The organism is Pseudomonadota bacterium, from assembly GCA_018817425.1.
Taxonomy (GTDB): domain Bacteria; phylum Desulfobacterota; class Desulfobacteria; order Desulfobacterales; family RPRI01; genus RPRI01.
In genome coordinates, this window is the sequence record JAHITX010000079.1 from 1 (window position 1) to 115,343 (window position 115,343).

A 115,343-nucleotide genomic window follows, 5' to 3' on the forward strand; every position below is an offset into this window, starting at 1 on the left:
CAGTTTCAAAACGCCCCATTTTGGCCGATCTCTGCGTTGGGCTCAAATTTCAATCCTCGAAATACTAAATGTATTCCTGTGGTTGAAATTTTCTCCCGCCTTGAGCTTGACCAAACTGAAACGTTTTGAAAGTGGCTCATTTATTAAACTTATTTTAAGTTTATGAGCCCATAAAATAAAAATCAATATAAAAGGTAGTTGGTAATATAAAAAATGATAGGAATTTTTGATTCAGGAATTGGCGGGTTAACAGTAGTTAAAGCAGTAATGGAAAAAATTCCAAGTTATGATATTATATATTTTGGCGATACCGCCCGAACACCATACGGTAGCAAGAGTTCCGAAACTGTAATTCAATATGCTATAGAAGATACTAAGTTTTTATTAAACAATGGGGCTAAAGTAATTGTTGTGGCTTGCAATACAGCTTCAAGTGTTGCAACCGAGACTATAGTGAATAATTTTGACGTTCCGGTTTTTGAGGTTATTACTCCTGCTGTGGAGCTTGCTATTGAATCTTCCGGAAAAATGTCTATAGGTGTTATCGGAACAAGAGCAACAATCAAAAGCAGTATATATGAGAAAAAAATTAAGGCTGTAAATACTGCGGCCAGAGTTTATTCGGTTGCTTGTCCTCTTCTTGTGCCACTGGTTGAAGAAGGCTGGATAAATAAGCCTGAAACGGCAATGATAGTAAAAAAATATCTTCATTCCCTTAAAGTAAAACAGATAGATACTCTGATTCTTGGATGTACGCATTATCCGCTTTTAAAACATATTATTTCCCGAAAAATCGGAAAGAGAGTAAATATAATTGATTCTTCTATAGGAGTTGCAAATAAACTGGAAATTTATCTCAAAGAACATCCTGATGTTGACAACCGTTTGGGCAAAAACGGAAAAACAAAAATATTCGTATCTGATATAACTGAACAGTTTGGAAAAACGGCAAAAGCAACACTAAGAAACAGTGTTGTGCTTGAGCAGATCAAGATATAATGTGTCTATAACAGTTTCAGGTGTTATATCGCTTAGGCATTTAATTTCTTTGCAGTCTGATTTTCCGGTTTCAAAGCATGGCACGCAGTCAGTTTGAGATTGGATAACTTTAACAAAGCGACCAAACGGCTTCCACCTTTTTGGGTCTGAAGGCCCGAATATCACAATTGCAGGAATCCCCATAAATGCTGCAAGATGGCTTATCCCTGAATCATTTCCGATAAATCCGCTGCTTTGTTTCAATAATGGTAAAAGTTCCAACAGTTTTGCAGGAGTGTGAATTATGCTGTTTGAAGGAAGATGTTTCTTGAAATATTTTCCAAGATCATATTCCGCCGGGCCAATTATAATTTCAGAACATATTTTTTTTGATTCAAGATTTCTGCAAACCTTTATAAAATTTGAAGCCGGCCAGTTTTTTCTTGTGCTTCCTGATCCCGGATGCATTATTATTTTAGAGCCGTTTTCTTGTGCTTTTGTATTTCCAATCTCTTTTTTCAGATAATCATGATATTCTTTTTCAGGCAGATTCTCATTATCTATCAGGTTGTATTGCGCAAGAAGTTTTAAGATGTAGTTTAAAATATGAATTTGCTGATTTGCATCAGGACGTGGAGGTATACGGTATATTCTTTTTTGAATAATACTGCTTATGGTTTTTCCTAGTTCATTGGAATAAGAAAAAAGAATAATTTCATCGTATGAGCTAAGGATTTTTGATGCAACCGGGTTAACATTATCTGAAAATAATGAAGAAAAGAATGTGGCTTGAACCGGATAGGTTTTATCTGTTAATTTAAGTAAGCAGGCTAATTCTCCTATGCTTTTATTGCAGATTGCATCAATTTGTTTAAAATTTTCTTTAAGTTTTATTATTGCAGGAAACAGAGAAACGATATCTCCAATTGCTCCCTGGTGGATGAATAAAAGATTTTTTTGCATAATTTATTATAAATAAAAAGCAGTGCATGTCCAAACAATTAATTTTATAGCTTTTGGGTGGTTAGATATATAATTAGAGAAAGGGTTTTTAACTTGATGTTTTTCAGCGGCCTCTTCCTCCGCCTCCACCACTGCGTCCGCCACCAAAACTACCGCCACCAAAACTACCGCCACCAAAACTACCGCCACCGGAACTACCGCCACCGGAACTACCACTGCCGGAACTTTCAAAACGGCTGTCATTGTTTCGCATTCCCATAGGCTGCATATTATTATTCGGAAAATCATCATATACACGGCTTGGGTTGGGGTGTAATTCGCGGATACCCATTTTGCTGTGAGCTTGCTGAACCGTTTGCTTGCCGTTTATTACTTTAAGTGCTTCAGAAGTAATTTTAGGATTTTCAATTTTATTTGCTTTGGCAGCTTTGATCATCATGGATAGCTCAAGAGGAAAGCTGTGAAAATGATTATGTTCAATACCTGAAGAAGCGATATGGCCGGCCTCTTCGGGGTTCAGACCGGACTGTTTTGCAACTGCATAAAAGGTCATTGCTTCAAGTTTTTGTTTGGAAGAAGCTGACTTCCAGGATGTATAAAGACTGTTCATTTCAGTTTCAGTTAATCCGGCAGATAGCAATTCGCTAATCCTGGCATTTATCCGGTTTCTTTCCGGGGGTGTAGAGGTTTCGCGGTTATGAGGTTCACCTTCGGTCAGTTTGTTGACAAAGCGCAATTGATGTAAAGTCTTGCCTAAGGCTGCATCAATTCTTTGTGCATCAACATTTTTAGCCACTCCTTCTTCAATTTTGTTAACCATTACCGATGCAGGAAGTTCTTCCTGAGTGGCTGTGCGTATCTGTTTAATCCAGCGTATTTTATTTTCATTACGTAATTTATGCCTGTTGGCGGCAGACAATATTCGGCCCAGGCTTTCATCATCTACACCCGCAGACTTTGCCAGGCGAATCTCGTTATCAAGCATAGTATTATCTTCGGCACATACGTACCAGGGTACGATGAGCAAAAACAGGATAAACAGTAATAAACTATATCTAAGTTTGGTTTTCATCTGAATATCCGTTACTAATTGTTAGGATGGAGTTTCGGGTTCCAAAACCGTCATCCTGCTCCCACAATGCGCGGGGGTCAGCAATGATTTTATTATCGTCAACAACAAAAGCATAAGTGTGGCGACCGGGTTGTATCTTAACGGAAAGTTGCCATGTGCCATCTGTCGGGTTTTTTTGCATATGATAATGTTCCGGTTGCCAGTGATTAAATGACCCAATAACTGCCACTGTTGTGGCTGATGGGTAATCTAAAATAAAGTTAACAGTTTTGATGTTGGCCGTTTTTGAGTTTGCAGTAAGAGGATAATCTGTGTGAGATATCCAAATTGTTTTATACACAAATAGAAGACCTACTATTAATATTATAGTACCGGCTGCATGAAGTGGGCGAATGGAAATAACTGTGAAAGGAGCTATTAGAAGACGTAAAATTTTTTGCCATAAGCTAACCTGTTTAGGCGAAATTCGCTGCATAACCGCTTGCGTAAAGTTACCTGGCGGTTCTTCATCCGGCAGGCCGGCAATCATGCCGGTTAGATAATTTATGTCAGAATTTTTATTTAAATCTATGTCTTTCATATTTTTCAATTGTCCTGTTTTCCTTTGGATACCTGCTTAATGGCAGAAAAAGACGATTGAAACAGATCACGCAGCTTTTCTAACCCTCTGCTTATACGCATTTTTGCACCACTTGTAGAAACCCCGAGAGCCTTGCCGATATCTCCCATCGGCAAACCTTCATGGTACCTCAATATCAATGCTTCCCTGTAATTATGGGGCAATTGATTCAGACAGTTTTTCAAACGCCTTGTATCCATTGAGACTATAATCCGATCTTCTGCATAAGTCTTTTCTTCCGGACAGTTTTCCATCAACCGGCCGACTTCTTCCGCATGTTTTGTGGCGTGTTTTTGTTTGCGCCAGCTGTCCCGGGCTAAATTTAACGCAATTGCGTACAGCCAGGGGAAAAAACTTTCACTTAGTCTGAATTTTTCAAGATTTTTATATGCTTTTAAAAATGTTTCCTGAGCCAGGTCTGCAGCATCTTCCCTGCTGCCTGTCATGCGAAACAAAAGGTTGAAAATCGGGCGCTTATACCGGTTTACCAGAATAGCGTATTCTTGTGCATTTCCATCCAGTATGGATTTTATCAGCAGGGTTTCTTTCAAATTCAGTACTCACGCCAGAGAAAAACATTTCACAGTTTAAAATTATTTTACACTCCACAATATATACGTTGTTTAATGAATATTGGTCACATTCAGGTTTTTTGATAATGAGCGATAATTCTTAATTAACTATAATCACTGAATTTTGTCTGTCGAAACCGTCAGTTTCTGTAAAAAGAGCATTTGGATCAAGCACCCATTGCCGGCTGTTAATGATAAATGCATAGCGATGGGTTCCGTGTGGGAGAATCAATTGGATTGACCATACCCCGTTTTGCTTATCAAGGCAGTGAGTATTTTGTGACCATTTATTAAAATCACCGGCAAGACAAACCGATTGAGCCTGACCTTCATATTTAAACAGCATAGTATGGGTATGATATTTCGCGACAAGAAATGCGATACTGCTGCAACCGCTAATCGTCATTATAATAATAAGTATAAAGATCCTTAAACAGATAGATCCAGTCATAATTTTCCATTATTTGTTGATAACAAAGATCACAGCCGATTTGCAAGTACTTCTCTGGGTTTAACGCCGTCTGAAGGTCCTACGACGCCTTCTTTTTCCATGACTTCGATTATACGGGCCGCCCTGTTATAACCTATGCGCAAATGCCTTTGTACCATTGATATCGACGCATGGCCGGTTTTTGTAACAAGTGCCACTGCGTCGTCATATCTTTCGTCGTATTCGGTTTCCTCATCACCGGATTCGTCAGCTGTTCGTGCTTCCGTAATTTTTTCGTCATACTCCGGCTTTTTTTGTTTCTTTAAAAATTCTGTTATTTTTGTTATTTCAGCCTCGGATATATATGCTCCGTGTATTCTCTGAATCCTTGAAGTTCCGGGTGGCATAAAAAGCATATCGCCGTTACCTAAAAGATTTTCAGCACCATTGGCATCTAATATGGTTCTCGAATCCGTTTTAGAAGAGACCTGAAAGGAAAGACGGGTAGGAAAATTTGCCTTTATTATGCCGGTTAATACGTTTACAGAAGGTCTTTGAGTGGCAAGAATCAGGTGAATTCCCGCAGCTCTTGCCATTTGGGCGATGCGGGTTAAAGAAACTTCCACATCACGCGAAGCTACCATCATCATATCAGCAAGTTCGTCAATAATAATAACGATGAGAGGGAGTTTTTCAAGATCTTCCCCTTTTTCATTTTTTTCTCCTTTGGCAACTTTATGCTGATACTGATTTATATTTCTTGCATGACTTTCCGAAAGAATAATATATCTTCTTTCCATTTCATTAACAGCCCAGAATAGGGCATTTGTAGCTTTTTTGATATCTGTAACAACCGGAGTAATAAGATGAGGAATACCATCATACATGGAAAGCTCAATTCTTTTAGGATCGACCATAAGAAGTTTAATCTCATCGGGAGTAGATTTATACAAAAGACTGCATATCATGGTGTTTAAAGCAACACTTTTCCCCGAACCTGTTGCACCTGCAATCAGCAGATGGGGCATTTTGTCAAGCTCTGCTACAACGGGGTTTCCTATTTTATCTTTTCCCAAGCAAATTGTAAGTTTTGATTTGGATTTATCAAAAGCGCTTGAAACTACTACTTCCTTGAATTTAACTATTTCTCTGTCAGCATTTGGTATTTCAATACCGACTACTGCCTTTCCTGGAATCGGTGCTTCTATTCTTATGCTTGTAGCCCGAAGCGCAAGAGATAGATCGTCTGTAAGATTTACGATTTTATTTATCTTTACACCCGGAGCCGGTTCATATTCAAAAGTTGTAATTACAGGACCCGGAGTAACCGCTACAACTTTACCGTTTACACCAAAATCTTCCAGTTTCTTTTCCAAAAGCTTTGACTGCATTTTAAGGTTTTCAGCATTAATACCAGCCGATCTTGCCAAAGGATTGTCCAGAAAACTTACGGAAGGCAGTGCAAATTCATTGGCATCACGCATGAAATCAAACACATCTTGTTTTGGAACAGGAATTTGTTTAACGGGTTTTCTCTTTATAGACTTTATCTCTATTTCATGCTCGTTTTCACCGCTTTGTTCGGCTTTTATTCTTAAACGTTTTTTAGTTTTTTCCTTTCGTTCTTTGCGTAATACTGCCTGTGTTTTTAAGCGTTCTGCAGCAATTAAACATATATTCCATGATCGTTTCAAAGTACTTATTATTGAAAGGCCGGTGGCAAAAATAAAGCCTATCGCCAGAGAAAGAACAAGGATAATAACTGATCCGGTGATATTGGAGTATTTTACAAGAAAGGATTTTAAAAAAATTCCTATTATCCCGCCTGATGGGAATTCACTCCCTAATATTAAAAAACTGTTTTCATGAAATGATAGCAGACTGGCTGATGCTATTGTAAGAATGAGTCCGCCTGCAATTATGTAGATAATTATCTGCTTTGTATAAGCGCTGAAAAATCTTATGCTGACAAGAAGAATAGTTACGGGAATAAAAAATGAAGCTATTCCAAAAAGAGTAATAAAAGCATCAGCGATATAGGAACCTATAACACCAAATAGATTATGTACTTCACCGACGGTTTTTAAATTATTAACAGACGGATCATAAGGGCTGTATGACAAAAGACTTATTAAAGTAAAAATGACAAGAAAAAACAGAAAGATTCCTATTAGTTCCTTCCTCATATTTGTTGTCCTATTTTTATAGTTCTATAATAAAGAGAAGTATAACAGGCCTGCGTTTAATTGCAAAATTAAAATATTTTCTTAATGCGCTCTGAACGCCGGATTTTATTTTACTGATCCTGTCATCTACGCCGGGCGTTATGTCATCAACTATTTCAAGAATAACGCATTTAGCGTCTTCAAGCAGGTGTCCTGTTTCAGTTTCAAAAACAAACCCTTTTGAAACTATTTCAGGCCCGTATATAATAATGCCTGTTTCTTCGTCAAAGGCCATATTAACAACTACAAGCCCTTCTTCAGAAAGCAATCTTCTTTCTTTGAGAACACTTCTTCCGACATCACCAATGCCTTTTCCATCGATAAGAATTCGACCGGTTGTAATAGATTCTTTAATCTTTCCGCCTTTTTCATCAAACTCAATTACCTGACCATTTTCTGCAAGCAAAATATTTTCCCTCTTTATTCCTACTTCTGCTGCAAGGCGGGCATGAAGAGACATGTGCCTGTATTCGCCATGTATCGGAATAAAATATTTTGGTTTTGTAAGTGTTATCATTAATTTCAGTTCTTCTTTGAAAGCATGACCGGATACATGGATATTCGATATTTTTTCATATATTACATCCGCTCCGCGTTTATAAAGCTTGTTTATGATATTAGTAATTGCTCTTTCATTGCCGGGGATAAACTTGGAAGAAAGAATCATGGTATCGTTCTTTTTTACACTTATCTGCTTGTGCGCACCGGTAGCCATACGTGCAAGGGCAGACAGGGGCTCACCCTGGCTGCCTGTAGTAATCATAATTATTTCATCGTCCGGAAAATCGTTTATCTGGTTTATATCGATTTCAATCCCATCTTTAACTTTAAGAAAGCCGAGCTTTTTTGCTATGCTGACGCTGATTTCTATACTTCTGCCATTAAAAATAATCTTTTTATCCCTTGCTTCTGCAATATGAACAATCTGCTGGATTCTTGCGATATTGGAGGCAAAAAGAGCGATTATTATTCTACCCGTGCATCCTGCTGTTATCCTGGCAATTGTTTCGCCTATCTCTTTTGCGGAAATAGTATAGCCTTCTTTTTCAATATTTGTTGAATCTGAAAGCAGACATAAAACTCCTTCATTTCCGCAGCGTGCAAAACTATGCACATCTGTTATCATTCCTTCCATTGTATAACTGATTTTAAAATCGCCAGTATGAACAATAAGGCCCAAAGGAGTTCTGATTGCAAGCCCAACACCATCAACTACACTGTGGCCTACTTTAATAAATTCAATTTCAAATGGTCCAAGTTTTAGTTTTTCTTGGGATGAGATTTCGTACAACAATGCGGAAGAAAGCAGAGAATGCTCCTCAAGCCTGTGCCGGACAAGGCCTAAAGTAAACGAGGTTCCAAAAACAGGCACATTTATATCTTTGAGCAAATAAGGAAGTGCCCCGATATGGTCTTCATGAGCGTGAGTCAAAACTACTCCAAGTATCCTGGATTTATTTTGTCTAAGATAGGATATATCAGGAATTACAAAATCGACTCCAAGCATGTAATCTTCAGGGAACATGAGGCCGGCATCGACTACAAATATTGAATCACCATATTCAAAGGCCATCATGTTTAGGCCGATTTCCCCCAACCCTCCAAGAGGAATAATTTTTAGCATTTTAATATTTCCTGTGGGTAGTCTTTTTTTGAGTCCATCATAGTTAAATTTATATTAAACTGAGATTTCAAGCTTATTTAACATATCATCTATATACCCGATAAGCCAGTTTCTCTGCTTCTCAGTGGCATAATCGATACAACTACATGAAATTCTGATTCTTGTACGCACCAGAAGCTCAATTGATATCAGTTTATCTTCAAGGCTGATAATAAAAAAAAACGGTTGACAATTAATATGCGCTGCCTGTTCTTTGGCTAAAAATTTCTCATCAATAGGCAGCCAGTAAATTCCCAAAATATCAGAAGCCTCAAGGTTTTCATCAAGATATGTCTTTATCTTTTCATAGTCACTGTGTCTTAGTTCATCAATTACATATTGTTTCATCAATAGTTCCAGATTTTGCTAATCGATTTGCCCAGCATATTTTTCAACCTGACAGGGTATTTATTTTATCGAAGTTAAATACACTAATATAGCATAAAAGGTCAATACAGAAATTATTATGTAATAACGGCTAATAAATTGATATATATTATTATACGAACAATGAAGTTATTATATGAAATGCAGGCTGTTTTTTTAATTGATGAGCTGTATTGGTGTTATTGATTTGAAATCGGCAGGTGGGTTTCTTCTTGTCCCTCATGTCTCATTTGGCATATTTGTTCGGATACAAGTCCCATCATGAAGATAATGATTGAACTCATTAAAAGAAGAGCGCTCATATTCGTAAACCTATTATGAACCGATAAAGTATATATGGAATTTGACAATCCAAGCAGAAAAATAACAAAACTTACAGGAAGAAAAATTCTTAACGGAGAATAAAGAGTGCAAATTTTTGCTATGATCATAAAAAACCTGACCCCGTCTTTATAAAACTTAATACTGCTTTTACCTGTTTTTCTTTCCTTTATTTCTATAGGAACATATTTAACCGCCCAGCCGCTTCTTAAAACGCTTAAGGTAAGAGTTGTCGGATACGAGTAGGTATTTGGAATAAGATTTAAAAAGTTTCTTGCTATCTTTGATTTTATAGCCCGGAACCCTGATGTGAGATCTTTAATATAAAATTTTGCTACATAAGAGGCCAGCCAGTTATAAAAACTGTTTCCTATAGCTCTTCCAAAAGATGCATGATTTTTTATGTTTCTTGCACCAACCACCATGTCATAATCCGGCATATATTTTACTAAGACTGCTATATCCGCCGGGTCATGCTGTCCGTCACCATCCATAAATACTAATATATCTCCTGATGCTACCCTCATTCCGCTTTTGATGGCTGCACCATTGCCAATATTATAAGGATGGCTGTAAACAATAGCACCGGCTTTTTCGGCAAGTTGTGCGCTATTATCAGTTGAACCATCATTAATAACGATAACTTCATAATCAGGATAAAGATCTTGTATCTTATTGATAAGACCTACTATTATTTCCGCTTCATTAAAAACCGGTACTATGACTGAAACTTTGTTTGGGTGCATTATTTTATATCCTGTAAAAGTTTAGTAAGTAGCTTGAATTTGAATATAATGCCTTAAATTTATGAAAATATCAAATACTTTACCATACTTATTACAGCAAACCAACTTAAAGGAAATAAACGTACAAGGTGGTAATTTGTAAATTTGGACAATAGGGCAGATAAACAGAGAGATCTATTGTACGATTAAGGTGTTAACTCAAACAGCCCATACCCGCTTTTAGAAAATACAAGCGCTGTGTTTTCATTAAAAAACTTTTCTATCAATACCTTTTCTCTATCACTAAAATTGTTATTTAACCACCAGTTAAAAAGATTGTACCCTATAAGAAGATGGGTTATTCTTTTTTTCTTCATATCATATATTATCCCATCCGAAGATTTGACAGAACTTTTTAAAAGATTCTCACCAAATATTACATTCTTGTTGCTGTAATAGCGGCGATTACCTAAAAACAGGCATAGAATTTTTGCGTTATTTGGAAGATTATTGTTTGCGTATTTAAATGCCGGATATTCCGAACAGTAACGTTCAATATATTCATCCCGGCTTACTTTTCCGCTTAAATATCCAAATGGTTTTACATAATCAAACTGTTTGATGATATATAGTACATTGCTGAAAACAATTACACCTATAAAGACAATAAGGCAATATTGGTATATTCTTCTTGAGAAAAAAGAGAAACGGGTGCTTAAAGATAAAAATATATTATGAAGTCCCATGGCTGATAGTATAATAAGAGGCGGAATAACAGGAGCAATATATCTTATTCTCATGTCGATTTTAAAAAAAGCAAACAGAATATATAAAATTGAAAAAGAAAGAAGCATTGTTTTTTCAATTTTTATTGATTTATCGTCTTTCTTAAAAGCTATGAATGCAAAAAAAGGTAATATCAATAAAAACGGAGATAATTTTCCATCAAAATGTATTGGCTCTCCGTCTTCTCCTTCAAAAAATATTCTTAAAGGAATAAGAAGTATTTTTGTTAATGATTCATGATATATTACTTTCCTTGTTGCAAAATGGCTCCATTTCTTGCTTTTGATTTTATTTTTTTCTTTATTAAGTAAATTATTATTATATGGTTTTTGTATAATTGGTTTTGTATCAAGCTTTTTAAAAAAATTATTATAAAGCGGATATACAGGATTTTTTGTCCAGATGTAATTTCTTGCCATCCAGGGTGAAAAAACCAGAAGAGAAACAATAATAAATATAATGCCAAAATACATTACTTTAAAGGATTTGGCTGATTCCGGTTTGTTTTCACCGTGATCGTAAGTTCTTATATATGCAAAGACAACAAATACGGATAAGAGGAAAAAAACAATAATGGCATTATATTTTGTACCAAGAGCAAGTCCGCAAAAAAGCGCTGAAACAATGAGATGTTTAATCCTGAAATCAGATTCAATCCACTTAAATAGAAATATTATTGATGCTGTTGAAAAAAAGATAAGTCCTAAATCAACATAAGCAGTTATTGAAAGCTTTACAATTACAGGAATAGATAAAAAGAAGATAGCTCCAAAAAGCGCATAGGTCTTATTAATGCGTTTTTTTAAATATCTGTAAATAAGTAATGCCGTAAGCAATCCGAAGATAAAATGGATATATTTTGGAGCGATATCATTTCCAAAATAAAGAGGGATAAGATATAAGAGATCAAGATTCATTGGATAATATGAAAATTTCAGTGATGGAATTTCATATATACTGCCATGATTTAAATAAAGTTTTGGAACAGCGAGATGATGAGTCAGAGCATCTCTGCTCACGGGTGGAACCGATGAAAGTATTAATATAGCGATAATAATAGCAGCCGCAAATACTGCAAGTATGATATTTGCAGTTAAGAATGAAGGTGCAATTTCTTTATTATGTAATTCGCTATAATGCATAACAGTCCATCATTTAAGTACCTTATTTGGTTTACTTTATATATTTTACTAAAATATCCGCCGGAATCTCGCCAAGATATAGTTTGCCGTTAATGACATATGCCGGAGTTCCTGTAATTCCAAGCTTTAAACCATCTTTGATATCAAGCCAGAGAGTACGCCTTATTTGATTATCATATTTTGCTGCTGCAAGCTCTTTTGAATCCAGACCGGTTGTTTCGGCAAGTTTATAAAGATCAATTTGCTTTTCTTTCTTATTGACATTGAACAACGCATCATTCATTTCCCAGAAATTTCCTTTTGATGCTGCATATATTGAAAGAATAGCCATGTCACCTGACCCTATATGAAAAGGTTCTTTTACCAGTGGATTGTAGTTGTTGTCCATCGGATAGTTTTTATGGATGAGTCTTATTTTATCCGAATTTTTTTCTACGATACGACGAAGGAAAAAATGCATTTTATTGCATTGGAAACACAGATAATCAGTGTACTCTGTTATTATAAGTTCCGGGTTTTGTGAGGCTCCGATCCATGGGTGACCGTCTTTTGTTATTCCTTTTGAAACATTTGCAGAAAGAGGAGGGGGAATAAGATTCCAGTAAGTTGGGAAAAACATATAAACTGAAACAACAAGTGCTGTAAAAGGAACAAATAAAGATAAAAATATTTTTTTCTTTTTTGCAATTAACAGAAAATCCCGCTTAATCCCGTTAACAATTCTTTCTTTTTTCCCGAACCTTCTGATTATAAGCCACGAATAATAAACTAGTAAAAAATTTATTCCATAGCTTATTATACACATTATGCAATAGCTATGAATATAGACTGTCGAAATCACAGCAAGGATAATACTAATAATACTATACAAAATAGATACAGCAAAAAACAGATGCCAGATACGCTTTTTTTCTGCATCAAAATGATGTGCAAAGGGCAAAAGTAATATGCAAAAGCAATAACTGAAGATTCCCCATACGGCAACAGGCATGCCTAGTAATACTGAATAAGGACTCTGTGAAACAGTATCACAATTAATTGCTTTAGATATTGCACAAAAACTTTCATATCCTATATCCGTATAAACAAGATAATGATGCCACGCAAGATAAACGGAATCGAAAATACCTGCAAGTAATAAAAAAGCTATAATCCAGAAGTAAATGTAAAATGGTAAAGATTTTATTTCGGGTGTTTTTGAAAAATCAGAGTTTTGAGGATGTCTGTTTTTTGTGAGATACATTTTAATAACCTACACTAAATTAAAATCTACAGTTGAAGATTACATTAATCTATAATCCTGACTTAATATATATAAAATTTAATTTTATTGGGATTGGTTTGTTTTTCGGTTCAAAAGCAAGTCAAGATTAGTTTTTGCAGCCTCGTCATCAGGATTTATGCGCAAAGCTTCTTTGAAAAGAATGGCCGCTTCATCAAATTTGCCAATTTTTGTAAGCACAGAGCCAAGTCCATTGAATGCCTTTGTATGCTGAGAATCCAGTTGAATGGCTTTTTGATAATATTCGGCGGCTTTTTTAAAGTCTCCTCTTATTAAAAATAAGTTGCCCATATTGTTATATACATCGGCCGATTTAGGATTTGACGCCAATGCTTTGCTATAATGCTCTGCTGCCTCTTCATACTTTCCTAATAAAATCAGGGCTCGGCCTAAATAGAAATGCGCATAAAAATGATCAGGTTTAATAGAAAGAACTTTCTTGTAATGGGCGATTGCCTCATTAGCTTTACCAAGACTAAACAATTCATAACCCAAATTCATACGAGCTGAAACATAATTTGGGTTTATGGCCAATGCCATTTGATATTGTGTAATTGCTTCAAAAGGCTGGCCCTTCTCAGCAAGTGCAATACCTAAATTATTGTGCGGTCGCGACTTGTTGGGTGATTTGCTGGTGCTGTCCTGCCAAAACGTAATTGCATCTTTCCAGACATTATTTCTTTGATGTGACCAGACCGAAAAAATCAGCACTACACTCACTAAAAAAATATATGCCAGGCGTCCTGATTTCATTGCTCTGAATATCAAATATACCACTGCCAAGCTTATAAACATAGATGAGAGGTACAGGCGGTGTTCAAATATAATCTCAAGGCCAATAACAGAAGACTCAATCAACAAGTTTCCTATAAACCAAAATATGCCAAAAGAGAGAATTTTTTCTTTTTTGGCATATTTAATAGATAATAATAATACACTCATAATCAATCCCATGGACAATAGGGTGGATATGGGATCAAGCAGCGATGACGAAATTGGGAAATCATGTTCCAGGCTGAGCCTGGAAGGATGGGGATAGATCAGCAGGCCAACATAAAAAATCACAACCCTGAACTGAGTATATATTCGCTGTGTCATGGTAAAATCACGTTTGGCGTAAAAAGATAATATACGATGAATCGGATTTTCACCTAAGTAAATAAAACTCAGCAATCCAATAAACAGAATAACTATTATAAATATCACTATATTGCGCCTTAGCCATGCAAAGCTAAGGTTTTGGAAAAAATACCACTCATAAAGCAAAATAAAAACCGGCAGCATGGCTGCAATCTCCTTTGACCCCATGGCCAAAAGTCCTGAAATCAGGCAGCCTGCAAAAAAGAGCCGGCAGTCTTTTTTATTGATTTGAGCTATACGCCCTTTTGCATAAAAGAAAACAGACAGTATGAAAAACATGGCAGCCAAGCTGGTCATGCGCTGAACAATATATGTCACAGCCTGAGTGTGAACCGGGTGAACCATCCATAAAAGCGAAGCCATAAACGGAACCCAGTTTATTGAAACGGAACCGGTTTGTCCGGGATTATAAATGTGATTGCTCACTTGTTGTTTTGTCAGGACAGAATCTGTATTTGACTTCATGCATTCTATAGGATCTTCTCTTGCAGAAAGGATTATGGTAATTCTGAATAGATAGAACAGAACAATTGCTGTCATCAAATGAATGGAAATATTAACTAAGTGATATCCCCATACCTGATAACCTCCCAAATAATAATTAAGGGCAAAACTGATATTGGCTACAGGACGCGTGGGAAGGTTGCTCTTGAACGCTGCATCTGATAGGTTTTGAAAAGATAGTTCATTTAAGCGAATAAAGGAATTATTGACGATATTATCTTTATCATCAAAAACAAAAGGAGAATGAAGAGTGTTCGAATACACAATCGTGTTAATGACCAGTAAGCCCAGGCATACAATCCAACTGTGCCAATATTTATTTCTTCGCATCTTTGTTCATCTGTCCTGAAAATCGGGCTGGGGCTACTTCAGCAAAGGGGATTTGCTTTAATTTCGGTTTAATGTTCCACGTAATAGTCTTCTCCCTTTTTTGTTAGCCAAAAAAAAGGGAGAAGACCTCTGATCTTCTCCCTCCGGGGAATTTTTGAAAAACAAATTTATAAGGTCTTAGAAGTAGTATCAAATCTCGGGCATCTGCCAGATGTGTCTGTTACCGTAACTTTATAAGAGTTGGTTCCAACTGTTGAAATATCAAAAGTGTTACTATTGCTCAATGTAAGAGTAACTATCCCAACAGAGGAGTTACTAACAGTCTGATTGTCCGGGTTAGAGAAGTAATCGGCAATTGCGCCCATGACGGTCTGAACATCAGACTCGGCTCCGGAGCAGTATGCTTTGTCCCTGTATGAGATAAAGTTAGGGATGGCTATTGCTGCCAGAATACCGATAATTGCGATAACGATCATAAGTTCGATAAGTGTAAAACCTTTTTTGCCTCTTAATTTTTGAATCATTTTTCTGTCTCCTTTTTATTATGTTTTTAATTAAACTGACGTTGTTAATTTTTTAGAGTATAAAACCATTTTAATATTTTGATCTGCATACCCCCTTTATGTTTTTGTTAAAATAATTGAACCGAATGGTTTATTTAAATGATAAATATCTTGAATATGTGTAAAGCAAAGAACATACCATTGCTGTTGTTTTTTTCCTGGAAATTATAATAAGCTAATATTACTATAGAAATAATACAATATTTAAGGATGAGATTTATTAGTTATAAGAATATTTGACAATTTTTGTTAAAATCAAAACAAAAATTGTCAGCAAGTGTATAGTACCTGAGAAGAAATCACAAAAAAATAAAATATCAATTTATTGAGCCACTTTCAAGTTATAAACCCAGGAACTTATGAGCTGTTTTGACCGTAAACCGAAAACCGAAAACTGTCAACCGCTTTTCCTCCAGTGTAACCGCATTTAGGATTTATCTAACACTACAAAAGTAAACCAAGGGTAATCGATATTGGTATATATATCAGGAATACCAATAGATTCCCCCTTAGAAAAGGGGGATTAAGGGGGTTGTGTGTGCAACTATAACCCGCAAATAAACGCTTTATATAACAGCTTTAGGACAAAACAACCCCCTGGCCCCCTTTTAAGGGGAAATTTTGAGTAAGGGGCTTTCTTTAGAGCCAGTTTCAAAACGCCCCATTTTGGCCGATCTCTGCGTTGGGTTCAAATTTCAATCCTCGAAATACTTAATGTATTCCTGTGGTTGAAATTTTCTCCCGCCTTGAGCTTGACCAAACTGAAACGTTTTGAAAGTGGCTCTTTATTAAAAGAGAATTTTTTGAGTGATGGAGGGTTTCACCATAAAAAGAGAATTCATGAGCAGTGGGCGCTCTTTATTTAGGAAAAAATTACAAGGATTTAACTTTATTAAATTGGACTGAATATATTAATCCAAATGCGTTTACCCTGGCTTTTCTCCGCTTTTCCCCGTCAACCGTCAACCGTGAACCGTAAACCGCTTTTCCCCGTCAACCGCTTTTATGTCGGATTTCTTTACAATTTCAAAGCCACGTAATTCATGCTATAACTATTTAATTTATAATGAATAATGCTATACTTAATACCATCAAATTCCTTTTTAAGCCCAAAAAGCGTCGGGTTTCTTTACAAAAACAGCTAAAATACTATCTAACATATTATTATATATACAGTTCATGGTTTTTATGGTGCCTATTACTTATAATACCTGAATATTGAACTTTTTCCATTTTCAACTTATAAGCTTTTTTAGTTTAACCTAAAACCGTGACCCCTTAAGACCCATATTCAATATTCATTTATTTCAATAAACTTAAAAAGATATGAACTCATTTTAACCGTCAACTGTAAACCGTGAACCGCTTTTTAACCGTGAACCATGAACCTTTTTTAACCGTAAACCGTGAACCGTAAACCGTTTTATTACCGTCGCTTTTCTTTACAATTTTATATCCCGAAAAATATTTAATTATATTTGCCCTACATAGCGATACAGGTACCGATATATTTATAAATTTATAATATATAGTATATTTAGTAAGATATAACAAATTATAAAAGTATATTAATTTCAAAATTATGAATCAGGCACATTCTTTGCTTACAATGTATTACAAAAACGAAATCAATATAATTTCAACGATGGGGAGGAATAAATGAAAAATCTGAAAATAATTTTAATTTTAGCAGTATTTTTGATTGTATCTATTTCAAGTGCATTTGCCGAAAACATTACTATTTTTGATAGCAACGTATATGGTAGTGCAAGTAGCTGGTATAATCGTGGAGATAACCCAGGTGAAGATCAGGAAGTAGAGTATTATTGTATTGGAACTCAGGCTTGGGATTTAGAAGGATTTTTTTTAAATGGTAATACCTTAAGTATGGTAGGTGGCTTTAATTTTGATGATGGAGTTTACGCAGGTGGTCGTACTTATAAGTCAGGCGATATCTTTATTGATATAAATGGATTAGATAATGGATATGAATATGCTATTAAGTTAAACTTGGATAATAACTCTTCGGACTATTTGAAATATTATGTTTATACAATTGTTGCTGGAACTTTAAACGATGTTACGTATGTAACGACATCCAATCCATGGACTTATACTCCAGTTGTGGGTGAATTAGTAACTGGGGCTGGGGGTGATTTCACTCTTGGCAAGAATACTAATTACACTATGGTCTACGATTATTCAACGCTTACCGGTGGTACACACTATATATTAGACGGAATTGATTTATCTTTCCTTGGTGGGGGAACAACTTTTACATCACATTTTACTATGGAGTGCGGTAACGATAATCTTATGGGAAGTGGTACTACAGTTCCCGAACCAGCCACACTTCTCCTTCTCGGCTTCGGTCTGGTAGGACTTGCAGGTGCAGGCAGAAAGTTTAAGAAAGAGTAGAAAAGCGGTTCACGGTTCACGGTTCACGGTTGAAAAGCGGTTGACAGTTGACGATAAAAGAAAGCTAAGAAAATAATTTAATAACAAAAAGGCAGGGTCTAAACCGGCTCTGCTTTTTTTATTTCTCAGGCAAGGCAGGAGAAATTTCAACCAGGAATACATTAAGTATTTCGAGGTTAGCGCTTATGCTTCACTACGTGTCACTTCATGCGAAATTTGAGCCCAACGCAGAGGTCGGCCAAAATGGGGTGTTTTGAAACTGGCTCAGTATGATTTAGAATTTCAACAAACAACGGAGAATATAATCTATGAAAACCTTAAAAATAATTTTAATTTTGGCAGTATTTTTGATTATTTCCACATCAACTGCATTAGCCATGCCTAGTATTACTGTTCCTGAACCTGCAAGTATTATACTGCTTGGTGTCGGGCTGGTAGGGTTAATTATCTCCGGGAATAAATTCAAGAAATAGATTTAAAGCGGTTCTCCATTGACGTTTGAAAACGGTTGCCGGTTGACAGTTCACGGTTGACGGTAACGGTAAAGGAAAATTAAAAAAATAATTCAACAACAAAAAGGCAGAGTCTAAACCGGCTCTGCCTTTTTTTATTTTAATTAATATTTATCTCTCACAGAGTACACTGAGATCTCAGGGTTTGTATTATAACCATTGCCACCTGCAAATAGTCTTTTAACTATCGAGCCAGTTTCAAAACGCCCCATTTTGGCCGATCTCTGCGTTGGGCTCAAATTTCAATCCTCGAAATACTCAATGTATTCCTGTGGTTGAAATTTGCTCCCGCCTTGAGCTTAACCAAACTGAAACGTTTTGAAAGTGGCTCTATCAATTTTATATATTATGCGCTTTCGGTTGGGTTCCGGTATCTTTTTAAGCGCTTTTGATTTTGATAAAGAAACACGGGCGTATTGCAATACGCCCCTACGCTATAAACCGTTTTTCTTCATGAAATGCAAACCAGCAACTGTTTTTCACCGTCGGTTTTCTTTACAATTTTAATTTATAAAAAAACATATTGATCTTTTCTCTGCATAGCGATATAAATATCAAGATAACTGTATTTATTTATAATCAATATGTTTAATTGGTTAGTTATAGTATCAAATTTTTAACCCCCAACACTCCATATTTGGTATATTTATTGCTTATATTAATTATGATGGTAAGGTTAGCGTTACGAATTATAATTTCAACACATAATGGAGAATATAATCTATGAAAACCTTAAAAGTAATTTTATTTTTAGCTGTATCTTTGATTATTTCCACATCATCTGCATTAGCCGATTTTGGGCTTCCTACTCCTGTTCCTGAACCTGCAAGCATTATACTTCTTGGTGTCGGCATCGTAGGGTTAATTGTCTCAGGTAAAAAATTCAAGAAATAGTATAAAAACGGTTGCCGGTTGACAGTAAAAGAAAATTAAAAAAATAATTCAACAACAAAAAGGCAGGGCCTAAACCGGCTCTGCCTTTTTTATCTCCCTGAAACTGATGCCTTCATGGACTTAAAAACTTATGAGCTTTTTCTTTTTTGCAGCTATCTGCGAACCCTTTTAATACCTGGATATTTTCCCCAGGGTAACCACATTTAGCTTTTTCATACAAACTGTTTAGCTTTATATACTGTTTTCAGACAGGATTAACAGGATGGACAGGATTTTTACCTGCCGGCCGGAAGCCGGACAGGCAATAAGCCATTGCCTGAAGCTATAGAAAAAAGAAGCAAAAATGCCTGACCCGCAAAATCACCTATGCACTTACCACCAGACTCCGCGAAGCGGATGCATGCTTCGGGCCGCTCTTTCCGGAGCGGTCTGAAATACTTCCTGTTAATCCTGTAAATCCTGTCCGATATTTTTTTTACGGCTATTTTTATCTTCCGGATTTCGGAATATCTTTGTGATCTCTGAGTACTCTGTGAGTGATTTCCTCGTAAACCTCTTTTCCCCATTAACTGTGAACCGCAAACCGACAACGGCTTTTAACCGTCAACTGTTTTCAACTTATGCATTATTCTTTCCCTGTACAGGTTAAAGTAATGCAGGTTAAAGAAATTTGCCTTTAACCTGAAATCCTGATACCATAAATTTAAACTTTTTGTTAATAACGTTGACTGTATTCCGAGGAGTCAATGAAACTCATATTTGAATGGGACGAAGTTAAGGCGAAAATCAATCTTAAAAAGCACAAAATTAGTTTTGAAGAGGGTAAAACTGTTTTCAATGATCCCTTACTCTTCACTTTCCCTGATGATGTGCATTCTTCGACAGAGGAGCGTTTTATTAGTATTGGCCTTTCTGCAAATGGACTCGTTTTGGTTTTGATACATACTCCAAAACAGAATAAAATACGTATTATCAGTTGCAGAAAAGCTACAACACGGGAAAGGAAATTCTATGAAGAAAGCAGTCTCTAAAACAAAACCGGATAAGGAAGAAATGAAATCAGAATATGATTTTTCAAGCATGAAGGGCGCTGTACGCGGAAAATACTATAAAGCATATCGTGCCGGTCACAAAGTAGTTATTCAAAAAGAGGACGGCACTACCGCAGTCCAATATTTTAAACTCGAAGACGGTGCAGTTATGTTAGAGCCGGATGTTAGAAAGTATTTTTCAGATTCGGAATCGGTTAACAAGGCGCTTAGATCTTTAATAGCAAGCATTTCGTCCAAAAGACAACCATCTGATTATACAAAATAAGCTGTTGTGCGGATAAACAGTTGCTGCAAGTGTTCTACATAACATATTGGTTCATAAAGATTTTTCAGACAGGATTAACAGGATGGACAGGATTTTTACCTTCCGGCCGGAAGCCGGGCAGCAATAAACCATTGCCTGAAGCTATGGAGACAACAGGCAAAAACGCCTGAACCGCAAAATCACCTATAGCACTTACCACCAGATTCCGCAAAGCGGATACATGCTTCGGGCCGCTCTTCCGGAGCGGTCTGAAAAATATCCTGTTTATCCTGTAAATCCTGTCCGATATTTTCTTTAAGGCTATTTCTTATTTTCCAAAATCCTGGTAGATCTTCGTGCTCTCTGTGAACTCTGTAAGTGATTTCTTTACAAACCTCTTTTACCGTCAACCGTAAACTGAAAAGCTCCAATTGCTTTTTTCCGTCGGTTTCCTTGATAATTTTATATTATAGGAATTTATAGAGTATCACGCTGTTTTTCCCATTGACTTATAAAACTAATCTCTCTATTATTTAGCCGTGTTTATTAATAAAATTATAGCGTTGTAAAAAATCTATGGATAATGTTGCAAAAAATTGGATCGCCACATCCAACTATGATATCGAAACTGCGAAGCCATGTATGAGACAGGCAGATATATCTATGTTGTATTCATGTGCCACCTTGCTATGGAAAAAATGCTTAAAGCTATATTGGCAATTAAATATCCCGACAACATACCTCCTAAAATTCATAACCTGATTAATCTTGCACAAAGAGCCGAAATAACACCCCCTGCTAATCTGAAGGATTTTTTTCAAAGAATAGATAATGTCAGTATAGTCACGCGTTATCCTGAAGATTTAAAAACACTAACAAAAGAGTTTGATAAAGATACAGCCAAACTTATTCTGGCCGATACAAAAAGGATGATAAAATGGCTAAAACTTCAGTTAAAATACGCCGTATAATCAAACTGTATATAGAAAATTTACAGGAAATAGGCGTACCTGTTCAGAAGGTGTATTTGTTCGGCTCCCAGACCGGCCTTAATGCAAGCATTGAAAGCGATATAGATCTGGTTGTTGTATCACCTCTTTTTGAAAAGAAGAGTCTCTGGGACAGAGCAGGATATCTGGGAAGGGCTGCATGGAATATACAATACCCACTTGATATCCTCGGCTTTGCACCATCACAGGTTAGAAAAGCAAAACCAGGAACATTGCTGAATCACATAATTAAAAACGGTATTGAAATTACAAACTGATTAACATGCTCTTTATTTCCGCACACAGGCAAGGCTGGTTATGAATCAGCTCCTGCTCTTCTTGTTCTTCTGATTTATGATCTCCTTTCTATTTCCAGCATAGCACACAGAGGTCTCAGGGTTTTTGCTTTGTCGTTAGTAAAGTTTTTAGACAGGATTAACAGGATGGACAGGATTTTTACCTTCCGGCCGGAAGCCGGGCAGCAATAAACCATTGCCTGAAGCTATGGAGAAAAGAGGCAAAAATACCTGACCTACAAAACCACCTCTGTACTTACCACCAGATTCCGCAAAGCGGATGCATGCTTCAGGCCGCTCTACCGGAGCGGTCTGAAAAACATCCTGTTAATCCTGTTAATCCTGTCCGATATTTTTTTTAAGGCTATCCTTTATTTTCCAAAATTCTGGTAGATCTTCCTGCTCTCTGTGTACTCTGTGAATGATTTCTTCGCAAACCGCTTTCACCGTCAACCGTAAACTGTAAACTGATATCTGCTTTTCCCCGTCAATTGTTAAATGTCTTCTCCCTTGCGGCCAGTTACACCATATTTCAAGGCAGGTTTTCAAAATCGTCTAAATCTTTATGCCTTCCACTCGATTTCTTATTAATCTTCAATTGTTTCAAATTAATGATATTTACTTCAATTCCATCTATTTCATCGACAATCTTTTGCTTAAAGCACTCCTCAAAATTAACACCGGAAATCGTTGTTAATATTTCAATCCGTATAGGAGCAATACCCATGCGTATAATACTGTTCTTTTTAAGGAACAGTTCTTTTGATAATTGGGGTGTATCAAAACCGAATTCTTTTAAAGCCAAAACCATTTGCTCCGCAGTTTCAGGATCTATCGCTATCCAAATATCCATATCATTTGTTGCTCGTGGATATCCATGATAGCCAACAGCATATCCACCAATCAACAAGTATCTGATATGTTTAATCTTGAGTATATTCAAGAACTCTTTGAAGTCTGGAGGTAGCAGCATGTCCATAATTAATCCTTCTTAATACTTCAATATGTCGCATTCTTTCAATTGGAGTCCTGGCAAACCAATAGTTCTTGTCATCCGATTGATCTGATAATGACACAACTGAGAAGAAACTTTTGTCTAATTTTATATCAACCAATTCTTTATCCATATCTTTCACTTTCGTCATAATATCATCATTTATATTTATTCTCATGTTATCATTACTATCTATTATTAATGCTTATATGTCAAGCCATCTTCCTTTTATCCACCAGGTAACCGCATTTAAATTTTCAGACAGGATTAACCGGATGGACAGGATTTTTACCTGCCGGCCGGAAGCCGGACAGGCAATAAGCCATTGCCTGAAGCTATAGAGAAAAGAAGCCAAAACGCCTGACCCGCAAAATTTTGTACTTACCACCAAACACCGCGAAGCGGATGCATGCTTCAGACCGCTCTTCCGGAGCGGTCTGAAAAATAATCCTGCTAATCCTGTAAATCCTGTCTGATAATTTTTTTTCTTAAGGGCTATCCTCATTTTCCGGCTTCCCGGAAGATCTTCGTGATCTCTGTGTACTCTGTGAGTGATTTCTTAGCAAACCGCTTTTACCGTCAACTGTAAACTGACAACCGATTTTCCCCGTTGGAATAAAATACCTACTTATTACCTACTTATTATGTTGATGAAAATTAAATAAATAGATATGATCCATTCATCAAATAAATAAAATAACATGGAGGTGTCTCAATGAAATTAAAAATTATATTGGAACCAAGCGATGAAGGGGGTTTTACAGCTATAGTACCATCTTTGCCCGGTTGTATAAGTGAAGGAGATTCAAAAGAAGAGGCTTTAACCAATATTCAGGAAGCTATAAAGCTTTTTTTAGAGCCGGTTGAAGATGATTTCGATTTTGCACCTAACGCAGAACTTTTGGAAATAGCTGTATGACAAAAGTACCAAGCCTTCATTATGAAAAAGTTATAAAGGCATTACGTCGAGACGGATGGGTAGTAGTTAGGCAAAAAGGAAGTCATATTCGATTACAGAAACATACTTCTACTGAAACTTTTAAAATTATTATTCCAGCCCATCGTCCTATAAAAAGATCGACACTCTCATATATTTTAAAACAGGCTCAAATGACTGTAGATAAATTTATAAATCTTTTATAATAAAGCATATTATAACCTTACTAATTTTTTTGCCTTTTCCTTAAACCATTGCCGGAGGCTATGGAAAAAAGAGGCAAAAACGCCTGACCCGCAAAATTGCTGTATTTACCACCAGACTCCGCAAAGCGGATACATGCTTCAGGCCGCTCTTTTCCGGAGCGGTCTGAAATATTTCCTGTTTATTCTGTAAATCCTGTCCGATATTTTTTTAAAGGCTATTTCATATTTTCCATAATTCCGGAAGATCTTCGTGATCTCTGTGTACTCTGTGAGAGATTTCTTCGCAAACCGCTTTTACTGTCGGAATTCTTTACAATTTCCAAATCAATCATTTCTATATAACATACTTATTTTATAATAGATTACTCTTGTATTATCATTTCCCACTGTTTTTCGGTAAAAAAACTGTCGGGATACTTTACAATTACCAATTAAAATACTGTATTTACATTAAATTTATTTCAATCTTCCGGATATCGCTTTATAACACCTGATATCCAGAACCCTTCCCAAATTGCAGTCTCTCACAGAGCACACAGAGGTCTCAGAGTTTTTTGCAAGAATTTTTGAGAGGAAAATTCTTGCAAAGCCGGAATCTTCCTGCTGCCGCAGGAAAGTCAATCTTGCTTAATTTATTTATATTCTAATCAGTTATAATCTATTCTTGCCTTATCAACTAATCAAACAACTGTGCACCGTAAACCGTAAACTGACAACCGTTTTTCCCCGTCAACCGTGAACCGTAAACCGCCAACTGCTTTTTCCCGTCAACTGTGAACCGTGAACCGTCAACTGCTTTTAAACCGTCAACTGTAAACTGCTTTTTCCCGTCAACCGCTTTCACTGTCGGTTTCCTTTACAATTTCACAGCAGCAAGTAAATTAGCGCGATTTATCTAAACCGTCATATCTTTATAATATAATACATATCTATATGTTATAGACATGGTGCAAGCTTTATTTGCCATTGGCATAACCATTGCTTAAGTATATTACAAAAAAGAAAATTAATTACTAAGTTCAATTAGAATCAAAAATATAATAATTAAAACAAAGGAGGAAACAACATGAAAAAAGCATTAAAACTTTTGGCCATTTCAATTGCGGTGGTTTTTTTGTTCGCTGGAATTTCTATGGCTGATACGATCAACACTAGGCCGGTATACACTTCAGGGGGCACTCTTGATTCATTACAAGGTATTATGACTGGTATTGGATCCTCAATTGATGTTCGCGCTGATCAAGAAGACTATGCTATTTTTACGAATCAATCTGCTGGCTCCAATGCTGCTTATGTTGCAAGCTTGAGTTGGAACGCAACTGGATTTCCATTTGAATTTGGTATATATGAATATGGCAATATAACTAATCAAGTAGCTGTATTCAAAGATTCAACTGATGGAACTGGTGCATCAAATCCTGGAGACTATACAACAATTAATTTTGATGCTGGTTCAGGTACTATTTATTCCGAATTTCATGATGCAGGAACAATAGGGAGTACCGTAATTGGCTCAACAACTGACTGGATGGATTCTTTCGGGTTTTATTTTTCTTGGGATGCTGGCAACAATATATATTATTCCGAAGATTCCCTTAATGGTACTGGAGCATCCTTTTTAAGCTTTTTAGGAAAAGGTGAAGATGTTACTATCGGTGGATTAACAGCTAATGACGCTAATCACAGATATGTAGCAATGGAAGGTTGGGGCGGAACTCTTGATTTTAATGATATTGTAGTTCAATTAGAATCGGTAGTTCCGGTTCCTGAACCGGCTACTCTGCTCCTTCTTGGCTTCGGTCTTGTAGGTCTTGCAGGCGCAAGTAGAAAGTTTAAGAAATAGATTAAAAGCAGTTGCCGGTTGACAGTTTACGGTTAACAGTAAAATAAAGTAAAAACAATAATTCAATAACATAAAGGCAGGGCTGAAATCGGCTCTGCCTTTTTTGTTTCAAATATATTTTATCTCTCGCAGAGTTCTCAGAGTCACAGAGTTATTTTAATATTTCCATTTATCTTCGTGATCTCTGTGTGCTCTGTGAGAGAAGGAATAAAGCTTTTCCGTAAACTGTGAACTGTAAACCGACAACCGGAAATGTCCCTGCCTTTTTTAATTTCTGTTGTTATCTCTCGTACATATTTTGTTTTTTTACCATCAACTATAATTTTTTAATCTGGTTCCGTATATTAATGTTTTATTTTATTTAATTATAATTTATAATATTTAACATTATAATTCTATAAAATCCTGGGAAGTTAACTATGCTGGTAATGACTGTTTATCTTGATGTTTGCGCTTTGTGCAGGTCCTTTGACGACCAATCATTTTTACGTGTCAGACTGGAAACTGAGGCGGTGAACTCATAATGTCGAAGATTCAGGATGGACAATTGATTATGGCTATATCACCGGTTCATTATGCCGAAATCAATGCAATACCAGACCAATTGGAACGTTTGGAGTTACTTAGTGTTTTAGAACAGTTCGGTGAATTATTAAATATCAATAAAGCTACTGCACGAAAAAGAGCAGAGGAGTTATTCGCCTTGGGATTTGGTCTTGCCGATTCAGCACATATTGCATTTGCCGAGGCTGGAAAGGCAAAATTTATCACTTGTGACGACAAGCTGATGAAAAAATGTCGTAAGCATGCGATTAATACATGGTGTGGCAACCCTGTTCAATTTTGCGCGGAGGAGGATTTAAGATGAAAGCGGAGCGTTATCTTACTGAGGAAATAACGATAAAAAAAGGTATTGATGCCCTTGTTAAGGAATTGGGACCGGTTGAGACAATGCGGTTTATAAATTTACCCCGTAAAAGACGTCAGGAAAGCGTAAAACGTCATCGTGAGTGGCAGAGGATGCTTGTTAAAACGGATTTTTTTGATAAAGTGTTTGAATAGAGTATTTTTACTACATCTCTCTTCGGTCTTGTAAGCATTGCAGGCGCAAGCAGAAAGTTTAAGAAATAGAGATAAAGCAGTTTACGTTTGACAGTTCACAGTTGACTGTAAAAGAAAGATAAAATAATAATTCAATATCAAAAAAGGCAGAGTCGAAATCGGCTCTGCCTTTTTTGTTCTCGTTATTAAATCTCAAATTTTTCAACCGGAAACTGGAAACCATAAACTGTCAACTGTAAACCGACAACCGTCAACCGCTGTTAAAGCCGAATATGACCAGCTTGATGAGGAGTTTTCTCTTTTCGATCAGTTTCTGAAAGCTCGCGCGGTTGCCGGTATTACTCAGGCAGAAGTTGCCAAACGAATCGGGACAACCCAGTCCGTGATAGCTCGCCTTGAATCAGGGAGCGGTAAACATTCACCATCAATTGCCACATTGAAAAAATATGCTCATGCACTTGGGTGTCGTCTAGAAATGAAACTGGTTAAAGTAAAGTCTTAGAAACAAAAAATCACCATGTTTTTTGCTTTTCTGCAAACTGTTAACTGTAAACCTACAACCGGAAATGTCTCTGCCTTTTTTATTTCCATTGTTAAACCTGTAGAGACGCAAAATATTGCGTCTCTACTCTCAAAGAGCGCCTATAATCAAAGAGTTTTTTAAATTTTAAACAGTTTCCGTTTTACACTCAACAAACAGCCATAAGCTGTTAAGCGACAAACTTATTTATCAAAAGGAACATTGTGATCCTGGCCAACTGCACCTCGTTGCTCGGTGATTATATCCGGAACCTCATATTCTATGCGTCCATTTATCCAAATTGGAATTTTGCAATTATTCTTCCTTGCTTCCTCAGCAACTTTTGCGGCTGCCCTTTGCAAGGCTTTCAATCCAATTACGGCATACTTATTATGTGTTTTCATCATTTACTCCGATTCATCTATGATAATAGGCATTTTACCGGAAGTATCAAAAACAATCCACGAATCCGCCAATTGCTTATAAAACATATTGAAATTCGCCCAACCTCTCTGGAAACGCCGCATAATATCTCGTTCAGGGATATTATGGCCCCCTTGTGCAACTCTTAGCTTCACACGTTCTATTGCAAATTCGACTGAAGGAAGCTGTAAAAAATAGATTACAATTTCATAACCTTTATTCTTCCAATCAATTACATTTTTCATATACCCTTTGCCGCTCAATGTTGTCTCAAAAGCAAACGATTCATTTCTCCTGACACATTCAATAATACGTCCTATCATTATTCTACCTGCTGCAATTGCCATTTTTTCAGGTTGGAAAGGAGAAAGACCCTGAGCAATCAGATCTGCATTGATAAAATTAAGGCATTCCGCTTCAATGGGTAGAAATTCATTTGCAAAACTTGTTTTTCCAGCCCCATTTGGCCCGGCCAATATGTAACACTTTTTTTCCATATTTACCTATAATTCCTGCTCGTAGGTTATAGAAATCAGTACAGATTGTCAAGGAACAATTGGTTATGTGTTTCGTTAAAGGCTTGCTGGATTTCATTGGGCATGGCATTATATTGCTTTTTGAATTTTTTACTAAAACGGTAAGAATCTATTCTTTTAACCATTTCAGACCTTCCTCTGCTGTATGAAAGGTCGGCGAAAGCTTTTCATTAGCAATCTCATCATCTACTTCATTTTTCGTTTTCTGCCATTCTTTGTCCCAGTACAACTCCTGTGAAGGATCAATAAGTTTGCGTGGTTTTAAAACAGCCTGTCCTCTTTCCACATCCACTTCAATATAGTCACCAGGAACTATCTTAAGCGCTGCAAGAACTTTTTTGGGTATCCGGATTTGCCCTTGAGGGCTGATCTTCATAACTGTTGGCATAATTTACTCCTGTAACAATTAAACTTTTAAACAAAGAATGATAGTTTATGACATTAAAGTCAAGACGGCAAAAACAAGAGGACTGGTTTAAGTATAGAATAATGCCAATTCTCGAAAATGAAGTTCCATGCCTTGCTGGCGCAAGCGGAAAGTTTGGAAAATAGATTAAAATCGGTTGCCGGTTGTCGGTTAACAGTTCACGGTTTTAAAAACGGTTTACGGTTGACAGTTTACGGTTTAAAAGTGGTTGCCGGTTTACAGTTCACGGTTAACGGTAAAAGAAAGTAAAAAAAATAATACAATAAAAAATGGCAGGGTCGAAATTGGCCCTGCCATTTTTTATTTCCATTGTTCAACCTACAGAGTCGCAAAATCTTGCGTCTCTATTTTATTGTCCCACATCACCATGAATCTTTCTTTGATCTATTTAATAAATGTGCATATAATAAATCCAAATTGCACAAAAAAAACATGAACATATTTAATCTGGAAGATAATTTATGCCGGAAGTAAGTACAAAGGAATCGCAGACTCTTTGCAGGGCTTGCCATGGGCACTGAGCAATGGTGAGATTCCTGAGGGACTGTCGGGGTCCAAGAGCGTGGCATGCAGTGAGAGAAGTACCAGGAACTTGGGAGATCCTTTCGGCCTCCTTGAACTTAAAGGTAGGATGTTTCAACCAAAAGAAGGGCATCGAGTCAGATTATCTCATAGTACTCTGAGACGGTAACGCTGATTACATGGGGAAGGGGATGACGGTATTGTGCAGCCCGCAAAGGAAACATATGCAGATAAGACAGGCTGATAAACATATGCAAACCTCACTGTGGGGAATAGCAATTTTTGTACGAAGCGAACAATACTGAGGAGCCTTGTGCGGAAAAACCGCATGCAGGGATCTGTAAGAGGGCGGTCGGGTAACTGGCCGTTCTATCTCAATGATGTCGGCTAAAAAAGCAAAGTTGGATAAATAATCTCATTCCTTATTATCCGTATCCATCCATGCAGGAAATGAATTGCGGTATTCCTGTAAAACCGAATATGAAAGTGCTGTTGTATGTATGCATTCTTCATTTTGTTTTCTAAACATGATGTTTCCTGTAGGATCTACTACCGAAGATTGCCCGATGTAGTTGTAGCCGTTCCCGTCTTTTCCAACCCGGTTTACTCCCACAACATAACATTGATTTTCGATTGCTCTGGCAAGAAGTAACGTTTCCCAGTGATATGAGCGAGCTTCCGGCCAGTTTGCAACAAACACTGCTACATCATAGGATTTGCTGAAATTTCTTGTCCAGCAAGGAAATCTCAGATCATAACAAACAAAAGGTCTGATTTTCCAACCATTTAATTCAACTGTTAATTTGTTCTTTCCATCACTGTATACTTTTTCTTCTCCGGTCATGCGAAACAAATGCTTTTTATCATAACAATGTAATGTCCCGTCAGGTTTTGCCCATAACAGCCGGTTAAAATACTTCCTATCTTCTTTTATTATAATGCTTCCTGCGATATCCACCTGCATGTGGCATGATTTATTTTTAAGCCAGTCTACGGATATGCCATTCATTTCCTGGGCAAGTTTTGCTGCGTTCATGCTGAAGCCGGTTGTAAACATTTCAGGAAGTACTATAAGATCTGTTTTTTCCCTAATGCCGTCTATTTTTTTATCAAAAACAGACAGGTTTGCTTTGATATCTTCCCATATGAGCTTTGTCTGTATGATTGTTATATTTAAATCCTGCATAAATTTTCCGCTGCCTTTTCAAGTGTTTCGTCTTTTTTTGCAAAACAGAAGCGAAGCATCTTGTGATCGTCATGTTGATTGTAGAATGCAGAAGGAGGAACAGAAGCAACCCCTTGTTCAATCGTCAAACGTTTTGCAAAATCCATATCCGGTTCATCAGAGATGGATGAATAGTCAAGCATTTGAAAATAAGTACCTTTGCATGGTATTGCTTTGAAACGGGAGTTTTTTAAAAGTGATAAAAACTTGTCTCTCTTTTTTTGGTAAAAACAGGATAAGCCAAGATAAGCTTCTTCATTTTCCAAAAATTCGGCATATGCGTGCTGTATAGGAGTATTAGTTGCAAATGTCAAAAACTGGTGTACTTTTTGAAATTCTGCGGAAAGCGCTTTAGGTGCTAAGCAATAGCCTATTTTCCATCCTGTAGTATGATATGTTTTTCCAAAAGAACTTATAACAAAACTGCGATCAGCAAGCTCTTTGTATTTTGACATGCTTTCGTTTTTAAGACCATCAAAAATAATGTGTTCATAAACCTCATCGCTTAAAATAAAAATCCCGGTTTTTTGTATAATATTATAAAGAGCCGTAATATCTTCTTTTAAAAGAACGGAACCTGTCGGATTATGCGGTGAGTTTAAAATAATAAGCTTTGTTTTTTTTGATACGGTATTTTTAACTTCTTCCCAGTCTATGTTGTAGTATGGAGGTTTCAGTTTGATAAATTTTGGGATGCCGCCGCTTAAATTAATAGCAGGTACATAGGAATCAAAGGCCGGCTCAAATACTATTACTTCATCTCCTTTTTTTACAACTGCTATTATAGCTGCAAACAAAGCCTCGGTTGCTCCGGAAGTAACGGTAATTTCGGTGGTTGGATCATACGAGGCATTATATAGCTTTAATGTTTTCTCAGCTATCCTTTCTCTAAGAAGCATAACTCCTTGCATAGGAGCATACTGGTTAAAGCCGTTTTTCATATATTTATGCACAAGATCTATCAATTTGGGGTCTGTATCAAAATCAGGAAATCCCTGCGAAAGATTGATGGCATTATAATCATTTGCAAGATTTGTCATTATTGTAAATATTGTTACCCCGATATTTGGCAGTTTGGATTTAAATTTCATTTGCTTGCCTTAATTTTATCTTCCTTCTGTTTTTAACACAGCAACTTTGGGAAAAAGCAAAACAGTGCCGGACTGCTTTTCCCGACACACTGTTTTTTGCTTTCAATCTATTGTAAAAAACACTTTTGCAATTTTCAATTTCCCTACAAAAAAATCAACTGTATATGAGCCGACATCCCATTTTCCAGGTTCACCAAAACCGCAACCATAATCATTTAGAGTACTTTCAGTGCCTGCGGTTAGCAGTAATTTATGCTGCTGTTTGCTGAAGATAGAACCATTAGGATCATACCAGACAATGGTTATAGGCAGTTCGATGTCTTTAAGAATCCTGGAATGGCTGATTTCCATATGCCATATAACATACCGGGAGCTGTCTTTTGAAAAAAGCATTCCATAGACAGATTCATTGGCGTTTGTAGCACCGCCACTTTCATAAAAAAGGATCAAAGGAGGTTTAACTTCAACTGTTTCTTTGCCAATAGCACAGTTAAACCCCCAACGCTGACCATTTTGGGCAGCAGCTTTTTTTTCCCACTCAATGCTTCCTGCTCCTGACATGGAGTTGCTAAAATCGTCGAGAATCCTTTTCGCACCACAATGCCCTTGAGCGGCCGCGGCGCTTAGCCAGATATAAGCCTCTGAATAATAATCATCTGCGGAACTAAATATAAAAAATTTGTGCCAATTTGGGATATATGATTTAGAATTTGGTAAATCTTTTATAAGATGATTGCCTAACCAGAACTGGGCGGTGGCCATTCCCATTTCTGCGGCTTTACGGTACCATAGTATTGCCTGGTCTTCATCTGCCGCTATGCCTTTCCCTGTTTTAGTCCATTCGCCCATACAGTAGCAGGCTTCAGGGCAACCGGTAATTGCAGCCGAGTGCATAAGCCCCACCGCCATAGAAACATTTCCGGAAATGTCCGGACTGGCCATCATAGTAAAGGCACTACGAAAATTTTCATCTGCCACGTCTGATATAACAGAGTTCATAACATTGTTGCTATAGGCTAAACGAATTACCTGATGTTTATTTTCTGATACGTCAGATACGTTTTCATCCTGCTTTTGCTCCATTTTTGCTAAAAACGATACCACATCTTTTGACTTGCCAAAGTAACGGGCAAACTCTATGGGAGTCATTCCGTTGTGATCCTTGACATAAAGTTTAGCTCCATTTGCGATCAGCAACTTTGCCGTTTGCGGGTCATTAACAAAATGCAAGGGGGTATAACCTTGTTTTGTTTTCTGCATAATATCAACATTTTTATCCAGCAAAGCCTGTACTACCTCAAGCCTTCCGTCAGCCACAGCAAAATGCAGGGCTGAAGCATTATTTTGGTCCAAAGCATTTAGTTGGGCTCCATTAGCTATCAGGAATTCCAGCATGGCTTTGCTGGCTGCATAGTGAATGGCTGACTGTCCCTCTTTATTGCGATAATTGACGTTTTGACCTTTGGCCAGCATCAGTTTAACGATGTCTTGCAGGTCTTTGCTTGTTGCCAGGATAAAAAGATGCATACCATCTTTTCTGTCCGTCTTCCAGTTTGCCTCTCTTTCAATAAGCCTGATCGCTGCCGCAGCTTGGCTGTTTGCAATAGCCATGTATAAAGGAGTTATCTCTTCTATGCCGTTGCTGGTTGCCATAGCATTGATATTTGCGCCTCTATCGACTAAAAGATCAATAACATCTTGCCGGCCATTGCAGGCCGCTTTGTGCAATGGTGTTATTCCATCATTTGTAGATGCATTAAGATCTGCACTCTGTGTCAATAAATATTTTGCCACTTCCCTGCTGCCTGCATTATGGAGCGGGGTTTCTTTGGCAAAGTTTTGTATATTAACCGGAAGGTCACCCGGCAATAATAGAGCTACACACTCTTTGTTTCCGCTATTGGCGGCATAATGAAGTGAGCTGTTGCCATTGGCAATGGCTGTGTGTGTTGCTCCTTTGCTGAGTAAAAATGACGCTGCTTCCGTTTGGCCTGACGCCAATGCTGATAAAAGAGGCGTCAAACCTTCGTGGTTAGTTTCCTCCAAATTGACTTTGTGCTTTAATAATAGCGCCACAGCTTCAATATTTCCATTTTCGGCTGCAAGATGTAGTAAAGTATTGCCATTCTCATCTCTTTCATCTGTCTTCTTAACTTTGTTCATGATTATTGCAAGCACACCAACGTTTCCTGCCATGGCTGAAAGCAACAGTGGTGATTCGCCATCTTGTGCTTTAATCTGAAGTTCTGCTCCTTTTTTAATTAAAAGCAATGAATTTTCAGGAGAGCTGTATTTAATAGATAACATCAAGGGGCTCCAACCGTTTTTATTCAGAACATTAATTTCCGCATCTTTTTCAATCATCAATCCGGCACAGTCAGTATTTTCATTGCTCAAGGCTATCATTAAAGGTGTCCAGCCATCTGAATCGGCTATATTTAGTTGTGATCCTTTCTCTATAAGCAGGCGGGCAATTTCTTCTTCTTTAAGCCTTAATGCCACCATAAGTGGACTTTCGCCCTGCTCATTTTTGACTTTTAAGTCTACGCCACTGGAAATGAGCGACTGCACTTTTTCCAAAGAGTTTTCATGAACGGCATTAAATAGAAGTTTTGGGTCAAGCGCTGTATCTGGTTTGACAGATGTTGAGAGGTCTTTATCATGATGTGTTGCAGCATTAATCTGTAAATCTATGCCTTGAGCTATAGCTACAGGAAAAATAACCATCCCAAAAAAAAGAATAAAGGTGAAAAAAGATTTCTTAGTTATCATAATGTTTCTTTTCCTTTTATTTTCTTAAGATAGCCAGTTACAGTTTTGCTCTGTCAAGATTGCGGTATTGAATGGCTTCTGAAACATGATCAACTTTAATATCGTCATCTCCTGCAAGATCCGCTATTGTTCTGGAAATTTTTAAGATTCGGTTAAAAGCCCTTGCGGAAAGCCCGAGTTTATCAATGGCAGATTCGATAAGAGCGCATGCGGCGTCATCAATTTTACAGTATTTTTTAATATGGCGGCTATTCATTTGAGCATTGCAGTATATTTTGGTTCTGGCAAACCTTTCGGCCTGAACAAGCCGTGCCTTGGAAACGCGCTTTTTTATATCTTTCGAATACTCGGAAACAGAATCTGTCATAAGATCTCTGTATGCTACTGCCGGAACTTCAACGTGAATATCAATTCTATCCATTAAAGGCCCTGATATCTTTGATCTGTATCTGTGTATTTGCTGATATGAACATCGGCATTCATGCTTGGGATCGGAAAAAAAACCGCATGGGCATGGATTCATGGCTGATACAAGCATAAAGCTTGCAGGATATGTTATTGATGATAATGCCCTGGAGATTGTAACCTTCATGTCTTCAAGCGGCTGGCGAAGTACTTCAAGTACATGTTTTTTGAATTCTGATAGCTCGTCTAGAAAAAGAACTCCGTTATGTGCAAGACTTACTTCCCCTGGTCTTGGCACATGACCTCCTCCTATTAGACCTGCATCTGAAATCGTATGATGAGGAGATCGGAAAGGCCTTTTTACTATCATAGCATTTCCCTTTTCAAGCATGCCGACAACGCTGTATATTTTTGTTGTTTCCAGCGCTTCATCAAAAGATATGGGGGGTAAAATTGAAGGGAGCCTTTTGGCCAGCATGGTCTTTCCCGAACCTGGCGGACCTATCATTATAATATTATGACCTCCGGCTGCAGCAACTTCAAGTGCCCGTTTTGCGTGTTCCTGTCCTTTTACTTCTGAAAAATCTACTTCAAATTCGCTGTTTTTGTCAAATTGCAGGCTTATATCGGTTTTTGCCGCTTTGAGATTTTCTGTGCCGCGAAAAAAATCAACAACCTGAGACAGTGTTTTGACCGGAAAAACCGAAATTCCATTAACAACTGAAGCTTCCTTTCCGTTTTCAAAAGGAACTATAATGCCTTCATAGCCGGCAGCTTTGGCAGCAAGGGCCATGGGAAGAGATCCGTTTACAGGCTTTATTCGGCCATCTAAAGAAAGTTCTCCGAGCACAAAATATCCCGCAAGCATTTTTTGCATAATAAGCCCGGTTGCGGCAAGAATTCCTATTGCAATAGGCAGATCAAATCCGGTTCCTTCTTTCTTTATATTGGCAGGTGCAAGGTTAACGGTTATCCTGTCATCTGGGAAAAAATACCCGGAATTTGTAATAGCGGATTTAACTCGTTCCCGGCTTTCCTTGACCGCTGCTTCCGGAAGTCCAACCGTAGTAAATGAAGGAAGCCCCTTGGCAATATCAACTTCCACTTCCACAAGATAAGCATCAATACCTATAACAGCACTGCTTAGAATTCTGGCAAGCATGTTTCCTCCTTCTCATAATAATAACATATGCACTGTAGTTTGCATATATATATGATATTATTATTAACATCAAGAATTTGTTGACAATCTGAAAACAGTTAAGATAAGTTAATTCCAAGATAAGATATAGTTGCATCCTTAGAATATATAAGCTATACTGCAACCATCTGTTTTGAAAATAGATAATAACTATTTGTTATTTAATATGTTATTTGTTTTATGTGCTCATCAATTTTACCAATAATAGAATTTATATATTTAAATTATAATGGCTTGTTATTTTAACCAAAGAACTATTAAAAAGACGGTTTGTTGTTCAGGGATCGGCGTTCATTCGGGGAAAAAAGTAAATCTTAGTATCAAACCTGCACCTGATAATTATGGTATAAAGTTTATCAGAACCGATCTTTTGGATAAACCCAGTATACCTGCACGCTTCAGTATGGTTGTCGATACAAGTCTTGCTACGGTAATAGGTCACAACGGCTTTATAGTATCTACCATCGAACATATTATGGCTGCTTTTGCCGGTCTTTCAATTGATAACGTAGCCGTTGAACTTGATTCATATGAAATGCCGATAATGGATGGAAGTGCTGCACCTTTTACGTGTATGTTGAAAGAAGCCGGGATAATTGCACAAAACAGTCCAAGATATTATTTTGTTGTTACTGAACCAATTGAGCTTAACAAAGATGGTAAATCCGTTGGGGTATATCCTTCATCTGATTTTAAAATCACCTGCAATATTGAGTTTGATCATCCTGTTATTAAAAAACAAACTTTTTCCTCAAGCATCAGCGATGAAATATTTGAGCAAGAAATATCTGCTGCAAGGACTTTTGGTTTTTTGCATGAGATAGAATATCTCAAGCAGTACGGTTTCGCTAAAGGTGGTTCTCTTGATAATGCGGTTGTGATTGATAAAAATACCATTTTAAACAATGATGGCCTGCGCTTTCCAGACGAGTTTGTAAGACATAAAACTTTAGATTCAATAGGTGATTTTTCACTCCTTGGTTTACCTGTGATGGGGCATTTTAAGCTTAATAAATCCGGCCATGCGTTTAACCATGCTTTTATTGAAATGTTTTTTTCCAGTAAAGAATCCTGGGAGACCAGAACTCTTTCGTGACAGCAGCTTAATTTACACAGAAACAACTTGAAGAAATATAAGATTACGTATTCATTATTATGATAATAAATTTGATACTGCAAAAAGATAAATATTGATATGCGAACACTAAGAAAACACAAAATTTACTTGCTTTTACTTTGCTTTTTAATTGTCATACCTCAAACATCCTTTGCTCAGGTAGCAAAGCTTACTAATATTGCAATTACCAGACATAATAAAGAGCTTCTTTTCAAGATGCATTTAGATGGTGCTTTTACAGAGGACATGAAAAAGGCGATTACAAGTGGTATAGCCACTTCTTTTACTTTTTATGTCAAACTTTATAAAGATAACGACCTCTTCTTCAATAATAAAATTACAGAAATATTGTTAACTAATACAATAAAATACGATAATCTGAAAAATACATATACAATATCAAGATCCTGGAAGAGCACAGGTCCGGATAAAACAGAGTCATTCAAAGAAGCACAGGAACTTATGACCCAGATTGAAGGATTAAAAATAGTCGACCTTGATCAACTGGAAAAAAATGCCCGTTACCACATTGAAGCAAAAGCAGAAGTAAGCAAATTCACCCTGCCTTTTTATCTACATTATATATTTGTTTTCGTTTCATTATGGGATTTTGAAACTGATTTGTATCAAATAGATTTTGTCTATTAATTAATGCATTCATAATATTTTAACACTAATATGGATAATAATTCATCAATAGTCCCGCCACAGACTAATTCCTCACAGGAACGTTCGAGACGTAAAAGAGAAGGCATTATAATTATTGCAATTATATTTGTTGTCGGCTTTTTAACATTTCTTGAAACCAGAATAATTAAATTTGGAGCAGGGATTCCGGTATCAAATACCGTTTTGATGTTTATTCTGATCAACGTTAATTTGTTATTACTCATTCTGCTGATATTTCTGGTATTCAGAAATCTGTTCAAGCTTCTTTATGATAGAAAGAAAAACGCCATCGGCGCGAAGCTTCGCACGAAACTCGTCATAGCTTTTGGCGCTCTAACTCTTTTACCAACAATAATTTTGTTCTTTTTTTCCATAAGTTTTATAACAACAAGCACTGAATTCTGGTTTAAAGTTCCCATTGAACAGGCCCTTGATCATTCATTGGATGTCGGAAGATACTATTATGGGCAGGTTCAGGAAAATAACAGATTTTATATAGAAAGAATTGCATACCAGATTAATAATAAGAACTTGCTTGACCCTGCCAGGAAAAAATCACTTTTTCACTATCTACAGGTTGTGCAGAGGTCGTTCAATATCCAGGCAATAGAACTTTATGACAGCAATTACAAACGTATGACTTTCATCCTTCCGCTTGGCATGGAAGATATGCCATTGAGAGTTCTTGATCCGGATAACTTTAAAAAGGATATACCCCCGTATGGTGTAAGAACCATAACTGAAATAGTGGAAGACAGAGAACTCGTCAGAACTATAGGGACAGTTCCATTTGGAGTTCAGCCTTCCGAAGCTAACTGTTATATCGTATTATCAACCAAACTTTCTCATCGGCTTTCCAAGAAGATGAAGTCTATTTCTCTTGGCTTTGAGGAATATCAGCAAACAAAGCTTTTAAAAAAGCCCATTCAAATCTCATATTATATATTACTATCCATAGTAGCATTACTTGTGCTTTTTTGCGCTATCTGGTTCGGATTTTATCTTGCCAAATCCATCACGATTCCCATCATGGAACTTGTAGAAGGTACCAGGCGTGTTGCAGAAGGAGACTTAGGTTTTACGTTAGATGTAGCTTCTGATGATGAAATAGGAAGTCTTGTGGATTCATTTAATAAAATGACAAAAGACTTGAGAAACGGCAGGGACCAGCTTGAGCTTTCCGCTAAAAAGCTTGAACTGCAAAACATCGAGATAGAAGAAAAACGCCAATATATGGAAATCGTCTTAAAAAATGTTTCAACCGGTGTTATTACTCTTGATTCAAAGGGGATGGTTACTACCATTAATAAATCAGCTGAAAAAATGTTAAATCTTAAACAGGATGAAACTCTGGGCAAAAGCTATAAAGATTTGTTGCCTGATCAGAATGTTAACATAGCCGAAGAAATAAAAGAAAATCTGTTTATAGCACAGGATAATGCTTTGGAAGTTCCTTTAAATCTTTTTGTAGGGGGAAGACGCCGTAGCTTTCTTATGAATGTAAATGCCTTAAAAGATGATACAGGTCAACATATGGGCGTTGTGATGGTTTTTGATGACTTAACCGAGCTTGAAAAAATTCAGAGGATGGCTGCATGGCGTGAGGTTGCACGCCGGATAGCGCATGAAGTAAAAAATCCTCTAACGCCTATAAAGCTTTCCGCCCAAAGGCTTCAGCGTAAATATTCAGATCAGTTGAAAGAGCCGGTATTTGAAGAATGCACACAAATGATAATTGACCATGTAGAATTAATAAGAAATATTGTAGATGCATTTTCAACCTTTGCAAGATTTCCATCGGCAAATCCCATTCCTTGTGATTTGGCTCCTATAATCAGGGAAACCGTTGCACTGTATAGGGAAGGGCATCAGAATGTAATTTTTGATACAATAATTTCGGATAACATTCCACAGCTTAATCTTGACAGGCAGCAAATAAAACAGGCAATGATAAACCTGGTCGATAATGCTGTTACCGCAATTAAAGAACATGGGAATATTGCAATTTCACTTGAGCATAATAAGGAAGCAAAAGTAATCAAAATTGAAATTGCTGATGATGGTGCAGGAATATCGGAAGAAGATAAGGCACGTATTTTTGAGCCCAATTTTTCAACAAAAAAAGCCGGATCAGGTTTGGGGCTTGCTATCGTAAATACAATTATATCAGATCATAAAGGCGTTATTAGAGTACAGGATAATTACCCTAAAGGAGCAAAGTTTATTATTGAGTTGCCAATAATATGATGGGCTTGATAAAAGTAGATTAATACGTTCTTAGGGTATAAACCACAGTCTGGGGGAGGAAGGGATAAAAACCAATGTTTCCATCGATACTAATAGTAGATGATAACCCGTCAATTCTTCAATCTTTAAAAGGTCTTCTTGCAGATGAAGGTTTTGAAGTAATGTTGGCTTCAAACGGATATGAAGGTTTAAAGACTATAGATAAGAAATCGCCTGATCTTGTTCTTTTAGATATATGGATGCCGGGTATTGACGGAATAGAAACTTTAAAACAAATTAAAAAAAACAATCCCCATATACAAGTCATTATAATAACGGGACATGGCAATATTGAGACTGCAGTTAAAGCCATTAAGCTTGGCGCATACGATTTGATTGAAAAACCCCTTTCGATTGATAAGATAATAGTTACAATAAATAATGCGTTAAATTTTAGAAGACTGGAAGAAGAAAACAGATATCTTCGAAAGAAAACAATAGAAAAAAATTCTGTGTCCGGAAACAGCGAGGCAATTGTTTATCTTAAGAAAAAAGTAGCCGCTGTTGCTCCATCCGATGCATGGGTTTTAATTACTGGTGAAAACGGAACAGGAAAAGAACTTGTTGCGCGAACAATTTTTCAGCTTAGTCCCCGTGTAGATGGGTCTTTTATTACCGTTGATTGTGTTACTATTCCGGAAGAGTTGATAGAAAGCGAACTTTTCGGACATGAAAAGGGAGCATTTGAAGGAGCAATTTCAAAAAAGATAGGCAAATTTGAATTGGCCGGCAGCGGAACTATCTTTCTTGACAATATCGGTGAGATGCGCCTGAAAACCCAGGCTAAAATACTTAGAGCACTTCAGGAAAAAAAGTTTCAGAGGGTAGGTGGGAGCAGGATTATAAATATAAATGCAAGGTTAATTGCTGCCAGCAATAAACCTCTTGAAATAGAAATTGAAAAAGGGAATTTCAGAGAAGACCTGTATCATCGCCTTAATGTTGTTCCGATTGAGGTTCCTGCATTAAGAAATCGCAAAGATGATATTCCTGTTTTAATCGATACTTTTTTAGCTGAATTTGCGATGCAGAGCAATAATGAAAAGAAAACACTTTCCCCGAAAGCAATCGAATTATTATCCAACTATTTGTGGCCCGGCAATGTAAGGGAGTTAAAGAATCTTGTTAATCAGCTTGCCATAATGACCAGGGAAAATATTATTGATGTTTCCGATATCCCCGATCAATATAAACCGGCTGTTGAAGAAGTTCCTGAACCGGTCAAATCCGAGTTGTTTTTAATTGATCGGCTAAAAGATGCTAAGCGGGCTTTTGAAAAAGAATTTATTAAAATAAAGTTGTCGGAAAATGATAAAAATATTGCCAAAACCGCAAAAGAAATTGATGTTGGTCGAAGTTATCTTTATAAAATAATAAAGAGTTTGTAAATTGACCGGTCTTAAGGTAATAAGCGGAGAATTGAAAGGCAAAAAACTATTTTCTGCAAAAGGTTTGAAAATAAGACCGACATCAGGACGCCTAAGAGAGAGTATCTTTAATATTCTTTCCAATAAGGTTGTTGATTCTGTAGTACTTGATCTTTTTGCAGGAACAGGAGCAATGGGAATAGAAGCATTAAGCAGGGGAGCATCCTATGCAACATTTATAGATAACGATAAAGAGGCTGTTTCAACTATCAGCAAAAATATTAAAGCCTGCGGACTCACAGAAAGAATTGCAATTGCAAGATTTGACATTTCAAAAAAAATTATTGAATATACTCATACGCTTCATGCTGTTAGTCTTGTGTTTATGGATCCTCCTTATAACAAGGATCTTATAACACCTGCTTTAATTAATCTTTCTAAAAGTCGAATTCTTGAAAATAACGCTTCTATAGTAATTGAACATGATTTGCGGGAAACACTTCCTGAAAATATTTCTGTTTACAAGATAACGGATCAGAGAAAATATGGAAAAACCTTTGTTTCATTTTTAAAATACATGGTATAATAAACAAACATAGAGTATAGAAACAAGTTGTGCAGTAAAAATAATAAAACAGAAAAATACGGATTATATTAATTTATGCGAAGAATTGCTATTTATCCCGGTTCCTTTGACCCTGTCACAAACGGTCATATTGATATCATTGAAAGAGGTCTTAAGCTTTTTGATAAGATAATTGTTGCTATTTTGCATAACCCGAATAAAAAATGCCTGTTTACAATTGATGAACGGATTGAAATGCTTGAACAAAGCTTGAAAAAAATAAAGAATACCGAAATAGATACATTCGATGGACTTCTTGTTGATTACGCGCTGAAGAAGAAAAGTCATGCCATACTTAGGGGAATGAGGGCCTTGTCGGATTTTGATTATGAATTTCAGATGGCGCTTATGAACAGACGGCTTAACAGGGATATACAGACTGTGTTCCTTATGACCGGTTTGAGGTGGATTTTTACAAGCTCCTCAATAATTAAACAAGCTGCAGAATTTGACGGCAATGTTGTCGGAATGGTTCCTCCTGTAGTTAATCAAAAATTAAAAGAAAAATTTGGATTTAATTCCAATTCTAAATAATATGGACCTTTGGCATCTTAAAATATTCTGTAAAGTAGTTGAGCAAAAAAGCTTTTCAAAGGCAGGGGAAGCTGTTTATATTTCTCAGCCTACCGTTAGCAGCCATATGAGAGATCTGGAAGCACATTTAGGCTGTCGTCTTGTAGATCGATTATCAAGAGAGGCAATCCCTACAAAGGCAGGAATATTACTTTATTCTTACGCAAAAAAACTTATAGCGCTATACGATGAAATGGAAAGTGCTCTTTCAGGTTTTCAGGGTAATATAAAAGGAAATCTTGTGATAGGCGGCAGCACAATCCCCGGCGAGTATATTCTTCCTATAATCGCCGGAAGTTTCACCAAAACTTATCCTGATATAAAGCTTTCGCTTATCATTGGTGATACTGAAAAAATAATTAATGATACTCTTTCCGGATTTATTGAACTCGGAGTCGTAGGAGCAGCAAAAAAAGATAAAAGAATTCAGCAGGAAATTCTTATCGATGATCAGATGCGTCTTATTGTTCCATCTGCTCATAAATGGGGAAAGAAAAAAAGCGTTACCATGAAAATGCTTATGGAAGAACCATTTATAATAAGGGAAAGAGGATCAGGAACATTAAAATCCATTGAACAGAATTTAAATAAAGCCGGATACGATATTAATGACTTTAATATTGCTGCTCAGATGGGAAGTACGGAAGCAGTGAGGCAAGGAATAAAAAATCAAGTAGGAATATCAATCCTTTCAACAATAGCGGTTAAGGAAGATTTAAAAGCAGGGTCATTAAAAGCGCTTGCTATAGAAGGTCTTGATCTTAAGCGCAGCTTTTATCTGACCTTAAGCAAGCAAAGGAGTCTATCTCCTTTAAGCAATGCATTCATCACACATATGAAAACCGAGTTGAAAACAAATCGGCTATGAGTATGCCCCTTTCAAATAATGCCTTGATAGTGCTTGAAAAACGCTATCTGAAAAAAAACAAAGAAGGAATTGCGATAGAAACGCCGGAGGATATGTTTGCGAGGGTCGCAAAACATATTGCGTCTGCCGATTCTTTGTTTGCAAAACCAGTTGATATTGAAAAAACGGAAAAAAAGTTTTTAAAGCTTTTGACCAACCTGTGGTTTCTGCCTAACTCGCCAACTCTTATGAATGCCGGCCGCCGCCTCGGCCAGCTTGCCGCGTGTTTTGTCTTGCCTATTGAAGATTCAATGGACAGCATATTTGAAACATTAAAACATACGGCTATGATACATAAAAGCGGAGGAGGTACGGGTTTTTCTTTTTCCAGGATACGTCCTGAACAAGATATCGTGCTTTCAACTGCCGGAGTATCAAGCGGGCCTATTTCTTTCATGACTGTTTTCGATGTGGCAACAGAAACCGTAAAGCAGGGCGGTACCCGCAGAGGGGCAAACATGGGGATCTTGCGGGTGGATCATCCCGATATAGAATCTTTCATTGAGCTCAAAAATGATACAAGAAGGCTTAATAATTTTAATATCTCAGTTGCCCTTACGCAAGATTTCATGGATGCGTTAAATAGTGAATCCGGAAAAGAGTCTGAATTTGATCTGATAAATCCCAGGACAGGTAAGACTGTAAAACGGGTTTTTGCGAAAAATATTTTTGACTTAATAGTGCATTCCGCATGGTTAAACGGTGAACCGGGTATAATATTTATAGACAGGATTAACCAGGACAATCCGGTCCCTCATCTTGGAAACATTGAAGCAACAAATCCTTGCGGTGAACAACCTCTTCTTCCTTATGAATCATGTACATTAGGTTCTGTAAACCTGTCTGCGATGTTATCGGGAAAAGCAATAAATTATAACCGCCTGAAAAAAACCGTTCATGATGCGGTTCATTTTTTAGATAATGTGATTGAGATCAACAAGTATCCTCTTGTTCACATTGAAAAAATGAGCAAAGGAACCAGGAAAATAGGCATAGGCGTTATGGGTTTTGCAGATATGCTTATTAAACTGGGGATACCATATGATTCACAAGAAGCTGTTGCGTTGGCTGAAAAAATAATGTCTTTTATTTTGGAAGAATCAAAAAGCGCATCTGCTGCACTGGCAAAAAAACGGGGAAATTTTCCGGATTATAAAAAAAGTATTTATGATAACCCCGATACACCATATATGCGAAATGCCACTACAACAACAATCGCTCCTACAGGCACGATAAGTATTATTGCTGGAACATCAAGCGGCATTGAACCCATATTCGGCATAGTTCAAACAAGAAGAGTTCTTGATGATAAAATACTTTCCGATATTAATCCGTTATTTGTAGAAATTGCAAAAGCAGAAGGATTTTACAGCAAAAATCTGATAGAAACAATAACAAGTGGAACATCAATTCAAAACCTTGAAGAAATACCTGATAAATCCAAAGATCTTTTTAAAACAGCTCATGATATAGCACCGGAGCAGCATATAAACATTCAGGCGGCATTTCAGAAATATACTGATAATGCGGTTTCAAAAACCATTAACTTTGGCCCTGATGCTTTAAGAAGTGATATAGCAAAAGCATATATGCTTGCCCATGAAAAAGGTTGTAAAGGAATTACAATCTACCGTTACGGCAGTCGTGACCATCAGGTTTTAAGCATTGGTGCTGAAAAAAAAGATTCCGTTAAAATTGCCCCAAGGCCAAGGCCTGAATGTACGGTCGGAATCACTGAACGCACAAAAACAGGGTGCGGAAACTTATATGTAACAATAAATTCTGATGACAAGGGTATGTGTGAGGTCTTTGCGCAGATGGGAAAGACAGGCGGATGTGCATCATCCCAGATTGAAGCGGCAGGCCGTCTTATATCGCTTGCCTTGCGTTCAGGGGTTAGCCTTGAAGCTATAGTAAAACAGCTAACTGGAATCAGATGCCCTTCTCCTGCATGGCAAAATGGAGAAATGGTGCTTTCATGCCCCGATGCAATAGCAAAAGCGCTTAAACACAGGACGGATCTTTCTTTTATCGAAAACGAAGCTATGATGGGAGTTTGTCCGGAATGCAGCGGAGTTATTACGCATCAGGAAGGCTGTCTTGTTTGCCATTCATGCGGATACTCAAAATGCAGTTAATCTTAGAGCCAGTTTCAAAACGCCCCATTTTGGCCGATATCTGCGTTGGGTGAAAATTTTAATCCTCAAAATACTCCTTGTATTCCTGCGGTTAAAATTTTCATCCGCCTTGATCTTGGCCAAACTGAAACGTTTTGAAAGTGGCTCATTATAACAAGTATTTTATAACTATAAAGCCTGCAATAAGAAGTACTGTAAATCCCACTGCAAGAGCATCAAAGTACTTATCGATAAAATCCTTGATTTTAGGGCCAAAATAATAAATAAGGCCTCCAACAAGAAAAAACCTGGCAGACCGGGAAATCAAAGAAGCGATAAAAAAAACAATAAAATTGATATTAAATGCGCCGGCCGAAATAGTAAAGACCTTATAGGGTATAGGCGTGAAACCGGCAACACCTATGGCCCACGCATCATATTTAGTAAAAAGCTCCCGTACATAATTGAATTGATCGGCAAAACCGTAAAAGTTTATTATTTTGCCCCCGATTGCTTCCATAAACTGCCACCCTACAAGATAGCCGAAACAGCCTCCCAAAATGGAACCTGCAGAACATACCAGGGCATATTTAAAAGATTTTTTTGGAATAGCGATAGCAAGTGCGATAAGAAGAACATCGGGAGGAATAGGGAAAAAAGAAGATTCGGCAAAAGCTAAAATGAATAATGCCCAAGGTCCATAAGGAGTATTGGCCCAACTTAGAACCCAGTCATACACTCTTCTTAGCATATTATTATTCCTTCCAGCCCTGTTCCCCGATAAGTTTGACAAATCTGCAACCACCAAGAGTTGTTTGATGAAGACCTTTTCCATCTTTGTATATTTTGGTTAATTCCTGGGTATTTTGATCTCCTACAGGAATAACCAATCGTCCCCCTTTTGCAAGCTGGCTTATAAGGATTTCCGGAATAACAGGAGCGCCTGCGGTAACTATTATTGCATCAAAAGGGCTTTCAACCGGCCACCCGAGAGTTCCGTCGGAATATTTGGTTACTATATTGAAATACTGCAACTTATCAAAAAGCGCCCTGGTTTTGACATAAAGTGAATGAATTCTTTCTATAGTATAAACCCGATAAACAATTTCTGCAATAACCGCTGCCTGATAACCGGATCCTGTGCCGATTTCAAGCACCCTGTCTTCTTCATTCAGATTAAGGGCTTGAGTCATTTCCGCAACAATATAGGGCTGTGATATCGTTTGCTGCTCACCAATCGGAAGGGGATAATCACCATAAGCCTGGTCCATCAAAGCATCATTTACAAACAGATGGCGGGGAACTCTCAGCATTGCGGCAAGTACTTTAGGGTCAGTTATACCCCGTGATATAACCTGCTTTTCCACCATATCTTCGCGTGATTTCTCGTATTTTAGTGCTGTTTTATGCATATTCGTTTTTTTGCCAAATAAAATAAATTCAGTTGATAAATCTATTCTTGAAAGATTTGTCTGTTTAGCATATAAATAACAAAAATGCAAAAAATCATTAACTATCCGATAGGAACTTTCTCCTGTTCCGGATATAAAGCCGCTTGAATAATAAGAGCAAATAGATATCTTCTAGCTGATTGACTTATGATTAACATTTAATGAATACTATATACTTATATGAATAGCACAAAGCATCTTATACTATCAGTCCTGCTAACTCTTCTTGTTTGTATTATTGGTACTGTAGGCTACATGATGATAGAAGGCTGGGCTTTATTCGATTCTATATATATGACCATAACTACGATTTCCACAGTAGGGTATAGTGAAGTTCATAAACTAAGTGAGCCGGGAAGAGTCTTCACGGCCCTGCTTATCTTTTTTGGTGTCGGTTTTTGCTTTTATATGGCAGGCGCCATGGTTCAATTCATGGTTGAGGGCAGAATAAGAGCTATTTTAGGGAGGCGAAGATTGGAAAAAAAAATAAGCAAACTCAAAAACCACTATATTATCTGTGGATATGGAAGAATAGGTAAAGTGCTGTGCAGCAATCTGATGATCAAGAAAAATTTTGACCTTGTTGTTGTCGAAAGCGAAAAGGATCTTATTCCCGTTATGGAAGAGGATCGTGTTTTATTTTTATCCAGAGATGCAATTGAAGAAAATACCCTAATAAAAGCCGGAATAAAAACAGCAAAAGGACTTGTTGCAGTTCTTGCTTCGGATGCGGACAATGTTTTTCTTGTTTTAACCGCAAGACAACTTAATCCCGATCTTTATATAACAGCCAGAGCAACCCGAAATGAAGCAAAATCCAAACTTATTGCGGCAGGAGCAAATACTGTTGTATCACCATATGAACTTGGGGCCATAAGCATGTCTCAGCGAATTTTACGGCCTGCCGTTACAAATTTTTTGGAACTTGCTTACAATGAGCAGGGCAATGATATTAGAATGGAAGAAATTCCTGTAAGCGCGTCTTCAAAAATTATAAATATAATGTTGAAAGACTCAGGGATAAGACAGAAATATAACCTGATTATAATAGCGATAAAAAAACACGATGGCAGTATGACCTTTAATCCTTCCTCTGAAACCAGGATTCAGGCTGGTGATACAGTAATTGTTGTGGGGCAGGATGAAAATCTTCAAAAACTTGAAAAAGTACTGCAAGCATAGATTGGCAGACTCGTGAAAATATCTTTTCATAATGTATTGATTCAGTGCCACCGGCTTAGTCGTAAGTTTTGCAAAGGAGTTAACCGCTTTTATTTAGATAACAGCAAGAAATTATTTATGGTAAAAAAACCCGGGTCCATTTTTGTAGCAGGTATATATATGAATGATTCAGGATGCGCAGATCGGCTTCCGTATGTAGCATGACGCGCTTTTTCATCAATAAAGGGTGTAGCATCATAATCTCCTGTGTTGTTTTTACCGCTTGGGCACTCACTGTAATGCGCCAGTAAAGAGCACCATATCCGGGGTGAACCTCCGGATTTTTCATATACCTCCTTGTACCATATGGTATAAGTTTCCTGATCAACATAATTGACGTGCAACCCCCATTTGTAATCCGGATCTTTAGGCATCTGTTCCACAATCCATACTTTTCTTGGAATATAGGTAATATTAAGAGGGGTCCATGATGCGCCCTTCCAGTTTGGATCTTCATAACCGAATTTGATATGAATACCGTTATAGGGAAATACTCTGGTCATTCTTCCATCAGACAATTCTTTTGCCGGCAATATATCGGGACTTGTAAAAGAAACAAGGATTGTCTTTTCTCCCACGTATTTCCATTTCATGGTACGGTCTTTTCCAGCCCACATATAATTTGTATCCAACCATGCATCAGAACCCAAATAGGGATCAGACCTTGCTGATGAGCTAGCTCGCCGAATCCTGCGAATAGTGGGAATATAGGCCCAAATCGAATTTTCCCTGGGGTCTTCATAAATGTAAGACATTGTATTGGTTCCTCTTGCAAACATCGGCTCCAAAACTCTTTGAAAGTCATAGGCCAGAACCTTATCAGGATTTATTATTTCCTGACTGGGCGGTCTGCCATTCATGTAAAGGTAATGGTCAATGCCATGATAAAAACGTTCCTCCCCTTTTGCGTCTATCAAGATAAGACGGGTATTATTTTTTGAGGCCATAAAACGATAAATCTGGAACTTGAAGTTATAAATGATCTTTGATCCGGCTTTGGGATCTTTGAGATCAATGTTTGGAAAAGGAAAACCGTAAATGTTTTCCGGGTATTTACCGGTGCGTTTATCGATCAAATCGCCTTTGGGGCTTACGTCGAATTTTCCTTTATTTTTGGCACTTGCTGCAAGAAAACTGTCAGCAAGTTTGTATTTGAAGTTTATTTTACCCGGTGTAATAACATAGTCACCCCTTTGAACAGCATAGTACATAGCCGGAATAAAAAGGTCTTTGTATTGACTACAGTTGCTCTTATCAATTACCTTTGGCAAATCCATAGATTGCCCGATACCGCAATATAAAAACAAAACAAACAACAAACAAAGTGATAATTCACAATACTGTAAAATTTTCATTCGTTTCATTTTATTCTTTTTCTCCCTTCAGTTTTATTATTGCTGCAATCGGTACATTATTTTAATAACCGCTATATAAAGATAAAATATTATCTCATAGAAAACACAAAAAACACAGAGATAAATAATTTGATCTAATATTTATGGTGGAAAATCAAGTTAATGCAAAAAGCTGGGTTAAGAAAACTATGAATTTTCAGTTAACTTTATCAGAGATTAATCTATAAGAAAAAGCTAATCGAAGTTGCCCTGCCGCTGCATGCCATAAACAAGGCAAGTACAAGAGCAAAATCCTGCATGATATTCTTCTTATCAAAGGTTTGAGAGAAACTGTGATATGTATTAGGTATCTCAAGTGGAGTAACAAATCGGAACTTTATGACCTCAATTTCTCAATCTGTTACAATAAAATCATTCACCTTGCATAATTTCTTCCGCAATCATTTCAGCCTGCTTTAAAACCGTCTCAGTTGCAAGTTTCTGCATGTCCGGCGGATAGCCATACTGTCGCAGGGTTCTTTTAACTATGACTTTAAGTTTTGCCTTAACACTTTCCTTGATAGTCCAATCAATTGAAGCATTCTGCCTCACTTTTTCAAAAAGCACTACGGCAAGTTCCCTTAATTTGTCTTTTCCCATTACCTCAAGGGCACTTTTATTATTGGCGATAGCAGTATAGAAGGCATACTCGAAATCAGAAAGCCCCATTTCTTTAGGTTCTTTATCCTTTTCTTGAATGTCTTTGCCTAAAGCGATAAGTTCTTCAATGACTTCAGCAGCGGTAATAATTTTGTTGTGATATCTTTTTATGGAATTTTCCAGCATTTCCATTAAAGATTTGCCCTGAATCAGGTTCTTTTTAATTCTTGCTTTTATCTCGTCATTTAATAGTTTCTTCAGGACTTCCAGAGCAATGTTCTTATGCTCCATATTCTTGACTTCCAGAAGAAATTCTTCAGAAAGAATGGAAATATCCGGCTTTTTAATCCCGGCTGCATCAAAAACATCAATTACCTTTTCACTCACCAAGGCTTTATCAATAACTTGTCTTATTGCTGTTTCAATGTCTTCATCTGTCCTGCCTGTGCCGGTACTATCGAATTTAGCCAGGCGCGCTTTGACTGCCTGAAAAAATGCAACCTCCTCTTTTACATCCATTGCCTGTTCATGGGGAATGGCAATAGCGAATCCCTGGGATAATGCGATAACCTCATTGATATATCTTTTCTTCCCGTTTTCCAGGCCAAGTATATGTTCTTCCGCCGCCAGAATTAACGAAAGCTTTGTCCTCGTATCCGACTCAAAATAATTCTCATAAGAAAAGCCATAAAACATCTGTGAAACGATCTCCAGTTTCTCCAGCATCATCTGTACCGCTTTTTCCTGAGTAATGGCCGGGTCACCCTTGCCTCCACTGTCCGAGTAAAAAGACAATGCCTTCTTCAAATCCGAAGCAATGCCAAGATAATCCACCACTAACCCGCCGGGTTTGTCCTTATAAACCCTGTTTACACGGGCGATGGCCTGCATAAGGTTATGGCCTTTCATGGGTTTGTCAATGTAAAGCGTATGCATGGACGGTACATCAAAACCGGTAAGCCACATATCACGCACAATAACCAGCCTGAGATTATCTTCCGGGTCTTTCATCCGGTCTGCCAACACCCTCCGCTGTTCTTTTGTCGTATGATGTTTAGCTATTTTAGGGCCGTCGGAGGATGCTGATGTCATGACCACTTTTATAGCGCCTTTTTTCAGATCGTCACTATGCCAAGCAGGCCTTATGTCGATTATTTGCTTATATAAATCGGCTGCAATACGGCGGGACATGGCAACAACCATTGCCTTGCCTTCAGGAAATATTTCCTGCCGCTGTTCAAAATGATCAATAATATCCTGTGCAATCTGTTTTATCCGGTTTTCACTGCCTACAAGCGCTTCCAGTTGCGTCCATTTTGCCTTCGCTTTTTGCGTATCGGTAAGGTCTTCCTGGTCAAGCTCAGTATCAAGTTCGGCAACAAGCTTTTTGCCTTCTTCGCTCAGATTTATTTTAGCCAGTCTGCTTTCATAATATATTTTGACCGTTGCACCGTCTTCTACTGCCTGTAAAATATCATAAACATCAACATAATTTCCAAAAACTGCCGGGGTGTTTACATCATCGCTTTCAATAGGCGTTCCGGTGAAACCAAGATAGGTTGCTTGGGGCAGGGCATCCCGCAAATACTTTGCAAACCCGTACACTACCTTTTTACCGATAACATTTCCGTTCTTGTCCTTGTCATCTATTGTTTTGGCCTTAAAGCCGTACTGTGTCCTATGGGCTTCATCAGCAATGACAATGATATTTTCCCGTTCAGATAGTGTTTCGTAAACATTGCCTTCCTCAGGCTGAAATTTCTGAATGGTAGTAAAAATCACTCCGCCGGAGGTAACCTTAAGTACCTTTTTCAAATGCCCCCGGTCTTCAGCCTGAACCGGCTCCTGCCGGAGTAGTTGCTTTGATGCGGCAAAGGTATCAAACAGTTGGTCGTCCAGATCGTTTCTGTCGGTAATAACTACGACCGTTGGATTATCCATGACAAGAACAATTTTACCGGTATAAAAAACCATAGACAGTGATTTGCCGCTTCCCTGTGTGTGCCAGACCACCCCGCCTTTTCTGTCGTTCACGGGTTGAGAGCCCACTCCCACAAGTCCATAACTTGCGGGTGATTCCTTTATCTCAAGCCTGTCCGATATTTCTTTTTTGGTTCTATGGTAACCGGATGCCCGAAGAGTTGATTCCACAGCCCTGTTGACAGCATAATACTGGTGATACGAAGCAAGCTTCTTCACAGTTTGAATGGCGATAATCCCGGTTTCTCTATCTTCTTTTTTGGTTTTTTCAAAAACAATGAAATGGCGGATAAGATCCAGCAGCGTTTTCTTATCAAGCATTCCCTTGATCAGGGTTTCCAACTGGCCTATTAATGGTGAGGCTTCAACCTTTCCATCAGCTGTCTTCCAGGACATAAAACGAGTGAATCCTGCGGAAACAGAACCGGCTTTGGCTTCCAGACCATCGGAAATAACCATAATGCCGTTATATGTAAATAGGCTGGGGATTGCCTGTTTGTATGTTTGGAACTGCCTGAAGGCCGATTTGACCGTTGCGTTTTCATCAGCAGGGTTTTTTAGTTCGATAACAACAAGTGGCAAGCCGTTTACAAACAGAACCACATCAGGACGTTTGTTGACATTGTTTTCAATTACCGTGAACTGGTTAGCTACAAGAAAATCATTGTTTTCCGGATTTTCGAAATCAACAAGCCAGACAAGATCACCCCGACTGTGGCCGCCTTTTCTAATGGTTACATTGATGCCCTCAGTCAGCAGTCGATGGAAAGCTTCATTATTTGCTATAAGTTCGGGGGAATGAATCCGTTGGATCTGCTTGATAGCATCTTCTCTGATATCTGCCGGTATTGATGGGTTGATTCTGCCGATGGCTGTCCGAAGCCGCTCCAAAAGCAGTACTTCTTCAAAGGATTCACGTTCCGGGGTTTCGCTGTCAGGGGCGATAGACGGAGCGTAGATATATTGATAGCCGGATTTTTCCAGCAGTTCGATGGCGAATTTTTCGATTTCAGATTCGGTAATTTTATTCATAATGATAAATACCTCGTTATGTACTAAACCCGAACCCTTGTTTGAATATTTGTCCTTATTTCATTATAAAGTGCTATTTCCTTCTCATGTTCAAATACTACAGAAATACAGTAGTCCTGCATCCTGTTCTCATCAGTAATCCATTTATTAAAATTAAGCAGGACTAGTGAAATTGGAGTTGCAGGAATACTCTTGGGTTGTCGCTTGTATTCCTTCCATGCTTTTTGATGGCAACCGGCCTTTCTTGTGTTTCCGCCAGGGAAGAAATCGATTTCAAATTTTTTTAATGCTTCCGGTACCCCAAGTTCCTCTGCTTGTTCAGTGAGTATGCCGTATTTTTCCATTAATATTTGAGGATTGATCGAATGGAAAAGATGAAATTCCATTCGGTTCCCCAGATAGCTGTCTCCACGAGTAAGGCGGGTTTCAGGATTGAAGGTAAGGGCAACCATTATTTTCTTTTTTCCTTCTTCGGAAAAGAAGATATCGGGAAGCTGGAGGGAATAAATCTTCATCTGATTTAATCCGATTTGTCCTTCATCCCAGAGAACCACCCTGTTGCTAAATGAAAACATAGCTCTTTCAAAGCTACTCAACCCATAACCGCAAATAGATAGATGAGCTGCTTCAGCAGTTTTTTTATTAGCAGTTTGATAAAAGTTTTTACTTGGACTGTAAGGATAATCCGCACCAATAAGTAGCATATTTTTAATGAAATTACCTGACCTTTGTGGAAAATTATTTATAATCTTCCCAGCAAGATGAGCCACTTTAGGAGCTGAAAAACTGGTCCAGCAATCATATTGAATAATGTCTTCGGTTGTTCGATTATTTAATAGAGCAATTTTTCCACCTCTATCCTCGTCAATTCTTCCATGGTTATCAAATAAGATGAGATTGCCGCCATATTCGACAAGTTCAGGTTTTATCATGCCATTAATACCAAATCCTGTTCTTGTGAAAGGTGAAGGCTGATCTTCACTCGCAACAGCCGTTTTTATCTGTTCAGCGCCATATCGTTCTTGCTCGATCCGCGCCTCTCCCGCTATTGAGCCTACTGTCAAAGCAAGTGATGATGTAGCTGGATTTATAATGTTGAAATCGGGATTTTCTGTTAAATAAACAGGATAGTTTGAGGTAATCTCTTCGATGGTGGAATAGATATCCGAGGGTCTCTGATTGCCGGCTGAAACAACAAAAACGACATTTGGAAATTGAAAAGCCAGTTCATCAATTAAAGCGGCAAGCGGTAATTGCCTGTCATAATTTTTATGCCAGACTTCATTGCTATTTCCAAGTGAAATATTGACCACTCTTATGTGATATTCCGCATTAGATAAAAAACTCTCGACAGCATCTTTTAATTGATGCTCAACAAGTTTCTCCGGATCATATATTGCTGAAACCGTACCTCTCATTTCGTTTCTTTCCGCATACATTACTTTGGCGGAAAAAATCCAGTTGGATGGTGTAAAGTTGTTTATATCAAGACAATTTTCAACATCACCATATGCGGCACAACCCGCCACAGCAGTGCCATGTCCGACGGTGTCTTGAATTTGGGGTTCTCCCGTTTGAAAATTTTCTTCCCCGCCGATGCATTTTTCAAGCATCGGGTGATTTGAGATAATGCCGGAATCAATAATCAAAATACCATGTGCAGCCTCATCAGGTTCATGAAATTCTATGTTGGAGATATCCGGTCGCGTATATTCAAATGGGTTGAATCGGAGAACAGAAGGCCGATCAGCTCTGGATATTTCCTTGAGATCTATGATTTCATCAAATATAGCCGCTGATAGTTTAGCCCTCACAAGTACAAATGTTTTTGATATTAGGGTGTCGGTAATACGGAATTGACTCAAGTCGGAATAAGTCTGTTTTAGTTCATTGATAAATCTTTCGTTTTTCTGTGGATCAGTCATCCGCCATAATTCTATGTCAATAAATTCCGGGGTTTCACCTAATGGCTTTTCACTTAACCCTTTTCCGATCTTTTTTCCCCTGGGGATATCCTGGAAGGAATCAATAGCATTAAAAAAATCATATTTAAGTCCCTCCTCACTGCCATATGTTGCAAGATTGGACTTGAATTGGCTCAACGTATCGTCATCGCTGAAAACAACCCAATACCCCTTCCTGTTTTCAGCAACCGAAAGTACGTGGATTCCCATGGATAAAAGTATTTTCTCAAAAGCATCAGGTGATACGCTCTGATTTATTTCAATTTCATAGATTAAGGATGGGCTAATTCTGCCGGAAAATTTATTCTTTAACGCAGAAAATGATTGAACAATTTCTTCTGCTTTTTGTTTTGACTCTTGTGAGAAGGCTGCTTTTGTTCTCCCACCTGGAATATTATAACCACCACCTCCGCCCCTTTTCTGCCGTTCTAAATTGCCACTATAAATTGGAAGTTTCAAATGGTCATATTTTTCCATCAATTATCCCCCATTTGATTATTTTTCACCTTTTCTCTGCGGCTGAATTTATTGATTGCTTTTTCAATGTCGTTTTGTCCAAGACAATTTCTTGAATCAAGAATTGATAATTTCATAGCTTCTTCAGTAATCATCTTGATATCGGCAGGAGAAAGCCCCTGAGTCATATTGACTGCTTTTGGCAAATTAATATCAGGATCTTTTTTAATTGGTCTCAGATAGAGTTCAAATAATGCTTTCCTTATATTTTCATCGGGAAGTTCGTAGTAAATGACATCATCAAAACGCCGCCATATTGCCGGATCAAGCATGTATTGATGATTGGTTGCGGCCAGTATTATGCTGTCACCCTTGATATTATCGAGCATTTGAAGAAAGTTATTGACAACCCTCTTTATTTCTCCGTGTTCGTGCTTGTCGTCTCTGTTTTTACCAATGATGTCAAACTCATCAAAAAGAGTTATCCACGTTCCACTTTCAACAAAATCGAAAACCCTCCTTAGATTTGAAGCCGTTTCGCCAAGATACGATGAAATAATTGCGTCAAACCTGATATACACCAGTGGGATTTGCAGAACGGAACTGATTATACGTGCCGAAAAGGTTTTTCCCGTACCAGGCTTGCCGCAAAGAAGAATCTTCCTTTTATTCTGAAGATTATAGGTCGCGAAAATATCCGCGTCTTTAAATTCCCTGATAATTTGCTCCAACTGTTGTTTTGTTTCCGGCGAGATTAACAGGCTGGCCATACTGATATCAAAATGTTGTATTTCGAGTAACGGAAAACCTTTTTCCGTATCCCTCGGAATTGGCTGCGTGTTCTTAAACCGTTTTTCTCTTTCCGAAGAACTGTTTGCAGCGTAAAGAGCCTTTTCCAGCTCTTTTGCTACCATAGTGTGCTTTTTCCTTTTTTCGTGTTCGATATATTCCCGTGCCGCCTGAATAAAAGCCTCGTTATCTTTATCGTTAAAGGATAAAAACAATTTTTTTATTAAATCAGAGGTGGTCATCAACATTCCTCCTTGAGTGCAAATTTAATTATTGCCCCTTTTGTTTTACTCATTCTACATCACCTGAAAAACTTTTGTTTTCAGCTACATAAGCCAGATAATCGACACTAAAGAGAACTTCACTTGCCGGAAAAGAATAATTACCCATTATAAATTCACCGTATAAATCATCCCAGAAGTCATTGAATGATTCATTATCGGTATAAAGTATTTCCGCTTCTACATGCTCTGTTGTTGCACGAGGGTTTTCATTTTCAAAGGCTCTAATTAAAAATGCAGCAACAATAACCGTTGTATCAATCAGAAATTCTTTCGTTAGTTCATCAACTTTATTGTTTCTTTCTTTTAACTCTTCCAAGGATTTACCGTGAGAGGTTGTGCCAATTTCATTTCTGAGATTTCCCATCTGCTGTCCGATGGTCGCCAGTGCTGTAGAAATCCGCATAACCAGATTATCGCTTGAATAGCCAATAGCGGTAAACGCTTTTTTCATCACGACGTTAATGCTCGTAACCTCCCCAAGCACAATACTTTTGGAATTACAAATTTCCTTGCCAATTGTTTCCAAAAGAGCTTTTGCATTTTCTACGGCATGACTGAAATCAGTATTTGTATGAGCTTCGATGCGGTCTGTGTAGGTGGTCAATTCCGACCACCTGCCGTATTGCCCGATTATTTTTTTCAGCCGTTCCATTATTATGCCGCCTTAACTTTCATAATATGCAACCCTTATTTCCCCACTCATCAGTCGGGGTAGTAGTGTGTCGAGGAGTTTTTTAAGGGTGAGAATTTGAGCTTGGTTTTTATTTATTTTTTTGAAAAATGAACCCATTTGTTTATTAAACGCTGTAACCAAATCTTCAGGAAATTTTGGAAAACCTAATGATTTTAAATTTCCTTGGTTGATTTTAGGTTGGACAGCACCTGTAACAATCTCATCAATATTTTTTTTCCTAAGATAATTCCAGAGAAAAAAATTACTATAAGGTGTTTTCGCTTTGATAACGTGGGTATGATTATTTACCCAAAACTTTCCAGTTGTATATTGTAAAATTGGATACCCCTCATTTGTCCTGACCGTTCCATCTTCGCCAAGTAGGATATACTCACCGTCAAAAATATAATCATTAATATAGTCCATAACGCTAGCAGCCCCATAGTAAGGAAATAATTGCCCATCTTTTTTCTTGTCTCTTTCCATTTTTGATAAAGGAATTCTTAAATGGTCAAATATTTCGATAACATCACCTAATACTCCCTCTTCCCAATCCTCTTTTGCTTCCTCCACAAACCACTGTCTGAAAAGGGTTTCAGCCATAGCTTCGAAGGTTTTGTTCTGGCGGTGGAGCAGGTCTATTTTGTCATCGAGGCTGGAAAGGACGGAGGCAATGGCTTTTTGTTCGGGAAGAGAGGGAATAGGGAAAAGAACGTTCTGGAATGTACCGAGGTTAATATTATCTTGCACAGAACCTTCGCCAACGTGCTTCAACTCCTTCTGAAAAAAAATGAGCGTATAATAAATAAAGTTTAAATCAGCTAATTGATCATTGGGAATAAACCCCAACACACTGTCAGGAAAACAAGCATCAAATGAAAGAATAGCAAGTTCTGCAATATTTGCAGCGATAGTAATACAAAGGGTACCTTTGGGCCACAGCTTGCTCTGCTCTAAACCTTCCTCATTATAAGTCTGTTCAAACTTAGTAATATATTTTCTAGCCTCTCGTATTTCACCTGTTTGAATGAAAGGATATCTTCCACCATAAAGGTGAAAGGCGTACCTTGGTCTATGCCTTGAACGACCTCTTTGTAGTAACCCTAACTCTTCTAATTTGTATTCCTGCCACTTACCCACTAACTTTTACCTTCTTTAAATTTTCAGCAAGCAAAGCTTTTAATTGCTTATAAAACCCAGCCTGTCTGCTATATATCTGTTTATCCATATACCCTCTTCATCCCCGAATAATCCGTCAATATCCACATCTGGTGGCTTAACCTGCCCTGTTTTTAATTATGGAAAATTCACCATAATTAAAAACAGGGGCTGTATATGTGCATTGGATCTTAAAACATCTTAACATATTCGTCGAAAGCAAAAACACGGTTGCGTTGATATCCAGTTATTTCTTTAAGAATTCCAATTGTTATAAATATCTTTACTATGTCGTTCGCAGCTTTAGGTGATAGGTTTGTCAAAGTCTGGACGTCTTTTATCGTAACCACCGGCTTAGAAAAGAGGGCATTCAGGAATGCCGAAGCCTGTTTTGTTCTTTTTCCAAGCGCAAGTATTTTCTCACTCTCAAGGGAAGCTTTCAAATCAGTAATTTTTTTAAGCGTAGTCATTGCGTTTTCTGCTGTTTGGATAACACCGGTCAGAAAGAACTTTATCCATTGACCAAGATCATTTTTTGTGCGGACAAAAGTCAAATTGTCATAATACTGTGTCTTATTCTTTTCAAAAAAATCTGAGAGATACAAAAGCGGTTTTTCAAGAATACCACTGCTGACAAGATATAAAGTAATGAGCAGCCTCCCGATTCTGCCATTACCATCCAAAAAGGGATGTATTGTTTCGAATTGATAATGGACAATAGCGATGCGGATAAGATGAGGAATTTTAATATCGGTATTATGAAGAAACAATTCCAGGTCGGACAACAATTCAGGTAATTCCGTATGAGCCGGAGGAATAAATACTGCATCAGATAGACTTGCCCCGCCAATCCAGTTTTGAGACTGCCTGAATTCACCTGGGCTTCTACGTTCACCTCTTCCACTTGAAAGAAGAATCTTATGGGTGTTTTTGATAAGTCGGTTTGATAAAGGCAGTGTCTTTAACTCTTCTATAGCTGTGTTCATAGCCAAAACATAATTGTTTACTTCCTTCCAATCATCCCGTTTTTCCGGTTTTATCTCTTTTTCTTCAATGAGAGCGTCTTCTAAGTTAGTTTGTGTTCCTTCTATTCGACTCGATAAAACCGCTTCTTTAAAAATATGCATCATGATGAACATATCAGTGTTAGGAACAAATCGGGAAAAGGAGTTTAATCCTCCGAGTTGTAACGAGGCTTTTTCGAGAAGCTCGTTAATTACTTCATCTGTCCAGAAAAAGGTATGGTTAATCTTTTCCGGTAAAAAATATTTGTATTGATAGCCTTTTCTTTGTATTCCTGACCTAAAATCTTTAATGTTCATTTTAGACTCCAAGGTAAAATAAAACATTTCTTATTTTACTTTAAGCCATTAAGATAAAATAAGAGAAAATTTACCATTACCTTTTCATGTTTTGATTTCTATCTTTTTCAAATTTTCTTTAATCAAAGCATTCAATCTTTCTTCTTCCTTCAACTGCTCCTCAAACTCGGCTTTGAGCCTGGCAAATCTCTCATTGAAATCAAAATCATCTTCATCATCGGCCAAACCTACATACCGGCCGGGTGTCAGCACATAATCCAGTTCTTTCACCCGTTCAATGGAAGTGGAATTGCAGAAGCCCTTTATATCCTCATAATCGCCGTTCGGATTGCGCCAGTTATGATATGTTCCGGTGATATTTTCGATATCTTCTTCCGAAAGTTCTCGTGTTCTGCGGTTGATCAGATGGCCCATATTCCGGGCATCGATAAATAGTATTTCATTGGTGCGGTTGCGGAACTTGCCGTTTGCCCTGTTGCGGCTCAAAAACCATAAACAGGCCGGAATCTGTGTGTTTAAGAACAACTTGGCGGGAAGATTAACTATACAGTCCACCAACCGATCTTCAATCAGTGCTTTGCGGATATCTCCTTCACCGGAAGTCTTGGATGTCAGAGAACCTTTTGCCAGAACAAAACCGGCCTGACCGCTTGGGCTCAGATGGTAGAAAAAGTGCAGTATCCATGCGTAGTTGGCATTTCCAGGAGGAGGAGTTCCGTAATTTTTCCATCTGCCGTCATTCTTGAGCAATTCACCGCTCCAGTCGCTGTCGTTAAAGGGCGGATTGGCAATCACATAGTCGGCCTTCAGGTCTTTATGGCAGTCATTTAAAAAAGATCCCTCATTGTTCCATTTTACCTGGGAGCTGTCGATGCCTCGGATTGCAAGATTCATCCTGGCCAGCCGCCATGTCGTGTGATTACTCTCCTGTCCGTAAATAGAGATATCACTAAATTTGCCCTGATGGTCGGCTATAAATTTTTCAGACTGCACAAACATGCCGCCGGAGCCGCAGCATGGATCAAAAACCCTACCCTTATAGGGCTCCAGCATTTCCACCAGCAATTCAACAACACTTCGCGGAGTATAAAACTGGCCTCCCTTTTTGCCTTCAGCCAGTGCGAATTCGCCGAGAAAGTATTCAAAAACATGGCCTAAGATATCGGCACTGCGAGCTTTGGCGGCACCCATGGCAATGTTGCCAACCAGGTCTATCAAACCGCCAAGATTGGTGGGATCAAGATTGCTCCTTGCAAATACTTTGGGTAACACATCCTTAAGAGAAGGGTTATCCTTTTCAATGGCATCCATAGCCTCGTCGACTACCTTGCCGATTTCAGGAAGTTTGGCTTTTGCCAGCAGATATGACCAGCGTGCTTTTTCAGGCACAAAGAAGACATTTTCCGCCTTGTATTCATCCTTATCTTCGGGGTCTGCCCCGGCATAATCGCCATCACCACTTTTCAGCTTGTTGTATAAATCTTCAAAAGCATCGGAGATATATCTAAGAAACATCAACCCTAAAACGATGTGTTTATATTCCGCCGCATCAATGTTTTTCCTGAGCTTATCCGCAGCTTTCCAGAGTTGTTTTTCTATAGGCTCTTCTTTGTTATTGTTTTTCTCGGCTTTTGCCATTTATTGCTCCGGTTCTTAATTCACACTTTATGGCTGTTAAGGAAGGCAAACGCTACCCTGTTTCCTGGCAATCTGTTTGTCTTGTAAGGTTAAGAAAAGTAATTATATATTCTAAATATCTCTGTATCCAGGAAGATATTCAGAAAGGATTATTAAATTATTTTGAAGATTTAATAGATATCAGAATAAATTTCAACAAAAATTATAATTAAAATAAGATTTATAAGAAAGCGTATTCGGTTTGTAAATCTACAACGAATTATCTTTACAGATATCAATAATCACAAACTATCAGCTGACCAGAAAACCTTTGATAAGTCTGTAATATTTCTATCACGATAAGGGTGATTATATAAAAAGCTATAATCAAAAATCTGTTTTCCAGCAAGATTGATAACAGTTGTTAAAATACTGCAATGATGGCAAGAGATTTTCAAAAGAAAATACTTCTATGGATAGGGTTCCGCCACATCTTTATCTTTGCACTCGATAACCACAAAAGGCAAACCGTTCACAAAAAGAACAATATCAGGAATGATAGCGCTGCGGCTTGCCCCCGGAGTGTCAATTCGGAACTGATTGACAGCTATAAAACTGTTTCTCTCAGGATGGTGAAAATCTATCAAACGCACCAACGGGCTTTGTTCGCCGGTCAGCTCGTTTACATTGGTTGTTGTGTTTTTGGTGAGCAGTTCAAAAATGGTTTTATTGGCTTCGAGCAAACCCACGCCGGGCTGGGTGGTCACTTCACGCAAAACATCATCAATCTGTTTTCCGGTAAGCCAGGAGCGGCCGTCATCGGTAAGATTGATGCGCTTGAGCGAATCGCAGAATTCTTTGGTAAGAATAGTTTCCTTGAAATGCTCACGCCTGCTTAATGCCGGGTTTTGAGGGATAAAGCCTGCGCCTTGGTCGATGACTTCCCAGCCGATTTGACGTAGTTTGTCGGGAAAAGGGCGTTCGACATTGGTGTATTCGGACATTATTTTTGCTCCTTGAGATAAGCGATCCCCTTGGAAGTAATTCTATATTTCTGGAACCTGCTGTTAGGCTTATCAGGTATAGTCATTTCAATAAAGCCTTGGGCTACTGCCGGTTGCTGATAAGCTTCGCGGAAATGTTTTTCATCTTTAAGCCCAAGTTTTTCCTGAATTTGTTTTCGCGTCATTTCCCCATCTATTATCGACAGTATCTTTTTGACTTCGGGGGTAACTTCAGGGGCGTCTTCGGGGGTTGATAAAGATTTAACTGCATCAAGTATCATCCTCAGCATAAAGGCAATAAACACAGAAGATTCCCCATCTGCTGTACTTTTGTTCAGCGCTGCATAATATTCGGACTGATGCTCGTAGATGATATTTTCGACAGGAACATAGGAAAACAAAGGTTTCCATCTTGAAAGAATCAATGTCTGCCAGAGCCTACCCATTCTGCCGTTGCCGTCATCAAAAGGATGAATAAGCTCAAACTCATAATGGAAAACCGAGCCGGCAATTAACGGGTGCTGATCGGTTGTCTTTATCCATTCAAAAAGGTCGCCCATTAAAAACGGTACACGGTCTGGCGGCGGCGCCAGATGGATAACTGTTTTCCCGGCCATTACACCCACTCCCCCGGTTCTGAATGTTCCGGGAAAATCAAGCAAACCGGTCATCAAAATGCGGTGAGCAGACAACAAATCATCTTTTGAATATGGCATCCATTTTTCAAAAACATCATAAGCTTTTATGGCATTATGCACTTCCTGAATCTCACGGGGCGTGGCAATCACCCTTTTGCCTTCCAGTATGGCAGTGATCTGCTCTTCAGTGAGAGTATTGCCTTCTATCGCCAGCGAGCCTTGAATTGTGCGGATACGGTTGATTCTTCGCAGCCGCAGATTATTCGTCACAGCATCAACAACCGATAGGCGACCTAATAATTCTGAAATTTCAGATATCAGCGTGACAATTGCTGAGGAAATGGTAAATGGTGGAATGTAGCCTGTTTTCTTTTTTGCCATTACATTGCCTCCGTTTTTACTTCTTCATACTTCACCCGGACCTTGCCCGTGAGAAGGTCGGACATCAGGGGTTTTTTGAGTTGTTGGTGTTTATAAAAAGATTTTTTCATCCGAAATTATACTATTTAATATTTTCATTCATTTAGAAATCAAAAATATAGGGATCTTCCAGGGTCTGTTTTGCAAGATCGGATTGAAGCTTTGGTAATGTTAAAATAAAATTGCTAATTTCCTGTTTGGCCAAACTCAAGGCGGGCGAAAATTTCAACCATAGGAATACATTGAGTATTTCGAGGATTGAAATATGAGCCCAACGCAGAGATCGGCCAAAATGGGGCGTTTTGAAACTGGCTCCTTTGAGTTTACACGGTATAGGGTTTACTAATCTGCCTTTTAGATCCGGTAATTTATTATCATGATTTGCGTTAGATATCTACTATTTTCATTAAAATGTTTGAAGTCCCACTTTCTTGAAGCAATTAATGAAAAAGCTATAATCAGGAATCTGTTTGTCTGAAAGATTGATAACAGTTATTAAAACACTGCAATGATGGCAGGAGATTTTCAAAAGAAAATACTTCTACAGATAGTGTTCCGGTAAATCCGTGCATAAGATTGATAAGAGTTTCGAGTTCTTTGTATGAGAGTTTGTCGAGTGATTGATGATCACGACCGTTTTTAACACCATGGAGATGAATAACGGCAGTAATATCAAGATATTTTTTAAATACTTTTTGTGCATCATAACCGTTTAAAATTAAATGACCGGCATCAATACAAACTGATAAATTAAAATCCGATATAACACCGGCAATCCACTCAAAAGGATATTCAAGAGTTTCTATTGATATTGATTTACTATTTACTCCCGACTTCATTAGTTTTTTCATACTGTCATAGACGTTGTTAAGCCATATCTGATCGCATTTGGTTTTATCAAGATCATCCGGATATGAGAGATGCAAAGTATAAGTGGATGGCGACAATATTTTGGTAAGATCAATAATATTGACAATTGTATCAACAAACCGAAGTCTTTTGGTATCATCGCTGCTTCCGGAAAAAATATCTGTCGGAAGGTGAATATTATATGTTATGCCATGTTCTTTTGAAATTTCATGCAGTGCTTTAATTTCATTTTTTGCAGGAATACTACCTGGCGGTATGCTTTCAAAAAATAGAAGTTCTATTTCATCTAAATAGGGGGCAAGCATTTTAACATTGGGTATCATATGATCAGGATATATGTAAGATGTGGTGCCGATTTTAAAAGGATATTTTTTTTTGTAAGATTCCGGAAGAGCTAAATACATATATTATGATTCCTGTAAATTATGCACCTAGTCATTGGCTTCATTTCGTAAAAGGATAGAAATAATTTCGGCAATATATTCATCGGCTTTTTCTGAAGGAAATCTGCATGCACCTGCGCCGCTATGGCCGCCGCCGCCAAATTTTTTAAGCATTTTTCCGGCATTTACTTTGCAAGTCGTATTAAATATATTATGTCCGACGCTTACTGCCATTTTATCTTTTTTACTATCATTATATCGTATTTTAACGCTTACGTTAGCTTCGGGAAATAGAGAATAGACAAGAAAGCGGTTTCCCTCAGGGGCATCGTCAAATGAACGCAGATCGGTTATAGCCACATGTTTTTTAAGTACAGTATTTTGAAGCAATACAGTTTTATAAGCTTTATTGTTTTCAATTACTTTTTCACACTTTTTCTTTATATCCGCATCGTTCATAACAGTATTTATATCAAAATCTTTTAACAGATGAACCAGGCTGTTCCAGTATGATTCATCCGATAACTCACGGTTTGAGATTGTCATGGAAAGAAGGATATAAGGATAATTTTCCGGATGTAAAACCTCATCAATTGATAATTGAGCAGAATCGATTTTATCAGTTTCTCTTACAAGTTCTGTAAAATCTTTTTTGAATTTACCTTCATAATATGAAAAAACCACTCCTGCCGCAGAAGGAGCTATAGCAAATGAACCTGAAAACGGCTTTTCAATCGTATTTGAATAATGATGATCAAACCACATGGAGCATCGATTGTCATAAGGAAGATTAGCCATTATATCCCCTTCCTTTATTTCTATCATACCATGCTGAATTTCGTGTGGCTCAACCCATTTAACAGGTTTAGTAATTCTCTCTTTTTCAAACAGAAGTACTGCGCATACTATCCCGTCAAAATCAGGCCGTGTTACAATTCTCATATTATCTCCGGAATCAGTCAAATTAGCGTTCATAACATAAAAAAACCATTATGCTTAATGTATGATACCTATATAAAAAGTCAACATATGACTTTAAACAAAACAGCCGGCAACCTTATTACAGGCAACCGGCTGAATGAAAATATAGATGGGGTGTTTGATTATTTTGAATCGTTAATTTTTTCAGTAAGTTCCGGAATAATATCAGCTAAATCTTCAACAATTCCAATGTCTGCGACTTGAAAGATCGGAGCGTTCGGATTCTTATTGATGGCTACCATAAAAGGTGAGCCCTTGATTCCGCCAAGATGCTGAAAAGATCCGCTTATACCTAATGCCATGTAAACTTTGGGTTTAACGGTTTTGCCGGAAGTACCTACCTGGCGGCCCTTTTCAAGCCACTTGGCATCAATGATTGGACGTGAGCATGAAACATCGCCGCCCATGGCTTTTGCAAGATCATTAGCCATTTCAATATTTTCTTCTTCTCCGATTCCGCGCCCGATAGAAACAAGAATTTCGGATTTTGTAATATCAACGTCTCCGACTTCGGCTTCGATAACTTCTACAAAACGCCTTTTTTGTGCCGGGATCTCGCCTGCATCTGCTGTCTTATCAACAACCGATCCGCCTTCTGCACCACCTTCAACCGGAGCAAATGAACCCGGACGAATTGTAATAACCGCTCCGCCTGAAATATCGCAAAGCACATGTGTGCTGACCTGACCGCTGAATTCCTGACGAACGGCTTTGAGCTTTCCACCATCATTGCCTTCAAAATCAATTGCATCAGGAAGATAAGCTCCATCCAGTTTTATGGATAGGCCAGGGGATAAATCCATACCAAAATGGTCATGCGCAACCATTACGATGTTTCCTTTGGGAATAACCTTGGCAAGTAAAGCGCGAATTACTTCCGAATTGGGATATGCGAGCGCATCATTTTCTATTTTCCAAACTTCTTTATATGAAGCTGTCAAGCTATTACATACGGAGTCTATATTACTGCCCACCACAATTGCAGTCAAAGAAGCAGAAGGATCAATCTTTTTGGCTGCCGCAACCATTTCTCCTGCCGTGTCATCAACAGCTCCGTCTTTATGTGATATATATGCAAAAATCTGAAGGGCCATTATTTTATACCTCCTTTGGATTTCAATAGTTCAATCAGTTTATCAACCTTTTCATCCATGCTTCCCTCAAGCATTTCAGCACCTTCTCCAAGAACAGGCGTGAAGTAATCAACAAGGGAAACCTTGGCTGCCGCTGAGCCTACCGAATCCTGACTTAATCCAAGGTCTGATGCACCTTTAACCGGGATTTCGACAGACGCAACTTTTCTGATTCCACGGATACCGACATAGCGGGGTTCATTAATTCCGGTCTGAATCGAAAGAACACATGGAAGATCCATTTCGCTTATCTCCTGTTGCCCACCTGCGATTTCTCTTCCTATCTTGATTTTTTTATCGTCGGATGCTTCTATAAGGTTAACAAGAGACGCAAAGGGCAGATCAAGCATTGCGGCAAGCATACCGCCTACCTGACCGGCTCCATCGTCAGCCTGGGCTCCTGTGAGTATAAGGTCGTATTTACCTTTTTCTATTTCAGCTTTTAATATTGATGCAATGCCTTTCCCGTCAGATCCTTCAAAAGCGGCATCTGAGAGAAGTATTCCATTATCGGCGCCCATAGCCATTTCTCTTCTCAAGACTTCTTCGGAATCGGAATCGCCAACCGAAACAACCGTAACGCTTCCTCCAACATTGTCTTTAATTTGAATTGCCTCTTCAACGGCATAGTTATCCCATTCATTTACGGAATACACAAGATCGTCCCGTTCAATATCCGAACCGGAATCGTTTACGCTGATTTCATTTTCAGCGGTATCTGGAACTCTTTTAATACAAACTAAAATATCCATTTAATCCTCCATATCAGTTTATTTGAATCTATTTACAGGCCGAAAAATGAGCCTGCTTGATTTAATTATTCTTAAGCTATGTGTTTTTCAATCAGTTCCACAAGATCAATTGCTTCCATTTTACCTTCCATTCCGCAAACCTTGATCGCATCTTCCATATTTACCAGGCAGAAAGGACAGGCGGTAATAATAACATCTGCTCCTGCTTGTTTTGCCATTTCAACTCTTAATACACTCATTCTCTGTTCTTCTTCAGGTTCATAAAAAAGCATCAAACCGCCGCCGCCGCAACAAAAAGACCGGTCTCTGCACTTTTCCATATCTACTCTTTTGATTCCAGGAATAGAGTCTATAGCTTCACGTGGGTCATCATATACATCATTATGCCTTCCAAGGTAACACGGATCATGGTAAGTATATACCTTGCTTGTATCTTCGACACTCTTTAGTTTTATATCGCCCGCTTTTACGCTTTTAACTATTGTTTGGCTAATATGTTCAACAGGCACAATGCCATCGTATTCATTTTTTAAGGCGTTATAAGCATGCGGATCGGCAGTAACTATATTTTTAACTTCAGAATTTTTTATTTCTTCAATATTGTTGGCCTTTAAATCCTGAAAAAGCATTTCTTCTCCGAAACGTCTTACTTCATTACCACTGTCTTTTTCCAAAGATCCGAGTATGCCAAAATCAATTCCGGCTGCCGTAAGTATTTTTGATGTTGCTCTGGCTATATCCTGCATTCTGTCATCATATGATGTTATACTGTCTACAAAATAAAGTGTATCGGCGGCATCCCCCTTTTCAATCAATTTGACCTTTATACCACTTTCCTTTTCAAGAGACTTGGTCCAGTCAGCACGTTTTTTCTCCATTTTTCCCCATGGATTGCCGCGTTTTTCAAGGGCACTCAATGGTTTTTGAATAGATTGCGGAACCATGCCTTCGTCAACCATTCCACGTCTTAGATCAACAATCTTGTCGATATACTCAATCATCAGAGGACATTCCTGCTCACAGGCACCGCATGTTGTGCATGACCATATTTCATCTTCACTGTAAATATTCCCGATAAGGGGCTCGTCAGTATTTTGCGCTTCTCCTAAAATCGGATATTTTTTAAACATATATGCACGAGCCTTTATGGAAATAAATCTTGGGGAAAGCGGGCGTCCTACTGCATTTGCAGGACACTGATCTGAGCACCTTCCGCAATCTGCACATGAATAAAAATCAAGCATATGTTTCCATGTGAAATCTTCAAATTTTTTCACTCCGAAAGATTCGAGTTCCTCAAGCTTATCATCGGCAACTCCCCACTTAACTGGTTTAATAGCCCCTTTTTTAAATTTCATTGAAAAAAGATTGGGAAGAGATGTCATAATATGAAAAAACCTGTTGGATGGAATCATGCAGAAAAAAAGAAAAAACGCAAGCATGTGGATATAATAAGAGCTAAGATAAATTGATTGTAATTTTTCTATCGGAGTTTGGCTTAAAATATTTGAAGCAACCCAAACTCCCGTTCCGGGAATTAATATCTTAGCAAATTCCATTCCTTCCTGAAAATGGGCTGAGGCCAGGCTTGCTTCAAAAAACATATCTGCTGCCATTAAAACAGCAATCAAAAAGAGCATGAGCAAGGTTTCATTTGATTTATCCTCACCAAAGCGAGCCGGAACCTGGTAGCGTTTCGGCAAATAAATTCTGCGTAGCATTGCAAAAACACAAACACAAAAGACCAAAGTTGCGGAAACATCTTTGAGCATTCCATACCCTACGCCGACAATGCCCCCCAATCCAGGGGAAGCAAAGGTATCTGAGAACCCGATCAGAATAAGTATAATCCATCTTAATGCAATTATGATAAATCCGGTCAAAAAAGTTATATGAATAACGCTTGATAAGAAATATCGCGGCATTCTATGATGAGGAACCTCAAATGCGTTTATCAGCCGCTGCTTTACATTATCCTTACGAGAATCGAAAGCGGCTTTTTTAAGCGGAACAAGCCGCTTGTTTACTATAAACGCAAGAACTCCCAAACCGACAAGTACAATCAAAACAGAAAGAACAACCGCCGGTATACCGTGAATCGAAGCATTGGCCGGGGAAGTTAATATTGCATCCATATATACTCCCTTCTATCTTATATAAATCGCCCGGTAATAGCCAATATGGCTGAAGACGGACAACACATTAACAATATTTATAAAAATGAATGAACGCTCATTCATATAGCAAACCGGTTCAAAATCTGTCAAGAAAAAAGAAACTGCTTATATTCCTTAAAAACCCGTGCCGGATGTATTTGTGATACTTTTAATCAAACTAATAGACTCCAGTGCTTTTTGTAATTGATTAATCACTTATAAGCATCTGTTAATTAAAGCTATAGATCAATATAGCAACAACGCAACCAAACAAAAAAAGCGGGCCCGTCAAAAGCCCGCTTTTTATCTTAATTGATTATTTCGTAAAAAGTACCCACACCGTTTATACGACAAAGTATAAAACCAAACTTATCATCCGCCAAATGAAGCTTCAGGTATATCAACAACGGAACTGCTTAACCCGAAGATTGCATCCATCTTGCCTGATGTTACGGGAAGTAATGCATTGATAAAGAACTCGGCGCTCTTGATCTGACCTTCATAAAAAGCTGCGTTTTTATCTTTTCCTATTTTTGCACGTCTATCCTCTCCGGTACCTGCTATTTTATCAAGTTTTGGAGCAGCGATAACAGCTCTCCAGAGCAGCATCCATGCCATAACAACATCTCCTGTCACTTCCATGAAAGGATGTGCAAAAGCAAACGCTGAAAGCACTTTGGGAGATCTCGCACTAGCTCCGATATGCTTGGTAACTTCCCCAAGTTTATTAAGAGATTTCTCAAGGTTCTCAGCAATGCCTTCTATACCTTGTATTCCTTTTGCACTTGCAATGGTTTTTAAAATTTCACCTACAAGATCTTTAACGGGTTTACCTTTATTCATGCCAAGCTTACGCCCGAGAAGATCCATAGCCTGAATACCGTTTGTACCTTCATATATCATAGTGATTCTGCAATCTCTCATATATTGCTCAACCGGATATTCCGTTACATATCCATAGCCCCCATAAATCTGAATGGCATGGCTGCATATTTCAAAGGCTTTGTCTGTAATATAACCTTTGACTATCGGAGTAAGAAGATCGGCAAGTCCCTGATACTTTGATTTTTCTTCATCACTTTCAGTAATACTAACCATATCAAAACAATAAGAAATAAAATAAACAAGACTTCTCATACCTTCTACATATGATTTCATAATCATAAGCTGTCTGCGAACATCAGGATGCTGAATTATAGGAACACCGGGTGCGCTTTCATCCATAGCTTTAAGCAGGTGTTTGCCCTGAATCCGCTGTTTTGCATAATCCAATGCATAGAGATAAGATGGAGACGCACAGGTAAGGCCCTGAAGACCGACTTGCAGACGCGCATCATTCATCATAAGAAACATGACTTTAATGCCTTTGTTTTCTCCTCCAAGAAGAAGCCCCCTGCATTTGCCCTTTCCCCCTAAAGCGAGCGAGCATGTTGCATTACCATGAAGCCCCATTTTTTCTTCAATCCCTGTACAAACGACATCGTTTGTTTCTCCAAGAGTTCCATCATCATTAACCCAGATTTTTGGAACCAGAAACAATGAAATACCGGCAGTTCCTGCAGGAGCTCCCTCAATTCTTGCAAGAACAGGATGAATTATATTTTCGGTAAGATTCTGTTCCCCACCGGAAATAAATATCTTGTTGCCTGTTATTGAATATGTTCCATCTTCATTCTTTTTTGCACTGGTAGTAAGGGCTCCGACATCAGTACCTGCTTCAGCTTCAGTAAGAAGCATGGTCCCGGACCATTCACCGGAGTACATCTTTTTTAAAAACATCTTTATCTGCTGATCTGTTCCAAATTCCTCAACAAGCTTTCCTGCTCCATGGCACAGTCCGCCGTACATTGAAAACGAATGGTTGGCTGCAACAAGGTAATCAGTTGCTGCTGCTGCAACCGTATGGGGCATTCCCTGACCGCCATATTCCGGGTCGTCCGACATGGCAATCCACTCACCTTCTTTGATTAAATTATAAATTTTATGATAACTTTCCGGAACTTTTACCATGCCGTTTTCGAACTTGCATCCTTCCTTATCTCCCAATGGACGGGTAGGAAGTATTTCTTTTATAGCCAGATTGCGTGCTTCGGACACGATCAAATCTATCGTTTTCTTATTAAACTCTGCATACTTTTCGTGTTTGCTGAGGTCTGCTATCTGAAATTGCTCATGAAGCACAAAATCCACATCCCTTCTGTCAGCTAATAACTGTGCCATAATTAATCTCTCCTTAGAATCAATTTATATGTTATTTTTATGAGACTTGCTGTTCCCTTAATTCTTCCGAATTTACTATTCCTCTTATAAACAGATCAACAAGCGGATCAGCCATTGATGTAAGATCATATTTGCTATCTGAATGCAACCATGTATTAATTACCTCATCAACACCGCCAAGTATATACCGTTTAACCAGACCTACATAAAGATCTTTTCTTATTACACCTTCATTTTGCCCTGTTTCAATTATTTCCGAAACAATATCAAGATACAGCTTGGACATTTCTTTTATCTGATTTTCGACCAGCCGGTTGTTCTGATGCGTTTCCGCCTGATATAAAACCGCCATATACCTGTCATTCTGAAATTCTTCAAGTTGACACCGGATAAAGTTTTTAAGTTTATCAAAACTGTTGCCGGCCTTGCTCACTTCCTCCCGTAATTTCCCGAATACCTGCTTTGTCTTATAAGTAAAAAACTGGACAAGGATATCGTCCTTGTTTTTAAAATACAAATATATAGTGCCATCCGCAACTCCGGCTTCCTTAGCAATCTGGGATATTGTTGATTGATGAAATCCCCGTTCTGCAAATATTTTGACAGCAGAAACAAGTATGCGATGATATTTATCGTTTTCTTTGGCTCTGATATTTATAGTAAACCTTCTCAAGAACGTTTTAGGATAATATTATGAATGAATACTCATTCATTAACAAATACGGTTTTCCCCTGTCAAGTTGTTTTAGAAAAACCTGTTATTTTAAATTATTGCATTTCTCAAAATAACATTTTTGAAGCAATAAGATTATAGGGTATGCACAATAGATGATAAATGAGCCAGTTTCAAAACGCCCCATTTTGGCCGATCTCTGCGTTGGGTTCAAATTTCAATCCTCGAAATACTAAATGTATTCCTGTGGTTGAAATTTTCTCCCGCCTTGAGCTTGACCAAACTGAAACGTTTTGAAAGTGGCTCAAATGATTGTTAACAAAAACGATTGATTTGCGAAGGAATTACTTCAGGCATAAACTTGATAATTATTTTCCCCTAATTGTTTAGCTATGTTCATGCTTTCTTCTGCTTCAGCTATAACTTTATTGATGTCTGAATCATTATCAGGATAACAGGAAATTCCTATGTTAATGCCGACATTAACAATGCCTCCTGTGCTAAGGGATATTGGCTCTGAAATGGAAGAAATGAGACGCTCGGCAACAACGGTAGAATTCGTTTTCTCATTCATATCAGTTAAAATCACTACAAATTCATTTTCGCTGAAACGAAAACAGAAATCATTAGCTCTTGTTGCGTAATTAATTTTTTCAGCACATTTTTTTAAAGCCTGATCGGCAATTTCTTGTCCCATTCTCTCAATTAAAGATTTATATCCGTCAATGTTAATAGAAAGAAAGGCCAGTATTTTATCAAAATTTATTGCTTCATCAACTAATTGCAGGCATACTTTGTCGAGGCACTCCCTGCTTAACAATCCTGTCAATGGATCTACTTTAAATTCAAAATCTTTTTTTGGAGATAATAAAATTATGGAATAGGTCCGGCCTAGAAGGATTTTTTTTGCATAACTAATTGTATTTTCAGATTCGTATTCCGAATATTGTTCCAAAGAACCGTCGTTTTTAAGATGAGATGAAACTTCCTGATCGATAATTGATTGATCAAAAAGGGTATTTTTGTAAATAATCGACCTATTCTTTAGCAGGCATGCCCCTTGATCTATGCTTTGTATTATTTTAATAAAGTACTCTTCGATATTTTCCATGCTTTCATTTCCTTGTTGAGATTACTATAAGCGAACTTTGCAGAGCATATTATCAATCGATTAGAAACTTATTGTATCTAATGGGATCTTTTGTAATTTAAAATAATTATAATATAAAAAAATGTTAATACCTAGTCAAGGAAAAAACAAAATTGTCTTTCCCGGACTTGATTGAGTTATAAAAAGCAATAGGACCGTGGAATAATAAAGATTCCGGTGGATGGTGAAGATAGATCATTTTGCGTATAAGGAAAGCAAATCTGAAAAATTAAGAATATTGACATACCTGTATTTTATTTCTAAGATACAAAATAATCTCGTTAGGGGAGCCATTAATGGCTGAGAATCGACTCTTAACTACCTGATCAGGGTAATGCCTGCGAAGGGAAACGAGTTTTTGGTTTTTATACTTCTGGAATCCACCGTTTCTCATGATTACATTTTTGGGTATCAACCCCTTTTGGCAGCCTAAGTGGCGGCATATAAAATGCCGCCCTACGAAAAGAAATATACCGTAGGGCGGGGTTTTAGACCCCGCCAATACCTTCAGTATACAAACAATAATAAAAGAAGAAACACATATGACACAACTTGAAGATGCTTTAAAAGGCAAAATAACCGATGCCATGAAACAGGCAGCAGAATATGAAGGAATAAGCGGTGAAGAAATTCGCGCGGGAGTTGCAAAAGGAGAAATAGTAATCCCCAAAAACATCAACCACAATTTTATGGCGCGTGGAGTTGGAAAAGGACTTAAAACCAAGATAAACGCCAATATAGGAACATCCCCCAGCCATTTTGATCTTGATGAAGAGCTAAAAAAGCTTGATGTGGCGGTTGAGGCCGGTGCTGATGCCGTTATGGATCTATCAACCGGCGGAGATATCTCCTTGATTTTGAGAAAAATTCTTGAGCACTCAAAAGTAATGATCGGAACCGTTCCAATTTATAAATCCGTTTCAAAAATAATTTCTGAAGGCAAAAGCAGTATTGAACTGACTGCTGATGAAATCTTTGATGAAATTGAAAATCAGGCAAAAACAGGAGTGGATTTTGTTACGGTTCATTGCGGCATCACCCGCCACACTGTTGATGTGCTCAAAAATTCAAACAGGTTAATGGGTATAGTATCCCGGGGCGGTAGCCTTATGACCGAATGGATACTAAAAAATGAGAAAGAAAACCCGCTTTATGAATATTACGATCGTCTCCTCGATATAACCCGAAAATACGATGTCACCCTTTCTTTAGGTGATGGCCTGCGCCCCGGAACAATTTGTGATGCCGAAGACAGAGCCCAGATCTCGGAACTTGTGGTTCTTGGAGAACTCGCACAAAAAGCAAGAAACGCCGGGGTGCAGGTAATGATTGAAGGCCCAGGTCATGTACCCCTTAGCCGGATTGCTTCCGATATGAAATTACAGAAACGCCTATGCGGCAATGCCCCATACTATGTTCTGGGCCCTCTGCCTACTGATATAGCACCCGGTTATGACCATATAGTGGCTGCTATAGGAGGAGCAATTGCTGCAGCAAGCGGAGCCGATTTTTTGTGTTATGTAACACCTGCCGAACATTTAAGCCTGCCTACAATTGACGATGTACGTGAAGGAGTAATTGCCTCCAAAATTGCGGCACATATCGGAGACATAGAAAAAGGTGTAAAAGGAGCTTGGGATCGCAACAGGAAGATGTCGGAAGCCCGCAAACGGTTTGACTGGAAGACAATGTTTGAACTGGCGATAGATCCTGTTAAGGCATGCAGGATACGAAACAGCACTGAAGACAGGGACAGGGATGTATGTACAATGTGCGGCGATATGTGCGCCTTGAAAACTTATGAACGCGCCATGACAAATTCATCTTCCGATAAAAAATGACGGAAGTTTGTTTTGAGAAAACACGAAAGAATGTTTGGTTTTGCTTTTGTTCGGAAAAGACGAACATTAAGTAGTATTGATAGAGCCTGTCTGTAAATTTCCAAGGCTTTTTATTAAGTTAGTATACAGCTTTTTATCGAATTTACCGATGGTTACATCTTTCATGATAATTTGACTGAGCGCATTATAGGCATCCATTGCAGTTCTGTAAGGGCGGGTATCGTTTGTCAGTGCTTCATAACAATCAATAATACCAATTATCTGAGCTGTTTGCGATATTCTTTTTTTCCCGTTGGGATATCCGCTTCCATCAATTTTTTCATGATGATCCAGGGCGCAAGCAGCTATTTCTTTGCTATTGAACTTACAAGCAATTAATATTTTATAGCCTAAAACAGTGTGACTCTTCATTTCTGCAAATTCTTCATCGGTAAGTTTTCTTGGCGCGGCCAGAATTTCATTGTTGATTTTGGTTTTGCCTACATCATGCAAGAGCCCGCATAAGCCAAGCAACTTGGCCTCACCGGAAGAAAATTTCATATGAAACGCATATTTTAAAGCAAGGGCCATAACATTTATTGAATGCATAATAGATGAATAGTCTTTAGAAGAAAGATCAATTAAGCTATTAATAACGCCTGATTCCCTGGAATAATCGCTTACAAAGACACCTACTGTATCTGATACTCCTTCAAGGCTCCCGCTTCTTGGTTCAGCAAGTGTTTCACCAACAACCGCAACAAGAGTTTCTTTAACTTTTACAGGATCAGAGGCATTGACATAGTCTGCAAGTTGTTTGTTAAATCCTTTCTGTGCTTCCTGAAGTCCGTTTAATTTATCGGTTTGCCTAATAAATAAATCTTTGGGATGCATGCCCTCTGTAATACGCATTTCACCAACTGTAATCCCGGATGGTTTATACAAAACATACGTATCATTTTTGGTTTTGTGATAAAGTGGAATACCAATATAAAAATTTAATTGAGATTTTTTTGCCAGTATATATTCGCTCAAAGTATACGCCGTTTTTATTCTATAAAATGATATTATTGTACAAAAACAAGTTGATCTGCGTTTCCATAAATAACCATATCATTAAATGATAATAATTTATTACAGGATATCATAATTGTCTATTATTAATTCGGCAACACTATCAGATATCTTTAGAGGTAATTGTAAAACGTTTTGTCATACCCAAATGTTTTTGTAGGACATCCATGATTTCAGTCGGTTACAAACTGGATTCCCGCCCAGAAACGTTGCGGGAATGACAGAATAGGAAGTTATGCAATTGGCTCTTTAGCCTTTATTTCGTCTTATCTGTAGAAGTTACAATCATCCCATAGGACACAAAAAACAGGGATAACAAAGATAACCATGTAAAGGATTCCGAATCCAATACTGCTGCTGAAAGGAATGCCCCACAAACCGGTATAAGAAACCTGTACACCGCAATACTTGTCAATTTGTTATGTTTAATCAGCATGTACCAAAGTGAAAAAGCTGTTGCAGTAGCTACGGACAGATATAAAAGAAGAAATACCAGTTCTGCTGAAAACTCTATCACAGAAGGTTTTTCAAACAGGCATGCAACAATAAAAAGGACAATACCGCCAAAAGTAAGCTGATATGCGGATAATACAGGAGGATAAATTCTGGGCGAGGTTTTTTTTACTATGAAAAGAGCGGATATGGAAGAAAGAGATGTTAAAATTATAAATCCTTCACCTGTCAGCCGAAAATCAAGGCCAAACTGTTTTACATTGAAGTTAACTAAAATAATGCCTATAAATCCAAGGATAAGACCTATTGTTTTTACGGAGGTTAATTTGTCGTCTTTAAGCAGAAAATGTGAAAAACCCGCTAAAAAAAGCGAGCCCGATCCTGTTATTATGGAAGCCTTCATACTTGTGGTGTTTGAAATTCCTATGTAGAAAAAAAAATATTGAATGGTAGTCTGAAGAAGTCCTAATAAAAGAAGAGTAAAATAATCCTTTCCGGCAGGCAACCTTAAGGGCTTTCCACACAAAAACAGCACCAGGAAGACTATAATTCCGGCTGTTAGAAACCGGTAAGCCGCAAAAAAAAGTTTTCCACCTGTATTGTTCTCAATATGCAGAATTGAAAATCCAATTTTTAAAAGCGGGAAAGCGCTTCCCCAGAGCATGGCACAAACAAATGCTATGAGCATTACCGCAGGAGGCCAGGTTAAGATTTTGTTTTTATCCATTAATTATATAAGATATGCAAAGTCTTTCTTTATTACTGCAAAGAGTTCTTCTCCTATTGCAATGCCGATATCTATAAACCCAGGCCCGTATTTCTTTCCGGTTTCCGAACGAAATGTCAGTTTGATTTTGTGAAGACTTTCCATTCCTTTAGGATAAAGGGCTATAAATTCAGAAAAGGGAGGATTTATATATGATATCATTTCCCAGAATGTATCAGTAAAATTATCCGGCCCCCAACGAAACTTATCAGCATCATAAAGACAATCCGATAAAAGTTTTCCTTCCGGACTTTTTGTTTCTATACCAGTTGTAAACGCTTCATGATTTTTTATTGCAATGCAAATATCATCCACTTCTTCAGGAATAAAAGGGTAGTCTTTTAAAACTTCACGGGCAAAAACTGCGCCTGCTGAAGAATGATCTTTTTCCTTTCTTTTTGTATCGTGCAACAACCCGGCACATTGAGCAATAATGACTCTTCGATTGTAAAAACTCTCGGAATATCCGGCCATCTCGCTTTCTATAAATATCAATGCCCCGGCATCTAAAGTTACTTTAATAGCATGATTAAGGCCGTGTCCAAAATCGTTATCCAGATTTTTAGTTACAAACATAAGTAGCTGTAAAAGGAGCTGATTTGTCTCAAGATTTTTTTTTGAATATACTAAAGCAGGTGCATAATCCTTATAGAAATCAGGAAGAGGGTACCCGGAAACTATGCGTCGCGCCAAATTTCGTATTTTAGCGTAATGATTCTCCATAAAACTCCGAACAGGATTTTTTGCTGATCCAACTAAAACAAAAAAAATCCTCCTTGGCAGGGGCGCACTAAAAGCATCGCAAAGTGGCTCCTAAATATCAAGGAGGATATAAAAAATTAACCAAGATCAATTATTTTTTTGCGTCTGCGTAACCAATCTTGACCAGAGCCTCTTTTATTTCATCTAAAATAACCGGATCATCTATAGTTGCAGGCATCTTGTATTCTTTGTTATCTGCAATCTTCTGTATGGTTCCTCTTAATATTTTACCGGAACGTGTTTTGGGAAGACGTTTTACAACAGTTGCTGTTTTAAATGATGCAACAGCCCCTATCCTTTCTCTTACCATTTTAACTATTTCTTTTAATATTTCATCATTACTGCGAGTAACGCCTGCTTTAAGAACGATAAAGCCTAAGGGGATCTGGCCTTTAAGCTGGTCTTCAACACCAAGAACCGCACATTCCGCAACATCGGGATGATCGGACAGTACTTCTTCCATGCCTCCGGTTGAAAGACGGTGACCTGCTACATTAATTACATCATCTGTTCTGGTCATTACAAAAACATATCCGTCTTCATCAATAAAACCGGCATCCGCTGTTTTATAATATCCTGGAAATTCCTTCAGATATGCATTGATAAATCCATCATCATTATTCCATAGTGTCGGAAGCGTTCCGGGAGGAAGAGGCAGTTTGACTACAAGGGCACCTATCTCACCTGCTTTGGCTACTTCATTATTTGGATCAAGAACCGTTAAATTCCATCCCGGAGCCGGTTTAGTCGGAGAACCCTGTTTAACCGGAAATTGATGGATGCCCATACAATTTGCTACTATAGCCCATCCGGTTTCAGTCTGCCACCAGTGATCTATTACAGGAACACCGAGGCTTTTTTCGGCCCAGTGCAGAGTATCGGGATCTAGTCTTTCTCCTGCCAGAAACAAAGCCTTAAAAGCTGAAAGATCATAATTTTTCATAAGCTCGGCATTAGGATCTTCTCTTTTAATCGCACGAAAGGCTGTGGGGGCCGTAAACATAACTTTTACCTTGTGCTGAGATATAACGCGCCAGAAAGCGCCCGCATCAGGCGTGCCTACCGGCTTTCCTTCATAAACAATAGTTGTGCAGCCCTGTAAAAGCGGACCATAAACTATATAAGAGTGCCCTACTACCCATCCAACATCTGATGCCGCCCAGTAAACATCTCCCGGGTCAACATCATAAATTGCTTTCATGCTCCATTTTAATGCAACCATATGACCGCCGTTATCCCTTACAACACCCTTTGGAACACCTGTTGTTCCTGAAGTGTAGAGTATATATAAAGGATCTGTTGCTGCAACAGGAACACAATCGTGCGGTTTGGCTTTTGATATTTCATCATTCCAGTCAAGATCCCTTCCGGCAATTAAATCAGCAGATACCATAGGCCTCTGAACAATAATACAATGATCGGGTTTTGACAGTGCTATTTCAATAGCACTGTCAAGGAGAGGCTTATATGGGATCACACGCTTGGTTTCTATACCGCAAGAGGCGGATACAATTATCTTCGGCTTTGCATCATTTATCCTTGTTGCAAGCTCATTAGGAGCAAACCCGCCGAATACAACCGAGTGAACTGCACCAAGACGTGCACATGCCAGCATAGCAACAACAGCTTCCGGAATCATGGGCATATAAATCAGAACCCGGTCGCCTTTTTGAACTCCATGGGCTGCATACACACCGGCAAGTTTTGCAACCAAATCTTTTAGTTCGGAATAAGTATACTTCTTGATAGTATCGGTAACCGGGCTGTCATAAATAATTGCATTCTGATTCCCTCTTCCATTTTCAACATGAATATCAAGCGCATTGTAGCAGGTATTTACCATTCCACCGGGAAACCATCTGTAGAAATAGGGCTTGCGTGAATCATCTAAGACTTTATCCCATTTTTTATACCAGTGACAATTTTGTGCCACTTCTCCCCAGAATCTTTCCGGATCATTTATGGATTGTTCATAAGCTTGTTGATAAGGGTTAGTCATCGCAGTTCTCCTTAATTTGATAGTAAAAGCAAGAAAATCATTATCAAATAAAAAATTATAGGTATAAGTGTCAAGTAAAAAAGACGAAAGGCATACAAAATACAAGTGATTTTGAAAAAAGATTTATGAAGAAGGGGCTTTTTTTCTTTGGAACCAAAAATTTATATTTATCTTATAATACACTCATTAACAAAAGGTTTTGCCGCCAATTCCATCTTAAAAAACTCTTCTTCAGTCAATTCACACTCTTTGGTGTTGAAAAACTCCGGCATAAGCACATTATTGTTATGAAAATGCTGAAGTACATACCGGTTTGCACCTGAAATTAAATGAGATATTTTTTCGATAACAGATACATCAACAAACGGCCTAACCGATGTAGTCCTGAATTCATATTTAATTTTTGAATCCATTATGATTTGAATACTGGATAATATTTTTGCATAGTCAAAACCGGACGCAGTAAAATAAGAATACCTGGAAGGGTCCGTTTTTATATCCATTGCAATATAATCTATAAGCTCTTCATCTATCAGGCTTTTTATAACCTCAGGATTACTTCCGTTTGTATCAAGTTTAACACAGTAACCCATTGCCTTAATCTTTTTACAGATAAAATTAATATCACTGTGCAGGGTAGGCTCTCCGCCCGAAATAACAACACCGTCTAAGAAATTCTTGTGGCTTTCCAAAAAATCAAAGATTTCCGTTTCTTTTAAGCAAGCAGTTGGTTTGTTATTTGCGAGTTGCGGATTATGGCAATAAGGACAAGCAAAATTACAACCCGAAGAAAAAAGAACACAGCTTATTTTTTCAGGATAATCGATTAATGAATTTTTTTGAATGCCGCCTATTTTCATGACAAAAATCCGTTTTTAAAATCAACTGTTTGTAATTATATTGAGACCTGTGACCTGAGAATAGGTTCCTCATAGCAACTATCGAGGTCGTTATCATCAGTTTTTGATTCCAAACTTACAAAATGCTTATCTTCTTCATCATCAGATGGCAGTACATAGATTTTTCTCATTTTATATTCAGCCTGCTTCCCGTTGTTCCATTGCTTTACCGGTCGCAAATATCCTACAACCCTTGAATAGACTTCCGTTTGGGCATCACAGGTCGGGCATTGTTCCTGTTCTCCATTCAGATACCCGTGTGAAGGACACACGCTAAATGTTGGAGTAAGGGTAAAATAGGGAAGATGAAAATTGGTTGATATTTTTCTGATAAGTCCTTTTATTATTGTAATATCTGATATAAGTTCTCCTAAAAACAGATGCAGTACTGTGCCACCGGTATATTTAGACTGAAGGCTATCCTGCAATTGTAATGTTTCATATATATCGTCCGTATAATTGACAGGTAGTTGTGTTGAATTTGTATAAAACGGTGCTGCCCCGTTTTTATAATCCTCTTCATTGGCACATATGATATCGGGCATATCATGCTTGTCTTTCATGCACAAACGATACGATGTACCTTCTGCCGGAGTAGCTTCAAGATTGTAAAGATCTCCTGTTTCTTCCTGTGCTTCAGAAAGCATATTGCGTATAAAATCCATAACCCTTAAAGAAAATTCCAGGCCTTTTTTACTTGCTATATCTACCCCTATAAAATTAAGGCAGGCTTCGTTCATGCCGATTATTCCGATTGTAGAAAAGTGATTTTTCCAGTAAAGACCTGTTCCGTTTTTAACATCTCTTAGATAGAATTTTGAGTAAGGATAGAGATTGTTTTCTGTAAACTTTTCCAGGATCTTTCTTTTTATAGAAAGGCTTTGTGTTCCAACATTGATTTTTTCTTTAAGATGCCCGAAAAATTCATCTTCAGTTTCAGCAATATAGCCTATTCGCGGAAGATTTATTGTAACAACTCCTATAGAGCCGGTAAGCGGGCTTGCGCCGAACAGGCCGCCGCCTCTTTTTAATAGCTCTCTGTTGTCAAGGCGCAACCTGCAACACATAGATCTTGTGTCTTCAGGAGAAAGATCGGAATTAACAAAATTTGAAAAATAGGGTATTCCGTATTTGCCGGTCATTTTCCAAACCGTATCAAGGTTTGGATTGTTCCAGTCAAAATCGGCAGTAATACTATAAGTTGGAATCGGAAATGTGAATACCCTTCCTTTTGCATCCCCTTCCATCATTACTTCGGCAAAAGCCCTGTTTAGCATATCCATTTCAGGCTGAAAATCGGAATATGTTTCCTCGCGCTCTTTCCCTCCTACTATTACAGGATGATCTTTTAATATTGATGGAACAAAAAGGTCCAATGTAATATTGGTAAAAGGCGTCTGAAAGCCGACTCGTGTAGGAATATTTATGTTAAACACAAATTCCTGCATTGCCTGCTTTACTTCATTGTATTTAAGTCCGTCAAATCGTATAAAAGGAGCAAGAAGAGTATCGAAATTTGAAATAGCCTGGGCGCCGGCTGCTTCACCCTGAAGTGTATAGAAAAAATTGACAACTTGCCCAAGTGCGGATCGTAAGTGGTTGGGTGGAGCACTTTCCACTTTTCCCTCCACACCCCTGAATCCTTTTACAAGAATATCTTTTAAATCCCATCCCACACAGTAAACCGACAAAAGGCTTAGATCGTGTATATGTAGGTCGCCTTTTTTATGAGCATCTCTTATTTCAGGAGGATAAATCTTGTTAAGCCAGTATTCTGAGGTTACATCAGATGATATGTAATTATTCAGTCCCTGCAAAGAATAACACATATTGCTGTTTTCCTTGATTTTCCAATCAAGCTTTTGGATGTAATGCTCCACAAGATCAATATTGGCATTGGTTGCAATACTTCGTATCTGTGCATGCTGCTCCCTGTAAATAATATAGGCTTTTGCCGTTTTGTAGAACGTAGAATCCAGGAGCACACGTTCAACAATATCTTGTATTTCTTCAACATCCGGAATTGGCCCGAGGCGGATTTCATGGGCAAGCGTTAGAACTCTAAGTGTAAGTTTTCTTGCATCTCTTTCTTCGAATTCACCGGTTGCTTTTCCTGATTTAACCAATGCAACCGTAATTTTAGATGAATCAAAATCAACAATTCTGTTGTCTCGTTTTCTGATTGTTTCAAACACTTGCACCACCTCTCTTAGTTTTGTCGATTTAAAGAAAATTGTTTCTGCCTACAAAAAGAGACAAAAAATACCCGCCCGCTTCCAAGAAAAAAAGAAAATACAAAATATATATATAATAGTTAAGTGAATTAATATAAAACAAAGGATAAGGTCAGTTTTTAAATAGCTTTAAAAAAAACATTTTTAATACAGCTTTATAGAAGTTATGATTTTTATGATAATAGGTATAAGGGTTTATCTAATTAATATTTTATTTAGATGATTTGTCTTAGTACACAATATATAGTCGCTTGTCAACTATTTTATTCAATATATGGTATTATTGCAATTAAAATGTAACTGTTTCAAAGAACAGTAAAAAAAGATTTCAGCATCGTTTTTTAAAAAAAAAAGCCGATTTATAAATTATTGCAATCCCATCAATTGTTACTATACTCAGATTGACAATGTGTCACACTTCTGACAAATATATTGTAATTATAACTGGTTTTTATTGTGCTAATAATACAAACGTAACGGGATTTAAACATATGGAAAATACAACTTGTAAAGGATTTACAGCTTCCGGAGTAATCTCCGGTCTTAAAAAAAACGGACACAAAGATCTCGGCCTGATATATTCCGAAGTTCCTGCAAATGTTGCCGGAGTATTTACCAAAAATAAAGTCCAGGCTGCCCCGGTAATTCTTGACAGGCAAAGAATTAAAACCGGTCTTTGCCAGGCAATTATTGCAAACAGCGGAAGCGCCAATTGCTGCACCGGAGATAAAGGCATGGAGGATGCTTTGTCCGAAGCCGGATTTGCAGCATCCGGTCTTAATATTAACGAGGAAATGGTGCTTGTAGCCTCAACCGGTGTTATAGGAAAGCCACTTGAGCTTGATAAAATGAAAAGCGCTGTTCCAAATCTTGTAAAATCACTTTCCGCTGACGGCATAAATGATTTTGCCCAGGCAATAATGACCACAGACACTGTTCCAAAGATAGCATCAGTAAAAGGTGAAGTCGGAGGGTGCAATTTTTACATAACCGGTGTTGCAAAAGGTGCCGGGATGATTTGCCCTGATATGGCCACAATGCTATGCTTTATTATTACTGATATCAAAGCAGAATCAGATTTTCTTAAAGAAGCACTAATATCTTCTACCAACAAATCTTTTAACAGGATAACTATTGACGGCGACACAAGTACAAACGATACGGTTCTTATCATGGCAAACGGAATGTCAGGCATAGATACAGATAGCCTTCCCGGAAAAGAATATTTTCAAAAACTGCTTGATGAAGTTATGATCAAGCTTGCCAAAATGGTTGTAAAAGACGGTGAAGGTGCAACAAAACTGGTAGATATAACAGTTAACGGAGCTGCAAGTGAGAGTGATGCCAGAAAAATTGCAGGCGTTATAGCAAATTCAAACCTTGTTAAAACGGCTTTATTCGGAGAAGATGCAAATTGGGGAAGAATTCTGGCTGCAGCCGGAAGAGCCGGAGTAGAAATTAAACCTGAATCTGTGGATATTTATTTTGATAATGTGCTAATGGTAAAAAACGGCTCTGGCTGCGGAATTGATGCAGAAGCAAAAGCAACAAAGGTTTTAAAAAAGTCTGAATTTACCATAGTGCTTGATTTGAAATCGGGAAACGCAAATGCTTCGATTTTAACATGTGATTTTTCGATTGATTATGTCAAGATAAATGCCGATTACAGGTCGTGATTTTTGCCGTTCAACTCTGGAGCTGATAAAAAAACTCACGCCTTCAGGCGAATACTTCAATTCAATATCATTGATACAAAAGGGTTCAGGGAGTCAAGGATTCGAGGGTTCGAGTGATGGAAAATAATTTAAAGAATCAATTGATTGGAGAAAGTTTACTGCAGAAGAATACAGGAGACAATAAACACTTGACCCCTTGGCCCCTTGAATCCTTGAACCCTAAGGCAATCGGCTTTAGCCGATGCCATTTGACTTTAATATGAGACTTCAAAAATACTTATCTGCCGCAGGGTTCTGTTCGAGAAGAAAGGGTGAACAGCTTATTCTATCCGGCCTTGTGAAAGTTAACGGTGTTGCAATAACTGCGCTTGGAACAAAAATAGATCCTGAACATGATGTGGTTGAGGTAGAAGGAAACAAGATAGAATCAAAAGATGATTTAATATATATAGCTCTTAATAAACCAAAAGGATATGTTACAACATGCAGACGGGAAAATAATAAAATTGTTTTAGATCTTGTTGATATTCCCCAGCGCATTTACCCTGTAGGCCGTCTGGATAAGGATTCAAGCGGACTTCTTCTTTTAACCAATGATGGCAGTTTGCATAATATTCTTTCGCACCCTTCTTTTGATCACGAAAAAGAGTATGAAGTTACCGTCAAATGGCCGATTACCGACAAGGCCCTTGATAAAATGAAAGAAGGGCTTTTTCTTATGGGAAGCAAAACAAGACCTGCCGAAATAAGCAGAATTTCTCCTGAGCATTTTAATATCACACTTAAAGAAGGCCGTAACAGACAAATACGCCGCATGGTAGTAAAAGTAGGAAACAAGGTTTTGAAGTTAAAAAGGATAAGAATCTCAGATATAAAACTGGGCAATCTGAAGGAAGGCACATGGAGATATCTGAAGGACAAAGAAAAAAAAGCTTTGCTTAAAAATTATATCGCACCAAAGTCTATAGTTTAATGTAACCACAGGAATACATTTAGTATTTCGAGGATAGCGCTAATGCTTCACTTCGTGCGAAATTTGAGCCCAACGCTTAAGATCGGCCAAAATGGGGCGTTTTGAAACTGGCTCATATTAAATTTATTGCTATACTGGCTGCTTATCCTTATATATCAGAGATTCTTTGCTGTATAATCGGACAATTAGATTAGTTGACAAAAACAAAAACAGATGGTATTTTTATTTTGTAAGTATAGTATATTGTCAACAGGATAGTTTGCAAGGTTTATACAACAGCATTGGAAATTTAAAGTATACCTTTGGCGCCATCCTTAGTTCTTTACCTTAAAAGTAATTATTAATCTAATTGCAGGTAAATACAATGAATGTTAAAAGAACCATAGCCCCGCAAATAGAAAAAAACGGATTGATTTTAATCGCATTTGCAATGGTAGCAATTTACTGGGTTATTGATTCTCTGGCATCCGGCCTTTTATTCCCACGCACTCTTATCGTAACTTTTGTCATTATATATGGGATTTTTACCCAGACATTGATCAATTCCCGCAAAGCAGCTCTTGATGACAAAGAAAAAACACAACAGCAGTTAATACAGTCTGAGAGCCTTGCTGCAATCGGGCAACTTGTGGCAGGAATTGCACATGAATTAAACAATCCCCTCTCCAGTACCGCAAGCTTTATTCAAAGCGATATCGAATTGATAAATGAACAGGAAGAAAAAAGAGAAATTGATTATGAAATACTGGCTGATCTTGAATTTTCACTAAAGGAATTAAACAGGGCCGAAACAATAGTTAAAAGCGTTTTGGGACTGTCCCGCCAGACACAAACATATGCCGAAAATGTGAATCTTAATAAAATACTTGAAGATACATTAAGAATACTTCACAATCAGTATAGTTCTTCCGATATAACAATTGTAAAAGATTTTGAAAATAATTTGCAGGAAATTAACGGTAATTTTGCAAATCTTGGGCAGGTGTTTATCAATATAATACAAAATGCTTTACAGGCATTGCCGGACAACAAAGGATTTATATATTTAACTACAAGATATAATAACAATACAAATTGTATTGAAATAGAGTGCCGTGATACGGGAGAAGGAATCCCAAGCGAAGATATCAAAGATATATTCAAGCCATTTTATACAACAAAAGAAGTCGGTAAAGGATCAGGCTTAGGATTATATATATCTCATGAAATTATAAAAAAACATGGGGGCCTTATCACTGTGAGCAGCAATAAAGATAAGGGCACAACCTTTTTAGTAGCGCTTCCGGCCAGAGGAGAAAAAAATGATGAATAACATTATGGTCGTTGATGATGAAGAAGGCATAAGGATCGCTTTGAAAAAAGTCCTGAAAAAGGATGGTTATGAAGTTTTTTTAGCTGAAAGCGGGGCCGAGGCTATAGATATTGTAAAAAAGCACATCAATGAAATAGAAACGGTAATCTCTGATTTTAAAATGCCCGGATTAGACGGTCTGGAAACTCTCCAGCAAATCGGCAGAATTAACCCGGAAATTATAAGAATTATTTTAACCGGATATGCAACTCTTGAGCGAGCTATTGAAAGTGTCAATTCAGATATAGACGGATTTTTAACAAAACCTTTTGACAATAATATTATCAAACTAAAAATTAAAGAATTCCATGTCAAAAAAAGATTAAAACAATTTGTTCCATTCCAGATCCTTGAAGAGCTTCAGAAGTACGGCAACAGCTTAACTCCTAAAAATCAGAAAATATCCGTTCTTTTTACCGATATTCGTGATTTCTCCGGAATATCTAAAAGAATAAGTACTCTTGAGTTAGCTGATCTCTTAAATCTGCATTATTTTCATCCTCTTGATAATATCATTTTCGAATTCAACGGCACACTTGATAAACATATAGGAGACAGCATTATGGGAATATTCGGAGCGCCGATAGTTCGCGAAGATGACCCTTTCAGAGCTGTTTCCTGTGCAATTAAGATGCGGGAAAAAGTCGCTGAAATAAATCATGAAATAAAAAATAAAAATTTAAGAATACCTGTTGGATTTGGAATCAGTACCGGAGAAACTATGGTAGGAATATTTGGATCATCCATCAGGAAAGAATATACTGCACTTGGGCAAGCAGTAAATTTTGCTGCGCATCTTGAACAGATTGCCAAAGAAGATCAAATTCTTATCTGCCATGAAACATATAAAGCCGTTAAAGATTTATTTAAGTTTGAATTGATTGAGGGGTTAATTATAAAAGGCATGGAAGGTGAAAGATCTATATATAATGTTCTCGAAGCGCTTTAAATAGCGAAATACTCTTCAGTTAAAGGTACCCATACGATAACACGAAATACTAAATGTATTCCTGTGGTTGAAATTTATCTCCCGCCTTGAGCTTGACCAAACTGAAACGTTTTGAAAGTGGTTCGTTAGTCTTTTTATTGATACTCATAAATTGTAACTACAGCTCGAATTCTTCAATATCATCGTATGGTTTTATTCTTCTTCCAAGAATCGCAATAATTTTTCCTGCAATAAAACCTGTAACAATTGCTACAAGAATAGTAATACCAATGCCTGTTATCTGACTGCCTTTGTTTATACCATTGACAACAAAAATAGCTGCTATGCCACCAAGAAGTCCGGGCATACCGTGTAAGTTCATGACACCACAGGTATCAATGCCTTTAAGTAAGTTTTCGATTTTTTTCTGTAGTACTGCAAAACCAAATGTTGATAGGGCACCCGCTAGTATACCTACTATAAAAGCAGCTGGGAAACTGGCTAAATCACAGGTTGAACCAATAGCTACACCGCCTGCCAAAGCAGCATTGGCAATATCTGCGGCTGAGACTTTGCCCCGTATGGAAATCGAAGCAAAATAAGTGGCAATTGTAGCACCTGAAAGGGCTAATATTACATTGATTGCAGTGTGGGGCACAAGTTCAGGAGGCACAAGAGCTGCACAAAAACTTGGCCAGAATAACCAAAGGATCATACTACCAAGCAAGGAAAACCTATCGCTTGTTGAGTCTGATTCAATAGGTAAGTCAATTTCATTTTTTGAGGTCATGGTCATTATCACCCCCAGTCCGAAGATTGCACCGAAGGCATGAATAACAATAGATCCTCCGGTATCAACAAATGTTCCTGAAGAAATCAGCCCCAAACCATTATCAAGGAGAACCCATTCATTAAAGGCATAGCAGGGTATAAAAAGAAGACCGAGCAAAATGTACTGACTCATTTTAAGCCTGCCGAGAGGAGCTCCTGCACAAATAAGAAGGCTGGCTGCAGCAAATTCCGCAAGGATCAGACTGTCTATTTCCGAACCCGATCCACCCAGAATGCCTAAATTGTCTTTAAGTATATAAAGAGGAAGCGCAATGCTCACCAAAAGATATGTAGCTGTTACAGCAGAACGTCCATATTTTTTTACGAACACCATTAGAAAACCAAAACCTGCTAATAGCATTGCCATTATATGGATTGCACGATTGTATTTTTGCACATCTACAACATGTTCTAACTCTGCGGCATAACCAATACCTGCAAAAAAGAAAATGATTACTAATGTTAATAATAATTTTAGAAACGTGTGAGTCTTGTTCATGATAATAATTTACTCCATAATTCAATAGATAATTTTAATTTTGACACAAACAAACGATATTGGTTTTTTATGCAAAGAACTTATTCCAAAAAATGGATTGCTGCGGCTATATCACAAACCCGGTAATTAGCAAAGAACTGAATGTAACAGGCAGTTTCCTTTCTGTTTTTGCTTAGCAAGAAGGCAAGCAACATAGCAAAAGGCAAAGGATATTAATAAAAACAGAGTGCATGAAAAATTTAAATGCGGTTACCTTGGGATTCTTACCCTTAATTGCCGAAATCGATTTATTGTGCTAAGAAAGTATATTATTTGTTTTCAGGTATTGTCGGCCAACATTTTCTAACCTCATAAAAATAATTTAGTTAAGTAATCGTCTATGATTGAACTTTTAAATGTATCAAAAACATTTGACAGTGGCCTCACTTATGCGGTCAGGGAACTGACACTTCAGGTTGATGAGGGCGAAACTCTTGTTCTTTTAGGTTCTTCAGGTTGCGGCAAAACCACAACTCTTAAAATGATAAATCGTTTGATCGAATCATCTTCCGGGATAATTAAGGTAAACGGTCAGGATATCAACGGCATAAACCCTGTAAGTCTGCGTCGCAGCATAGGATATGTATTTCAGGGTGTCGGGCTTTTTCCTCATATGACAATAGAGCAAAATATTGAACTTGTACCCCGCTTTCTTGGCTGGTCTGCCGAAAAAAGACAAAATCGGACAATTGAACTTCTTACACTTGTAGGTTTACCAGCAAAAGAATATGCACAAAGGTTTCCTGAAGAACTTAGCGGAGGACAACAACAAAGGGTGGGTGTTGCCCGCGCTTTAGCTGCAAATCCTGATTATCTGCTAATGGACGAACCCTTTGGTGCGCTTGATGCTATTACCCGTGAATCACTTCAACAAGAGTTGATGAATTTAAAAAATCATCTTAAAAAAACGATTGTTTTTGTTACACACGATATCTTTGAAGCATTATTGCTTGGAGACCGTATAGCGGTTCTTCACAAAGGACATCTGGAACAGATCGGCGCAAAGAAAGAAATACTTGGGTCTCCTGCAACCCAATTTGTTCATGATCTATTCGCAAAGCCTGCCAGACAGCTTGCCGATATAAAGGATTTATCATGACAGAACTTGGGCTTATATACTCTTATCTGTCCGGCAGAATGCCTGAGCTGTTGTTGCGCACCGGTGAACACCTTATGCTTACTGGCTTGTCTACTTTTTTTGCTATCTTAATAGGTGTGCCTTTAGGAACATATATTTTCCGATATGGATTTCTTCGTACTCCTGTAATGGGCATTATAGGTATACTTCAAACAATACCAAGTCTTGCCATGCTTGTATTTCTTCTTGCAATCTTAAATAAAATAGGAGCTGCGCCCGCACTTATTGCTTTAACAGTTTATGCCCTTTTGCCGATTGTAAGAAATACGCTTACAGGGCTCGATGGTGTACCACCAAACCTGATAGAAGCTGCAAAAGGTATTGGTATGACTGCATACCAGGAGTTAAAACTGGTTCGTTTTCCACTTGCAGTTCCTGTTATTGTAGCCGGGATCAGAACTTCTGCGGTTGTTGGTGTAGGCATTGCCACTCTTTCAGCTTTTATCGGTGCTGGAGGTCTTGGCCAGTTTATCAATCGCGGCCTTGCACTTTCCGATACAAAGCTGATTCTTCTTGGTGCTGTTCCTGCTGCTATCCTGGCGCTGATTGTGGATTTTTCAATTGGAGGTTTGGAATGGGCATTAAAGCCTGAAAGAAAAAGAGATAAAAAATGGTCATTCAAGGCAATTATCAGGCCGGTAGTCTTTGCAATTCCTTTTGTAATAGTTCTTGCAGGCGTTTTGCCCACATTCATATCTTCTTTTTCGGCCATATATAATGAATCGTCACATCCGGGTGCAGATAAAATAATTCGTATCGGAACAAAAAATTATACCGAACAGATTATCTTAGGCGAAATAATGACGCAGCTTATCGAAGCAAAAACGGATATTACTGTGGATCGCCGGTTTAACCTGGGCGGCTCCATGATTTGTCATGGAGCGCTTGTAAACGGAGGAATAGATCTTTATGCCGAATACACGGGAACGGCATTAACTGCAGTACTCAATGCCCCGGTAATATCAAATCCCGATGATGCATTAAAATTTGTATCTGAAAAGTATATGAAGCAGTTTGATCTGATATGGCTTAAACCTTTCGGCTTTAACAATACATATGCTATTACCGTCCGATCGGATGATGCAAAGAAAAACGGTTGGCAAAAGATATCGGATCTTGCAGGAGTTGCGCATAATCTTGATGCAGGCTTTACATCCGAGTTTGCAGAAAGACCGGACGGGTATCCGGGAATAAAAAAAACCTATAATCTATCATTTAAAATCATACGTGATCTTGATCCGTCTTTAATGTATGAGGCCATACATAACAAGAAAGTTGATGTAATTTGCGCATTTACCACAGACGGTCGAATCGAAGCGTATAAACTTAAACCGTTACAGGATGATAAAATCTTCTTTCCTCCATACAATGCTGTCCCTGTAGTAAGAATGGAAACATTAAAAAAATATCCCGAACTTAAAGAGACTCTTTTACTTTTATATAACAAGATTGATGACACTACCATGCAGCGGCTTAATTATGCGGCAGACGGGAAAGGACAAAGCCCGTCTAAGGTGGCAAATGATTTTTTAAAATCGGCAGGATTATTGAATAACTAAACTGTTTATTGCAAAGGCAGTGAAAGAATCACTGCCTTTGCAATAACTATGACACTGCCCGCATTGTTTACTGCCTTATTAAGCAGCGCGTTTTACAAAAATTCCGAGTGGATCGACTTCCTCACGGATCATCCGTACTTCTTCCGCTGTAGGTGCAGCAAACTGGTCGACATTATCGGCTACCAGCAGTTCAAAACCGGTTGCTGCCTGAATGCTTTCCACTGTTTCGCCGGGAAATATACTGATAAGACGCATTCTTTTGCTTTTTTCTTCGAAATCGAAGATACCTTTGGTGGTGATGAGACGGTACGGACCTTTGCCCTGCATACCTGCTTTATATCGTGCATTGGGACTGCCATCAAGATAGCCGGGGCTGGTCATGTACGACAGCTTCTCATTGAACTTTTTTTTGTCATGGGGAACGATGAGGATGGTTCTCTCGCAGGAAGCGGCCATGTCACTGGCACCGCCGCTGCCCGGAAGCCGTACTTTAGGTTTCAGGTATCCTTCAGGGTAATCACCCATCATGGTGGAGTTAAGGTTGCCGTACATATCAACTTCAGCGCCGCCGATAAAGCCGAAATCGGCAAAACCGCGCTGGGTCAACTCAAAGGCGCTGTTTAAGCCTTTAAGGTAAGATGCTCCGGTGAAGGTTTTTGAGTCGCCAACAGAAGTGGGCAGACCGTGCTTAAGGGGAGGCCCAACGGCTCCGGCCTCGAATACCGGGATCAGGCCAGGTGCATGTGTGTGGATTGCCAGCAGAGTAGCGACCATTGGCAGGCCGGTCCCGACAAATACTATTTTATTATTTTCCAGAATTTTTGCTCCCGCCACAACAATAATTTCCTGGGCGGTGTAATCTGTTGAAACTGTCATGATAACTCCTTATTTATTAATTCCGTAAGGTTTGGATGCAATAGAAATAACCGTATCCGGTAATCAGGCCAATCGCTCGCAGTTGTAGGACTCTGCTGCCTGATCGGCAAACAGCTTTTTGGTCTGGAATTTATCAATGTAATCCTCAAAGCTTTCAACACCAAAGATAAACTCATCATACCAGGCTTTCAATGCGTCAGATGATCCGCCCTTGCATATAGGAGCTATGAGACCGAGAAATTCAAGGATGTGGTCGCTATTAAAATAATAATGACGTCGACATGCTCCCGGATAAGCGCCGAAAGGCACCTTGACAACCGCGTCAATGGCCGGAAAAGGAATCATGATATCCTTGGGGTTGGTGACAAGCAGCTCATGAGATACAAGCTGTTCGCAGGTGACAATGGTATGAGCTGAAGCCATGGCGATTTCCGCACAAGTGGCGTCTGTTCCACGGATAATGCAGTTGCCATACATGTCGGCTGCCTGTACATGGATGAGAGCTACATTAGGATTGCTGGCCGGAAGCAAAGCAATAGGACGTCCGGTAAAGGGACAGTCAATGACCTTGGTACGACTGGTGTTGCGGATGTCACCACCCAGCGGTCCGCGGGTCGGAATAAAAGGTAAACCCATGGCTCCGGCCTTGAACCGGGCCGACATATTGTAATTGCTCCAGTCTTCAAACTCTATCATGCCACGCTCTGCGAGATAACGCCAGGCCTGGGAAAGGCCAAAGCCCTCATGGCCCCAGTACGCCAGTTCGATCCGTTTGATGGAACAATGGTCGGGCCTTACCATCATTGCGCCGGCAAGAAGCTCAGGAGCCATGCCTGCCGAATGGAAAGAAAGTATAAGATCTTTGAAACCCTGACGAATAATTTCGTGAACAATAGCAATGGGCTGACGGACATTAACAAAACCGCCGATACCGACATTGTCTCCAGCCTTAACGAATTCGGACACCGCCTCTTTCAGCGTCATCCGTTTGTCTCTCATAGACTTGTCTTTATTGACAAGAGCTTCCCTTGCCTCATCAGGTGATAAACCTGTCCAGAACATTTTAGCGTTTTTTTCCAATTTGATACCTCTTTTTATCTATCGCGCTACGCTAAGCGTCCGCGTAATCATATGTTTTTTATTATCCGGTAACCATGTTTTCCATAGGCGTGCTATATTAATCAAACAAAATAAAAATTGAAAGCAAAAACCATACAATATTGTATTTAATGCATAATCGTTTTAAGGAGCGTTAACAACCAATTTAAAATACTTATAATATTTTACAGAAAGCCCTCATCACCTATCACCGCATTACAGGGCAAAGATCTTTAAAATAATCCATGACTGGAAAAATTCCCGACACTTTTTCCGGTACAAAGAGATTAAAGGTTTACTCCCTAAGTTGTCTTTTCTTTATCTTTTAATGTGAAGGTTAAAAGAACTCCGCAAATAAGCATGACACCGGCAATAGCCAAAGATGATGTATAAGCGCCGCTATAGGCATGAAGCATTTGGGATACCCTTCCCAATACAAATCCGCCTACACCCCATGCGCTGAATACGATCCCGTAATTGGTACCAAAGTTCTTCAGTCCCCAATGATCCTTTGTTAGCGAGGGGAAAAGAGAAAGATTGGTTCCATAATTGAAACCGATAAAAGTGGCCAGAACAACTAACAACAAAGGCTTTGCACTGCTGGAACCTACAATGGGAATGGCGATAAACATAAGTACGGCTTGGAAAGTCAACATGATTGTCAGGGTGGCGCGTCGGCCAATTTTGTCGGATAAGATCCCTGCGATAATTCTTCCTCCTGCGTTGCCGATAGCCATTATGGCCACCGCCAGGAAAGCCAGTTCCCCCATGCTTTGTTTAGCCATACCGGCAACACTGCCAATTACCATGAGTCCGGCACCAGATCCAATAAAAAATATAAACCAAAGCCTGTAAAAGGTGCCGGTTTTGAGCATTTCGCTTGCGGTCGAATCTTTTACTGCATTTTCCGGGTGAGCACCGCCTTTGGTATCGATGACCATCGGTTTATATCCTGCGGGTGGGTTGATCAGCATCATAGAAAAAAAACACACAACGATTAAAAATGCGATTCCAAAAAACAGCATGGCCTCCTGCAATCCCCAAATGCCAAGCAGATATTGTGAAAGGGGTGCAATATAGACAGATGCCAAACCAAATCCTGAGACAACGAGTCCTGCAATCAATCCGGTTTTAGAAGGAGGAAACCATTTCAGCGCCGGCGGTGTGGCGGCTGAATAACCAAAGCCAATGCCGGTGCCTGCCAAAATCCCAAAGCCGATGATCCATACTGCATAACTCGTGGTTGTTGAAATCCAAATAAAGCCAATGCCCACCAGGACGCCACCTATGAAAGCCGTAATTCTGGGGCCAAATCTGTCCTGGCATTTTCCGGCCAAAATCATGGCAAAGGAAAAGACAAGGCAGCAGATTGCATAGGGATCGTTTAAAGAGGCAAGATCCCAGTTAAAGGCGCCTTCCCCGCCTGCTTTAATAGATTTTTCTATGCTACCCTTAAAGATACTCCATGTATATAAAATGCCAAGGGCAAGGTTGATGCAAGTTCCGCTAAACGTGACAATCCACCCCCTGTTTTTGATTTGTTGAAACATATGTTTATCCTTTTGCTCTTCGAGCAGTGTTTAACTGCCATCGTATTAAACGGGGCATTCCAAATGATAAAATCAAGGTTCCAAGGAAATACCCCATTTTATTATGTCCTGGATCTGTTATATAGGCTATTGCTTAAACTGACCCGTTAGCCGTTGGGTTCCAGCTGTTAGCAAAATGACAACAAGAGGTCAACCAGAAACAAATCTTTATACGCCGCTTATATTTCACGCCCGTAGGACGTGGTATATGGTTTTAATGTTTGCTTTGACTCGTATTATAGAATTTTCAACAGGCATTGGTCATTTCAAATATTTTTTGGATTATCAAAAAAACAATGTTATAAGTCAATTGCTTGCATCCTGCCGGCTTTCTGTTTATAATAAATCTGCTATAAAATATGAGTTGCATATCATCAGGTAAAAAGTAAAAACATGATTCTCAAATAATCATTTTCGGAGGCCACAACTTTTACAAGCTATTTCAACCAATATAGTAATTAGAAAACAAGGGGAATCAGACATGAAAACTCCTTATAAAATCAACACTCGTTTGTTTTTATCAATTGCTTTTCTGGTTTTTTGTTCTGCTGTTGCATTGATTGCCATTACAAACTGGCAAATGAAAAAATATGCTGTTAATAGTGCCAAAGAAGAAGCAATGATAACACTTAACCGGAACCTTTCAATCCACACTTACTTTTCACACCAACTGAAACCGGTCCTTTTTAAAAAACTTGGTCCAATGAAAATGACGGATTATTTTGATCCGATCTGGATGTCATCAACATATGCAGTCCGTGAAATAGATAAATATTTCAAATCAATAACCGATAGAAAATATTACTACAAAGAATGTGCTATTAATGCAAGAAGCCCTGAAAATGAAGCAGATGCATTTGAAAAATCTTTCATAAAAATACTCAATAATAATCCGGACATCAAGGAATCAAAGACAATACGGGAATTTGAGAATAAAAGATTTCTGGTTGTACTTAAGCGTGGCGAGGTAATGGAAGAAAGCTGCTTGAGATGCCACAGCAATCCGGATACAGCGCCAATCGATATGGTGAAACAATACGGGGCTTCCAGAAGTTTTAATCGTTCTGTTGATGAAGTCGTTTCCGCCATCTCCATTCGAATACCTGTTGAAGATGTATTTGCCCAGATCAACAAACTTTCATTTCATCTTTCAGCAATATTGCTCTTAATATTGGCAGCTCTTTTCGGCTCAATAACCTATCTGACCAAAAGTTTCATATTTGCACCCCTTAATTATATAAGGGAAAAATCTGTTAAAATAGTCAGCAACCCCGAACATTTGGGAGAGCATATTGAATATCCGGAAGGTCAAGAGTTTTTTGATCTTGTTAGTTCATTTAACGAAATGTCTTCGAAATTACGCAAGGATCGCGATCATCTGGAGAACCTTGTAGAACAACGAACCAAAGATTTAAAACAGCTTAATGAACAACTTGAACAAAAGATTAAAGAAGCGGAAGAAGAAATCAATAAACGCAAACTGGCGGAAGAGGCTCTGCAAAGCTCTAAGGATAAATATCAGAGACTGGTAGAAGAGTTAAGCAGCCAATTTATGATTTATAGTTTTACGCTGGACGGAACTTTGATGTATGCGAGTCCCGGAATAAAATCGATATTCGGAATTTCTCCTGAAAAAGCTATTGGAAAAAATGTTTTTGACAATATAATTAACTGGAATCCGGAAGAGTATGAGCTTGGCAGGAAGAAGTTTGCTGATTTGCTTTCCGGACAGGAAGTTAAGGGTATTGAATTGTCTTTTCTTCATCCTGATGGCACACAACGCACAATATTGGATACTCCTCATATAATCAGGGACAGTAATGGTGCGATTCAATTCATAGAAGGTATTTCCGAAGATATCACAGAGCGAAAGCAAGTTGAAAAAGCATTAAAAGATAGTGAAAAGCGCTACCGCACATTGATAGAAAAGATGACAGTTGGATTTGCTTTGCATGAAATAATATATGATGAAGACGGTAAGCCATACAACTGTAGATTTCTGGAAGCCAATAAAGCTTTTGAAAAGATCACAGGAATTGAGGCTAATAAACTTATAGGTAATACAGTGCTTGAAGCACTCCCTCAAACAGAATCATACTGGTTTGATACTTACGGAAAAGTTGCCCTTACCGGGGAACCTGTTCATTTTGAAACTTATGTTAAAGAAATCGACAGCTATTATGATGTGGTGGCATACAGTCCTCAAGAGGGACAATTTGCAACATTAATGTCAAATATAACAAAAAAGAAAAAAATGGAAAACGATCGTAAAAAACTAATCAATGAACTCCAGGAAGCTCTTGAAAACATCAAAACTCTTAATGGGCTTTTGCCGATCTGTGCCCAATGCAAAAAAATACGTGATGATAAAGGTTATTGGAACCAGATAGAAACTTATATTGAGAATCATTCTGATGCATTGTTCAGCCATGGCCTTTGTCCGGACTGTATGGACAAACTCTATGGCAAAGAACCCTGGTATAAAAAAATGAAAGAAGATGAAAATGAGTAGAAATTTTCCGGACAAAATACATCGCTCCCGGTGCATCTATTCGTGATTTTATTGGCATGTACTTCGATTAACATATCAACGAATCATGCTTAATAGTTTAATGTCCCCTATACTACCCAAGGAAAAACCCTTTATCCACCTTTGGACATGAGAAAGAACGGGGCATGGTTCGATGTGAACACGGGAGGATCTCTGCGCAAGATTGCCTGGATCACGGGATTTCTTCTGAACTCGCGATCCAGAAACTTTCTGACATCCTTTCTTTCCCAACCTCCGGGATGCCTGAATTGACTGTAGAGGGTCAGATCACCTGAATAAAAATCCTTAGTATCCATGCCTGCCGCATCCGGACCATAGGCGGGCATATTGAATATTGCAAGGTTAAGATAGCCGATATATTCTTGATGTTTTAAAACATAATCGAGGGTGCTTTTTGCCTCTCTGTACGTTTCGGACGGTGTCCCGAAGAGCAGATATATATAGGTGCCTATACCGGCATCTCTGAGATTTTTCAATGCTATGGATGCCTCTTTCAGATTAATGCCCTTATCAAGTGCGTCGAGAACACCCTGGTCCCCCGATTCAAGGCCTATCTTAAGCATAACGCACCCGGAACGTTTCAGGCTTCTGCAAAAGTCAGGGTCTGTAAGCTGACGGGTTATGCGTACAAATCCGTACCAGGGGATACCGAAGGGTTTGTCGGCTATTGCTTTAAGGAGCGCCGGACTCATCGCATTATCGAGAAAATGTATAAGGCAGAGTTTTTTGCCGTCGATGAGCTTTTCAATGTCAGATATCGATTCATTCACCGGAAGGGGAGAATAGGAACCGCCCTCAGCCTTTTCCGGACAGAATGTGCATCTACTCCAGTAGCAGCCGTTTGACGCGCTGTAAGGGAGAACAAAGCCCGGAGACAGGTAAGAATTTTCATGAAATGGACTGTAATCCGGTGATGCATGAGCATCTAAAGGAGACAATTTGAGAATGTCAAGGAGGGGCTTTTCGCCCGGCCCTGCCACCATATCATCAACAAGACCATCAAATGGATTGTTCCAGCCGGGGTTGCTAAGCCATGATGTTACAAGGCCTCCGCCAAGAACCAGTCTTGCGTCCGGGCAGAGCTTTCTTATGATACCGATCATGGAAAATGCCGGTATGGCCTGACTTAGATAGTTCAATGAGATTCCAACAAGAAAAGGCTCTTCATCTTCGAAGATATTCGACAGTCGCTCCATAAAATAAAAGTAAAAGGGACTCGTTTCCGGTTGCTCCGATGCCCGTATGAGATCGAAACTTCTAAGAGGTGAGAGGGCAATATCCTGATAATTTGCAAGACCCAGATGGACGCCATGAGAGAGTGCAACCTGGTAGAGAATGCGATCTATATCGTTTACTGCCCGCGTGTAGCGGTCTATATCTTTGTAGAGATCAGTATGAAGAAACGCGGAAATATTAAAATCCAGATGTCGTGATGCCCGCCTGGTCCAAGTGTCGTTGGCCTTGACGGGACTTTGCAGAAGATTCATCAGGCCTTCGAGATTGGCATCCAATACCCGGCAACGAACATTATGCTTTTCCAGCATCCCCAAAAGCTTCGCAATCCCTGCAGGTGGTTCGCAAGGTCTTACGACAGGAGGATTGATCAAAAGCACAGATATTTGGGGACGCCCTTTAGTTTTATAGTTTTTATTATTCAATGATACAATAACCAGTCTTATTAATTATTTTCTTTTCATCTGCTCATTTGATTCAGCAAGTACTGTCTCAACAAAATCTCCATTGCCAAGTATGCGTTCATCTGATTTCCCGAATAACTTTGCCTTACGCATGGCTTTTACTGCTTCACAGCCTTAGCTGCTTCTTATCAATCCTCCCCCGATCAAATCGGGACGCTTGCCTTCCGCTAAATGCCTTTTTCAACAAATGCCTTATAACGCCTGCAGGCTGGCCCTGCTTTGTTTCCGAAAAGTTCTAAAACATCAGTTATATCCTGCCATTGCCGGGAAATCTTACCCATGATGTTGCTGTGGTCTGAATAAGGATCATGCGAAACAACGGCTTTTGGTTTCGGCTATAAGCTTTCCAAACCGGTTTAGAAAATCATCACGATCGGAATCAATCCTGAATATTTTGGCCCGCTCGATTCCCCGTACAATGATATGATGAAGGGCTCCCGGTGCATCTACTCTTGCTTTTCTTGGCATGCCATCTATTTAATACAAATAATTAAGGTTGTCAACTATAAATGTAAAGGGCGTCCCCAAACTGACACACAAACTGACCTCTTTACAGTTAGATTATAGCTATCTGCTGGATTTGTTTATGCAGGCTAATGAGATTGGTTTTATTCCAACCGATATGATTGTAAAACTTTATAGCGGAAATATTGTCTTTATCGGCAAGAAGCGAAAGCCTGACCGCATTACGTTTTTTTGCCCATTGTGTGATGTCTTCAAGCAATCTTTCTCCAACTCTCCTGCCCTGACAGTCCTGACTTACAACCATGTCTTCGACAACAACGGATATACCACCTTCCGCTGTAGATATCAGGGTTTGAGCTGTCACCATCCCAACGACTTCTCCATCTATATCAGCTACTTTGACGCAACGGTGTTTACCGCAACCATCAAGCATCATCTCAAGACCGCGGCTCTGGCGTTTAATATCAAATTTAAAATCTTTTTCGATTGAAAACAAAAGTTCTAAAAGCTCCAAAAGCTTATTGATATCTTCCTGCTTTGCATCACGAATAATAAGGGATGATAACAATTAATCCTCCATATAACGAGACACTTTGCATAACGCCACCTTTGGATCGATTACTGCGTAATGCTTTTTTCTTCTTTCAATTAATAAGGAGAAAGGGGGCTTTAATTCGAGTGCTCATAGATTTACTGTTTATTTTCTAAAGTTTTTATCATGAATCTTAACATTATTTCAAGCTCAGAAATATTACCATGAAGTACTGATAACTGCTCCTTGTTAATATAACCAAGATCCCCAGACAGTATTATTTGCATTTCCAATTCATATGTTGAGCGATAAGCAACATATAATAATTTTATATATTCCAGGGTTGTTTTTTTTCGGTATCCTCTGGCAATATATTTCGGAATGGATACGGCGGCCTTTTTCATTTGAGTTGCTAAGATAAACCCTTCATGTTCGGGGAATGTGTCTGTTGCCCTATCGATATCCTGAGATAATTGATAAGAATTTTGCCAAACTATTAATTCTTTATAATTTCTTGGCATTTAGCTCAAATCCTTGAATCCTCGTATGGATCACAAAATCTTTGGTGATCCATACGAGTTAAGCCAATAACACAAAGAGGAGGAAATTGTTATTGGTGGGGGATTTCTTTAATTTCTCCATCGAAGATAACAGGTTCGATTCCCTGTTTCCTCAATTTTGCTGCGGGTACTTCTCCAATTCTTGTCATATAGATCTTGTTGCAGTCAGCTATTACAGATGAAATAAGATTAAATTTATCCGGATCAAATTCATGTTTCGGATCATTTACTGAAAGAGTTTCCGTATTCCTTTCTTCAATAAATTCCATATTGTCTTTTAAATCATATATTAAGAAACGTTTGGCTTTTCCAAAATGCTCATCCACACAAATTGCGTTGGTTGAAACAACTGCAATACGAGTTTTGTCCATTATATTTTCCTCCAAATAAGTCTTTAGAGCCGGTTTCAAAACGTTTAGTTTGGTCATGCTTAAGACGGGCGAAAATTTTAACCGCAAGAGAAGATGGGGGATATCAAGGGTTAAAATTTTCGCCCAATACAGCGACAATCCAAAACGGGACGTTTTGAAATTGGCTTACCATATTATTTATCCGCACCCCAACCCCGTCCCACCACAACCGGAAGGGTTGAATTTACGGCTTTTAAACCTGCCAAGATCACTGCCTTCAAAAACAGCCTCCAGCCCTTCGTCGACGAAGCCCTCCATTTCAACAGGCAGTATTCCGGCAACTTCAAGAATCTGTTTTGGCCGGTCTCCAAGAGCACTGGTAAGGATGGCGCGACAGTCTTTTATAGTATCCTTCAATTGATTCCACCTGTCGTCTCCTCCTCCCGGTTTCGGCGCATACCTGATATCCACAAGCTTATACCCATCAATACCTTTCCCATAAATCATAAAACGATCTGCTTCTCCCAGGTGCATATTGACAAGAGTCCCTTCCATCGAAGCCACTGCTACATAAGGTTTATTTTTATTATCCTTTTCTTTAATTGCGCTGCATTCGGAAAGGCACCCCTGAAACTCAGTAATACGATCTTCGCCCAAAAGCCCAACAGCATCAGCACGGCAGCGGGTACAATGCTTCATCTGTGAAACGTATTTCCCGGCATCGTCTCTGATCCTTGATACAATTTCGTTATTCGGCTCTTCCATTTTTTCAAATTCAGAACCAGGGCTTGGAAACATGGCAATAGCATTCATGATATCGACTTTTAAATGCCCCATTTCCTTTGCGATTTCTATAATGTGATCATCATTTATGCCCGGAACAATTATTGAGTTAATCTTAACCGTTATATTTTTTTCCTTTAACTTTTTAATTGACTCAAGCTGGCGTTCAATAAGCTTTGCTGCCGCATTTTCTTTTCTATACAGCACTTTTCCATCCCTTGCCCAGGAATATATCTTACCACCTATAGCCGGATCGAGGGCGTTAACCGTAATAGTAATATGGGTCAGGTTGAGCCCGCTAAGTTCTTCTATATAAGGCAAAAGGCCCATTCCATTAGTTGCAAGACAGAGGATAATATCAGGAAACTTTTTGTTAATGAGTCTTAAGGTTTCCATTGTTTCCTCCGGATTGGCAAAAGGATCACCCGGTCCGGCAATACCGGCTACTGTTATACGTGGTTCTTTTATAAGAACCTTTTCAAGATAATCGACAGCCTGTTTTGGTGAAAGAACAGCACTGGTAACTCCGGGCCTGCTTTCGTTCAGACAATCATATTTCCGGTTGCAGTAGTTACATTTGATATTACATTTTGGTGCCACGGGAAGGTGTACCCGTCCGAATTTATTTTTTACATCTTTATTAAAACAGGGGTGTGCGTCCAGGTTCATTAGCTGCTCCTTTATCGTCAATTACTTACATATAAGAGTATCCAACAGGTGAATCATTCTGCTTCTTTTCGATTACTAAATTTACAAGGTTATCAAGCAGGGCCTGCGCCCCGCGATAGCCCAGGTGAAGAACACGCTGTCCGCCTATACGATCATGGATCGGAAAACCTACCCTCATCAAAGGAATCCCATACTTTTTTGCCAGAGCGTAACCCTTGCTGTGTCCGATAAGAAGATCAGGTTTTAATGTTGCTACATCTTCTCCGATGTCATAAAAATCAACGCCCTCTTTTACAAGCGGCGCATCGATAATCCCTTTAGTTACCGCAGTAATCTCTTTTTCCATTTTTCTGCTCTTTCCACCTGATGCACAAAGAACCGGCTGAATTCCTATTTCTGCCAAAAACGAAGTAAGACCAACAACCAGATCTTCTTCTCCATAAACAACAGCCTTGCATCCGAAAATATATTTATGAGCATCCACATATGAATCTATAAGTCTGCCACGTTCCAGTACATGCTTTTCGGGTGTTTTGCATCCTGATATGTCTTCTATAACCGAGAAAAATTCATCACTCTCCCTAAGCCCAACCGGCATCCCAAGAGAATAGTTTTTAACACCAAAACGGGTATTTAAGAGTTTTCCTGCGGTGGTATTTCCAAAAATTGTACGCCCGAATTCAATAGTTGCACGGGCCTTTCCCATGCTTTTTATTTTAGACAGTGGAGTTCCACCTTCAGAAATCTTCTGATAATCAAGAAGAGCCGTACCATCTAAAGATTCCGAAATATCAGGCAGTATTACTCCTTTGATATTAAAATCAGAAAAAACCTCTTTTAGATAACGTATGTCGGCTGGTGAAATAAACCCCGGCAGCAGGTTAACGGATTCATCTTTGCCTTCTTTAGTTGCAATCTGATCAACAAGCGCCTTAACGGCATCATGAAAACCTTCCATATGCGTACCGCCATAGCTTGGTGTGGAAACATTCACCAGAAGCGGAGAGTCACCGGATTCAAAAATAGATTTTTCTTCTTCACGAAAATTTTTAATAATGGAAGGAACATCATCGCCGATTGTTTCAGTTAAGCAGGTCGTGGCGATACCGATCATCTTTGCCCCATACTTTGTGGTTACATTTTTGATCCCCTGCTTTAAATTCGGGCCTCCACCGAATATAGCATTTTTTTCTCCCAGCGAAGAAGACGCTATATCCATTGGTTCCCTGAAATGACTTATAATATAGCGGCGCATATATGTTGCGCATCCCTGTGATCCGTGCAGAAACGGCACAGCCCCTTCAACACCCTTAAAAGCAAGGCATGCCCCGATAGGTTTGCATAGTTTACATGCGTTTGTTGTTGACGTATAGTTATCAGACATTTTTCACATCTCCTGTAGTATTGCGGGGGACAAAACGCCATACCGGGCTCATAACAGTGTTATAAACTTCTTTGGCAAAATTGAGCATGCCTTCAAATCCTTCCAACCCGATTTTTCTCTCGTGATTATGATCGCAAAATCCCACACCAAGCTTGAATGCAACCGGGCGTTCTTTTACTCCTCCTATAAAAATATCCACTCCCTTTTCCTTGACAAACTGTGAAAGCTCCAGCGGATTGGAATCATCAACTATTATTGTGCCCGGATCAGTAATCTCTTCAAGTTCTTCGTAGTCTTCTTTGGTGCCGGTCTGAGACCCTACCATTACTACTTTCATTCCAAGATGTCTTAATGCCTTAACCAGAGAAAAAGCCTTGAATGCCCCGCCGACATATATGGCTGCTTTTTTTCCTTCAAGCGCTTTTTTATATTTTTTTAATTCAGGGTAAAGAACCGCAAGTTCGTCTTTAACCAGTTCCCTGGTTTTTTCTATCATTTGGCTATCACCAAAATAATTTGCGACATCATAAAGAGCCTGGGCCATATCTTCCACACCGAAATATGAAACTCTTATAGAAGGAATACCGTAGGTTTCTTCCATCATATTTGCCAGATCCATGGTAGACCCGGAACACTGAACAACATTTAATTTTGCACCATGGGCTCTTTTTATATCTTCAACCCGCCCGTCCCCGGTGATATTGGCGACAACCTCAACACCCATACGTTTGAAATAATCTCTGATTAACCATATTTCGCCGGCAAGATTAAAGTCACCAAGGATATTAAGGCTGTATGGAGATATATCATTAGTTTCGCCTGTTCCCACCAGCCTGAAAAGGGCCCTGCACGCAGCGTTATAGCCTTCACGTTTATTACCCTTGAAGCCTTCCGACTGAACCGGAATAACCGGAATTCCCTTTTCTGCACTGACCTTGCGGCAGACTGCTTCCAGATCATCACCAATAATTCCGACTATACAGGTTGAATAGACAAATGCCGCCTTAGGTCCATGAAGATCGATAAGATCATTTAATGCTCTATAAAGTTTTTTTTCTCCGCCGAAAATAACATCTTTTTCCTGCAGGTCGGTACTAAAACTAAGCCGGTGGAGTTCGGGACCTGATGATAGCGCCCCCCTGATATCCCAGGTATAGACTGCGCAGCCTATAGGGCCATGTACCAGATGCAGAGCATCTGCAATCGGATACAATACCACTCTGGAGCCGCAAAAAACACACGCTCTCTGGCTTATCGCTCCGGCCAGGCTGTCGCGGTTACAATCGATATTAAATGGTGATTCACCTTTGCGGTGGATCTGATTTTCTCTTTCTTCAAAAATTACAGCTGTCGATGTTTCCATTTTATTCACCTCATGACATCATAATACCATTATGTAATCAGGTATTTTTCCGCTGCTACTCCCTCTTCAAGGGCATCCAGTATTTCATCAACTTCAGCTTCCCCGTTAATATTCCCGTACCATATTCCTTGAGGATATATGACCATGGCCGGACCATCGTCACATCGGTTCAGACAACCCGAACTGGATACCATTGCATTTAAACCCCGGTCCACCAATTCCTCCTGCAAATAGGGAATAAGATTGGGGGACTCTTTACGCAGGCATTTGCCTTTCGCTTCAATACCTCTAAAACTGCAACACACAAATATATGATAATCAGGTTTATCCATTTTAATAACTCCCTTATTTAGACTTTCAAATTCAGATCTTACATTACAAGTTCAAAATCGATATCGGTAGCATCTCTATCTTTTCTATCCAAAAGCGCGTTTAATATTTTTTCCAGCAGCCGTATACCTCCTTTGTAACCCACTGTAGGAAAGTAACTATGCCCTATCCGATCCATGATTGGAAAACCATGCCTTATAAAAGGTATGTCTTCATCCCGTGCAATATATTTTACATAAGTGTTTCCAATGAGCAGATCTACCGGCTCATTTTTAATCCACTGGTGAAAGAGATACATATCTCCGGGCACTTTGATTTTTACTTCACCCGGAACTTCTGCTGTTATCTCCCTTAACTCCTTTTCAAACTTCTTTCCTGCCGGACTGCCTGTAACCATGTAAACAGGATGCATATCAATGGATACCAGAAATTTTGCCAGCGCCATAATCTGGTCCGGGTCTCCCACAAGGCCAACCCTCTTGCCGTAAAAATACTGGTGCATATCAGCTATAATATCTAACATCTGACCTCTTTCAAAGTTAATGGAATCCGGTACATTGACATTAGCCATGCATCTGAGGTGATCTATGAATGTATCCGTTGCATGCAAGCCGATCGGCAAATCAAGTATTTCGCATCTGACCTTGCATTTCACATCAAGCGCTTTTGCCGCCGCTCCTGAGGCATGTGGCCCCAGTGCTATGGTTCCTATGCTGCTTCCCGCCATTTTAAGCTCTTCAATTGTAACTCCCCCTTCAGGAAACATCTTATACTTTCCTGTCATTGGGCCGTTTAACACCTTTGATGTATCGGGAAACATTATTGTCTTTATCCCCATTTCGGCTGCAAGTCTTTTCATCTCTTCCATATCCGAGGGTTCCACAAATCCGGGTATAATATTAACAATTTTATTTTTTGATCCTGTGTATTCGGCAAAATAATCTACCATTGCACGGGTCATATTCGAAAATCCTGTAACATGCGATCCCACATAACTCGGGGTGTTTGTGTGAATAACATATTTTCCCTCAGGAATTTTCCCATCGGATCTTGCTTTATTAATTATCTGGGGCAAGTCGTCTCCGATAGTTTCTGAAAGACATGTCGTATGAACGGCAATCACAGCAGGATTATAAACCGTAAAAATGTTGTCAATGGACTGGAGCAGGTTTGCCTGACCACCGAAAACAGAGGCTCCCTCTGTAAATGCGCTGGTCGCGGCTATAACCGGTTCCTTGTAATGACGCGTAAGCGTACTGCGGTGATAAGCATAGCATCCCTGAGAACCATGACTGTGTGGTAAACATCCGTGAATCCCGAGTGAAGCATACATGGCTCCTATAGGCTGACATGTCTTTGCCGGATTCACTGACAACGCCTTTCGTTCTTTTATTTCATCAGTTGTATGTCTTAGAAGCATATCTTATGTCCTCATATTATATTTAATTTTCAGGCTGATGGTTTCGATAATCAAAACAAGCAATTAATCAGATAACTACTCAGGTTGTTAGGTTCACAGTTCACGGTTGGTTGCTTTGAGCCCTTCATACGCAAACCCCGGCTTCTTTGTCATACGGTACGCTTTTTGAGTCAATGTACATGCCGGTTGCCAAGCCTCAACATCTTCAAAACGTCCGATTTTGATCGCACTTAAATCTTAAACCGTGAACCATGGAACCGTGAACCATAAAACTGTGAACCCGAATGTTTACTTAATCGGATGCATAAGCCGCAGCCAGTTCCGGGTGAGACTGCCATGGAGCTTTCAGATATCTCCATATTTTGCTGTTGACCATACGGTCAATTTCTCTGTAAAAGTTTATAGCACCACTAAATCCGGCGTATGGTCCACCGTAGTCATAACTGTGGAGCTGTTTCATTGGAATTCCGTTTTTCTGTACCGTATACTTCTCCTTAATGCCGGCACAATAGATGTCCGGTTTGAAAGACTCTATAAGCAGGTCGGATTCGCGCTGACTTATGTCGTCTATAATCATAGCGCCACTATCCATATCCGGCATCATGCCATCGTAGTCAGACAGTTTCAGCCCGGACTCCTCAAGCTTTGCAATCTCGGATTCATTTTTTCTCGGATTAAATTTTTCAGGGTCAGGCTTGACATCAAGTTCTTCGATGTTTCTGCTGTCGGCATCAACTTTAATGTCGGGAAGCACTCTCCTGCCTTCATAGTCATCTCTATGAGCAAATTCATAGCCTGCCGAGAGTGTTTTCATGCCAAGTTCGGCAAAGAGTTCCTGGTAGTGATGAGCCCTTGAGCCTCCTACAAACAGCATCGCCTTTTTCCCTTCAGTTCGGGGTCTGAATTCTTCTATTGCCTTTTTTACCGCTGGCATTTCTTCGGCAATAACTTCTTCAACCTTTGCAATCAGTTCTTCATCGCCAAAATACTGAGCAATTTTTCTTAATGATTTTGCCGTGGCATTTGCTCCGATAAAGTTAATCTTGATCCAGGGCAGGCCGTATTTTGTTTCCATCATTTCAGCGACATAATTGATGGATCTGTGACACATTATAAGATTCAGATCAGCAACATGAGCATTGGCGAATTTATCAATACTGGAATTACCGCTGAAAGTTGAAATTAAGGTAATTCCACATTTGTCAAAGATCCGCTCTATTTCAAATGCGTCTCCACCGATATTATATTCTCCCAGCAGATTAATTTTATATTTGCCGTCCCGCTCAGTATCATCAGTACCAACCACATGGGTAAAGATACCGTTATTTGCAATGTGATGGCCTGCTGACTGACTCACTCCCTTGTAACCTTCACAACTGAAACCAAAGACATTAATTCCAAGTTTTTCCTTCATTTCACGGCAAACAGTATGAATATCGTCTCCTATTAAACCCACCGGGCAGGTAGAGAAAACCGCTATAGCCTTCGGATGGAAATTGTCATATGCTTCCTGTATGGCCAGGGCGAGTTTTTTTTCTCCTCCGAATATGATCTGTTCATCCTGCATGTCGGTAGAAAAGCAGTAAGTCATAAAATTATGATTATCCGGTGTGGTGCTCGGATCAGTCTGGTTCCTTCGTGTCAACCAGCTATAGAATCCGCATCCAATCGGGCCGTGGGTAATGTTTATAATATCTCTTGTTGGCCCCAAAACCACACCCTTGCAACCGGCATAACAGCATCCCCGCTGACCGATTAATCCCGGAACCGTCCGAACGTTTGGGCTGATATCCGCCACTTTACCGTCGCTATCAAACTTATTGATTATGATCTGCTTTGCTCTTTTTCTGGCAACTTTGGGTGGATACTGTAGTAATATTTCTTCTTTGATTTCTTCAGGAGTATATCCATCAATCTCAAATTTTATATTTTCTTCAGGTAACGCCATTTTAAGCATCTCCTCTTTTACAATACTTGTTGGTTCTTCAATTCACATGTCATCTCAAATATCATCTAAAACATCATCACCGCTTTCACCTGTTCTTACGCGCACCGCATCAAGGCATGGCATTACACAAATAATTCCGTCTCCCTGTTTTCCTGTTTTGTTGACTTTCATTATCGTTTTTACGGTTTTTTTCACAAGTTTATTAGGAACAGTGATAATTAAGATACGTTTTGGTATAAGCCTGTTGCTCTGCCCTAAAAGTGAAACGGCCTCTTCATAACCTTTTTCTGCTCCTTTGAGCAGTTGAAGATCTATCAAACCTTTACCCCGTCCAAGGACGCTTCCCGCAGTTATTGAGGAAATACCCGCTTCGGAAAGGGTGATTTTTGTCTGGTTCATCATGTTCATTCGGATAATAGCCAATATTTCCTTCATATTTTCACCTCTTCAATATTACCTCCGGCATCCTCTTTTATGCCTGAACTGATGGTATAAACTTCCTCTACAGGCACAATAAATATCTTTCCATCACCATAAGCGCCCTTATCTCCGCTACGTGCCGCTTTTAATATTGTTTTAATGGCAAACTCCTTGTCCTTTTCCTTTATAAGGGTAAGCAGCATTTCTTTAGGGATCTCATCATAGGTAATTTCTCCGATTTTAATTCCCCGCTGCTTCCCGCGGCCGACAACCGAAATCTTTGTGACACCCGGAAAGCCTGCTTCCATCAATGCAGCTAGTACAGCGTCAACTTTTTCCGGCCTTACAATAGATCTGATCATAATCATGATTATTTCCTTTCTTATTTAAGCTGCTATTCCATATTCAATTAGAAGTTTTTCAAGATCGTCCATGGGCAATATTTTAGGTATGACCATCATTTTGTTCTCATCAATTTTTCTTGCTAATATTCGATACTCTTCGGCCTGTGCATGTTCTCTATCAAACTCGATTACTGTTTTACGATTTATCTCGGCCTTCTGAACCATGTTATCCCGTGGCAGGAAGTGAACCATCTGGGTTCCGAGTGCATCGGCAAAGGCAAGAATCATTTCTTTTTCATTATCAACTTTTCTGCTGTTACAAATCAGACCTCCAAGCCTTACACCACCGGCCTCTGCAAACTTGACTATTCCTTTGCAGATATTGTTTGCGGCATACATAGCCATCATCTCGCCGGAAACTACTATGTAAATTTCCTTAGCCTTTCCTTCCCTGATGGGCATGGCGAATCCACCGCAGACCACGTCACCTAGTACATCATAGAAAACATAGTCTAATTTTACATCTTCTGCATAAGCTCCAAGCTGTTCCAGCAGGTTGATGGATGTGATAATTCCCCGACCGGCACAACCTACCCCGGGCTCAGGTCCGCCCGATTCAGTGCATAGAATTCCGCTAAAACCTGCTTTGCGTACATCATCAAGTTCAACATCTTCTCCCTCTTCCCGCAGTGTATCCAGAACTGTTCTCTGTGCGATTCCACCCAAAAGAAGTCTTGTGGAATCTCCTTTGGGATCACAGCCTACAACCATTACCTTTTTTCCGCTCTCGGCCAGCCCGGCAACAGTATTCTGAGTAGTAGTTGACTTGCCGATGCCGCCCTTACCGTAAATAGCTATTTTTCGCATTTTCTTCTCCTTCGTATGATAGGACTTTGTGAAATAGATTTAATTCTACTTATTACAATAGTTATGCCACAAGAAATTAAATCCGATTAAATGCTTTTAAATGCTATATATTATTATATAATATTGGTTCATTACTGATAAATACAGGTTTTATGAGGGCATTTATATGATACAAAATTGTATTATATATGCCTTGCTACTACATTTATGTAATTATAATATTGTATAAAACTTTTTATCTACTTTAATGTAAGGGTGGAAGAAAATCAGGGAGAAGACCAAAGAAGAATAAATAAAGTATCAAAATAATGACACTGGTGTCATTATTTTGAGCTTGATGCAAATGGAATGAAATCTGTAAAGTATATATTAATGAAAAACAAAATAATTATCTAACTATAACTATCTTTATTTATTGCTTTTATAATTACCTACAATTAAAATTAAATAAAAAGTGCGGATTGGCAAGTTATTTGCTTTATATTTAAATGAAGCTCGTAATTCTCTTCTTTTCTCCTTAGCGGTCAGTTGGATTAATTCTGGCTGGCCGCTCTCCTTTATAGATCTGGAATAAGATATGAAGTTTTTTATTGTCGGATGTTTTATCTTCAAGTGTGAAAAATCGGCTGGTATTGTTATTTTATATATTTCCATAGAGCCAGTTAGGTAAAATTATAGACTAAACTGTCATGTCTCTATTACTACCCTTTATTCTATCGTTTCCAATAAGAGCTTCTTCTGTATTTCAGAGCAAAATGGTTTCAGTGTGTTAACGATTTTATCCCGCTGATCCGGCAATCTCCGGAGCAGAGTGGTTGGCAGTCCAATGGCGGCCGGATCATCTACATCTTTTAACAGAATGGATAATCCCTTCAAAACAAGGTCAAGTTCCGCCAACAGCAATTCGTCTGAACCGGCTAAAATAATCGCTGCGGCTTCGTCCAGCAACACGGTTTGAAGTTCATCCGGAACCGGATGTGACAGATCTTCATGTAAAACAATTCGTCCGTTTTGTTCATTGCAATCTTGTAGTATATCCTTAATATCTTCTGCCACCCTCTTGACCAATGCCTTAAATCCGGCAAGCCTGGGTCTTAAGTCCTTAATCTGTTCAGACGGCATGTTTTCCGGCATCTCAAGCGCAGTTGGGTTTTCAAGCTCCAGACCGGGCCTGCCCATCGTGACAGCTAATTGAGTAAGAATCCCTTGTGTGGAAATTAATAATGCCATGCGCTGAGCCAGATGAACAAACACCACCTTAGAAACAGAGGAAATGCCGTATAAAAGCCCATAAGTCCAGTCTTTAAGCATTTCTGGCGTTACTTTCGCTTTTTGGTTTTTATGCTCTGAATCAGGCTCGGGCTCATGTTTAAGACCGCCTTTCAACTTTGCAATCACTGCCTGCGCACCCTGTAATGTGGGATGCGAAGCATCAAATACCTGTTTCAACAAAAATTCAGCTTCTATGGCCATGTCCAGGGCTTTTTGGGCGTTACGGTCGGATTCCAGCTGCGCATACAAATACAGGACATTGCCGGTATGAAAAGGATGCCCCATAATTCTTGCAATGGATAAAGATTGATCCATTTCCCTGCAAGCCTGATCAATTTGCCCCATCTTTGCCAATGTCATTGACAGGTTTGTCCGGGTGGGAAGTGAGCTGGGATGTTCGTCACTCCCGTAAATCTCCTTTTTGATATTAAGTGATTTGTTATAAGCTTCAACAGCCTCTTCATTCCGACCCAGGTGAACAAGAGTGTTGGCAAGACCTGCAAGCGATGAGGCATATTCAGGATGTGTTACTGTTCCGTAAACCTGCCTTGTGATAACTAATGATTTATTAAAAGCCTCAACAGCTTCTTCATGTCGGGCCAGGTGAACAAGAGCGACTGCAAGACCATAAAGCGATGAGGTGTATTCAGGGTGTACTTCAGTTTTGTATATCTGCTTTTTGATAACTAGTGATTTATTATAAGCCTCAAAGGCTTCTTCATATCGGCTCATATGATCAAGAGCATTGGCAAGACCATGAAGCGATGAGGCGTATTCAGGGTGTACTTCTGTTCCGTAAACCTGTTTTGTCATAACTAGTGATTTATTATAAGTCTCAACAGCCTCTTCGTATCGACCCAGGTTATAAAGAGCGCCTGCAAGACCGTTAAGTAATGATACGTATTCAGGTCGTACTTCTGTCTCATAAACCTGCTTTGTGATAACCAGTGATTTATTATAAGCCTCAACGGCTTCTTTGTATCGGCCCAGACGATCAAGAGCGCCGGCAAGACCATGAAGTGATACAGCGTATTCAGGTCGTGTTTCTGTTTCATAAACCTGCTTTGTGATAACCAGTGATTTATTATAAGCCTCAACGGCTTCTTTGTATCGGCCCAGACGATCAAGAACATCGGCAAGACCGTGAAGCGAGGCAGCGTATGAAGAGTGTGTTTCTGTTCCATAAACCTGCTTAGTGATAACTAGTGATTTATTATAAGCTTCGGCGGACTCTTCATATTGGCCCAAATTATAAAGTGCGTTGGCAAGACCGTGAAGCCCCTGAACCTCGGCAATTCCTGCTGTTTCACGTTTACGGGCGGATTCAATTATTTCCTGATAATCGGCGGCGGCAAGCTCATATCGGCCAAGAGCATTATGAAGATTGCCTCTTATTGAAAGAAGACTTTCTGCTAAATCACTTACAGGGGAAAGGGCAATAACCGAATCCAGCACTTTCCCGGATTCTGCATAACGAGATGTAGTATAGTAATGACTTACCAGATCGGCAGCCGTGGGAGCTGCCACATCGGCCTTTCCGGCCTTTACCAGATGATAAACTGCTTCTTCTG

101 protein-coding genes and 1 riboswitch (1 of these 102 running past the window's edge) are annotated in these 115,343 nt (G+C 38.7%); of the genes, 31 read left to right on the forward strand and 70 right to left on the reverse strand.

From position 1 onward, the window contains the following. Positions 1-213: 213 nt before the first annotated feature. Positions 214-999, forward strand: coding sequence for a glutamate racemase (gene murI, locus KKC46_13105; GenBank protein MBU1054744.1), 786 nt, complete (start codon positions 214-216; stop codon positions 997-999). Here murI and KKC46_13110 read toward each other — a convergent pair. The 13 genes from KKC46_13110 to KKC46_13170 form a co-directional block, all read right to left on the reverse strand. Further along, entirely contained in the window at positions 961-1,941 is a 981-nt protein-coding gene (locus KKC46_13110) for a glycosyltransferase family 9 protein (GenBank protein MBU1054745.1), read from the reverse strand. The two genes, murI and KKC46_13110, sit on opposite strands and share 39 nt — an antisense overlap. A gap of 103 nt (positions 1,942-2,044) precedes the next feature. After that, positions 2,045-3,013, reverse strand: a complete 969-nt coding sequence (locus KKC46_13115; protein MBU1054746.1) for a hypothetical protein — start codon at positions 3,011-3,013, stop codon at positions 2,045-2,047. Then, positions 2,997-3,602 carry a glycogen-binding domain-containing protein gene (locus tag KKC46_13120; protein MBU1054747.1) on the reverse strand — a complete coding sequence of 202 codons (606 nt, stop codon included), beginning with the start codon at positions 3,600-3,602 and terminating at the stop codon, positions 2,997-2,999. The genes KKC46_13115 and KKC46_13120 overlap by 17 nt, the downstream gene beginning before the upstream one ends. Continuing rightward, positions 3,599-4,189 (reverse strand): RNA polymerase sigma factor, encoded by a 591-nt coding sequence (locus tag KKC46_13125; protein ID MBU1054748.1) that lies wholly within the window; start codon positions 4,187-4,189, stop codon positions 3,599-3,601. The genes KKC46_13120 and KKC46_13125 overlap by 4 nt, the downstream gene beginning before the upstream one ends. Before the next feature lie 115 nt (positions 4,190-4,304). Further along, positions 4,305-4,655, reverse strand: a complete 351-nt coding sequence (locus KKC46_13130; protein ID MBU1054749.1) for an isoamylase early set domain-containing protein — start codon at positions 4,653-4,655, stop codon at positions 4,305-4,307. A 29-nt stretch (positions 4,656-4,684) separates the two neighbouring features. Beyond that, positions 4,685-6,820, reverse strand: coding sequence for a DNA translocase FtsK (locus KKC46_13135; protein ID MBU1054750.1), 2,136 nt, complete (start codon positions 6,818-6,820; stop codon positions 4,685-4,687). A 16-nt stretch (positions 6,821-6,836) separates the two neighbouring features. Next, positions 6,837-8,483 (reverse strand): ribonuclease J, encoded by a 1,647-nt coding sequence (locus KKC46_13140; GenBank protein ID MBU1054751.1) that lies wholly within the window; start codon positions 8,481-8,483, stop codon positions 6,837-6,839. 54 nt (positions 8,484-8,537) lie between these two features. After that, entirely contained in the window at positions 8,538-8,870 is a 333-nt protein-coding gene (locus KKC46_13145) for a hypothetical protein (GenBank protein MBU1054752.1), read from the reverse strand. Positions 8,871-9,088: 218 nt separating this feature from the next. Continuing rightward, positions 9,089-9,976, reverse strand: coding sequence for a glycosyltransferase family 2 protein (locus tag KKC46_13150; GenBank protein ID MBU1054753.1), 888 nt, complete (start codon positions 9,974-9,976; stop codon positions 9,089-9,091). A gap of 185 nt (positions 9,977-10,161) precedes the next feature. Next, a complete protein-coding gene (locus tag KKC46_13155) occupies positions 10,162-11,883 on the reverse strand; it encodes a glycosyltransferase family 39 protein (GenBank protein ID MBU1054754.1) in 1,722 nt (573 codons plus the stop codon). A gap of 31 nt (positions 11,884-11,914) precedes the next feature. Then, complete coding sequence (locus tag KKC46_13160) at positions 11,915-13,126, reverse strand: thioredoxin domain-containing protein (protein MBU1054755.1); 1,212 nt, start codon at positions 13,124-13,126, stop codon at positions 11,915-11,917. Between the two features lie 84 nt (positions 13,127-13,210). Next, positions 13,211-15,139 (reverse strand): tetratricopeptide repeat protein, encoded by a 1,929-nt coding sequence (locus KKC46_13165; protein MBU1054756.1) that lies wholly within the window; start codon positions 15,137-15,139, stop codon positions 13,211-13,213. A 167-nt stretch (positions 15,140-15,306) separates the two neighbouring features. Beyond that, a complete protein-coding gene (locus KKC46_13170) occupies positions 15,307-15,663 on the reverse strand; it encodes a prepilin-type N-terminal cleavage/methylation domain-containing protein (protein ID MBU1054757.1) in 357 nt (118 codons plus the stop codon). A 1,698-nt stretch (positions 15,664-17,361) separates the two neighbouring features. On the opposite strand from KKC46_13170, the gene KKC46_13175 reads away from it, so the two are divergent. The 3 genes from KKC46_13175 to KKC46_13185 all read left to right on the forward strand — a co-directional run bounded on the left by KKC46_13175 (position 17,362) and on the right by KKC46_13185 (position 19,526). Further along, positions 17,362-18,120 carry a PEP-CTERM sorting domain-containing protein gene (locus KKC46_13175; GenBank protein ID MBU1054758.1) on the forward strand — a complete coding sequence of 253 codons (759 nt, stop codon included), beginning with the start codon at positions 17,362-17,364 and terminating at the stop codon, positions 18,118-18,120. Between the two features lie 308 nt (positions 18,121-18,428). After that, complete coding sequence (locus KKC46_13180) at positions 18,429-18,593, forward strand: PEP-CTERM sorting domain-containing protein (GenBank protein MBU1054759.1); 165 nt, start codon at positions 18,429-18,431, stop codon at positions 18,591-18,593. A gap of 762 nt (positions 18,594-19,355) precedes the next feature. Further along, positions 19,356-19,526 carry a PEP-CTERM sorting domain-containing protein gene (locus KKC46_13185; GenBank protein ID MBU1054760.1) on the forward strand — a complete coding sequence of 57 codons (171 nt, stop codon included), beginning with the start codon at positions 19,356-19,358 and terminating at the stop codon, positions 19,524-19,526. A 275-nt stretch (positions 19,527-19,801) separates the two neighbouring features. Here KKC46_13185 and KKC46_13190 read toward each other — a convergent pair whose 3' ends face one another. Beyond that, positions 19,802-20,092: a hypothetical protein gene (locus KKC46_13190; protein ID MBU1054761.1), complete on the reverse strand. Its 291-nt coding sequence runs from the start codon at positions 20,090-20,092 to the stop codon at positions 19,802-19,804. A gap of 180 nt (positions 20,093-20,272) precedes the next feature. On the opposite strand from KKC46_13190, the gene KKC46_13195 reads away from it, so the two are divergent. Further along, the gene (locus tag KKC46_13195; GenBank protein MBU1054762.1) at positions 20,273-20,557 is read left to right on the forward strand and encodes a BrnT family toxin; all 285 of its coding nucleotides are present in this window, start codon (positions 20,273-20,275) and stop codon (positions 20,555-20,557) included. Then, a complete protein-coding gene (locus KKC46_13200) occupies positions 20,538-20,843 on the forward strand; it encodes a hypothetical protein (GenBank protein ID MBU1054763.1) in 306 nt (101 codons plus the stop codon). The genes KKC46_13195 and KKC46_13200 overlap by 20 nt, the downstream gene beginning before the upstream one ends. 64 nt (positions 20,844-20,907) lie before the next feature. Here the strand turns inward: KKC46_13200 and KKC46_13205 are convergent, their stop codons facing one another. After that, a complete protein-coding gene (locus KKC46_13205; GenBank protein MBU1054764.1) occupies positions 20,908-21,054 on the reverse strand; it encodes a hypothetical protein in 147 nt (48 codons plus the stop codon). A gap of 406 nt (positions 21,055-21,460) precedes the next feature. Between KKC46_13205 and KKC46_13210 the strand changes: the two genes are divergently transcribed. Continuing rightward, the gene (locus KKC46_13210) at positions 21,461-21,793 is read left to right on the forward strand and encodes a HEPN domain-containing protein (GenBank protein ID MBU1054765.1); all 333 of its coding nucleotides are present in this window, start codon (positions 21,461-21,463) and stop codon (positions 21,791-21,793) included. Beyond that, positions 21,760-22,089 (forward strand): nucleotidyltransferase domain-containing protein, encoded by a 330-nt coding sequence (locus KKC46_13215; GenBank protein ID MBU1054766.1) that lies wholly within the window; start codon positions 21,760-21,762, stop codon positions 22,087-22,089. Before KKC46_13210 ends, KKC46_13215 begins: the two co-directional genes overlap by 34 nt. Before the next feature lie 550 nt (positions 22,090-22,639). Here the strand turns inward: KKC46_13215 and KKC46_13220 are convergent. Next, the gene (locus tag KKC46_13220) at positions 22,640-23,080 is read right to left on the reverse strand and encodes a nucleotidyltransferase (protein ID MBU1054767.1); all 441 of its coding nucleotides are present in this window, start codon (positions 23,078-23,080) and stop codon (positions 22,640-22,642) included. Positions 23,081-23,306: 226 nt separating this feature from the next. Next, positions 23,307-23,606: a hypothetical protein gene (locus KKC46_13225; protein ID MBU1054768.1), complete on the reverse strand. Its 300-nt coding sequence runs from the start codon at positions 23,604-23,606 to the stop codon at positions 23,307-23,309. A gap of 210 nt (positions 23,607-23,816) precedes the next feature. Between KKC46_13225 and KKC46_13230 the strand changes: the two genes are divergently transcribed. Beyond that, complete coding sequence (locus tag KKC46_13230) at positions 23,817-24,020, forward strand: type II toxin-antitoxin system HicB family antitoxin (protein MBU1054769.1); 204 nt, start codon at positions 23,817-23,819, stop codon at positions 24,018-24,020. Continuing rightward, entirely contained in the window at positions 24,017-24,244 is a 228-nt protein-coding gene (locus KKC46_13235) for a type II toxin-antitoxin system HicA family toxin (GenBank protein ID MBU1054770.1), read from the forward strand. Before KKC46_13230 ends, KKC46_13235 begins: the two co-directional genes overlap by 4 nt. Before the next feature lie 676 nt (positions 24,245-24,920). On the opposite strand, the gene KKC46_13240 is transcribed toward KKC46_13235, so the two are convergent. Further along, on the reverse strand, positions 24,921-25,088 hold the full coding sequence (locus tag KKC46_13240) for a hypothetical protein (protein ID MBU1054771.1): 168 nt from the start codon (positions 25,086-25,088) through the stop codon (positions 24,921-24,923). A 222-nt stretch (positions 25,089-25,310) separates the two neighbouring features. Here KKC46_13240 and KKC46_13245 point away from each other — a divergent pair, with 222 nt between their 5' ends. The 4 genes from KKC46_13245 (at position 25,311) to KKC46_13260 (ending at position 27,651) form a co-directional block, all read left to right on the forward strand. After that, positions 25,311-26,087, forward strand: coding sequence for a PEP-CTERM sorting domain-containing protein (locus tag KKC46_13245; protein MBU1054772.1), 777 nt, complete (start codon positions 25,311-25,313; stop codon positions 26,085-26,087). 523 nt (positions 26,088-26,610) lie between these two features. After that, positions 26,611-26,955, forward strand: a complete 345-nt coding sequence (locus KKC46_13250) for a PIN domain-containing protein (protein ID MBU1054773.1) — start codon at positions 26,611-26,613, stop codon at positions 26,953-26,955. Then, positions 26,952-27,149 (forward strand): hypothetical protein, encoded by a 198-nt coding sequence (locus KKC46_13255; protein ID MBU1054774.1) that lies wholly within the window; start codon positions 26,952-26,954, stop codon positions 27,147-27,149. The genes KKC46_13250 and KKC46_13255 overlap by 4 nt, the downstream gene beginning before the upstream one ends. Positions 27,150-27,375: 226 nt before the next feature. Then, a complete protein-coding gene (locus tag KKC46_13260) occupies positions 27,376-27,651 on the forward strand; it encodes a helix-turn-helix domain-containing protein (protein ID MBU1054775.1) in 276 nt (91 codons plus the stop codon). Between the two features lie 221 nt (positions 27,652-27,872). On the opposite strand, the gene KKC46_13265 is transcribed toward KKC46_13260, so the two are convergent. The 7 genes from KKC46_13265 to KKC46_13295 form a co-directional block, all read right to left on the reverse strand. After that, on the reverse strand, positions 27,873-28,076 hold the full coding sequence (locus KKC46_13265) for a hypothetical protein (protein ID MBU1054776.1): 204 nt from the start codon (positions 28,074-28,076) through the stop codon (positions 27,873-27,875). Continuing rightward, entirely contained in the window at positions 28,077-28,589 is a 513-nt protein-coding gene (locus tag KKC46_13270; GenBank protein ID MBU1054777.1) for a Zeta toxin family protein, read from the reverse strand. It lies immediately after the preceding gene. Positions 28,590-28,737: 148 nt separating this feature from the next. After that, positions 28,738-29,016 (reverse strand): AbrB/MazE/SpoVT family DNA-binding domain-containing protein, encoded by a 279-nt coding sequence (locus KKC46_13275; protein ID MBU1054778.1) that lies wholly within the window; start codon positions 29,014-29,016, stop codon positions 28,738-28,740. 976 nt (positions 29,017-29,992) lie between these two features. Continuing rightward, entirely contained in the window at positions 29,993-30,763 is a 771-nt protein-coding gene (locus KKC46_13280) for an amidohydrolase (protein ID MBU1054779.1), read from the reverse strand. Then, positions 30,751-31,893 carry a methionine aminotransferase gene (locus KKC46_13285; protein MBU1054780.1) on the reverse strand — a complete coding sequence of 381 codons (1,143 nt, stop codon included), beginning with the start codon at positions 31,891-31,893 and terminating at the stop codon, positions 30,751-30,753. The genes KKC46_13280 and KKC46_13285 overlap by 13 nt, the downstream gene beginning before the upstream one ends. Positions 31,894-31,995: 102 nt before the next feature. After that, positions 31,996-34,665: an ankyrin repeat domain-containing protein gene (locus KKC46_13290; protein MBU1054781.1), complete on the reverse strand. Its 2,670-nt coding sequence runs from the start codon at positions 34,663-34,665 to the stop codon at positions 31,996-31,998. Positions 34,666-34,702: 37 nt separating this feature from the next. After that, the gene (locus KKC46_13295) at positions 34,703-36,232 is read right to left on the reverse strand and encodes a YifB family Mg chelatase-like AAA ATPase (GenBank protein MBU1054782.1); all 1,530 of its coding nucleotides are present in this window, start codon (positions 36,230-36,232) and stop codon (positions 34,703-34,705) included. A gap of 268 nt (positions 36,233-36,500) precedes the next feature. On the opposite strand from KKC46_13295, the gene lpxC reads away from it, so the two are divergent. The 8 genes from lpxC (at position 36,501) to KKC46_13335 (ending at position 45,953) form a co-directional block, all read left to right on the forward strand. Then, a complete protein-coding gene (gene lpxC, locus KKC46_13300) occupies positions 36,501-37,367 on the forward strand; it encodes a UDP-3-O-acyl-N-acetylglucosamine deacetylase (GenBank protein MBU1054783.1) in 867 nt (288 codons plus the stop codon). A gap of 99 nt (positions 37,368-37,466) precedes the next feature. Next, a complete protein-coding gene (locus KKC46_13305) occupies positions 37,467-38,036 on the forward strand; it encodes a DUF4390 domain-containing protein (GenBank protein MBU1054784.1) in 570 nt (189 codons plus the stop codon). A 30-nt stretch (positions 38,037-38,066) separates the two neighbouring features. After that, positions 38,067-40,304, forward strand: a complete 2,238-nt coding sequence (locus KKC46_13310) for a PAS domain-containing protein (GenBank protein ID MBU1054785.1) — start codon at positions 38,067-38,069, stop codon at positions 40,302-40,304. 74 nt (positions 40,305-40,378) lie between these two features. After that, complete coding sequence (locus KKC46_13315; protein ID MBU1054786.1) at positions 40,379-41,731, forward strand: sigma-54 dependent transcriptional regulator; 1,353 nt, start codon at positions 40,379-40,381, stop codon at positions 41,729-41,731. 1 nt (position 41,732) lies between these two features. Continuing rightward, the gene (rsmD, locus tag KKC46_13320) at positions 41,733-42,296 is read left to right on the forward strand and encodes a 16S rRNA (guanine(966)-N(2))-methyltransferase RsmD (GenBank protein ID MBU1054787.1); all 564 of its coding nucleotides are present in this window, start codon (positions 41,733-41,735) and stop codon (positions 42,294-42,296) included. Positions 42,297-42,371: 75 nt separating this feature from the next. After that, positions 42,372-42,869, forward strand: a complete 498-nt coding sequence (gene coaD, locus KKC46_13325) for a pantetheine-phosphate adenylyltransferase (GenBank protein MBU1054788.1) — start codon at positions 42,372-42,374, stop codon at positions 42,867-42,869. A gap of 1 nt (position 42,870) precedes the next feature. Further along, complete coding sequence (locus KKC46_13330; GenBank protein ID MBU1054789.1) at positions 42,871-43,776, forward strand: LysR family transcriptional regulator; 906 nt, start codon at positions 42,871-42,873, stop codon at positions 43,774-43,776. After that, a complete protein-coding gene (locus tag KKC46_13335; protein ID MBU1054790.1) occupies positions 43,773-45,953 on the forward strand; it encodes a vitamin B12-dependent ribonucleotide reductase in 2,181 nt (726 codons plus the stop codon). The genes KKC46_13330 and KKC46_13335 overlap by 4 nt, the downstream gene beginning before the upstream one ends. Positions 45,954-46,101: 148 nt before the next feature. On the opposite strand, the gene KKC46_13340 is transcribed toward KKC46_13335, so the two are convergent. After that, the gene (locus tag KKC46_13340) at positions 46,102-46,683 is read right to left on the reverse strand and encodes a DedA family protein (GenBank protein MBU1054791.1); all 582 of its coding nucleotides are present in this window, start codon (positions 46,681-46,683) and stop codon (positions 46,102-46,104) included. 4 nt (positions 46,684-46,687) lie between these two features. Next, a complete protein-coding gene (locus tag KKC46_13345) occupies positions 46,688-47,344 on the reverse strand; it encodes a protein-L-isoaspartate(D-aspartate) O-methyltransferase (protein MBU1054792.1) in 657 nt (218 codons plus the stop codon). 219 nt (positions 47,345-47,563) lie between these two features. Between KKC46_13345 and KKC46_13350 the strand changes: the two genes are divergently transcribed. After that, a complete protein-coding gene (locus KKC46_13350; protein MBU1054793.1) occupies positions 47,564-48,565 on the forward strand; it encodes a potassium channel protein in 1,002 nt (333 codons plus the stop codon). 89 nt (positions 48,566-48,654) lie between these two features. Here KKC46_13350 and KKC46_13355 read toward each other — a convergent pair whose 3' ends face one another. The 18 genes from KKC46_13355 to KKC46_13440 form a co-directional block, all read right to left on the reverse strand. Further along, the gene (locus KKC46_13355; GenBank protein MBU1054794.1) at positions 48,655-49,968 is read right to left on the reverse strand and encodes a DUF1329 domain-containing protein; all 1,314 of its coding nucleotides are present in this window, start codon (positions 49,966-49,968) and stop codon (positions 48,655-48,657) included. Between the two features lie 402 nt (positions 49,969-50,370). Continuing rightward, positions 50,371-53,610 carry a type I restriction endonuclease subunit R gene (locus tag KKC46_13360; protein ID MBU1054795.1) on the reverse strand — a complete coding sequence of 1,080 codons (3,240 nt, stop codon included), beginning with the start codon at positions 53,608-53,610 and terminating at the stop codon, positions 50,371-50,373. A gap of 23 nt (positions 53,611-53,633) precedes the next feature. Next, positions 53,634-56,051, reverse strand: a complete 2,418-nt coding sequence (locus KKC46_13365) for a S8 family peptidase (protein MBU1054796.1) — start codon at positions 56,049-56,051, stop codon at positions 53,634-53,636. Continuing rightward, positions 56,051-57,061, reverse strand: a complete 1,011-nt coding sequence (locus tag KKC46_13370; protein ID MBU1054797.1) for an ATP-binding protein — start codon at positions 57,059-57,061, stop codon at positions 56,051-56,053. Before KKC46_13370 ends, KKC46_13365 begins: the two co-directional genes overlap by 1 nt. Before the next feature lie 49 nt (positions 57,062-57,110). Beyond that, complete coding sequence (locus tag KKC46_13375; protein ID MBU1054798.1) at positions 57,111-57,755, reverse strand: abortive infection family protein; 645 nt, start codon at positions 57,753-57,755, stop codon at positions 57,111-57,113. A 12-nt stretch (positions 57,756-57,767) separates the two neighbouring features. Continuing rightward, entirely contained in the window at positions 57,768-58,916 is a 1,149-nt protein-coding gene (locus tag KKC46_13380; protein ID MBU1054799.1) for a restriction endonuclease subunit S, read from the reverse strand. A gap of 209 nt (positions 58,917-59,125) precedes the next feature. Continuing rightward, entirely contained in the window at positions 59,126-60,256 is a 1,131-nt protein-coding gene (locus KKC46_13385; GenBank protein ID MBU1054800.1) for a Fic family protein, read from the reverse strand. 84 nt (positions 60,257-60,340) lie between these two features. Next, the gene (locus tag KKC46_13390; protein ID MBU1054801.1) at positions 60,341-61,894 is read right to left on the reverse strand and encodes a type I restriction-modification system subunit M; all 1,554 of its coding nucleotides are present in this window, start codon (positions 61,892-61,894) and stop codon (positions 60,341-60,343) included. Between the two features lie 449 nt (positions 61,895-62,343). After that, positions 62,344-62,877 (reverse strand): hypothetical protein, encoded by a 534-nt coding sequence (locus KKC46_13395; protein MBU1054802.1) that lies wholly within the window; start codon positions 62,875-62,877, stop codon positions 62,344-62,346. Next, positions 62,877-63,896, reverse strand: coding sequence for a Fic family protein (locus tag KKC46_13400; GenBank protein MBU1054803.1), 1,020 nt, complete (start codon positions 63,894-63,896; stop codon positions 62,877-62,879). Before KKC46_13400 ends, KKC46_13395 begins: the two co-directional genes overlap by 1 nt. A 497-nt stretch (positions 63,897-64,393) precedes the next feature. Next, entirely contained in the window at positions 64,394-65,209 is an 816-nt protein-coding gene (locus KKC46_13405) for a sugar phosphate isomerase/epimerase (GenBank protein MBU1054804.1), read from the reverse strand. Between the two features lie 27 nt (positions 65,210-65,236). Next, positions 65,237-66,130 (reverse strand): exopolyphosphatase, encoded by an 894-nt coding sequence (locus KKC46_13410; GenBank protein ID MBU1054805.1) that lies wholly within the window; start codon positions 66,128-66,130, stop codon positions 65,237-65,239. Positions 66,131-66,291: 161 nt separating this feature from the next. Further along, positions 66,292-67,263 carry an electron transfer flavoprotein subunit alpha/FixB family protein gene (locus tag KKC46_13415; GenBank protein ID MBU1054806.1) on the reverse strand — a complete coding sequence of 324 codons (972 nt, stop codon included), beginning with the start codon at positions 67,261-67,263 and terminating at the stop codon, positions 66,292-66,294. Next, on the reverse strand, positions 67,263-68,054 hold the full coding sequence (locus KKC46_13420; protein MBU1054807.1) for an electron transfer flavoprotein subunit beta/FixA family protein: 792 nt from the start codon (positions 68,052-68,054) through the stop codon (positions 67,263-67,265). The genes KKC46_13415 and KKC46_13420 overlap by 1 nt, the downstream gene beginning before the upstream one ends. A gap of 71 nt (positions 68,055-68,125) precedes the next feature. Then, positions 68,126-70,189: a (Fe-S)-binding protein gene (locus KKC46_13425; GenBank protein ID MBU1054808.1), complete on the reverse strand. Its 2,064-nt coding sequence runs from the start codon at positions 70,187-70,189 to the stop codon at positions 68,126-68,128. Positions 70,190-70,582: 393 nt separating this feature from the next. Next, positions 70,583-72,430 (reverse strand): acyl-CoA dehydrogenase, encoded by a 1,848-nt coding sequence (locus tag KKC46_13430; protein MBU1054809.1) that lies wholly within the window; start codon positions 72,428-72,430, stop codon positions 70,583-70,585. Positions 72,431-72,467: 37 nt separating this feature from the next. Then, entirely contained in the window at positions 72,468-73,082 is a 615-nt protein-coding gene (locus KKC46_13435) for a TetR family transcriptional regulator (protein MBU1054810.1), read from the reverse strand. 370 nt (positions 73,083-73,452) lie between these two features. Beyond that, positions 73,453-74,214 carry a GGDEF domain-containing protein gene (locus KKC46_13440; protein MBU1054811.1) on the reverse strand — a complete coding sequence of 254 codons (762 nt, stop codon included), beginning with the start codon at positions 74,212-74,214 and terminating at the stop codon, positions 73,453-73,455. A gap of 312 nt (positions 74,215-74,526) precedes the next feature. Beyond that, a riboswitch (TPP riboswitch) is annotated at positions 74,527-74,619 on the forward strand. Between the two features lie 176 nt (positions 74,620-74,795). Between KKC46_13440 and thiC the strand changes: the two genes are divergently transcribed. Next, complete coding sequence (gene thiC / locus KKC46_13445; protein ID MBU1054812.1) at positions 74,796-76,094, forward strand: phosphomethylpyrimidine synthase ThiC; 1,299 nt, start codon at positions 74,796-74,798, stop codon at positions 76,092-76,094. A gap of 66 nt (positions 76,095-76,160) precedes the next feature. On the opposite strand, the gene KKC46_13450 is transcribed toward thiC, so the two are convergent. The 6 genes from KKC46_13450 to KKC46_13475 form a co-directional block, all read right to left on the reverse strand. After that, the gene (locus tag KKC46_13450) at positions 76,161-77,108 is read right to left on the reverse strand and encodes an HD domain-containing protein (GenBank protein ID MBU1054813.1); all 948 of its coding nucleotides are present in this window, start codon (positions 77,106-77,108) and stop codon (positions 76,161-76,163) included. Between the two features lie 295 nt (positions 77,109-77,403). After that, positions 77,404-78,327, reverse strand: coding sequence for a DMT family transporter (locus KKC46_13455; GenBank protein ID MBU1054814.1), 924 nt, complete (start codon positions 78,325-78,327; stop codon positions 77,404-77,406). 3 nt (positions 78,328-78,330) lie between these two features. Continuing rightward, positions 78,331-79,089: an HD domain-containing protein gene (locus KKC46_13460; GenBank protein ID MBU1054815.1), complete on the reverse strand. Its 759-nt coding sequence runs from the start codon at positions 79,087-79,089 to the stop codon at positions 78,331-78,333. A gap of 130 nt (positions 79,090-79,219) precedes the next feature. Further along, a complete protein-coding gene (locus KKC46_13465) occupies positions 79,220-81,127 on the reverse strand; it encodes a propionyl-CoA synthetase (GenBank protein ID MBU1054816.1) in 1,908 nt (635 codons plus the stop codon). A 167-nt stretch (positions 81,128-81,294) separates the two neighbouring features. Further along, positions 81,295-81,987: an anaerobic ribonucleoside-triphosphate reductase activating protein gene (locus KKC46_13470; protein MBU1054817.1), complete on the reverse strand. Its 693-nt coding sequence runs from the start codon at positions 81,985-81,987 to the stop codon at positions 81,295-81,297. Between the two features lie 35 nt (positions 81,988-82,022). Beyond that, positions 82,023-84,221, reverse strand: a complete 2,199-nt coding sequence (locus tag KKC46_13475) for a ribonucleoside triphosphate reductase (GenBank protein ID MBU1054818.1) — start codon at positions 84,219-84,221, stop codon at positions 82,023-82,025. 530 nt (positions 84,222-84,751) lie between these two features. Here KKC46_13475 and argJ point away from each other — a divergent pair. The 4 genes from argJ (at position 84,752) to KKC46_13495 (ending at position 89,209) form a co-directional block, all read left to right on the forward strand. Then, positions 84,752-85,936: a bifunctional glutamate N-acetyltransferase/amino-acid acetyltransferase ArgJ gene (argJ, locus tag KKC46_13480; protein ID MBU1054819.1), complete on the forward strand. Its 1,185-nt coding sequence runs from the start codon at positions 84,752-84,754 to the stop codon at positions 85,934-85,936. Positions 85,937-86,195: 259 nt separating this feature from the next. Next, positions 86,196-86,909, forward strand: coding sequence for an rRNA pseudouridine synthase (locus tag KKC46_13485; protein ID MBU1054820.1), 714 nt, complete (start codon positions 86,196-86,198; stop codon positions 86,907-86,909). A gap of 364 nt (positions 86,910-87,273) precedes the next feature. Beyond that, positions 87,274-88,221, forward strand: coding sequence for a GHKL domain-containing protein (locus KKC46_13490; GenBank protein MBU1054821.1), 948 nt, complete (start codon positions 87,274-87,276; stop codon positions 88,219-88,221). Then, positions 88,211-89,209, forward strand: a complete 999-nt coding sequence (locus KKC46_13495; GenBank protein ID MBU1054822.1) for a response regulator — start codon at positions 88,211-88,213, stop codon at positions 89,207-89,209. The genes KKC46_13490 and KKC46_13495 overlap by 11 nt, the downstream gene beginning before the upstream one ends. A gap of 157 nt (positions 89,210-89,366) precedes the next feature. Here the strand turns inward: KKC46_13495 and KKC46_13500 are convergent, their stop codons facing one another. Continuing rightward, complete coding sequence (locus KKC46_13500; protein ID MBU1054823.1) at positions 89,367-90,518, reverse strand: ammonium transporter; 1,152 nt, start codon at positions 90,516-90,518, stop codon at positions 89,367-89,369. Positions 90,519-90,897: 379 nt separating this feature from the next. Here KKC46_13500 and KKC46_13505 point away from each other — a divergent pair, with 379 nt between their 5' ends. Both KKC46_13505 and KKC46_13510 read left to right on the forward strand, forming a co-directional pair. Next, positions 90,898-91,656, forward strand: a complete 759-nt coding sequence (locus tag KKC46_13505) for an ATP-binding cassette domain-containing protein (protein MBU1054824.1) — start codon at positions 90,898-90,900, stop codon at positions 91,654-91,656. Then, complete coding sequence (locus tag KKC46_13510) at positions 91,653-93,254, forward strand: ABC transporter permease subunit (protein MBU1054825.1); 1,602 nt, start codon at positions 91,653-91,655, stop codon at positions 93,252-93,254. The genes KKC46_13505 and KKC46_13510 overlap by 4 nt, the downstream gene beginning before the upstream one ends. Before the next feature lie 78 nt (positions 93,255-93,332). On the opposite strand, the gene KKC46_13515 is transcribed toward KKC46_13510, so the two are convergent. The 3 genes from KKC46_13515 to KKC46_13525 all read right to left on the reverse strand — a co-directional run bounded on the left by KKC46_13515 (position 93,333) and on the right by KKC46_13525 (position 96,778). Further along, positions 93,333-94,130, reverse strand: coding sequence for a glutaconate CoA-transferase (locus tag KKC46_13515; GenBank protein ID MBU1054826.1), 798 nt, complete (start codon positions 94,128-94,130; stop codon positions 93,333-93,335). Between the two features lie 63 nt (positions 94,131-94,193). Next, a complete protein-coding gene (locus KKC46_13520; protein MBU1054827.1) occupies positions 94,194-95,210 on the reverse strand; it encodes a CoA transferase subunit A in 1,017 nt (338 codons plus the stop codon). 320 nt (positions 95,211-95,530) lie between these two features. Then, positions 95,531-96,778 carry an OFA family MFS transporter gene (locus tag KKC46_13525; GenBank protein MBU1054828.1) on the reverse strand — a complete coding sequence of 416 codons (1,248 nt, stop codon included), beginning with the start codon at positions 96,776-96,778 and terminating at the stop codon, positions 95,531-95,533. 520 nt (positions 96,779-97,298) lie between these two features. Here KKC46_13525 and KKC46_13530 point away from each other — a divergent pair. Beyond that, positions 97,299-99,329 carry a DUF3365 domain-containing protein gene (locus KKC46_13530; protein ID MBU1054829.1) on the forward strand — a complete coding sequence of 677 codons (2,031 nt, stop codon included), beginning with the start codon at positions 97,299-97,301 and terminating at the stop codon, positions 99,327-99,329. 131 nt (positions 99,330-99,460) lie between these two features. Here the strand turns inward: KKC46_13530 and KKC46_13535 are convergent, their stop codons facing one another. From KKC46_13535 to KKC46_13605, 15 genes are all read right to left on the reverse strand, one after another. Further along, the gene (locus KKC46_13535; GenBank protein ID MBU1054830.1) at positions 99,461-100,981 is read right to left on the reverse strand and encodes a radical SAM protein; all 1,521 of its coding nucleotides are present in this window, start codon (positions 100,979-100,981) and stop codon (positions 99,461-99,463) included. Between the two features lie 390 nt (positions 100,982-101,371). Beyond that, positions 101,372-101,533 (reverse strand): hypothetical protein, encoded by a 162-nt coding sequence (locus tag KKC46_13540; protein ID MBU1054831.1) that lies wholly within the window; start codon positions 101,531-101,533, stop codon positions 101,372-101,374. 88 nt (positions 101,534-101,621) lie between these two features. Further along, on the reverse strand, positions 101,622-102,098 hold the full coding sequence (locus KKC46_13545) for a GNAT family N-acetyltransferase (protein ID MBU1054832.1): 477 nt from the start codon (positions 102,096-102,098) through the stop codon (positions 101,622-101,624). A 122-nt stretch (positions 102,099-102,220) separates the two neighbouring features. Then, entirely contained in the window at positions 102,221-102,583 is a 363-nt protein-coding gene (locus KKC46_13550) for a four helix bundle protein (GenBank protein MBU1054833.1), read from the reverse strand. Positions 102,584-102,672: 89 nt separating this feature from the next. Further along, on the reverse strand, positions 102,673-102,993 hold the full coding sequence (locus KKC46_13555; GenBank protein MBU1054834.1) for a hypothetical protein: 321 nt from the start codon (positions 102,991-102,993) through the stop codon (positions 102,673-102,675). Between the two features lie 177 nt (positions 102,994-103,170). Next, positions 103,171-104,424, reverse strand: a complete 1,254-nt coding sequence (locus tag KKC46_13560) for a radical SAM protein (GenBank protein ID MBU1054835.1) — start codon at positions 104,422-104,424, stop codon at positions 103,171-103,173. Between the two features lie 25 nt (positions 104,425-104,449). After that, the gene (locus KKC46_13565) at positions 104,450-105,808 is read right to left on the reverse strand and encodes a nitrogenase (protein MBU1054836.1); all 1,359 of its coding nucleotides are present in this window, start codon (positions 105,806-105,808) and stop codon (positions 104,450-104,452) included. Further along, the gene (nifE, locus tag KKC46_13570) at positions 105,801-107,171 is read right to left on the reverse strand and encodes a nitrogenase iron-molybdenum cofactor biosynthesis protein NifE (protein ID MBU1054837.1); all 1,371 of its coding nucleotides are present in this window, start codon (positions 107,169-107,171) and stop codon (positions 105,801-105,803) included. Before nifE ends, KKC46_13565 begins: the two co-directional genes overlap by 8 nt. A gap of 29 nt (positions 107,172-107,200) precedes the next feature. Beyond that, positions 107,201-107,503: a (2Fe-2S) ferredoxin domain-containing protein gene (locus KKC46_13575; GenBank protein MBU1054838.1), complete on the reverse strand. Its 303-nt coding sequence runs from the start codon at positions 107,501-107,503 to the stop codon at positions 107,201-107,203. A 38-nt stretch (positions 107,504-107,541) separates the two neighbouring features. Beyond that, positions 107,542-108,921 carry a nitrogenase molybdenum-iron protein subunit beta gene (gene nifK / locus KKC46_13580; protein MBU1054839.1) on the reverse strand — a complete coding sequence of 460 codons (1,380 nt, stop codon included), beginning with the start codon at positions 108,919-108,921 and terminating at the stop codon, positions 107,542-107,544. Between the two features lie 292 nt (positions 108,922-109,213). Next, a complete protein-coding gene (gene nifD / locus KKC46_13585) occupies positions 109,214-110,869 on the reverse strand; it encodes a nitrogenase molybdenum-iron protein alpha chain (GenBank protein MBU1054840.1) in 1,656 nt (551 codons plus the stop codon). 54 nt (positions 110,870-110,923) lie between these two features. After that, positions 110,924-111,304, reverse strand: a complete 381-nt coding sequence (locus KKC46_13590; protein ID MBU1054841.1) for a P-II family nitrogen regulator — start codon at positions 111,302-111,304, stop codon at positions 110,924-110,926. Then, positions 111,301-111,657 carry a P-II family nitrogen regulator gene (locus KKC46_13595; protein ID MBU1054842.1) on the reverse strand — a complete coding sequence of 119 codons (357 nt, stop codon included), beginning with the start codon at positions 111,655-111,657 and terminating at the stop codon, positions 111,301-111,303. Before KKC46_13595 ends, KKC46_13590 begins: the two co-directional genes overlap by 4 nt. An 18-nt stretch (positions 111,658-111,675) precedes the next feature. Continuing rightward, entirely contained in the window at positions 111,676-112,500 is an 825-nt protein-coding gene (gene nifH, locus KKC46_13600; GenBank protein MBU1054843.1) for a nitrogenase iron protein, read from the reverse strand. A gap of 708 nt (positions 112,501-113,208) precedes the next feature. Further along, a protein-coding gene (locus KKC46_13605) for a tetratricopeptide repeat protein (GenBank protein ID MBU1054844.1) crosses the window boundary here: on the reverse strand, positions 113,209-115,343 show its end. The gene runs 2,320 nt beyond the window's last position; the window shows 2,135 of its 4,455 coding nt (coding positions 2,321-4,455); its start codon lies beyond the right edge, outside the window; the stop codon is at positions 113,209-113,211.

Bases quoted from the DNA above. Each gene is read 5' to 3' on its own strand.
- KKC46_13235 (MBU1054770.1), top strand. From the start codon at position 24,017: ATGACAAAAGTACCAAGCCTTCATTATGAAAAAGTTATAAAGGCATTA.
- murI (MBU1054744.1), top strand. From the start codon at position 214: ATGATAGGAATTTTTGATTCAGGAATTGGCGGGTTAACAGTAGTTAAA.
- KKC46_13170 (MBU1054757.1), bottom strand. From the start codon at position 15,663: ATGATTCAAAAATTAAGAGGCAAAAAAGGTTTTACACTTATCGAACTT.
- KKC46_13195 (MBU1054762.1), top strand. From the start codon at position 20,273: ATGAAACTCATATTTGAATGGGACGAAGTTAAGGCGAAAATCAATCTT.
- KKC46_13160 (MBU1054755.1), bottom strand. From the start codon at position 13,126: ATGTATCTCACAAAAAACAGACATCCTCAAAACTCTGATTTTTCAAAA.
- KKC46_13560 (MBU1054835.1), bottom strand. From the start codon at position 104,424: ATGAACCTGGACGCACACCCCTGTTTTAATAAAGATGTAAAAAATAAA.
- KKC46_13490 (MBU1054821.1), top strand. From the start codon at position 87,274: ATGAATGTTAAAAGAACCATAGCCCCGCAAATAGAAAAAAACGGATTG.
- KKC46_13410 (MBU1054805.1), bottom strand. From the start codon at position 66,130: ATGAGAATTGTAACACGGCCTGATTTTGACGGGATAGTATGCGCAGTA.
- KKC46_13190 (MBU1054761.1), bottom strand. From the start codon at position 20,092: ATGGGGAAAAGAGGTTTACGAGGAAATCACTCACAGAGTACTCAGAGA.
- KKC46_13270 (MBU1054777.1), bottom strand. From the start codon at position 28,589: ATGGAAAAAAAGTGTTACATATTGGCCGGGCCAAATGGGGCTGGAAAA.
- KKC46_13595 (MBU1054842.1), bottom strand. From the start codon at position 111,657: ATGATTATGATCAGATCTATTGTAAGGCCGGAAAAAGTTGACGCTGTA.
- thiC (MBU1054812.1), top strand. From the start codon at position 74,796: ATGACACAACTTGAAGATGCTTTAAAAGGCAAAATAACCGATGCCATG.
- KKC46_13375 (MBU1054798.1), bottom strand. From the start codon at position 57,755: ATGGAACGGCTGAAAAAAATAATCGGGCAATACGGCAGGTGGTCGGAA.
- KKC46_13430 (MBU1054809.1), bottom strand. From the start codon at position 72,430: ATGGCACAGTTATTAGCTGACAGAAGGGATGTGGATTTTGTGCTTCAT.
- KKC46_13350 (MBU1054793.1), top strand. From the start codon at position 47,564: ATGAATAGCACAAAGCATCTTATACTATCAGTCCTGCTAACTCTTCTT.
- KKC46_13575 (MBU1054838.1), bottom strand. From the start codon at position 107,503: ATGGATAAACCTGATTATCATATATTTGTGTGTTGCAGTTTTAGAGGT.
- KKC46_13530 (MBU1054829.1), top strand. From the start codon at position 97,299: ATGAAAACTCCTTATAAAATCAACACTCGTTTGTTTTTATCAATTGCT.
- KKC46_13340 (MBU1054791.1), bottom strand. From the start codon at position 46,683: ATGCTAAGAAGAGTGTATGACTGGGTTCTAAGTTGGGCCAATACTCCT.
- KKC46_13225 (MBU1054768.1), bottom strand. From the start codon at position 23,606: ATGAGGATAGCCCTTAAGAAAAAAAATTATCAGACAGGATTTACAGGA.
- KKC46_13460 (MBU1054815.1), bottom strand. From the start codon at position 79,089: ATGGAGAATCATTACGCTAAAATACGAAATTTGGCGCGACGCATAGTT.
- KKC46_13565 (MBU1054836.1), bottom strand. From the start codon at position 105,808: ATGTCTGATAACTATACGTCAACAACAAACGCATGTAAACTATGCAAA.
- KKC46_13255 (MBU1054774.1), top strand. From the start codon at position 26,952: ATGAAAGCGGAGCGTTATCTTACTGAGGAAATAACGATAAAAAAAGGT.
- KKC46_13220 (MBU1054767.1), bottom strand. From the start codon at position 23,080: ATGCTGCTACCTCCAGACTTCAAAGAGTTCTTGAATATACTCAAGATT.
- KKC46_13210 (MBU1054765.1), top strand. From the start codon at position 21,461: ATGTATGAGACAGGCAGATATATCTATGTTGTATTCATGTGCCACCTT.
- KKC46_13590 (MBU1054841.1), bottom strand. From the start codon at position 111,304: ATGAAGGAAATATTGGCTATTATCCGAATGAACATGATGAACCAGACA.
- KKC46_13280 (MBU1054779.1), bottom strand. From the start codon at position 30,763: ATGCAGGATTTAAATATAACAATCATACAGACAAAGCTCATATGGGAA.
- KKC46_13200 (MBU1054763.1), top strand. From the start codon at position 20,538: ATGAAGAAAGCAGTCTCTAAAACAAAACCGGATAAGGAAGAAATGAAA.
- KKC46_13440 (MBU1054811.1), bottom strand. From the start codon at position 74,214: ATGGAAAATATCGAAGAGTACTTTATTAAAATAATACAAAGCATAGAT.
- KKC46_13390 (MBU1054801.1), bottom strand. From the start codon at position 61,894: ATGGCAAAAGCCGAGAAAAACAATAACAAAGAAGAGCCTATAGAAAAA.
- KKC46_13335 (MBU1054790.1), top strand. From the start codon at position 43,773: ATGAGTATGCCCCTTTCAAATAATGCCTTGATAGTGCTTGAAAAACGC.
- KKC46_13250 (MBU1054773.1), top strand. From the start codon at position 26,611: ATGTCGAAGATTCAGGATGGACAATTGATTATGGCTATATCACCGGTT.
- KKC46_13510 (MBU1054825.1), top strand. From the start codon at position 91,653: ATGACAGAACTTGGGCTTATATACTCTTATCTGTCCGGCAGAATGCCT.
- KKC46_13495 (MBU1054822.1), top strand. From the start codon at position 88,211: ATGATGAATAACATTATGGTCGTTGATGATGAAGAAGGCATAAGGATC.
- KKC46_13515 (MBU1054826.1), bottom strand. From the start codon at position 94,130: ATGACAGTTTCAACAGATTACACCGCCCAGGAAATTATTGTTGTGGCG.
- KKC46_13275 (MBU1054778.1), bottom strand. From the start codon at position 29,016: ATGCCAACAGTTATGAAGATCAGCCCTCAAGGGCAAATCCGGATACCC.
- KKC46_13330 (MBU1054789.1), top strand. From the start codon at position 42,871: ATGGACCTTTGGCATCTTAAAATATTCTGTAAAGTAGTTGAGCAAAAA.
- KKC46_13175 (MBU1054758.1), top strand. From the start codon at position 17,362: ATGAAAAATCTGAAAATAATTTTAATTTTAGCAGTATTTTTGATTGTA.
- KKC46_13400 (MBU1054803.1), bottom strand. From the start codon at position 63,896: ATGGCAAAAAAGAAAACAGGCTACATTCCACCATTTACCATTTCCTCA.
- KKC46_13415 (MBU1054806.1), bottom strand. From the start codon at position 67,263: ATGGCCCTTCAGATTTTTGCATATATATCACATAAAGACGGAGCTGTT.
- KKC46_13185 (MBU1054760.1), top strand. From the start codon at position 19,356: ATGAAAACCTTAAAAGTAATTTTATTTTTAGCTGTATCTTTGATTATT.
- nifH (MBU1054843.1), bottom strand. From the start codon at position 112,500: ATGCGAAAAATAGCTATTTACGGTAAGGGCGGCATCGGCAAGTCAACT.
- KKC46_13365 (MBU1054796.1), bottom strand. From the start codon at position 56,051: ATGGAAAAATATGACCATTTGAAACTTCCAATTTATAGTGGCAATTTA.
- KKC46_13165 (MBU1054756.1), bottom strand. From the start codon at position 15,139: ATGCGAAGAAATAAATATTGGCACAGTTGGATTGTATGCCTGGGCTTA.
- KKC46_13355 (MBU1054794.1), bottom strand. From the start codon at position 49,968: ATGAAACGAATGAAAATTTTACAGTATTGTGAATTATCACTTTGTTTG.
- KKC46_13150 (MBU1054753.1), bottom strand. From the start codon at position 9,976: ATGCACCCAAACAAAGTTTCAGTCATAGTACCGGTTTTTAATGAAGCG.
- nifE (MBU1054837.1), bottom strand. From the start codon at position 107,171: ATGGAAACATCGACAGCTGTAATTTTTGAAGAAAGAGAAAATCAGATC.
- KKC46_13425 (MBU1054808.1), bottom strand. From the start codon at position 70,189: ATGGATGCAATATTAACTTCCCCGGCCAATGCTTCGATTCACGGTATA.
- KKC46_13305 (MBU1054784.1), top strand. From the start codon at position 37,467: ATGCGAACACTAAGAAAACACAAAATTTACTTGCTTTTACTTTGCTTT.
- KKC46_13345 (MBU1054792.1), bottom strand. From the start codon at position 47,344: ATGCATAAAACAGCACTAAAATACGAGAAATCACGCGAAGATATGGTG.
- KKC46_13470 (MBU1054817.1), bottom strand. From the start codon at position 81,987: ATGAAAATAGGCGGCATTCAAAAAAATTCATTAATCGATTATCCTGAA.
- KKC46_13500 (MBU1054823.1), bottom strand. From the start codon at position 90,518: ATGAACAAGACTCACACGTTTCTAAAATTATTATTAACATTAGTAATC.
- KKC46_13135 (MBU1054750.1), bottom strand. From the start codon at position 6,820: ATGAGGAAGGAACTAATAGGAATCTTTCTGTTTTTTCTTGTCATTTTT.
- KKC46_13290 (MBU1054781.1), bottom strand. From the start codon at position 34,665: ATGATAACTAAGAAATCTTTTTTCACCTTTATTCTTTTTTTTGGGATG.
- KKC46_13455 (MBU1054814.1), bottom strand. From the start codon at position 78,327: ATGGATAAAAACAAAATCTTAACCTGGCCTCCTGCGGTAATGCTCATA.
- KKC46_13385 (MBU1054800.1), bottom strand. From the start codon at position 60,256: ATGAACATTAAAGATTTTAGGTCAGGAATACAAAGAAAAGGCTATCAA.
- KKC46_13115 (MBU1054746.1), bottom strand. From the start codon at position 3,013: ATGAAAACCAAACTTAGATATAGTTTATTACTGTTTATCCTGTTTTTG.
- KKC46_13555 (MBU1054834.1), bottom strand. From the start codon at position 102,993: ATGGACAAAACTCGTATTGCAGTTGTTTCAACCAACGCAATTTGTGTG.
- KKC46_13360 (MBU1054795.1), bottom strand. From the start codon at position 53,610: ATGAATAAAATTACCGAATCTGAAATCGAAAAATTCGCCATCGAACTG.
- KKC46_13540 (MBU1054831.1), bottom strand. From the start codon at position 101,533: ATGCCAAGAAAAGCAAGAGTAGATGCACCGGGAGCCCTTCATCATATC.
- KKC46_13265 (MBU1054776.1), bottom strand. From the start codon at position 28,076: ATGATGAAAACACATAATAAGTATGCCGTAATTGGATTGAAAGCCTTG.
- KKC46_13505 (MBU1054824.1), top strand. From the start codon at position 90,898: ATGATTGAACTTTTAAATGTATCAAAAACATTTGACAGTGGCCTCACT.
- KKC46_13420 (MBU1054807.1), bottom strand. From the start codon at position 68,054: ATGGATATTTTAGTTTGTATTAAAAGAGTTCCAGATACCGCTGAAAAT.
- KKC46_13180 (MBU1054759.1), top strand. From the start codon at position 18,429: ATGAAAACCTTAAAAATAATTTTAATTTTGGCAGTATTTTTGATTATT.
- KKC46_13140 (MBU1054751.1), bottom strand. From the start codon at position 8,483: ATGCTAAAAATTATTCCTCTTGGAGGGTTGGGGGAAATCGGCCTAAAC.
- KKC46_13315 (MBU1054786.1), top strand. From the start codon at position 40,379: ATGTTTCCATCGATACTAATAGTAGATGATAACCCGTCAATTCTTCAA.
- KKC46_13295 (MBU1054782.1), bottom strand. From the start codon at position 36,232: ATGCTTGCCAGAATTCTAAGCAGTGCTGTTATAGGTATTGATGCTTAT.
- KKC46_13215 (MBU1054766.1), top strand. From the start codon at position 21,760: ATGGCTAAAACTTCAGTTAAAATACGCCGTATAATCAAACTGTATATA.
- KKC46_13395 (MBU1054802.1), bottom strand. From the start codon at position 62,877: ATGTCCGAATACACCAATGTCGAACGCCCTTTTCCCGACAAACTACGT.
- KKC46_13130 (MBU1054749.1), bottom strand. From the start codon at position 4,655: ATGACTGGATCTATCTGTTTAAGGATCTTTATACTTATTATTATAATG.
- nifK (MBU1054839.1), bottom strand. From the start codon at position 108,921: ATGCTTCTAAGACATACAACTGATGAAATAAAAGAACGAAAGGCGTTG.
- KKC46_13405 (MBU1054804.1), bottom strand. From the start codon at position 65,209: ATGTATTTAGCTCTTCCGGAATCTTACAAAAAAAAATATCCTTTTAAA.
- lpxC (MBU1054783.1), top strand. From the start codon at position 36,501: ATGGCTTGTTATTTTAACCAAAGAACTATTAAAAAGACGGTTTGTTGT.
- KKC46_13230 (MBU1054769.1), top strand. From the start codon at position 23,817: ATGAAATTAAAAATTATATTGGAACCAAGCGATGAAGGGGGTTTTACA.
- KKC46_13550 (MBU1054833.1), bottom strand. From the start codon at position 102,583: ATGCCAAGAAATTATAAAGAATTAATAGTTTGGCAAAATTCTTATCAA.
- argJ (MBU1054819.1), top strand. From the start codon at position 84,752: ATGGAAAATACAACTTGTAAAGGATTTACAGCTTCCGGAGTAATCTCC.
- nifD (MBU1054840.1), bottom strand. From the start codon at position 110,869: ATGGCGTTACCTGAAGAAAATATAAAATTTGAGATTGATGGATATACT.
- KKC46_13310 (MBU1054785.1), top strand. From the start codon at position 38,067: ATGGATAATAATTCATCAATAGTCCCGCCACAGACTAATTCCTCACAG.
- KKC46_13370 (MBU1054797.1), bottom strand. From the start codon at position 57,061: ATGACCACCTCTGATTTAATAAAAAAATTGTTTTTATCCTTTAACGAT.
- KKC46_13145 (MBU1054752.1), bottom strand. From the start codon at position 8,870: ATGAAACAATATGTAATTGATGAACTAAGACACAGTGACTATGAAAAG.
- KKC46_13485 (MBU1054820.1), top strand. From the start codon at position 86,196: ATGAGACTTCAAAAATACTTATCTGCCGCAGGGTTCTGTTCGAGAAGA.
- KKC46_13245 (MBU1054772.1), top strand. From the start codon at position 25,311: ATGAAAAAAGCATTAAAACTTTTGGCCATTTCAATTGCGGTGGTTTTT.
- coaD (MBU1054788.1), top strand. From the start codon at position 42,372: ATGCGAAGAATTGCTATTTATCCCGGTTCCTTTGACCCTGTCACAAAC.
- KKC46_13110 (MBU1054745.1), bottom strand. From the start codon at position 1,941: ATGCAAAAAAATCTTTTATTCATCCACCAGGGAGCAATTGGAGATATC.
- KKC46_13465 (MBU1054816.1), bottom strand. From the start codon at position 81,127: ATGACTAACCCTTATCAACAAGCTTATGAACAATCCATAAATGATCCG.
- KKC46_13285 (MBU1054780.1), bottom strand. From the start codon at position 31,893: ATGAAATTTAAATCCAAACTGCCAAATATCGGGGTAACAATATTTACA.
- KKC46_13525 (MBU1054828.1), bottom strand. From the start codon at position 96,778: ATGTTTCAACAAATCAAAAACAGGGGGTGGATTGTCACGTTTAGCGGA.
- KKC46_13155 (MBU1054754.1), bottom strand. From the start codon at position 11,883: ATGCATTATAGCGAATTACATAATAAAGAAATTGCACCTTCATTCTTA.